Below are 115343 nucleotides of genomic sequence, written 5' to 3'. Positions count from 1 at the left end.
ATGTCTGGGCTAATCCAGTGCGACGTTCGCGAGTGATGATCCCTCGGCTGTGTGCCGCTTACCTAATCAGCCAAACCCATGAAGTGTCTTATACCGATGCCCAGCGCACCGTTGACTCTTAATGGTTTTCGAAGCTTCAAACAGGCGACGGAGGGAATCTGTTCAAGATAGGCAAAGTCCTGCAGAAAATCCCCCTGAATTGCTCGCCCCCCCCTGGAAACCTGACCTCAAGCGCCAATTAGTGGCTTCGAAAACAATTGGGAGTCAACGAGCGGTGGTGTGCGGTCGGCGGCATTGAAGCGGGTTGGCTGATCCCGGTCAGAGGCGAACGTGTGGCCGGACATTCCTCGCGAACGCCGCACTGGTTCGGCCCAGGCGTCCGCGTCTGGTTGGCTATCGAGGCGGGCGTTGGCCAAGTGGGTTTTGACTCTGCTTTCTTTGGTGACTTTCTTTTCCAAAAGAAAGTTACACACCCGCCGGGGTGTCTCCCGGCTTCACAACCACAACCATCAAGCCCAGCCAAACGAACCGCAAGCCAAAAGCCGCAAACCCGAAAAACCACTCATCCACGGATCCGGTCAATGACCAGCCCTGGAAAGGGCGCGAACACCCGCAGCAATTCATCACCTGAACGGCGTGGCCCGCCATCAGGCCACCTCCGGCTCCCCGACAAAATGCGCCGCCGACTCCATATCCACCGCCACGATCCGCGACACACCCTGCTCCTGCATGGTCACGCCGATCAACTGCTGCGCCATCTCCATCGCAATCTTGTTATGCGAAATGAACAGGAACTGGGTCTGCGTGGACATGCGCTTGACCATGTTGCAGAAGCGCTCGGTATTGGCGTCGTCCAGCGGCGCATCCACCTCGTCCAGCAGGCAGAATGGCGCCGGATTGAGCTGGAACATGGAGAACACCAGCGCCGTCGCGGTCAGGGCCTTTTCGCCACCGGACAGCAGGTGAATCGTGGCGTTTTTCTTGCCCGGCGGCTGGGCCATCACCTGCACGCCTGAATCCAGTATCTCTTCGCCAGTCATGGTCAGGCGCGCGTTGCCGCCGCCGAACAGGATCGGGAACAGTTCGCCGAAATGCTTGTTCACCTGGTCGAAGGTGTCCTGCAGCAGGTCGCGGGTTTCCTTGTCGATCTTGTGGATGGCATCTTCCAGCGTGGTCATTGCTTCGGTCAGGTCGGCATTCTGCGCGTCGAGGAAATTCTTGCGCTCAGACGCCGTCTGCAATTCGTCCAGGGCGGCCAGGTTGACCGGCCCCAGCGCGGCAATCGCATTGTTCAGGCGCGTCACTTCGCCCTGCAGCCACGGCGCCCGCATGTCGCCGGTCAGTTTTTCAGCCAGCGCTGCTTCGTCTGCCTGCGCTTCGGCCAGTTGCTGCGCGTACTGCTCCTGGTTCAGGCGCGCTGCCTGCTCCTTGAGTTGCAGCTCGGTGATGCGGTCGCGCATCGGCTGCAGGCTGCGCTCGGACTGCATGCGCGACTCTTCGTGGTGACGCAGCTTCTGTGCCAGCTGGTCCAGCTCATGACGCGCATCGGCCAGCGCGCGCTCCTGGTCGGTGCGCTTGTCCAGCAGGCTCTGCAGGCCGGCCTGCGCCGCCTGGTCATCCAGGTTCTCCAGTTCCAGATGGCCCTGCTCCATGCTGGCAAACAACTGCGCCGCCTGCTCCTGTGCGGTGGCAATGCTGCGCTTGAGTTCCTCGATCCGGCTACGGTGCGCCTTCTCGGCAAACCCGGCTTCCTGGGCGCGCCGTTCGAGTTCGCGCAAACGCTCGCGCGCGCCGTTCAATTGCTGCTCGCGTGACAGGTAATCGGTTTGTCCCTGCTCGTGCAGTTCCTGGATTTCGGCCAGGTCCATGTCAAGCTGTTCGAAGCGCGCTTCCGACTCGGCTCTGGCCTGCTGCTGCTCGGCTTCCTGCGCCGCGATCTCGGCAAGGTCGGAGGCAATCTGGGTGCTGCGCTGGTTGAAGCGCTCCTGCACTTCCGTCTGGCGCATCACCTCGATCTGCAGCGCATGCGCGGCCTGGGTCAGGGTGGCGGCCCGCTGGCGCATTTCCTGCAGGCGCTGGACGCCGTGCGACAACGCTGCTTCTGCACGCACCGAGCGCGTGCGGGCTTCGTCGGCCAGCATCTGCTGTGCCCGCAACTGCCGCGTGATGTTCTCGATTTCCTGCTGCCGCGCCAGCATGCCTTCCTGCTCCGAATCGGGCGCATGGAAACGCACGCTGGAACGGGCGACGACGTGGCCCTGGCGGGTCACGAAACTGGCGCCGGCCGGCAGCTTCACGCGGTCCAGGAAGGCAGATGCCGCGTCATCCGCCACGAACACGTTGTGCAGCCAGTCCTGCATCAGCACCCGCAGGCCGGGATCGTTCAGCTGCAACAAGTTGAGCAGCGGCTTGAGGCCGGCCGGCGCTTCTGCGGCTGCAACGGCGGCGGCGCCGGGGTTCGGGGAATACAAGGCCAGCTTGGCCGGCGGCGCGTCGTTGAAAAACGCCTTTGCCCAATCCAGGTTGGACATTTCCAGCGCCGAGGTGCGCTCGCGCAGCACGGCTTCCAGCGCGGTTTCCCATCCCTGTTCGATGTGCAGCTTCTGCCACAAGCGCGGCAGGCCGTCGAGCTCGTGCTTTTTCAGCCACGGCTGCACCTTGCCCTGCGACTGCACGCTCTCCTGCAGCTGCTTGAGCGCCGTCAGCCGCGCTTCCAGCTGCGCATTGGCGGCGGTTTCGGCATTGACCTGCTCCTGCGCCTGGCGGCGCTCTTGTTCCAGTGCCGGCTGCCGTTCCTGCGCCTCCTCCAGCTGCATCGTCGCTTCTTCCAGCGATACCTGCTTTTCCTCCATCTGCATGCGCAGGTTGGAGAGATGGGCGGTGTCAGGGGCCTGCAGTCCACCCTGCTCCTGCGACAGGCGCTCGCGCCGGACCGCGAGATTGGCCAGGATGTTCGATGCATTGCGCTGGTGCGTTGACTCCAGCTCGATCTGCTGCTGGACCTGCATGATGCGGCTGCGCGACTCGGTGGTCTTCAACTGCGCTTCGCGCCATGCCTGCTCCAGCGCCGGCAGCTGCTCCTGTTGCTGCTGCGCCGATTGCTGCGTTTCTTCGACCAGCATCGCATGCTCTTCCAGGTGCAACTCAGCTTCAGCCAGGTCATCCTGGTGCTGCCGGCCCTGGCGCTGCCACTGGTCGCGCTGCGCCGTCAGCGAGTTAAGCTGCGACTGCAGGCGGCTGCGAGACTCGATCACGAATTTGATCTGCGCTTCCAGGCTACCGATCTCGGCATTGGTCTGGTACAGGTGGCCCTGGGCCTGGTGCAAGCGGTCGCCGGCGGCGTAATGCGACTGCCGCATGTGCTCAAGTTCGGTTTCGACGTGGCGCAGCTTTGCGGTCTGCTCTTCCAGGTCGACCTGCGCCTTTTCGATTTCGCGGAAGTGTTTGTCCTGCTCGGCTTTGGCTTCGTTCTTGCGCAGCAGCCACAGCAGCTTCTGTTTCTCCTCCTGGTCGCCCTGCAGTTCATGGAAACGCTGGGCTACGGCGGCCTGGCCCTGCAGCTTCTCCAGGTTGGCATTCAGTTCCCGCAGGATGTCTTCCACCCGTTGCAGGTTCTCGCGCGTGTCATGCAGGCGGTTTTCGGTCTCCCGGCGGCGTTCCTTGTATTTGGAGACGCCGGCCGCCTCTTCGAGGAAGATGCGCAGCTCTTCAGGGCGCGCCTCGATGATGCGGGAAATCATGCCCTGCCCGATGATCGCGTAGGCGCGCGGCCCGAGGCCGGTGCCAAGGAAAATGTCCTGGATGTCCCGCCGACGCACGGACTGGTTGTTGATGTAATAAGTCGAGGTGCCGTCACGGGTCAGCGTGCGCTTGACCGCGATTTCGGCGTACTGGCTCCACTGACCGGCGGCCTTGCCATCGCTGTTGTCGAACACCAGTTCCACGGAAGCGCGCCCGGCCGGCTTGCGGTTGGTCGAGCCATTGAAAATAACGTCCTGCATCGACTCGCCGCGCAGCTCCGACGCCTTGGACTCGCCCAGCACCCAGCGCACCGCGTCGATGATGTTGGATTTGCCACAGCCGTTCGGTCCGACCACGCCGACGAGTTGGCCGGGCACCTGGAAATTGGTCGGATCGACAAACGATTTGAATCCGGAAAGCTTGATGGATGTAAGTCGCACGGGTGTTCTGTCCTGGTTGAACTTTGACGCGCAATCATACCATCGGGGTTGTGCCCTTCCGGCCGCTGGCGACCGGGAAAACCGCCCGGCATGGCAAGCCACAGTCGATGGCCATCGAGTGCGGCAGCCGAGCCTGCGTTTGCCTGATGCTGCAGCCAGGCTGGCGCGAGCGGGCCTTCTTCGGAGCCGGTGCGCCGCGCCCTTTGCATCGCGCACGGCACGAACCAGCATCGGCGCACGAGGGCACGGCTATAATACGGCCTTCATTTCCTGTTGGCCGCCGCCGTGAATGCCCTGCTCGACAAGCTGCAACCTTACCCGTTCGAAAAGCTGCGCCAGTTGTTTGCGCCGCTCCAGCCGGCAGCGGGGTTTTCCCCGATCAGCCTCGGCATAGGCGAACCCAAGCATCCGACCCCGGCTTTCATCCGCCAGGCGCTGGCTGACAACCTGCAGGGACTGGCATCCTATCCAAGCACCGTGGGTTCGGAAGCGCTGCGCGCCGCGATTGCCGGCTGGCTGGAACGCCGCTACGGCCTGCCGCCTCTGGATCCGGCAACCCAGGTGCTGCCGGTGAACGGTTCGCGCGAGGCGCTGTTTGCGTTCGCCCAGACCATCATCGACAACCGCCGCGAGGCGATCGTGGTCTGCCCGAACCCGTTCTACCAGATCTACGAGGGCGCGGCTTATCTGTCAGGCGCCACGCCGTACTTCGTCAATTCCGACCCCGCGCGTAATTTCGCGCCCGATTTCGGCAGCGTTCCGGCCGCCGTGTGGGAAAAAGTACAACTTCTGTACGTCTGCTCGCCAGGCAATCCGACCGGCGCCGTGCTGACCCTGGACGACTGGCGCGAACTGTTCGAGTTGTCGGATCGCTACGGGTTCGTGATCGCGGCCGACGAATGCTATTCCGAGATCTACTTCAAACCGGAAGCGCCGCTGGGCAGCCTGGAAGCCGCCAACCGGCTGGGACGCACCGGCTATCCGCGGCTGGTCACGTTCAGCAGCCTGTCGAAACGCTCCAACGTGCCCGGCATGCGTTCCGGCTTCGTCGCCGGCGACGCCGCCATCCTGAAGAAATTCCTGCTGTATCGCACCTACCACGGCGGCGCCATGAGCCCGCCGGTGCAAGCAGCCTCGGTGGCCGCCTGGAACGACGAGGAACACGTGCGCGAAAACCGCGCCAAGTATCTTGCCAAATTCAGCCAGGTGACGCCGCTGATGCAGGAAGTGCTCGATGTAGCCTTGCCGGATGCCGGCTTCTATTTGTGGGCTCGCGTAGACAGTGTCGGCGGCATGAGCGACACTGAATTCGCCGCCCGCCTGTACGCTGAATATAATGTGACGGTGCTCCCCGGCAGCTACCTGGCGCGCGATGCGCATGGCAGCAATCCCGGCACGGGCCGCGTGCGCATGGCGCTGGTTGCAGAGGTCGACGAATGCCTGGAAGCGGCGCGGCGCATCGTGGACTTCGCGCGCAAGCATGCGTAAGTCCTTGCAGTCCTGACATGCACTGATGCACTGATTTTTTCTCCTCCCGATTCACTTATCAAACAGACCAAGAATATGACCGCACAACTCCAGCAAATCATCGACCAGGCATGGGAAGACCGCACATCCATGTCGCCGAAATCGGCGCCTGCCGAAGTTCGTGAAGCCGTGGCGCATGTCCTGGCCGAACTGGACAGCGGTACGATCCGCGTGGCACAGAAAGGCGACGCCGGCTGGAGCGTCAACCAGTGGATCAAGAAAGCAGTGCTGCTGTCGTTCCGCCTTGAAGACAACATCGCCATGCCGTCCGGCGACCATATGCAGTTCTATGACAAGGTGCCGACCAAGTTCGCCAATTTCACCGCTGACGACTTCGCCCGCGGCGGCTACCGCGTGGTGCCGCCGGCAGTCGCCCGTCGCGGCTGCTTCATCGCCAGGAACGTGGTGCTGATGCCGTCCTACGTGAACATCGGCGCTTACGTCGACGAAGGCACCATGGTCGACACCTGGGCCACCGTCGGTTCCTGTGCCCAGATCGGCAAGAACGTCCACCTGTCCGGCGGCGTCGGCATCGGCGGCGTGCTGGAGCCAATGCAGGCCAACCCGACCATCATCGAGGACAACTGCTTCATCGGTGCCCGTTCGGAAATCGTCGAAGGCGTGATCGTCGAAGAAAATTCCGTGATCTCGATGGGCGTGTACATCGGCCAGTCGACCAAGATCTATGACCGCGCCACCGGTGAAGTCAGCTACGGCCGGGTTCCGTCCGGTTCGGTCGTGGTGTCGGGCAACTTGCCGTCAGCCGACGGCAAGTACAGCCTGTATTGCGCTGTCATCGTCAAGCGCGTCGACGCCAAGACACGTGCCAAGGTCGGCATCAACGAATTGCTGCGCGACTGACGCAACACGCCGGCATCAAATCAGCCCACGGGAGACGAGCATGGCAATGGAACGACTGTTTCAACTGATGAAGGACAAGGGGGCATCCGACCTCTTCATGTCCGTCAATTCGCCGGTGCAGGTCAAGATCAACGGCAACATGATCCCTGTGAACCAGCAGAAGCTGGACAAGCAGGCCATCCTTTCCCTGCTGGCTGAAGTGGTGTCCGAAGAACGGCTCAAGGAGCTCGAGCGCAACAACGAGCTCAACATGGGCATTCCGGTCGAAGGGCTGGGCAGCTTCCGCTTGTCCGCCTTCACCCAGCGCAACACGCCGTCTGCCGTGTTCCGATATATCCCGAGCGTGGTGCCGCGCCTGGAAGACTTGCATGTGCCCCCGGTGCTGGGCGAACTGGTCATGGAAAAGCGCGGCCTGCTGCTGGTGGTGGGCTCGACCGGCTCCGGCAAGTCGACCACCATTGCCGCCATGCTGGATCATCGCAATGCCCAGAAAGCGGGCCACATCCTGACGCTGGAAGACCCGATCGAATTCCTGTTCGTGAACAAGAAGTCGCTCATCAACCAGCGCGAGATCGGCACCGATGCCGCAAGTTTGCAGATCGCGCTGAAGAATGCGCTGCGCCAGGCGCCGGACTGCATCCTGATCGGCGAGATCCGCGACAAGGACACGATGAGCGCAGCCCTCGCCTATGCGCAGTCGGGCCATCTGGTGGTCGCCACGCTGCATGCCAACAACAGCTACCAGGCGCTGAACCGGATCATCAATTTTTTCCCGCTCGATACCCGCCAGTCGCTGCTGCCCGACCTGGCGGCCACGCTCAAGGCCATCGTTTCCCAACGTCTGGTGCGCGCGATCGATGGCGGCCGCCGTGCTGCCTTCGAGGTGCTGCTGAACACGCGCCATATCGCCGAACTGATCGAACAGGGCGAACTGGGCCAGGTCAAGGAAGCGATGGAAAAAAGCCTGTCGCCCGGCTCGCAGACTTTCGAGCAGGCGCTGCTGCAATTGATCCGCGACGGTGTGGTCACCCAGGACGAGGCGCTGGCCAATGCGGACTCCGCCACCAACCTCTACTGGATGCTGAACAACCAGGAGGCAGAGGCGAAAAAAGAGCAGGAAGCCCCGCCGCCAAAGGAAGAAGTGGCAACTTTCACCGAATTCACGCTGAACGTCTAGCACCCGAGCATCCGATCCATGTCCCTGACCCTGTACGGCATTCCGAACTGCGACACCGTGAAAAAGGCGCGCACCTGGCTGGACCAGAACGCCATCCCCTATCAGTTCCACGACTTCAAAAAGGCCGGGCTGAACGCGGATACGGTGCGGGAGTGGCTGCAGCGGGTCGATTGGGAAACCCTGGTCAACCGCAAAGGCACGACATGGCGCGGCCTGCCCGATGACCGCAAGGCCGCCATACAGGACCCGCAAAGCGCCACCGCACTGATGCTGGAGGCGCCGTCGATCATCAAGCGGCCGGTGCTGGTGAGCGAAAAACAAACCGTGGTCGGTTTTTCTGCCGACCTCTACCAGAAAATTTTTGAAGGCAAAGCATGAGCAGGACACTGGCACTGACTGAAGAACTGATCGCCCTGAACTCCGTCACACCGGAAGACAAGGGCTGCCAGCAGCGCATCGCAGAGCTTCTCGCTCCGCTGGGCTTTTCCTGCGAATCGATACTGTCGGGCGCGGTTACCAACCTGTGGGCGCGGCGCGGCACGGCCCAGCCCTGCGTGGTATTCGCCGGCCACACCGACGTGGTGCCAACCGGTCCGCTGGAGCAGTGGACCACGCCGCCATTCCAGCCCTCGCAACGCGATGGCCGTCTCTATGGCCGCGGTGCCGCCGACATGAAAACCTCGCTGGCGGCGATGGTGGTGGCCTGCGAAGAATTCATCGCCGCGCATCCGGACCACAAAGGTTCGATCGCCTTCCTCGTCACCAGCGACGAAGAAGGTCCGGCGATCGACGGCACTGTCATCGTCTGCGACAAGCTGCAGGCACGCGGCGAGAAGCTCGACTTCTGCATCGTCGGCGAGCCGACCTCGGTCAAGGTGCTGGGCGACACGATCAAGAACGGCCGGCGCGGCACCATGTCCGGCCGGCTGGTGGTAAAGGGCATACAAGGCCACATCGCCTATCCGCACCTGGCCAGGAACCCGATCCATCTCGCCGTGCCGGCGCTGACGCAACTGGCAGCCGAGAAATGGGACGAGGGCAATGGCTATTACCTGCCGACCTCCTGGCAGATGTCGAACATCCACGGCGGCACCGGCGCATCCAACGTGATTCCGGGCGAAGTCGTGATTGACTTCAATTTCCGCTTTTCAACCGCCAGCACGGTCGAAGGCCTGCAGCGCCGGGTGCACGCCATCCTTGACCAGCACGGCCTCGAATACAAACTGGACTGGACGGTGGGCGGATTACCGTTCCTGACGGCGCATGGCGAACTGAGCAATGCCCTGTCGGCGGCCATCCGCGCCGAGACCGGCGTGGAGACTGAATTGTCGACCAGCGGCGGCACCTCCGACGGCCGTTTCATCGCCCGCATCTGCCCTCAGGTGATCGAGTTCGGGCCGACCAATGCCAGCATCCACAAGGTTGACGAGAACATTCCGGTGGCCGAGATCGAGCCACTGAAGAATATCTATCGGCGCATGCTGGAAAACCTGCTGCTTCAAAAAAATTAGCAAGATCAACAAGCTCGCAGTGTCAACTCGCGCAGTCAGATCGTACTGGCCGTGCATCCCGGGCCCGGCCGCCGGCCCGGGATAATCGCAACACGCTTCGCGCAATGGCCCTCATTCGCGTATCCTTCGGCCTTGAAGAACGATTTCCGCCTGCCGCTCGATGGCGGGCCTGCCTACCATGACCACTCCCTTCCAGACCCTGCGCGACTGCCTGCGCTATGCCGTTACCCGCTTCAACCGCGCCGGACTTTCCTTCGGGCATGGCAGTGCCAATGCCCTGGATGAAGCCGCCTACCTGATGCTGCACACGCTGCGCTTGCCGCTCGACCAGCTCGATCCTTTCCTCGATGCACGGCTGTTGCCGGACGAAATCGAGTCGCTGATCAACGTCATCGAGCGCCGCACCACCCAGCGGATGCCGGCCGCCTACATCACCAACGAAGCCTTCCTCGGGCATTACAGCTTCTATGTCGACGAGCGCGTGATCGTCCCGCGCTCGTTCATTGCCGAACTGATTCCCGAACTGTTCCAGCCGTGGATAGACGATCCTGACGCAGTGTCCAATGTACTCGAACTGTGCACCGGATCGGGTTGCCTGGCGATCATGCTGGCCGAAGCTTTCCCGAACGCGCATCTCGACGCTGTCGACCTGTCGGCCGACGCGCTGGAAGTCGCCAGGCGCAACGTCAGCCAATACCACCTGCAGGAGCGCGTGCAGTTATGGCAATCCGACCTGTACACCGCCCTGCCGGCGCGCAAATACGACCTGATCGTCACCAATCCTCCCTATGTCAACGAGGCTTCGATGAAGAAGCTGCCGCCGGAATACCTGCATGAGCCGCGCATGGCGCTGGCCGGCGGCGACGACGGCATGGACCTGGTGCGCAAGATTGTCGCCGGCGCCCGCGAGCGCCTCACCGACAAGGGCGTGCTGGTCGTCGAGATCGGCAACGAGCGTGAACATGCAGAAGCGGCCTTCCCCGACCTGGAGCTGACCTGGCTGTCCACCAGCGCCGGCGACGACGCGGTATTCCTGCTCACCGCCGACCAATTGCGCTGAAGAATTAGCGATGATCCGACTGCAACAACTCAGCCTGATGCGGGGTTTGAAGCCCCTTTTCGACAACGTCGACCTGACGCTCAACCCGGGCGATCACATCGGCCTGATTGGTCCCAATGGCGCCGGCAAGTCCAGCCTGTTCGCGCTGCTGCGCGGCGAACTCCATCCCGACCAGGGCAGCATCGACTTCCCGCAACGCTGGCAGGTCGCGCACGTAGCCCAGGAGACGCCCGCGCTGGCGCGCCCGGCAATTGAGTACGCGATCGACGGCGACACCCGCCTGCGCGCGCTGGAACAGCAACTGGCCGATGCCGACCACATCACCGACGAGGCCGAACACGGCAACCGGGTCGGCGAACTGCATGGCCTGCTGGCCGATGCCGGGCTCTATACGGTGCGCTCGCGCGGCGAACAACTGCTGACCGGCCTGGGTTTCAGTTCAGCCCAAATGGAACAGCCGGTGTCCAGCTTCTCCGGCGGCTGGCGCATGCGCCTGAACCTGGCACAGGCACTGATGTGTCCGTCCGACCTGTTGCTGCTGGACGAGCCGACCAACCATCTGGACCTGGACGCCATCCTGTGGCTGGAAGACTGGTTGAAGCGCTATGAAGGCACGCTGCTGATCATTTCGCATGACCGCGATTTCCTCGATGGCGTGCTCAATGTCATCGTGCATATCGACGATCGCAAGCTCAAACGCTACAGCGGCAATTACTCCTCGTTCGAACGCCAGCGCGCCGCGCAGATGGTGCTGGCGCAGGCTGCAATCGAGAAGCAGGCCCGGCACCGCGAGCACCTGGAGTCCTACATCAACCGCTTCCGTGCCCAGGCCACCAAGGCACGCCAGGCACAGAGCCGGATGAAGGCGCTGGCTCGGATGGAAGAACTGGCGCCGCTGCGCGCCGCCGCCGAGTTCTCGTTCGAATTCCGCGTGCCGAGCAGCGCGCCCAATCCGCTGCTGGTCATGGAAGACGTCGATACCGGCTACCAACTCGACAATGGCGAGCAAAAGCGGGTGGTGACCGGCATCAACTTCGCATTGCAGAACGGCCAGCGCATCGGCCTGCTGGGCGTGAACGGCGCGGGTAAGTCAACGCTGATCAAGACCATCGCGGGCGAACTGGCGCCGCTGTCGGGCACCGCGCGTTTCGGCAAGGGCCTGGTGATCGGCTACTTCCACCAGCATCAGGTCGACATGCTGCGGCATGACGAATCGCCGCTGTGGCACCTGGCCCGGATTGCTCCCAATGTGCGCGAGCAGGAATTGCGCAACTTTCTCGGCAGCTTCAACTTCAACGGCAACATGGCCAGCAGCCCGATCGAGCCCTTCTCCGGCGGCGAAAAAGCCAGGCTGGCGCTGGCGCTGATCGTCTGGCAGAAGCCCAACCTGTTGCTGCTGGACGAGCCGACCAACCATCTGGACCTGGAAACCCGCGAAGCCCTGACCGAGGCGCTGGCGCAGTTCGAAGGCACGCTGGTGCTGGTCTCGCATGACCGCCACCTGCTGCGCGCGACCACGGATGAATTCCTGATCGTTGCCGATGGGCGCTTGCAGCCTTTCGACGGCGACCTTGACGACTACCGCGACTGGCTGTTCAAGACCCGGCTGTCGCCCGGCGGCGCGGCGCCCCTGCCGGCAGCCAGCATGCCGGCAGCAGTATCGGCTGCGACTGCGGCTGCTGCTGTGGTTGCGCCCGCGCCGGCAACAGTCGCCGGACCGGAGCGGCGCGAACAGAAGCGGCTGGAGGCCGAGCAGCGGCAACGCATGTCCGGCCTGCGCAAACCGATCGAATCGCGCATCAAGCGACTGGAAGAAAAAATGGCGCAGCAGCAAGCGCGCAAAGCAGGCATTGACGCCAAGCTGGCCGACCCGCAAATCTATGATGCCGAGCGCAAGGAAGAACTGAAGAACCTGCTGACCGAGCAGGCCTACTGCGTGCGCGAACTGGGGCAGCTGGAAAGCGACTGGCTGCAACAGCAGGAAGCGCTGGAACAATTGGCCTGACGCCATGTCTCCCGGCGAGCGCAAGACACTCTCCATCATCGGCGCCGGCCATCTGGGCAGCACGCTCGGACGGCTGTGGCATGAACAGGGCGTGTTCCGCATCGGCGATGTGGCGACCCGCAGCATGGCCAGCGCACAACAAGCGGCCGCCTTCATCGGCGCCGGACGGCCGGTGGCAGGACTGGATGGCCTGGCCGATGCCGATATTTTCCTGATCGCCACCGCCGACGGCCAGCTGGGTCCGGTTTGCGCCGGGCTGGCGCGCAACGGGGCGATCCATGCAGGGCAACTGGTGTTCCATTGCAGCGGTGCCCTGAGTTCGGCCGAGCTGGCGCCTGCTGCAACTGCCGGCGCCAAAGTCGCCAGCATTCATCCGATCCGCAGCTTTGCGCAACCGCTGCAAGTAATTCATTCCTTCGCCGGCACCTGGTGCGGTGTGGAAGGAGATGCGCAAGCGCTGAACGTGCTGGGTCCCGCCTTCGAAGCGATCGGCGCCAGGCTGGCACCAGTCGACCAGCAACACAAGACGCTGTATCACGCCGCCGCCGTGTTCGCTTCCAACTACCTGGTGACGCTGGTGGATGCGACGCTGCAGGCATATGAAGGGGCCGGCGTGCCTCGCGCACAAGCCTTGCAGATGATCCAGCCGCTGATGACGAATACCCTGGAAAACATTTTCCGGGCAGGGCCGGAGGCGGCGCTGTCGGGGCCGGTTGCACGCGGGGATTTCGGGACCGTGCAGAGGCAAAGCCAGGCACTCTCGGCTTTCCGGCCGGAACTGGGTGCGCTATACGACCTGCTGGCGCAGCATACTGCGAAGCTGGCGCAAGGGCGAAAAACCTGAACCAGCCAGGGCAGGCAGCCCTGCCCGCCGCGCGCTACAAATCTTCCTTCGGGCTACGAACCGGCCGGTTCACATAAACGGTCACATTCCCGCTGCGCCTGACCGCCGCCATCTCGCGCGCCGCACTCCACGACTCGAACGACGGACGATGTTCGTCGGCGACCACCACCACGACCTGCTTCAGCGCCGCAACTTGCAGGAACTGCTCCCGCGTCACCATGACATCATTGGCGCGCAGCCGGTTGCCCCAGTGCAGGTCGGCGCTGACTGTATCGATCACATGCACCGGCTGCCGCAGGTAGTACGCGAGCGAGGACTTCTTTTCGAAATCACGGAACAGATACACCTGCCGATCCGGCTGCTGATGCTGTAGCCAGGTCGCCAGGCCCCGGGTGGACACGAACGCCTCCATTGACGTCAGCGCAAATCCCAGGCCGCCGGCAAACCAGACCGACAACAGCAACATTGCCGGCATGCCCCATGCAGCCCGCCTCCACGCCAGCAGCGCCAGCAGCGCCGACAACAAGGCGGCTCCGGCAAACAGCAGGATCAGGAAACCGCGCTCGTCCAGTCCGAGGATGGCAACCCGCGGCGGCATTTCGCGCATCAGCGCCACCACTGCCAGCAAGCCGCACGCGAGGGCAATGGCTAGCGCCGGCGCCACCCGCCAGCGGCTGTTCTCCCAGTCACGCTGACAAAACATCAACGCAAGATGGAATGCCGCGAACGGCATCACCGCCACCAGGTAATAGTTGGCCTTGGCGGTGGAAACGGAAAAGAACAGGAGCGGCAGCAACCACGCCATCAGCATGAAGCGGCGCAGGCCGGGCTCTGCCGCCTGGCGCACCGAAGGCGCCAACCGGAGCAGCAGCAGGAAGGACCAAGGGAACAGGTAGATCGCCATGCGCGGCAGGTAATACCACCAGGGTCCGCCGTAGTAGTCGTGCGGCTGGCGCTGGCCGAGGAAGCGCAACACATGCTCGTTGTAAAAGTAGAACCAGGCAAATACCGGTTCGACGATATTGGCCGCGATATGCCAAGGCACCACCAGCGCAAGGAAGATCAGCAGTGCCAGCGGATCCAGCAACTTGCGCACGGATGTCCAGAACGGACGGCCACTGCCTGCCAGCAGCGTGCCCAAGATCACGAGCGAATACAGCACCAGCGCCACCAGTCCCTTGGTCAGCACCGCGCAGGCCAGCGCTGCATAAGCCCAGCGCAGGGCGCCGGCCCTGTCCTCGCGCAGGAACAGCCAGGTATTGAGCAGCGCGGCCGTCAGGAATGCGGTCAGCAGCATGTCGAACATCAGTACCCGCGACATCGCCAGCACCCCGATGCCGGTCACGAACATCAGCGCCGCCAGCCGGCCTTCGGCCTCATGCCCGATGCGGCGGCCGAAGCGGATCAGCATCGCCACGCATGCCAGCGACGACATTGCCGGAACCAAACGCGCCGACCACTCGGACTCGCCGAACACTGAAAACGACAATGCCGTCAGCCAATAAAGCAGCGGCGGCTTTTCCATGTAGGGCAAGCCGTTCAGGTGCGGAATGATCCAGGCCCGCCAATTGCCGGCAGCCAGCATTTCGCGCGGGATCTCGGCGTACAGGCCCTCGTTGTTATCGAGGATGGCGAAATTGCCCAGGCCGGCGACGACAAACACCAGGGCGATCGCCCATACCAGCCAGGGCGGCAAGGCGAACGAGGTGCGCCTCATGCTTGCCCGCTGCAGTCAAGCCGCCCAAACCGGGCGACGAAGCAGATGAACGTGCCGTTGCGGAATATCCGTAATTGCCAGCCTTGCATGTGCCCCTGTTTGATATCCGATGCCCGATGCCCAGCTCCGCCGGCACATCGTCCATGTGTTTTCGAGGGGAACATTCTCGCATGAAGCAGGATGATTCCAAACCGGTAGTGAAGGCCCGCCGCATGGCGTTTCGGCAAGTCCCCGGCAGCAGGCGCTGAAACTTTGGCAGCGGAAAAGCTTCCAATGAATCCGGATGACAACCAGTACACAGAGGGCAAATCATGAAAACGATACGAGGAATTGCGTCGCTCACGCTGGCGATCGCAGCACTCTCCGGCATGATGGGCTGTGCCGGCATGTCGGAGAAGGACAGGAACACCGCGATTGGCGCCGGCGTTGGCGCGGTAGGCGGTGCAGTGTTGACCGATGGCAGCACCTTGGGTACGGTCGGCGGCGCCGTGGTCGGCGGCGCGGTCGGACGGAACATCAAGAAGTAAGCGGCCGCGGCCCCCTTCTTCCCATCGGTCCTGCCAAATCGAATCCTTACGCACCTCCTGCGCACGCCGCGAATTACAATAACGCTCGTTATCAAAATTAGCGAAATTCGCGGAATTCCCGCACTTGCGTTGGAGCGTTATGGACAGAGTGGAATGCGTGGTAGTCGGCGCAGGGGTGGTTGGGCTGGCGATTGCACGGCGGCTGGCGCTGGCCGGCCGCGAGGTGCTGGTGCTGGAAACCAATCCGGGCATCGGCATGGAGACCAGTTCGCGCAACAGCGAAGTGATTCATGCCGGCCTCTACTACCCGACCGGCAGCCTGAAGGCGCGCTTGTGCGTGCCCGGCCGTGATGCGCTGTACGAGTATTGCGACGCGCGCGGCGTCGGCTACCGACGCTGCGGCAAGCTGATTGTCGCCACCAGCGAGGCCCAGTTGCCCAAGCTGCGCGCGATCCAGGCGCAGGCCCATGCCAACGATTGTCATGAAGTGGAAATGATCAGCGCCGATGCCGCTCGCGCAATGGAGCCGGCGCTGTCCTGCGTGGCCGCCTTGCATTCGCCCAACACCGGCATCATCGACAGTCACGGCTACATGCTGGCGCTGCAGGGAGACGCCGAGAACGCCGGCGCACTTTTTGCCTTTGACAGCAGGGTGACCGGCGGGCAATGCAGCGACGACGGCATCGTGCTGCAGGTGCGCTCGGGCGACGGCAGCGAGATCGAAATAGAGACCGGGCTGCTGGTCAATGCGGCCGGACTGTGGTCGGTGCACCTGGGGCAAAGCATTGCCGGGCTTTCGCAGCATGACATGCCGACGGCGTATTTCGCCAAGGGCAATTACTACTCGCTGTCGGGCCGGCCACCGTTCTCGCGCCTGATCTATCCGGTACCGGAGCCGGGCGGCCTCGGCGTGCACCTGACGATCGACCTTGGCGGCCAGGCCCGCTTCGGCCCCGACGTGGAGTGGCTCTCCGACGTCAGCCAAGGCATCGACTACCGCGTCGATCCGAAACGCGCCGACAAGTTCTACCACGCTATCCGCAGCTACTGGCCCGGGCTTGCCGACGCCTCATTGCAGCCGGCGTATTCGGGCGTGCGGCCGAAGATCAGCCCGCCGGACGCGGAGGCCGCCGATTTCCTGTTCACGTCGCATGGCAATGCGCATTACATGGGCTTGTACGGGATGGAGTCGCCGGGGCTCACGGCGTCGCTGGCGATTGCGGATCATATTTTCGGGATGGTTCCGGGCGGGTGATGCGGCTCGACCCACTACGGTCGTTTGCTCGCTTTCATGGGCTGTTAATTGCCCGGATCCTGCCCGGATTCGTGAGTGAGTGGATTGGTGATTTTGCGATTTTGTGATTTTGTGATTTTGCGGCTCTTTGGCTTGCGGTTCGTTTGGCTGGGTTTGATGGTTGTCGGTGTGAAGCCGGGAGACACCCCGGCGGGTGTGTAACTTTCTTTTGGAAAAGAAAGTCACCAAAGAAACCAAAGTCAAAACCCACTTGGCCAACGCTCGCCTCGAACGCCAACCAGACGCGGACGCCTGGGCCGAACCATTGCGGCGTTCGCGAGGAAGGTCCTGCCACTCGTTCGCCTCTGACCGGGATCAGCCAACCCGCTTCAATGCCGCCGACCGCACACCACCGCTCGTTGACTCCCAATTGTTTTCGAAGCCGCTAATTGGCGCTTGAGGTCCGATTGTCAGCGGGAGTGGGGATCGCAGGGGATTTTCTGCTGTTCTCTGCTGCTCTCTGCTGTTCCTGAACAGATCCCATCCGTCGCTTGTTTGAAGCTTCGAAAAACATTAAGAGTCAACGGTGCGCTGGGCATCGGTATAAGACACTTCATGGGGTTGGCTGATTAGGTAAGCGGCACACAGCCGAGGGATCATCTCTCGCGAACGTCGCACTGGATTAGCCCAGACATCCGCGTCTGGTTGGCGTTCGGAGCGGGCGTTGGCCAAGTGGGTTTTGACGGTGTTTTCTTTGGTTCCTTTCTTTTTAAAAAGAAAGGGACACACCCGCCGGGGTGTCTCCCGGCTTCACACCGACAACCATCAAACCCAGCCAAACGACCCGCAAGCCAAAAAGCCACAAAACACCTACGAATGTGAGTGAGAACCAATCCTGAAACGACGGGAGCGTTCGTGGCATCCGCCGGTGACCTGCCCGGTTAACGCCACAATCCACCACCGCATGACACCATGACAAGACCGACATACAATCGTCCGTCATGAACCCCGCCCAAGCCCTCTACTCCGTCACCGAACTGCGCGCCATCGAGCACGCCGCAATGTCCTCGCTGCCACCGCATGCCCTGATGCAGCGCGCGGGCATGGCAGCCGCCGCGCTGGCGATTGAACTTGCAAAAGTGCCCGAGGCCCGCATCCTCGCCGTGGCAGGGCCGGGCAACAACGGCGGCGATGCGATCGAGGCAGCAAGCCGACTGTGCGACGCCGGGCAAGACGTCCATGTGCTGCTGCTTGCCGAGCCGGCCGCGCTGCAGGGCGATGCCGCGGCGGCGTACCAGCGTGCCTGCAACCATGGCGTTCCGTTCCACCCCGCTACCGCGGCCGCCGGACTGTTCAGCCAGTCATGGAACCTGGCGCTCGACGGCATGTTCGGCATCGGCCTGGCCCGCCCCATCACAGGCGCCATGCGCGATGCGGTCGAATCCATCAACCGACTGGAATGTCCGGTGCTGGCGCTAGACATTCCCAGCGGACTCGATGCCGACACCGGCACCGTCGTTGGCACGGATGGCGTAGCGGTGCGTGCCAGCCATACCATCACATTCATCGGCGACAAGCCCGGCCTGCACACCGGCGCTGCGCGCGACCACGCCGGGCCGGTCACGCTCGCCAGTCTCGATATAGCACCTTCGCTGTTTCCTTCGCCGCGGGCACGATGCAATGCAGTCGCCTCGTTCGCGCAATTCCTGAACCCGCGCCGGCATGACAGCCACAAGGGCAGTTTCGGCGATGTCATTGTCCTCGGCGGCGCCCACGGCATGACTGGCGCGCCGGTGCTCGGCGCCCGGGCCGCCGTTCACTGCGGTGCGGGACGGGTGTTCATCGGCTTCATCGAGCCCGGCCTGCTGGCCGACAGCGGCCAGCCGGAACTGATGTGCCGCGACGCGCAGACGCTCGATTTCAGCCATGGCGTGGTGGTGGCAGGGCCGGGCATGGGCGAATCGCGCGAGGCGCTGGATCAACTGGCACGGGCGCTCGGCGCCAGCACGCCATTGCTGGCCGATGCGGATGCGCTGAATCTGATTGCAGTGGAAGACGGCCTGCGCGAACGCATCCGGACCCGCCGCGCGCCGACCTTGCTGACCCCCCACCCGCTGGAAGCCGCGCGGCTGCTGCGCTGCGCCACCGCCAGCGTGCAGGTCGACCGACCGGCAGCGGCACGGGAACTGGCCGCCACCTTCAACGCGGTGGTGGTGCTGAAGGGCTCGGGCACGGTCATTGCGCGCCCCGATGGCGAGATCGCGATCAACACCACCGGCAATCCGGCGCTCGCCACTGCCGGCAGCGGCGACGTGCTGGCCGGGATCGGCGGCGCGCTGCTGGCGCAGGGCTGGCCGGCATGGGAGGCAGCGCTGGGCGCAGTATGGCTGCACGGCGCTGCCGCGGACAGGCTGGTGCAACAAGGCACCGGTCCGATCGGCCTGACCGCCTCCGAACTGATTCCGGTGGTCCGGACCCTGATCAATGAAATGGTCGGGCGCAGGGCCGGCGTGCCTAGCTGAGCCGGCCCGCCGTGATCGTGATCGTGCGCTGGCACATGGCCGCGATCGCAGGATCATGGGTTACCAGCACCAGGGTCGAGCCGCGTTCCCGGTTCAGTTCGAACATCAGCTTGATGACTGCCTCGCCGGTGGCGGCGTCCAGGCTTCCGGTCGGCTCGTCGGCCAGCAGCAGGGGCGGCTCGCCGACGAAGGCGCGTGCCAGCGCCACGCGCTGCTGCTCCCCGCCCGACAGGTATTTTGGATAATGCGCCAGCCGCGAGCCCAGGCCGACGCGTTCGAGCATCCCCTGGGCAAGCTGGCGGGCACGCCCCTGGCCCTTGAGTTCGAGCGGCAACATGACATTTTCCAGCGCGGTCAGGTGCGGCAGCAACTGGAAAGACTGGAACACGAATCCCAACTGGCTCATGCGCAGGGCTGCGCGTCCGTCCTCGTCCAGCGCAAAAATATCGACCCCGTGTATTTTCACGGTACCCTCGGAGGGCGTATCAAGTCCGGCCAGCAGGCCGAGCAAGGTCGACTTGCCGGAGCCGGAAGCGCCGACGATGGCGAGCGTGGACCCTGGCTCCAAGGTAAAATCCACCCCGTCCAGTATGGTCAATTCGCCGGTTGCGTCGGCGACGCGTTTGGTGAGATTGACCGCTTCGATCGCAGGGGAATTCGGGAGAGGATTTGGCATGCGGTTCAGGGTAATTGCGATGGAATGGCGTTGCGCGCTGGTCAGCCTGCTGTTGATGGCGGGCCTGCTGATGCAGGGTTCCGTCGCGCATTCTGCATCAAAAACGGTGCTTGTGCTGGGCGACAGCGTGTCGGCGGAGTACGGACTGGCGCGCGGCGCCGGCTGGGTCGCGCTGCTGGAAAAGCGCCTGGCCGCGAACAAGATCAATGCCACCGTCGTCAATGCCAGCATCAGTGGCGAAACCACCAGCGGCGGCCGGTCGCGGCTGGGTGCCTTGCTGCAAAAACATCGTCCGCAGATCCTGATCCTGGAACTCGGCGGCAATGATGGATTGCGCGGGCTGACGATGGAATCGACCGAAGCCAACTTGCGCGCGATGATCGCGCTGGCGAAGAAAGCGAAGGCTGCCGTGCTGCTGGTCGGCATGCAGATTCCGCCCAACTACGGCGCCGATTACACGCGTCGCTTCGCCGGGCTCTATCCGAAGCTGGCGAAGGAAAACAAGCTTGCCCTGGTGCCATTCCTGTTCGAGGGCCTGAAGGACGATGCGCAGATGTTCCAGCCCGACCGCATCCATCCGACCGCGCAAGCGCAGGCCATCATGCTCGACAATGTATGGCCCCACCTGAAACCCCTGCTACGTTAAAGTTAAAGGCTGCATGAAGTATCCCGCCCTGATCCGCATGGACGAAGCGCTGCCCGTGCTCGACAACTTCGATGCCATCATCGATGTACGCAGCCCGTCGGAATTCGCCGAAGACCATATTCCCGGCGCCATCAATTGCCCGGTGCTGGACGACGCCGAACGCGCCGAAATCGGCACCATGTACAAGCAGCTCAGTCCTTTCGACGCAAAGAAACGCGGCGCGGCCCTGGTCTCGCGCAACATTGCGCGCCACATCGAGGGCAATTTCCTCGACAAGCCGCGCAACTGGAAGCCGCTGGTATATTGCTGGCGCGGCGGCAACCGCAGCGGCGCGCTGGCACACGTGCTGGCGCGAATAGGCTGGCCCGCAAGGCAGCTCGACGGCGGCTACAAGGAATACCGGCGCCAGGTCAATGCGGACCTGCAGCAACTGCCGCTGGGGCTGAGCTTCAAGGTCATCTGCGGCACCACCGGCAGCGGCAAGAGCCGCTTGCTGCGCACGCTGGCGGCACAGGGCGAGCAGGTGCTGGACCTGGAGCAACTGGCCGCGCATCGCGGCTCGGTGCTCGGCAACCTTCCGGCCGAGCCACAGCCCTCGCAAAAGATGTTCGACAGCCGGCTCTGGCACGCACTGCGCCACTTCGACCCGGCACGCCTCGTGTTCGTGGAATCGGAGAGCAAGAAAGTCGGCAACCTGCGGGTGCCGGACGCCCTGATGGAACGCATGCGGGCCTCGCCTTGCGTGTCCCTGCAATTGTCCCGCCCCAACCGGGTGGAATTGCTGATGGACGAATATGCTCACTTCGTCGCCGCACCGGAAGCCCTGAATCGCCAGCTCGATTGTCTGGTGCAGCTGCACGGCAAGGAAACCATCTCGCGCTGGCAGCAGATGGCGCGTGATGGCGAGATGCGTCCGCTGGTGGCGGAGTTGCTGGAGCGGCACTACGATCCGGCTTACCTGCGCTCGATCGATCGCAATTTCACGCTGTTTCCGTCAGCCGAGCAGGTAGAGGTGAATGCGGTGACGGATGCTGCCTTTGCAGAGGCTGCGCGGGCGGTGGCGGCCGGCAAGTGATTGCCTGGCTCGTCAACGATTCAACACATCAACGATTCAACGCTTCAGCCATTCACGTGCCCCCTGCCCCGCGCACAAGCCGGTGGCAAAGCAGGCTGTAAGCAGATACCCGCCGGTCGGCGCCTCCCAGTCCAGCATCTCGCCCGCGACAAAAACGCCTGGCAGGGCCGTCAGCATCAGGTTCTGATCCAGGCCGCCCCAGCGTACGCCGCCGGCAGTGCTGATCGCTTCAGCGACAGGGCGGGTTGCGCGCACCGTAATCGGCAGATTCTTGATGGTTGCCGCCAGCGTGGCGGCATCGGCAAATTGCTCCTTGCCCAGCACCTCGTGCAGCAAGGCCACCTTGACCGGGGAAATGCCGAGGCGGCTGCGCAAATGGCTGGACAGCGAGCGCGAGCCGCGCGGATGAGCGACATCGGCGAACACCCGCGCGGCGTCGCGTCCGGGCGCGAGGTCGAGCGTGAATGTGGCACTGCCATGCTGCTCAAGATACTCGCGCAGGCGCCGCGAAAACGCATAGACCAGGCTGCCTTCAACGCCATGTTCGCCGATCACCATCTCGCCTTGGCGCTGCTCGGTGCGGCCTTGCGCGTCGGTGAAGGTCAATGCCACCGACTTGAGCGGGGTGCCGGCAAAATTGTTGCGCAGATGCGCACTCCACGCCACGTCGAAACCGCAATTGGCGCTGCGCAGTGGCGCGATCTCGATGCCCCGGGCCTGCAACAATGGCACCCAGGCGCCGTCAGATCCCAGCTTCGGCCAGCTGGCGCCGCCCAGCGCCAGCACCGTCGCCTGTGGCCTTATCACAATCTCCCCTTCCGGATTGAGCAGCCGCAATGCCCCATCGGCATCCCAACCCAGCCACCGATGGCGCATGTGCAGGCGCACGCCAGCACTGCGCAGGCGATGCAGCCACGCCCTCAGCAGCGGCGCGGCTTTCATCCCGGCGGGAAAAACCCGGCCCGAGCTGCCTACAAAGGTATCGATTCCCAGCCCCTGCACCCAGGAGCGCAAGGCGGCCGGAGGAAAGCGCTCCAGCACTGCCTGCAACTGCGGCTGGCCATCGCCATAGCGGGTTCGGAAGGTCTCCCATGCTTCGTCATGGGTGATATTCAAGCCGCCGATACCAGCCAGCAAGAACTTGCGGCCGGACGATGGCATGGCGTCATAAACGTCGACCTGCACCCCCGCACCAGCCAGCACCTCGGCAGCCATCAAGCCGGCCGGACCGGCACCGATAATGGCAACTTGCGGGGAGATGTGTTCCGGCATATGGGGAGAATGGTTCAATTTGGTCAGGACCTCATTTTAAGTGCTGCGATCGACTGGTGCGTCGACTGATGCGTCCAGCGCCGGAAAACAAAAAAGCCGCTCGCGAGCGGCTTTTTTGTCACGGTCTGCTGCCCCGCTCTTGCTGCACCACCTATTTCGGTGCCTGCTCCGTACTGGCCGGCGGCGCGACCGGCGCATTGATCTTCACCTTGGCCTTCTTCTTCAGCACGTCGACGTAGGCCGTCATTTCTTCCTGCGCCAGCGCATTGACGATCTGCTGTACCTGCGACTTGCGACGGGCCTCGTCCGGCTTGGCCGGCTGTGCCACCTTGTTGATGCGGTACACGCCGAAACCCTCGCCCGCCAGCTCGGTGCCCACGAAAGCGGGCAGCTTGCTCACATCCGCTTTCATGACCGCAGCCGCAGCCTCGCCACGCAGGTCGGCAGCCTTGGCCCGCGACACGGTCCTGGCCTCGCCAAAACCCGCCGTATCCGGCTTGGCGCGCAATGCCGCCAGCTTCTCTTCGCCAGCCTTGCGGGCCAGCACCTGCGCTTCACGCCGCGTCACCTGCTCCGTGATCGCTGCCTTCACTTCGTCGAACGGCTTCTTGCTTGCCGGCTTGTGTTCGACAACCCGTCCGGCGATCAGCGTGCTCGGTGCCACTTCGACGGCTTCCGTATTGCGTTTGTTGCGCACGGCGTCATCGCTGAACAGCGAATTCAGGAATTTCGGATTGCTGGTCGGCGCCTGGGCAGCAGCCGGGTTTCCGGCACGGGTCAGGCCGGCTGCGGTTTCGATCTTCAGTCCGAGCTTGTCGGCGACCGGCTTCAGGCTGTCAGCCTGTTCGTACACGGTGTTGGAAAACACTTCCGCCATTTCCGTGAATTTTTTCGCTGCAAGCTGCTTCTTGATCTCGCCGGCGATCTCGACTTTTACCTCGTCCAGCGCCTTGGCGCCACCCGGCTTCACATCGGTAACCTGGATGATGTGGTAGCCGAACTCCGACTCCACCAGATTGCTGATCTCGCCTTTTTTCAGCTTGAACGCAGCCTCTTCGAACGGCTTGACCATCATGCCTGGTCCGAAGAAACCGAGGTCTCCGCCCTTTTCGGCCGATCCCGGATCCTGCGAATTTGCCTTGGCCAGCTTGGCGAATTCAGCCGGGCTCTTGCGCAATTGTTCGAGCAGCTTTTCTGCCTTGGCTTTCGCAGCTGCACGGTCGGCAGCCGAGGCCGACTGGCCGGCCGGAATCAGGATATGGCTGGCACGACGCTGCTCTTGCGTCGAATAGCGCTTCTGGTTCTGGTCGTAGTAAGCCTTGATGTCGGCGTCGCTGACATTGATCTGCGCCACGGCCGCAGCCAGGCTCAGCACCACGTATTCGGCCTTGACCTGTTCGGGAATTTCAAATGCAGCGGGATTCTTGTCATAGAACTCCTTCAGCATTTCATCGGTCACCTTGACCTTCGATGCGAAGTCGGCCGCCTTGAAGCGCAGTTCCTGCACTTCGCGCTCCTGCTCGTTGAGTTCGGCCAGCCAGATGGTGAGGGACTTCGGAGCGATCGCGGTATCCTGGATCGAGCCATTGAGCTGCTGCAGCGTCATGTCCTGGCGCAGCCGCCCTTCGTACATCGCCGGCGTCATGCCCTGGGCGGCAAGCAGTGCCTTGTATCGTTCGCCATCGAACTTGCCATCGGCGCCGACCAGGTCGGGTATCGCGAGGATGTTCTGTTGCAACACCTGGTCCGGCACGGCGAGCTTGCTGCGTGCCGCCTCTGCCGTCAGCGCGCGCTGCGCGACCAATCCTTCGAGGACCGACTGCCGCGCTGCAGGCGTGTCGAACATGCGAGGGTCGAGCTGGCCGCCGAACATCTGCCGCAGCCGTTCAATCTGCTGGCGATGCGCCTCGTCGACCTGTTCCTTGGTGATTGGCTGTCCGGCAACGGTAGCCACCGCATTGGAGCTATCGCTGAAGCGCGAATAGCCCTCGAGACCGAAGAATGCAAACGACGGGAAGATGATCAGCAGCAGCACGAACTGCATCAGCCGCTGGTGGGTACGGATGAAGTCAAACATGATCTAACGCTCGCATGCCAGGAGCGCCGGAGAAGACCCGGCGCAGGAACATAAAGTACATAAGAAAAAAGGCGAACACAATGTTCGCCTTTTCTCGATTATTGGCGGAGTGGACGGGACTCGAACCCGCGACCCCCGGCGTGACAGGCCGGTATTCTAACCAGCTGAACTACCACTCCTGATTTGCTGCTGTTGCCTGACTGTTGGTGGGTGCTGACGGGGTCGAACCGCCGACCTACGCCTTGTAAGGGCGCCGCTCTACCAACTGAGCTAAGCACCCTGCATTTGCAAGCGCCGGTGTCACCACCGAAGCATCGCCATATACACTTAGCCAGCCAAGCTTTCGGCTTGTGTCACCTTGCCGAAAGACCGCTAGTTTATAGCATCTTTCAATGCTTTGCCAGGCTTAAATTTCGGCACTTTCGCAGGCTCGATCGTGATCGATTCGCCCGTGCGCGGATTGCGGCCAGTCCGGGCTTCACGCTGGCTGGTCGAGAATGTTCCGAAACCGACCAGGGTCACCGATCCGTCCTTCTGCAGTGTCGTAGTCACTGCATCCATCAGGGCGTCCAGCGAGCGCGTCGCGGCGGCCTTGGAAATATCCGCATGCTGCGCGATGTGGTCGATCAGATCCGATTTGTTCACTGCGTCTCCTCCTGTTTTTTTTGGTTTATCGTGGGCGGGATCGATCCCGGGAAAAAAAGTGCACGACCGTGCACATGCATTAGACAAGCCTGCCTCCTTGCGTGTCAAGCAAGGAAGGATGTGATCAGGAAATTCATCGCCTGAAATCCGGGGCGCCGAGGATGTGACGAGGAAATACCCGCCCGGGGTTCATGCCCGGGCCGGGCACACCAGAAAAAAAGCGCCCCGAGGGGCGCTTTTGATTACTTCAGCAAAAGACCAAACGGTCAGTGCTTGACGAGACTGCTTGCGGCTGCTGGTTCGGCAGGCTTGGCGACCGCCTCCGCTGCAACCACCTCTTCCTCCGACAGTGGCACTGGCTGACGCTCCAGCGCGATCTCCAGCACCTTGTCGATCCAGCGCACCGGGACGATTTCGAGCTTGTTCTTCACGTTGTCGGGAATCTCTGCGAGATCCTTCACGTTCTGCTCGGGAATCAGCACGGTCTTGATGCCGCCGCGATGTGCCGCCAGCAGTTTCTCTTTCAACCCGCCGATCGGCAGCACTTCACCGCGCAGCGTGATCTCGCCAGTCATCGCCACCGAGGCCTTGACCGGGATGCCGGTGAACACCGATACCAGCGCCGTCGTCATGGCGATACCCGCGGACGGACCGTCCTTGGGCGTGGCTCCTTCCGGCACGTGGATGTGGATGTCGCTCTTCTCGAACAGATCGCTCTTGATGCCCAGCTTCCTGGCGCGGCTGCGAACAACCGTGCGGGCTGCTTCGATTGATTCCTTCATCACGTCGCCCAGCGTACCGGTACGGATCACGCCGCCCTTGCCGGGCATGGTGACCGCCTCGATCGTCAGCAGTTCGCCGCCGACCTCGGTCCAGGCCAGGCCAACCACTTGCCCGATCTGGTTGTCCTTCTCGGCCACGCCAAAGTCGAAACGGCGCACGCCCAGGAATTTGTCGAGGTTCTTCGGCGTGACCGCGACCTTGCGCTCCTGCTTTTTCAGCAGCAGCATCTTGACCACCTTGCGGCAGATCTTCGAGATTTCGCGTTCCAGCGAACGCACCCCTGCTTCCCGCGTGTAGTAGCGGACCATGTCGCGGATGGCGCTTTCGGAGACGCTGATCTCGTCTTCCTTCAGGCCATTGTTCTTGATCTGCTTCGGCAGCAGGTAGCGCTGCGCAATACTGGTCTTTTCGTCTTCGGTATAACCCGACAGGCGGATCACTTCCATCCGGTCAAGCAACGCGGCCGGAATATTGAGCGAGTTCGAAGTCGCCACGAACATCACATCCGACAGGTCGAAGTCGACCTCGACGTAGTGGTCCGAGAACGTGTGGTTCTGCTCCGGATCCAGCACTTCGAGCAGGGCCGACGACGGATCGCCACGGAAATCCATGCCGAGCTTGTCGATCTCGTCGAGCAGGAACAGCGGATTGCGCACACCGACCTTGGACAGGCTCTGCAGGATCTTGCCCGGCATCGAGCCGATGTAGGTGCGACGGTGGCCGCGGATCTCGGCTTCATCGCGCACGCCGCCCAGCGCCATGCGCACGAACTTGCGGTTGGTGGCACGTGCGATCGACTGGCCGAGCGAGGTCTTGCCGACGCCCGGGGGGCCGACGAAGCACAGGATCGGCGCTTTCAGCTTGTCTACCCGCTGTTGCACGGCAAGGTATTCGAGGATGCGTTCTTTTACCTTCTCAAGGCCGTAGTGATCGTCATCGAGCACTTTTTCGGCATTGGACAGGTCGTTATTGACCTTGGATTTCTTTTTCCACGGCAGCGCGACCAGAGTGTCGATGAAGTTGCGCACGACGGTGGCTTCGGCCGACATCGGCGACATCAGCTTGAGCTTTTTCAACTCGGACTGGGCCTTCTCGCGCGCCTCTTTCGGCATCTTGGCGGAAACGATGCGCTTTTCGAGTTCCTCGAGGTCTGCACCCTCTTCGCCCTCGCCCAGTTCCTTCTGGATCGCCTTGACCTGTTCGTTCAGGTAGTACTCGCGCTGCGACTTCTCCATCTGGCGCTTGACGCGGCCGCGGATGCGCTTTTCAACCTGCAGGATGTCGAGCTCGGCCTCGAGCTGGCCCAGCAGGTGCTCGTGGCGTTTGGCCACATTGAAAATTTCCAGGATGACCTGCTTTTGTTCCAGCTTGAGCGGCAGGTGCGCGGCAATGGTGTCGGCCAGGCGGCCGGCGTCATCGATCCCGGCCAGCGAAGTCAGTATCTCCGGCGGAATCTTCTTGTTGAGTTTCACGTACTGGTCGAATTGCTGCACGATCGCACGCCGCATGGCTTCGACTTCGGCTTCGTCGCCCGGCTCGGATTCGATCGGAGTCACTTCGGAGATGAAGTGGGTTTCGCCTTCAGTAATGGAATGGATGCGTGCTCGTTGCGCGCCTTCGACCAGCACCTTCACGGTGCCATCCGGCAGCTTGAGCATCTGCAAGATGTTGGCGACGCAGCCGATGTCGTAGATATCTTCGGCAGACGGCTCATCCTTGGCTGCGGCTTTCTGGGCTGCGAGCATGATGCTCTTTCCTTGACCCATCGCAGCTTCCAGCGCCTTGATTGACTTCGGACGGCCAACGAACAGCGGAATTACCATGTGCGGAAACACGACAACGTCGCGCAGCGGCAATAACGGCAGTTGGGTGTGAGCGGGAAGTGTTGTAGTAGTCGTCATGGCGAGCCTTATCAGGAGTACTGTCGTTGATGTTGGCGCGACGGGCTAAAACTCAAGCCCTGCATCAACATTCTCACATACGATCGAAAAGAAAAAAGCCACACACGAAGTATTTATTTACCCCGGGTGGCTTGACGATCGAAGCCGCTGTGTGAATGAAGATTGATTCTGATTGTACTGCGTTTGTTCAAAAAAAGAGGGTCAAAAGCCGCTTTGACCCTCCGTTCTGCAGGTGATTTTCCGCCTCTACAACAAGCCTGCCGGGCGAAGGTCTCGCCTCACGGCGATTACTTCGCGCCCGAAACCTTCTGCTGCTCGTGGTAGATCAGCAATGGCTTGGCGCCATTGGTAATCGTGTTTTCGTCGATGACGACCTTGGCAACGTTTTGCAGGCTGGGAATCTCGAACATCACATCCAGCAGCGCATTTTCAAGGATCGAACGCAGGCCACGCGCACCGGTCTTGCGTGCCAGCGCCTTGTGGGCGATCGCATGCATGGCCGCCGGCCGCACTTCAAGCTCGGCGCCTTCCATTTGCAGTAGCTTGGAATATTGCTTGATCAGCGCATTCTTCGGCTCGAGCAGGATCTGGATCAGTGCTTCCTCGTGCAGTTCGGACAAGGTCGCGATCACCGGCAGGCGGCCAACCAGTTCGGGGATCAGGCCGAACTTGATCAGGTCTTCCGGCTCGACTTCCATCAGCTTCTCGCTGGCAGTGCGCTCGCTCTGGGTCTTGACGCTGGCTGAGAAGCCGATGCCGCTCTTTTCCGAACGGTTGGAAATCACCTTGGCCAAGCCGTCGAATGCGCCGCCGCAGATGAACATGATGTTGGTCGTGTCGATCTGGACGAAATCCTGGTTCGGATGCTTGCGGCCACCCTGCGGTGGAACCGATGCCATGGTTCCTTCGATCAGCTTGAGCAGTGCCTGCTGCACGCCTTCGCCCGAGACGTCGCGGGTGATGGACGGGTTGTCCGACTTGCGGGAAATCTTGTCGATCTCGTCGATATAGACGATGCCCTTCTGGGCCTTCTCGACCTCGTAATTACAGTTCTGCAACAACTTCTGGATGATGTTCTCGACGTCCTCGCCGACATAGCCGGCTTCGGTCAACGTGGTCGCATCGGCGATCACGAATGGCACGTTCAGCATGCGGGCCAGCGTCTGGGCCAGCAGCGTCTTGCCGGAACCGGTCGGGCCGATCAGCAGGATGTTGCTCTTGGCCAGCTCGACTTCATCTTTCTTGCCGAGGTGCTTGAGGCGCTTGTAGTGGTTGTACACGGCGACCGACAGGATGCGCTTGGCGGTCTCCTGGCCGATCACGTACTGGCCCAGCAGTTCGAATATTTCCTGGGGCGTGGGCAGGTCCGACTTCGGGCCGGTCACTGCCTCCACGCTGGAAGCTTCGTCCCGGATAATGTCGTTGCACAGGTCGATGCACTCGTCGCAGATGAACACCGACGGTCCTGCGATCAGCTTCTTGACCTCATGCTGGCTCTTGCCGCAGAAGGAGCAATAAAGCAGTTTTTCGCCGCTGGAGGACTTTTTTTCAGACATTGGGGGATCGGGGAAAAATGGTAGTTTGATCTTACCTGCGAATTCCGCATTCGTCACGACACCGCTCAAAAAGTTGCGGATGCCGGCACGATGAGAAACTTGCAAGCAGAAAGACGAAGCGCCCGGGACGAATTCGGCCGGGCGCGCCTGTCACTTGAGACTGAATGATATTCTTCAGGCCCGGTTGGTCAGCACCTTGTCGATCATGCCGTATTCCTGCGCCTGCTCGGCCGACATGAAATTGTCGCGGTCGGTGTCGCGCGAAATCTGCTCGACCGTACGGCCGGTTTTTTCGGCCAGGATCATGTTGAGCCGTTCACGCAGGTACAGGATTTCCCGTGCCTGAATCTCGATATCGGCAGCCTGCCCCTGGGCGCCGCCCAGCGGCTGGTGAATCATGATGCGCGAATTCGGCAAGGAGAAGCGCTTGCCCTTGGCACCAGCCGCCAGCAGGAAGGCGCCCATCGAGGCCGCCAGTCCGGTGCACAGCGTCGACACGTCCGGCTTGATGAATTGCATGGTGTCGTAGATCGCCATGCCGGCCGACACCGAGCCACCCGGGGAGTTGATGTACAGCGAAATGTCCTTGTCAGGATTTTCGCTCTCCAGGAAAAGCAACTGGGCGACGATCAGGTTGGCCGCATGGTCATTGACCGGACCGACCAGGAAGATCACCCGCTCCTTCAACAGCCGCGAATAAATGTCGTACGCCCGCTCGCCGCGGCCGCTCTGTTCGATGACCATCGGCACCATGCCGAGCATCTGGGTATCGATTGCGCCGTTGCGGATCATGCTGGTTGTCATGTGCTTTTCCTAGAGAAGACCGCAGAGCGATCAGCCCTGCTGCTGGTTATTGCCCATCAATTCATCGAAGGCGACTTGCTTGTCAGTGACCTTTGCCTTGCCAAGAACGTAGTTGACGACGTTTTCTTCCAAAACAAGGGCTTCCACTTCCGCCAGCCGACGACGATCGCCAAAGTAGAATTTCAACACTTCTTTCGGATCTTCGTAACTTTGCGCAAAATCTTCGACCTGCGCTTTGACTTGCTCGGGTGTTGCCTGCAGATTATTTTCCTTGACCACTTCGGCCAGGATCAGTCCGAGACGCACGCGACGCTCGGCCTGGGAAGTGAACAGCTCGCGCGGGATCGGCATGTCCTTGACATTCATGCCACGCTGCGTCATGTCTTGGCGTGCCATTTCCATCAGGCGGTCGATGTCGTCCTCGACCAGCGCTTTCGGCACGTCGAGCTCGGAAACCTTGATCAGCGCGTCCATCACGCTGTCCTTGTTCTTGGCCTTCAGGCGATTGCGGACTTCGCGCTCGATGTTCGCGCGGATGTCCGCACGCATCTTGCCGATGTCGCCGTCTTCAATGCCAAGCGACTTGGCGAATTCTGCGTCCAGTTCAGGCATGTGCGCCCACTCGAGCTTCTTCAGCGTGATCGTGAATTCGGCGGTTTTGCCGGCCACGTCCTTGCCGTGATAGTCCTCGGGGAAACTCAGCGGGAAGGTCTTTGATTCGCCGACTTTCAGGCCGACGGTCGCCGCTTCGAACTCGGGCAGCATGCGTCCCTCGCCCAGCACGAAAGCATAGTCTTCCGCCTTGCCGCCCGCGAATTCAACGCCGTCGATCTTGCCGACGAAATCGACGGTCACGCGGTCGGTTTCCTTCGCCGTCAGGTCGGAGCCGCCGTCGCCGTGCGCGCCCTGTTCGCCCTTGACGTGATAGTGCACGCGCTGCTTGCGCAGGATGTCGATCGTCTTGTCGACTTCGGCCTCGGACACGTCGGAGGTCGATTTCTCGACTTCTGCGGTCGACAGGTCGCCGACCTTGACTTCAGGATAAACCTCGAAGGTGGCGTCGAATGCAACGAAGTCGGTCGCTTCGGCATTTTCTTTCGGCTCGATCTTCGGAACGCCGGCAACCTTCAGGTTGTGCTCGGTGGCGGCGTCGCTGAACGCGCGGCCAACCTTGTCGTTCAGGACCGAGGTCTCGACCTGGTAACCGAATTGTTGCTCAACCATTTTCATCGGCAGCTTGCCGGTGCGGAAACCAGGCGCACGAGCGGTTTTTGCACGAATCTTCAGTTGCTTTTCAACTTCGGCGCGCACTTCTGCCAGCGGCAGGCTGATCGTCATGCGGCGCTCGAGTTTTTCCAGGGTTTCGACAGCAGTTGCCATGTTGTTCGTCCAAAAATTATTAGTCATTCCGTGGTGCGAGGAGGGGGACTCGAACCCCCACACCATTGCTGGCGTCAGGACCTAAACCTGGTGCGTCTACCAATTTCGCCATCCTCGCGGCCGTATATTTCCACCGCGCTTTTGCGTCGGCTCCCTGCGTCCGTCCCTTGGGTCCGGGCAGGGCCCGCCGATGCAAAAGCAAAGGGCGACCATGAAGTGAATACCGGTCGCCCTGCTGTGCCTTTGTAAAGGCTGTTCGACTTCAACCCGGCATTTTACTGGATTTTTTCCGCCGAAGCCGTGGTTTTTGCCCCTTTGTCATCTCTACATCAGGCAAGGGGGGGTGGCCGCCGAACCCGGAACCAGGCCGCGTACAGCGCCGGCAAGAACAACAAGGTCAGGCCGGTGGCAACAATCAGCCCACCCATGATCGCCACCGCCATCGGCCCCCAGAATACGGAACGCGACAAGGGGATCATGGCCAGCACCGCGGCGGCGGCGGTCAGGATGATGGGGCGGAAGCGTCGCACCGCCGATTCGACGATGGCACTCCATGGATCGGCGCCGGCGGCGATGTCCTGCTCGATCTGGTCGACCAGGATCACCGAATTGCGAATGATCATGCCGAACAGCGCAATCACGCCCAACTGGGCGACAAACCCGAACGGACGTTGCAGCACCAGCAGGCCCAATGCCGCGCCGGCGATGCCAAGGGGCCCGGTCAAGAACACCAGCACGGCACGCGAAAAGCTGTGCAATTGCAGCATCAGCAACGTGAAGATGATGAATATCACCAGCGGCACATTGGCAGCGATCGATTCCTGCGCCTTGCCGCTGTCGGCTGCGGCGCCGGCCAGTTCGATGTGGTACCCGGCCGGCAGCGCACTGCGCAACTTCGCCAGTTGCGGATCGAGTTGCGAAGACACGGTCGGCCCCTGTATGCCGTCCACCACGTCGGCCTGGACCGTGATCGCCCATTCCCGTCCCTCGCGCCAGACCACGCCCGGCTCCCAGGTGAAATGCGCCCGCGCCAGCTGCGACATGGTGACCGGCTTGCCGCTGGCGGTGGGAATGTTTACGCCGTTGAGCATCTCTATCGTCTTGCGTTCCTCGACCGGCTGCCGCATCACGATGTCGATCAGCTTGTCCTTCTCACGGAACTGGCCGACTGTGGTGCCGGTGAGGATGGTGTTGGCAGCCCGCATCACGGTCTGCGAACTGATGCCCAGCGCCCGCAGGCGGTCCTGGTCGAGGTCCAGCCGCAGCACCTTCACGGACTCGTTCCAGTTATCGTTGACGCCGACGGCATTCGGGTTGGCCCGCATGATTTCCTTGACCTGGTCGGCGATGGCACGAACCTTCGGCACCTCGTTTCCGGTCACCCGGAACTGCACCGGATATGGAACCGGCGGCCCGTTCGGCAACAGCTTCACGCGGCCGCGGACTTCCGGAAAATCGGCCTTGAACAGCGCAGTGATCTTCAGCCGCAAGTCCTCGCGCGCCGCCAGGTCAACCGGCAGCACCACGATTTGCGAGACGTTGGTCTGCGGGAAAATCTGGTCCAGCGGCAGGTAGAAACGGGGGCTTCCGGTGCCGACATAGCTGGTCACGCTTTCGACGCCCTTCTGCTTGGCCAGCCAGCCCTCGAACTTCTTCGCCTGCCGCTCGGTAGCCTCGAACGAACTGCCTTCCGGCAGCCACAATTCCACCATCAGTTCCGGCCGTACCGAATCCGGAAAGAATTGCTGCTCGATAAAGCGGAATCCGAACACACCCAGTCCGAACACGGCCAGCGTCAGTACGATGGTGGTCTTGCGCCATTCAACGCACCAGTTCACGAGCCGCCGGAAACGAGAGTAGAACGGCGTATCGAACAGTTCATGATGGCCGTCGGCGCCGGCGCGCGGCTTCACCTTCAGCAGCAAGTAGCCAATGTAGGGCGTAAACAGAACCGCCGCGAACCAGGAAATCAGCAGGGCCAGCGCGTTCACTGAAAACATCGAGAATGTGTACTCGCCAGCGGCTGATTTCGCCAGTCCGATCGGCAGGAATCCGGCGGCGGTGATCAGCGTGCCGGTCAGCATGGGCATTGCCGTCGAGGTATAGGCGAAGGTCGCCGCTTCCAGCCGCGACAGTCCCTCTTCCATCTTGCGCACCATCATCTCGACCGCGATGATGGCGTCGTCCACCAGCAGTCCCAGCGCAATGATCAGCGCGCCCAGTGAAATCTTGTGCAGGTCGATGCTGAACACCCGCATGAACAGGAAGGTCACCGCCAGAACCAGCGGTATGGTCAGCCCCACCACCAGCCCGGGCCGCATGTCGATACGCAGCGGACGCGTGTGCAACCCGAGCGCAACGAAGCTGACCGCCAGTACGATCAATACCGCTTCCGCCAGCACCTTCAGGAATTCATTGACCGAGGACTTGACCGCGCGAGGCTGGTCGGTCACCTGCTGCAACTCGATGCCGACCGGAAGCTTGGCGCGCACATCGGATGCGGTCTTCTGCAGCGCGTCGCCCAGGCGGATGATGTCGCCCCCCTTCTCCATCGACACGCCCAGGCCGATCACCTCGCGGCCGTTGAAACGCATCTTGTCCTGCGGCGGGTCGCGGTATTCGCGCCGCACGGTGGCAAAGTCGCCCAGGCGGAACGGCACGCCATTGGCGCGCAACTCCAGGTTCTCCAGGTCCTTGGGCGTCAGCAGCGCGCCGGTGACGCGCACTTGCAGATTGTCAGTCGGCGTGACCAGCACGCCGGTGGACTCCACCGCGTTGCGCGCATTGAGCTGTGCCACGATGGACTCCAGCGGCACGCCGAGCTGGGAAAACTTCTTGTGCGAAAACTCGATGTACACCTTCTCGTCCTGCACGCCGTACAGTTCGACCTTGGAAACCAGCGGCACCTTGAGCAACTGCTGCCGCACGAAATCGGCGTAATCCTTGACCTCTGCATAGGAAAATCCGTCGCCCGAAATTGCGAAAATCGAGCCGTAGGTATCGCCGAATTCATCATTGAAAAACGGGCCGATCACGCCAGCCGGCAGCGTGCCGCGCATGTCGCCGATTTTCTTGCGGACCTGATACCAGGAGCCGGTGGTTTCTTTCGGCGGCGTCGACTCGCGCAACTGCAGGATGATGAGCGTCTCGCCCGGCTTGGAATAGCTGCGGATCTTGTCGATGTAAGGCGTTTCCTGCAGCTTCTTTTCCAGCTTGTCGGTGACCTGCTCCGCCATCTGCAGCGCGGTTGCGCCCGGCCAGTTGGCGCGCACCACCATCGCCCGGAAAGTGAATGGCGGATCTTCGTCCTGGCCGAGCTGCGCGTAACCCATGATGCCGCCCAGCAGCAGCACCACGATCAGGTAGCGCGTCAGCGGTATGTGCTCGAGCGCCCAGCGCGACAGGTTGAACCCGCCCTTCATTTCCCGGCCCCGGCGGCGGCGGGCTTCTGGCCGACGCTGGCTGGCGCCTTCTGGCTTGCGGCGGCACTCGCAGCCACACCAGGATCCGCACCGGGATCGGCACCCAGCAACCTGACCTTCTGGCCTGGCTTGAGCAGGTTGACGCCGGCAGTCACCACGGTCTGCCCGGCGGCAACGCCGCCAGCGAGCACAACCTCATTGCCCGAGACGGTCGCCAGCTGTACCGGCACCAACCTGACCGCGCCGTTTTCCACTACCCAGACGGAGGTCTTGCCCTTCTCGTTGAGGAGGGCGGTGAGCGGCAGCTTCAGCACCGGCTGCGGGTTGGCGGCAACGAAAGCGACGGTAGCGGTCATGCCGAGCCGCACCTCCTCCGGCGCGTCGGGAATGCTGACCCTGGCCGTGTACGTCCGCGTTCCGGGATCGGCAATCGGCGACAGCTCGCGCAGCTTGCCATGCACCTGGCGCTCGCGCTCTGCCCAGAAGGTGACCCGCAGGTCGGCGACGCTGCGCAGCGCACCCACCTTGTCTTCCGGTATGCCGATCACGACTTCCTTCTCGCCGTGCCTGGCCACCCTCAGCACCGGCGTGCCGGCCGCCACCACCTGCCCGACTTCTGCATCGACCGCCGTCACGACGCCATCCACATCGGCGACCAGGCTGGCATAGCCGGCCTGGTTGGACTGATTGCGGGCGGCAGCCACTGCCTGCTCATGGTTCGCCTGGGCCGCCTTGAACGAAGTCTCTTTCGCTTCCAGTACCGCGGCGCTGACGAAATTCTTCTGGCGCAGGTCCTGATAGCGCGTGAACTCCGACCTTGCCAGCGCCAGGTTGCTCTCGGCGGCGCGCAGCGAGGCGTTGGCCTGCTCCTGCGCCAGTTTCAGGTCTTGCGGATCAAGTTGCATCAGCAGCTGTCCGCGTTTCACCGTGGCGCCGACATCGACACTGCGGGCCGTGATCTTGCCGGGAACGCGAAAGCCCAGCCGGGATTCGACCCTGGCCCGTACTTCACCGGGAAACTCGGCAATCACGCTGACCTTCTCCGGTTCCAGAACGATGGCCCGGACCGGGCGCACGTCTTCCACCTTTTCGGCCGGCTTGCCGCAAGCACCAAGCAGCGCTGCCGTCATGGCTGCGAGCGCTACTGCGGCAAACGCGCGTCGGAATCTTGTCTGGTCCACGTTGTTTTTCCTTTACTATCCGGCTGCAACTTCGGCTGCGGTTTCGACTACAACTCGCGGCTACAACTCGCAGTTGCAATTCACGACACCACTGCCGTGCTGCACTGCGAGATAAATTGGTTTAATGACCGAGGGGTTATTAATTATAAGCGCAAAGTATTTGCCGCAATCCATGCACTTCCAGCAAATTTCATGTCAGTAGAACACTACGAGAATTTCCCGGTGGCGTCAGTCTTGCTGCCGTCGCGCTTGCGACCTGCGGTCGAAGCGATTTACAACTTTGCGCGCAGCGCTGACGACGTGGCGGACGAAGGGGATGCCAGCCCGGCCGAGCGGCTCGCGGGACTGGCGCGCTACCGGGAAGGACTGGATCGCATTCAACAGGGCATGCCGCCGGGGTCGCCGATGTTCGCTGCGCTGCAAAATGCGGTGATTGAGCATTCTCTTGCGCTGCAACCCCTGCGCGACCTGCTATCCGCCTTCGAGCAAGATGTCGTCACGACAAGATACCCCGATCATGACACCGTGCTCGATTATTGCCGCCGCTCGGCAAATCCGGTCGGACGCCTGATGCTGGCCTTGTACGGGCAACAGGACGACGAAAGCCTGCGGCAGTCGGACGCCATCTGCAGCGCCCTGCAACTGATCAATTTCCTGCAGGACGTCGCCATCGACCTGCGCAAGCAACGGATCTACCTGCCCCAGGAAGACCTGCAGCGCTTCGGCGTCACGCAGCAGCAGATGGCAGACGGCGAGGTCGACCAGCGCTGGCGTGCGCTGATGAGATTCGAGGTCGAGCGCAGCCGGGCGTTGATGCTGGCCGGCGCCCCGCTCGCAAAGCGGCTTCCCGGGCGCATCGGCTGGGAACTGCGGCTGGTGGTGCAAGGCGGCTTGCGCATCCTGGAGCAGATCGAAGCGGCCGGCTTCGACGTCTTCAGGCAGCGTCCGAAGCTCGGCAAGACCGACTGGGCGGTGCTGCTTTTCCGCGCATTTCGCATGTAAGCATGTAATCTTGCCGCTCATTGCAAAACTGCGGGTCGATCCCCTGCCCTTTGTCGGCTAGCATAGCGACTTCGCTGCTTCCGCTCCAACCATTCCAGCCCGAACAATGTCACCCGACGAATACTGCCAGGAGAAAGCCGCAAAAAGCGGTTCCAGCTTTTACTATAGTTTCCTGTTCCTGCCACAGGAGCGGCGGCGCGCCATCACCGCCTTGTATGCGTTCTGCCGCGAGGTGGACGATGCCGTGGACGAGACCAGCGATTCGGGGGTGGCAGCCACCAAGCTGGCGTGGTGGCGCAAGGAGATCAGCGCCATGCTGGCGGGCGCGCCGACCCATCCGGTGACGCTGGCGCTGCAGCCGCACATGGCACGCTATGCGCTTGAAGGCCGCCACCTGCAGGCCATCATCGACGGCATGGAAATGGACCTGACCCAGACCCGCTACCTTGATTATCCGGGGCTGCAAAAATACTGCTGGCATGCAGCCGGCGTGGTCGGCATCCTGTCGGCCAGTATTTTCGGCGCCAGCAATCCCGCCACCCTGCAATATGCAGAAAAGCTGGGGCTGGCTTTCCAGCTGACGAACATCATCCGCGACGTCGGCGAAGATGCGCGCAAGGGACGGATCTACCTTCCCGTCAACGAGTTGCAGCAATTCCAGGTGACGGCAGCCGATCTGCTCAATGCACGATACAACGACAACTTCGTCCGCCTGATGCAGTTCCAGGCCGACCGCGCGCGCGAAGCCTACCGGGAAGCGTTCGCCTTGCTGGCGCCGGAAGACCGCCGCAGCCAGCGCCCGGGGCTGATCATGGCTGCGATCTACCAGACCCTGCTCGACGAAATTGAGCACGACCGTTTCCAGGTGCTGCAGCAGCGGATATCGCTGACGCCGATACGCAAGCTGTGGCTGGCGTGGAAGACCTGGGTACGCGGCTGATGGCCGCAGCAGGCGCGCTGCGGGTCGCCGTCATTGGCGGCGGCTGGGCTGGGTGCGCAGCCGCGTGCGAACTCGCGCGGTTTGGCCACCGGGTGAGCTTGCTGGAGGCAGCGCGCTCGCTGGGCGGCCGGGCCAGGCGGGTTGAGACAACCGGGGAAAAGGGTGAAAAGGGGGCAAAGGGTCGCGTACTCGACAATGGCCAGCACATCTTGCTTGGCGCCTATTCCGAGACGCTGCGGCTGATGGCCATGGTGGGTATCGATCCAGCCGCTGCGCTGCTGCGCCTGCCGCTGCAGATGCCCTATCCGAGTATGAATCCTGGCGGCCGAGCCGAAAATTTCGGCGAAAGCCGCGCTGGCATCCCCGCTGGCATTCAATTCATCGCGCCCCGCCTTCCTGCGCCGCTGCACCTGCTGGTCGCACTGCTGCGCGCCAGCGGGCTGACGCGGCAGGACAAGCTGGCTATCGCGCGCTTCCAGTCGACGGCGCGCTGGTCAGGCTGGATGCTGTACGACGATTGCAGCGTCAGCGAATTGCTGGAGCGCTACGACCAGACGGCAACCGTGATCAATCTGCTGTGGCGACCGCTGTGCATCGCCGCACTGAATACGCCGCCGGAACGGGCCTCAGCCCAGGTTTTCCTGAACGTGCTGAAGGACAGCCTGGGATCGCGGCGCAACGCGTCTGACATGCTGCTGCCAAAAGTGGACCTCGGCGCGCTGTTTCCCGACCGTGCGGCCGACTACCTGCGGCGCCAGCAGGGCGACGTGCGCCTGGGCGCGCGCGTGCAGGCCCTGGCCCGTGCGCAGCAGGGCTGGACCCTCGATGTCGTGGGACAGGCGCCCGAATCGTTCGACGCGATCGTCGTCGCAACGCCGCCATGGCAGGCGAAAGACTTGCTGGAAGCGGCTGCGCCGGGGCTGGTTCCCGGGTTTTCATACGAACCGATCACCACCTGCTACCTGCAATATGCGGCTGGCACCAGACTGCCGCGTCCGTTCCTGGCCCTGGTGGACAATCCCGCAACGCGCGACTGGGGACAGTTCGTGTTCGACCGCGGCCAACTGGATCCGCAAGCCGCCGGCCTGTTGGCCGTGGTGATCAGCGTGTCGAACGAGGCGGCCCTGGAAGACAAGCAGGCACTGGCGTCAGCGGTCGCCGCGCAACTCGTCCGTGCGATCGGCGACCCGGCGCTGGCCAGTCCGCTCTGGACTCAGGTGATTGCCGAAAAACGCGCGACCTTCTCCTGCACGCCGGCGCTGCAGCGACCGGCCAACGACACCGGCGAACACGGCTTGTGGCTGGCCGGCGATTACACTGCCAGCCCCTATCCGGCCACCATCGAGTCGGCCGTGCGCAGCGGAGTCAGCGCCGCCGCCGGTCTGCATCAATCGAGTTCGCGCACCCGGGTCAGGGCCTGATCGATACGATCGACCGCCACCACCGTCAAGCCTTCAATTTTCTGCTTGGGCGCATTTGCCTTGGGTATCAACGCGATCGAAAAACCCAGCTTGGCGGCTTCCCGCAGCCGCTCCTGGCCGCGCGGCGCCGGCCTGATTTCACCGGCCAGTCCGACTTCACCGAACACAACCAACCCGCGCGGCAACGGCTTGTTGCGCATCGATGAGTGAATCGCGAGCAGCACGGCGAGGTCGGCCGCCGGCTCGGTGATCTTGACGCCGCCGACGGCGTTGATGAACACATCCTGGTCGAACGCGGCAATGCCGGCATGCCGGTGCAGCACGGCCAGCAGCATCGCCAGGCGGTTCTGCTCCAGTCCCACCGACAGCCTGCGCGCCGACGGCACATGGGAGGCATCGACCAGGGCCTGAATCTCCACCAGCAAGGGCCGCGTGCCTTCCTGCGTCACCATCACGCAGGAACCGGCCACCTGGTTGTCGTGCTGGGACAGGAACAGCGCGGATGGATTGGAGACGCCACGCAAGCCCTTTTCGGTCATCGCGAACACGCCCAGCTCATTGACCGCGCCGAAGCGATTCTTGAAAGCCCGCACCAGCCGGAAGCTGGAATGCGTGTCTCCCTCGAAATACAACACGGTGTCGACAATGTGCTCCAGCACGCGCGGGCCGGCCAGCGCGCCTTCCTTGGTCACGTGTCCCACCATGATGATGGTGATGCCGGTCTGCTTGGCCACCCGGGTCAGTTGCGCCGCGCATTCCCGCACCTGCGCCACGGAACCGGGCGCGGAAGTCAGCGCGTCGGAATAGACGGTCTGGATCGAATCGATGACGGCGACCTCGGGCTTGTGCTCGGCCAGAGTCGCCAGGATTTTTTCGAGCTGGATCTCTGCCTGCAACTTGAGCTCGCGGGCATCGATGGCGAGCCGGTGGGCACGCAATGCAATCTGGGCCCCGGATTCTTCGCCGCTGACATAAAGAACCCGCTTGTCGCGCGAGAGGTTGGCCAGCGCCTGCAGCAGCAGCGTCGATTTGCCTATTCCCGGGTCGCCGCCGATCAGGACCACACCGCCGGCCACCAGCCCGCCACCCAGTACGCGGTCGAACTCCTCGATGCCGGTCGGGAAACGCGGCACGTCCGTGGCGGCTATGTCGCCCAGCGACACCACCGGCGAGGCTTGGGCAAGTCCCGTGCGCGCACCGGAAAACCGGTTGACTCCGGTTTCGACCGCCGTTTCAAGCAAGCTGTTCCATTGTCCGCAGGCCGGACACTGCCCGGCCCATTTGCTGCTCACGCCGCCACATTCGGAACACGTGTACTGCGTTTTTGCTTTCGCCATGAATTACGTCCTGATACTGGTCCGCCCTGTCCGACCCGCCCTGTCCGACATTAGACAGGCTGGTGAAAAACTACTGCACCTGCTCCTGTACCTGCATGCGCACCCGTGGCGCCAGCGCGCACATCAATTCATAACCGATGGTGCCCGAGGCCTGGGCCACTTCGTCAATCGACAGCCCGCGCCCCCACAGCACCACTTCGCTGCCAACGCCAGCCGCAGGGGCCGCGCTCAGGTCGACCGTAATCATGTCCATCGAGACGCGCCCTGCGAGCGCGACCCTGGTGCCGTCCACCAATACCGGCGTGCCGTCCGGCGCGCTGCGCGGGTAGCCATCGGCGTAACCGCAGGCCACCACGCCGATGCGCATCGGCCGCCGGGCGGTGAAGCGGCTGCCATAACCAACCGATTCCCCGGCTGCGATCTCCTGCACGCCAATGATGCGCGAAGCCAGGGTCATGGCCGGCAGCAGTCCGAATCTCTCGCCGCTGCCCTCGCCCGGCGATCCGCCATACAAGATGATGCCGGGCCGGATCCAGTCTCCCGGCACCGGGTCGTGCAGCAATCCCGCTGCCGAATTGGCAATACTGGCTTCGCCGGGAAGATCGGCGACTGCCGCGCGAAAGCGTTCTGCCTGGGTCTGTGGCGGCATCGGGGTCGGATGCTCGTACAGCTCGGCATTTGCATAGTGCGTGATGAAGGAAATTGCGCCCGTATTGGGACTCGCCCGCAAGCGGTCGAAAGCCGCACGAACCGCAGCCGGCCGGAATCCCAGCCGGTTCATCCCGGTGTTCATTTTCAGCTGCAGGTCGATCGGGCGCGCCAGCCTTGCCGTTTCGATCATCCGGACCTGCTCATCGCAGTGCACGACCAGGGTCAGGTCATGTCGTGCCGCGAGTTCGACATCGTCAGCATCGAACGCGCCTTCGAGCAGCAACAGCGGACGCTGCCATCCCAGTTCGCGCAACTGCACCGCCCCATCGAATTCGATCAGCGCCAGGCCGTCCGAGCCGGCAAACGCCCGGACTGCGTTGACCAGCCCGTGGCCATAGGCGTTCGCCTTGACCACCGCCCAGGTCCGCAAGCCCGGCGCTCGCGCTCGCGCCAGGGCCAGGTTGGATCGCATGGCGTGCAGGTCGACAGTGGCAACGAGAGGTCTTGGCATGGCAACAATCGCGGGAAAAATACAGCGGTGAGATCAGACATGCATTCTACCGGAGCGACCCGCGGCCAAGAGGGAAAACCGCTGCCGCCCACATTATTCATGGTATAAAGCTCCGGGGACTTCGGGACACTAGAAATGCGAATGAATCGCGGCTTTTACACGATCATGGCGGCGCAGTTTTTTTCTTCGCTTGCCGACAATGCACTCCTGATTGCTGCGATTGCCTTGCTGACTACAATGCAAGCGCCGGCATGGATGACACCGCTGCTGAAGCTTTTCTTCGTACTATCGTACGTGCTGCTGGCTGCCTATGTTGGCGCCTTCGCCGATGCGCTGCCCAAGGGCCGCGTCATGTTCATCACGAACCTGATCAAGATCGGCGGCTGCATAATGATGTTCATGAGCGTGCATCCGCTATTGGCCTATGCCGTGGTCGGATTCGGCGCGGCCGCGTATTCGCCGGCAAAGTACGGGATCCTGACTGAATTGCTGCCACCCGAAAAACTGGTCGCAGCCAACGGCTGGATCGAAGGACTGACCGTCGCCTCCATCATTCTCGGCACGGTAATGGGCGGCGCGCTGGTCAACAAGCATATATCCGACGTACTGCTGTCGTTTGACATGCCGCTGGTCACCACCGGCGTCGACACCGCGGTCGAAGCTGCGCTGACGGTCATCATGATCGCCTATTTCGTCGCCGCCATATTCAACCTGAAGATTCCGGACACCGGCGCACGCTACGCGCACCAGGAGCGCAATCCGATCCGGCTGATTGCCGATTTCGCAACCTGCTTCTCGACGCTCTGGAAAGACCGCCTGGGCCAGATTTCGCTGGCCGTCACCACCCTGTTCTGGGGTGCCGGCGCGACACTGCAGTTCATCGTGCTGAAATGGGCCGAGAAATCGCTCAACATGCCGCTCGACCAGGCCGCCATCCTGCAGGGCGTGGTCGCCGTCGGCGTAGCAGTCGGCGCAGTGGCCGCGGCCCGCTTCGTTCCGCTGAAGAAATCGTTGTCGGTAATGCCGCTCGGGGTCGCAATGGGCCTGGTGGTTATCGCGATGACCATGGTCAGCAGCAAGTACGCCGCTTACCCGCTTCTGATCCTGATCGGTGCGCTGTCAGGCTATTTCGTGGTGCCGATGAACGCCCTGCTGCAGCATCGCGGGCATGTACTGATGAGCGCCGGACATTCGATCGCCGTCCAGAACTTCAATGAAAATCTTTCCGTCCTGACCATGCTGGTGTTGTACGCATTCATGGTCAAGGTCAACCTCGACATCAATATCGTGATCATCATGTTCGGCCTGTTCGTCTCCGGCACGATGTACCTGGTGATGCGCCGCCATGCGGCCAACCAGCGCGAACGCGACTCGATGCATCTGATCGGCGAGCACAAGCACCATCATTGATTGCTGATTGATCACTCGGTCAGCGCTCAGTCAGGGCTCAGTCAGCGCCCAGACGCGGCACTCAAGCCAGTGGCGACAACGTCGCCCCCATCCTCCTGCCGGCCCGGCTGGCCCAGTCATCCGGCACCGCGAATCCGCGTTCGACTTCGATCCAGTTGTCGCCTTGCGCTTCCATCCGCGCGATCATCACCGGCATCGAGTGGTGCACGAAACGCTCATGCAGCGCAGCCTGCAATTGCGGCAGGCCTGTCGTGTCTTCCCATGCTGCGGCCACGGGAGTCATCCACTGCAAGCGCTCGAGCGGCAGGTAGCGCTCCCCTGCCCCCGATTCCAGTTTGTCCAGTTCACCCAGCGGGCACCAGAAACCGCGGCAATGATCGGCCGACAAGCCCAGTGACTGTGGCGGCATGCTCGCTCCCGCTGGATAGAACAGCCAGCCCTTGATCAGCGCCGCCACCGATTGCACCGGCTCCGTCAGTACCGCACGCGCGGCAGGATGCGCCGACAGCCCGAGCTGGCGGTGGATTATTTTCGACATCTTGGCGCCCAGGGTATCGGCCAGGTTGGGGCCGACGAAATAGTCCGCCTGCAGGCCCGCCGAGTCGGTGCGCGATGCCTGCAGCAGATATACCTTGGTCGCCAGCTCCCAGTGCACCAGCCGGCCACCTTCACGCAGCAGGAAATCGAATTCGCCGATGGTGGTGCCGCCCGATCGCACCTGCAGGTTATGTGCGACCAGGCTGCCCTGCTCGCGGAAATACCAGGTCAGCAGCTGTTCGGCATAGCGTCCGAGGCGGGTGAATCGGTTCACGGAAAGCCAGCGGTGAAGCGGCTCCGGATCCTGGTCCAGCTGGCGCAGCCAGGGTGCTGCCTGCAGCGCCGCATCCAGGCCGAAGCTGGCTATCCTGCCCTGCCATTGCGGCGCTGCAGGATCGAGCATGTCCGGCGAATCCAGCAGCCACGCAAGTGTGCGCACATGCGGATCGCGCAGATGCGACCAGCGGCTGTGAAAATTGCGCTGGAAGCCGGCGTGCCGGTCGTCAGCCAGCCGCTGCATGCGCCGTCAGTGCCATGCACAGGTCACGCCATGCCTTCGCCTTGTCGGCGGGCTGGCGCAACAGGTAGGCCGGGTGGTAGGTCACGACCAGCGGGCGGTCGCGATAACTGTGTAGCGTGCCGCGCAGCGACCCTACCGGCGTATCGGCCGGCAGCCCGAGCAGGCTGACCGCAGCCACCTTGCCGAGCGCGACGATGACCGTCGGCTGCAGCAGTTCGACCTGCCGTTCGAGGAAAGGCAGGCAAGCGGCAATCTCTTCTTCGGAAGGAGGACGGTCGCGACCGTCGGCAGCAGCAGGCCGGCATTTCACGATATTGGCAATATAAGCATTGCCCCCGCGTTGCAGGCCCAGCGCCTTGAGCATGTTGTCGAGCAACTGGCCCGCCGGCCCGACGAATGGCTCGCCCTGCAGGTCCTCCTGCCGGCCGGGTCCCTCGCCGACGAACAACCAGCTGGCCTTGCGATCGCCAACGCCAAATACCGTGTTCTTGCGGGTACTGCAAAGCCCGCAGGCCGTGCAGCCTGCCACGGCCTGCTGCAACGCGGCCCAGTCCAGTCCGGCGGGGGACGCCTGACGGCTCACCGCGACCGTAGCGTAATCCGTTGCCACTTCGGCAGCAAACCCGGCAACAGACCCGGCAGCAACTTCGGCTGTGGCCACTGCCGCATGGGCAGGACCGGCAATGCTGTCCACCTCGCCCCCGGCAAGCTGGTCGACCCTGGCATCCACGCCGGGGGCTGATGCGTGGCGCGCGGTCCAGACCGGCCCAACGCCCATCTCCGCCAGCATTTTCCTGCGCCTGTCCTCGAATGTCACAGCGGCAACCTCATCACGATGGCATCCTCGCGCCGCTTGTCCGGCGCAGGATAATAATTGCGCCGGACGCCGACACGGGAAAAACCGTAGCGGAGATATATCTCCAGCGCGCGGGTATTGGACGGCCGCACTTCCAGCAGCATGCTCTTCATGCCGGCTGTGCGTGCCAGCGCGACCGCATGGTCCAGCATCACGCGGCCGAGTCCGCGGCCCTGGTGCCCGGGATGTACGGTGATATTGAGCAGGTGTGATTCATCAACCATGTGCATCAACATGAAATAGCCAAGCAGTTGCCGGGCCGGCGCTGGCGCCCGCAAGACCCAGGTCTCGTATCCGCTCTTGATTGAATCGAGGAAATTTCCGTGGCTCCATGGAAACGGGTACGCCGCATATTCGATGTCCAGCACTTCCTGCAGGTCGGTCGGCGTCATGCGCAGCATTTGCAGATCGCGCAGGGAATCCCCACGTCCGGAAAGAATGCTGCTCATGTGCCGGTTCTGGCCTGCCGCTCGGCCGTCGTCAAGGCAACCTTGTTGCGCAGATAGAGCGGCTGGGCGTCGATGGCTGCAAGAACCTGGCCGCGATCGCAAGCGATACGGCCCAGTTCCGCCACCGCCACAGCATGCGGCAGCGAGGCCTGGCCGGCAAACGGATGCAGCGCCAGCGGCAGCAAGTCGGCATATTGCGCCAGCCCGTTCCCGGTCGCAACCGGATTGCCGTGCACCACGATGTCTGCCGGGCGCGACAGCGTGGGCGGCGAAATTTCCTGCCATTCCCGCGATGCCGGCCCGAACTGGTACTGTGCCCAATAGACTTCGCCCATGCGCGCGTCCAGCACCGCAAGCACATCGGCAGCGCCGGTAGCATTCCGGCAAGCCTGCGCCATTGCCAGGAGTGTCACGACCGGCACCACGGGGAGCCCGGCGCCGTAGGCCAGTCCCTGGACAATGCCGCAGGCAGTGCGTACGCCCGTGAAGGAGCCCGGGCCGCAGCCGAAAGCAATTGCGTCGCAGTCGCGCAAGGCAATTCCGGCTTCGGCCAGCAGGGTCCGGACCATGGGCAGGACGGTTTGCGAGTGTGTCTGTATTCCGCTTACTTCCCGCGTGATGATCTGGTCATTGCGGAGCAAGGCGACGGAGGCGACTTCGCTGGAGGTTTCTATCGCGAGAACTGTCGTCATGCCCGTATTCTACCTGCTCGCCACGCCCTCAAGGTGACGATGGCGCGAGCACAATCGTATCGGTAGAATAGGCGCATGACTTGCATGACCCTCCAACTCGACAACCGGGACCAGATCCGCGCCGCGCTGTCCGGCGACGTCTGGATCGTTGCCTGCCTGTGCGCAGCCTGGTGCGACGTGTGCCGCGAGTTCCGCCCTGCATTCGAAGCACTTGCGGCAGAACATCCTGACAAGCGCTTCCTGTGGGTCGACATAGAGGACCAGGCCGACGTGGTCGGCGATTTCGATGTCGACAATTTCCCCACCCTGCTGCTGCAAAGGGGAGATACGGTCGCCTTCTTCGGCACCATTCTTCCGGATGCAAGGCAGGCGAACCGCCTGCTTGCGGCGCAAGCCGAAAAAACTCCCGCCGAATTGCAGCGCGAAGCCGGCAGCACCCGCGAGCGCCAGCAATGGCAACAGGAATACAACCTGCGCGAAAAGTTGCAGGAAGCCGCCGCGGACTGAAGCTGGTTCCTACGCCGGTTTCCAGGCCGGTTTCTACGCCAGTTCCTTCGCCGGCTCCCTCCCTCTACCGTCCGTGCCAATAGCGCGAACGTTCATCCCGCCATGCCGACACCGCCATGCGGTCGCCATCGCCACCCACCTCGACCCTGATCGCGCCGGCCTGGTCGGTGCGCAGCCGCCGGATCTTCATCGTTTCATAGCGCTCATAAACTTCCGCCTTCGGATGCCGGTACCGGTTGCGGTACCCGACCTGGAAAATCGCCAGTTCCGGCTGCACCGCTTCCAGGAAGCCTGCCGTCGACGACGTCCCGCTGCCATGATGCGGCGCCAGCAGCACAGTCGAACGCAGCTTGCGCGGTGCCTCGGCCATCAGCCGCGCTTCCTGGGCCGCTTCGATGTCGCCCGGCAGCATGACCGAATGGACGCCATGGCTTACCTTCAGCGTGCAACTGCGCGCGTTCGGCTTCTTGCTGCGGGTGTATTCGCCGTCATCCGGATGCAGCATCTCGAAACGCACACCGTCCCACCACCAGTGCTGACCTGCCCGGCAGCGCTCGTGGCGCGGCGCCGCTTTCAGGATCGGACTTCCCGGCTCCAGCGACGACAGCACGCGTCCGACCCGCATCTGCGCGAAGATGGACGCCGCGCCGCCCGAATGATCGTTATCGTTGTGCGAGACCACTACCGTGTCCAGATAGCCGATGCCGCGCGAGCGCAGGTAAGGCAGGATCACGCGGTTGCCGCCATCGGCCTCCGGCGTGTAAAAAGGTCCGGTGTCGTACAGCAAGCGGTGGTTCGGCGTTTCGATCAGCACTGCAGTGCCCTGCCCGACGTCGAACGCGGTCATCGTCATGCCATCGGCAGGCGCGGCCGGCCGGTTGAGCAGCAAGGGCAGCCATAGCAATAGTCCGGCGCTGCGCGCGGGCCAGCCGCGCGGGGCGAGCATCCACAGCATGCCCGCCAACGCCAGCGCGAACATCCACCACTCTGGCTCCGGCGCCGTCCAGACCGCCGCTGGCAATTCACTCAGCCATTGCAGGAAAAGCGCCAGCCAGGCCACGACCTGGTGCGCTGACAGCAGCACCAGGCCAGCCACCGGTTGCGGCAACACGCTGCCCGCCAGTGCCAGCGGCGTGACGATGAAACTGATGACCGGAATCGCGATCGCATTGGCAAGCGGACTGACCAGCGACACCTGGCTGAACAACAACAGGGTCAATGGCACCAGCCCGATGCTGACCGCATATTGCGTGCGCACCGCAGCGCACAAGGTATCGCGCCAGGTGTCGCGCCAGCCCTTGCCCGGGTGCAGGCTGCGCGCCTCGCCGGCGCCGGCATAGAGAATGACCGCGACCGCGCCGAACGACAGCCAGAAGCCCGGCCACAGCACCGCCCACGGATCCAGCAGCAGCACCACCGCCAGCGCCAGGCACAGCACATGCGAGACCCGGGTTGCGCGGCCGAACCAGAGCGCGAGCGCGACCACCACCAGCATGTACAAGGTGCGCTGAGCAGGCACGCCAAAGCCCGACAGCAGCACATACAGCAGCGCGCACAAGGCACCGGCCAGCGCGCCGGCCTTTTGCGCCGGCAGCACCAGCGGCAATTGCGCGCGCGTGAAGAAAGAACGCCGCCACAGGAACAGTACGGCGCCGGCGAACAGGCCGGCGATCATCGTGATGTGCAGGCCGGAGATCGAGATCAGGTGCCCGACACCGGTCGCGTTGAACATCTTCCAGTCGGCGGCGGTAATGTCGCGCTGATCCCCGATCACCAGTGCGATGATGATGCCGGCATAGGGCTTGCCCTCCAGCGCCGCCCGCATCCGCTCCCGCAGCAGCGCGCGGCAGCGCTCGACAACACTGGAAAAGCCCGGAACGAATGCGGCCAGCCGGCGGTTGGCAAAGTCCGGCCCGGGCGGCCGCACATAGCCGGTGGCCCTGACACCCTGTTCCAGCAGCCAGGCTTCGTAATCGAATCCGTAGGGATTGGCATTGCCGTGCGGCCGCCGCAGGCGCACCCGCAACTGCCAGCGCTCGCCCGGCGCGACCGCCTGCAACGCAGCCGCATCCTCATCCATCGCATACCAGGACAGCGCCAGCCGCGAGGGAATTTCGGCCCCGGCCGGACCCTGCTCGACCCGGAAGTTGAAGCGCACGCCGCGTTCGAACCGCTGTGGCAGGCTGTCAACGACGCCGACCACATCCAGGTCGCCGCCTTCGAGAGCGAGCGGCAGTTCGGAAGCCAGCCGCTGGTGTGCCTGCAGCGCAGCCGAGCCGACACCGAGCGAGGCGCCGGCCACTACCATGCAAAGCAACGCTGGCAGAATCAGCGGCGCCAGCGGGCCCGGCGGCCCGGTCCGCCGCGCAATCCACAACAGGCCGGCGCCGCCAAGCAGCAGCGCCAGTGCAGTGCTCATGTCAGGCAGCGTGGCCCGGGTCTGCAGCCAGCAGGTACCAGCGACCAGGCCGGCAACAGCGGCGCGCATTATTCACTCTCCAGTGGACAGGCGCACCAGCACCGCGTGGGCATTGGCTGTGGTTTGCAGCGCCACCTCTGGCACCGCCATGCCGCGCAGTTCAGCCAGTGCGGCGCCAATGCGCGGCAGTTCTTCCGGCGAATTGGGGGCGGGATGCAGCCACGACGGCGACATGTCCGGCGCGTCGGTCTCGAGAACGATGGCCGACAGCGGAAGCTGCGCAGCCAGCCGCCGGATCTGCAAGGCTCGGGTAAAAGTCATGGCGCCGCCAAAGCCCAGCTTCATCCCGAGATCGAGGTAGCTGCGGGCCTGCTGGAAGCTGCCATTGAAGGCATGCGCGATGCCGCCGCACACTTCGATGCGGCGCAGGAATTTAAGGACGATGTCCTGCGAACAGCGCACATGCAGCAACACCGGCAGCCCGACATCGCGCGCCAGCTTCAATTGTTCGCCGTAGAAATATTCCTGCTTCTCGCGCATGGCGGGCTCTACCAGCGCGGGCATGAAAAAATCCAGGCCGATCTCGCCGATGGCCACCAGCCGCGGGTCGGACAGGGAGGCCCGCACCGTCTGCCGCAGCAGGTCGAGGTCTTCCGGCACGGCATCCGGCACGAAGATCGGGTGGATGCCAAGCGCATAGCGGCAGGTGGACAGCTGGCTCGACATCTGCGCCACTGTCGCGAAGTTACCAGGATTGACCGCGGGGATCACGATGCGGGTGACCCCGCCCAGCTCTGCGCGACGCGCCACTGCAAGCGACTCGCCGCCAAACTCGGCGGCATCGAGATGACAGTGCGTGTCGACCCACATCAGCTCACTCGATCGGCAACAAGCCGAGCTCGGACAGGTGCAACACGCGATCGCACTGGCGCGCCAGTTCAGTGTCGTGGGTCACGATGATGAAGGCGGTGCCCAGGGTGCGGGACAGCTCCAGCATCAGGTCGAAGGTGGTCTGCGCGGTGTGGCGGTCAAGGTTTCCGGTCGGTTCATCAGCCAGCACGCAAGCAGGCTGGGTGACCAGCGCGCGAGCCAGCGCCACGCGCTGGCGCTCGCCTCCGGACAGCTCGCCGGGCACGTGCGTGACGCGATTGGCCAGGCCCACGCGGGCCAGGATCGCCGCCGCGCTTTCCCTTGCCTGGGCGCGCGACTGGCGCCGTATCAGCAAGGGCATCGCCACATTGTCCAGCGCACTGAATTCCGGCAGCAGGTGATGGAACTGATAGACGAATCCGAGCGCGACATTGCGCAGGCGGCCGCGGGTCGACTCGTCCAGCGTGCCGAAGTCCTGGCCCTTGAGCATCACGCTGCCCTCGGTCGGCGTATCGAGCCCGCCCAGCAGGTGCAGCAAGGTCGACTTGCCGGAACCTGAGGCGCCGACGATCGCTACCCGCTCGCCGGCGTGGATCGCGAAGTCGACGCCGCGGAACACCGGCACGGCATGCTTGCCCTCGCTGAAAGTCTTGCCCAGCCCGCGGCAGGAAAGTATGGCTTGATCGGTCGTCATCATTCGTAGCGCAATGCTTCCGCCGGTTTCACGCGTGCCGCGGACCAGCTGGGATACAGGGTGGCAAGGAAGGCCAGCACGACGGCCACGCCGCCGATGGTTGCCACGTCGTTCCAGCGCAGGTCGGACGGCAACGCGCTGATCAGGTAGATGTCGCGCGGCAGGAACTGGACGCCGAACAGGCCCTCGATGAAAGGGACGATCACATCCACATTGGACGCAATCAGCACGCCCAGCCCGACACCGATGCCGGTGCCGAACAGGCCGACCAGCGCGCCCTGCACCATGAAGATTTTCATGATCGACCCCGGCGAAGCGCCGAGCGTGCGCAGGATCGCGATATCAGCCTGCTTGTCGGTGACGGTCATCACCAGCGTCGACACCAGGTTGAACGCAGCCACTGCGATGATCAGCGTCAGGATGATGAACATCATCCGTTTTTCGGTCTGCACGGCGGCGAACCAGGTGCGATTCTGCTGCGACCAGTCGCTGATGTAGGTATTGCCGCTCAGGATGCGTGTCAGGTCGCGCGCCACCTGCGGCGCGCGCTGCATGTCCTCGATCTTCAGCCGCAATCCGGTGGGGGCGTCCAGCTTGAACATGCGCTCGGCATCCTGCAGATGGATGAAGGCCAGCGTCGAGTCGTACTCGAAATGCCCGGCCTCGAAAATGCCGACCACGTTGAACTGCTTCAGCCGCGGAATCACGCCGGCCGGCGTCACCTGGCCTTGCGGCGCGATGATCGTGATCTTGTCGCCCAGGGCAACCCGCAAACCCCTGGCGATCTCGCTGCCGAGCACGATATTGAATTCGCCCGCGCGCAAGTCATTGAAGCTGCCTCGCCGCACCTGCGAAGCGACATCCGAAACCTTTGGCTCCTGTTCCGGCAGCACGCCGCGGATGTAGACACCGCGCACGGTGTCATTGCGGGTGATCATGGCCTGCGCCGAGACATAGGGCGCTGCGCCGCGCACCTCCTTGTGCTGGAAAGCCTCGCGCGCGACCTCGTTCCAGTTCGGCATGCCGCCCGACGCATCGGACACTTCGATGTGCGACAGCACCGACAGCATGCGATCGCGCACCTCTTTCTGGAATCCGTTCATCACCGACAGCACGACGATCAACGCCGCCACGCCCAGCGCAATGCCGGCCATGGAAATCAGGGAAATGAAGGAAATGAAGCTGTTTCGGCCGCTGCGCCGGCCCGCGCGCGTGTAGCGCAGGCCGACCAGCCATTCGAAAGGCATGTTCTTGATCAACGACAAACCGGCTCCTGACCTGGGTGTCGCAACCGCGCTTCCCAAGAGGGCAGGCCGTTGCGGACATTTATAAAGAGGCGAGTTTGCCACACATGCTTGTGGTGCAGTAATGAAAGCAGTTCGCCAATTGGTTTTCAGGCAACAAGGAGCGGGCGACTATCGATTCATTCGGCGATCCGGCGGAATCCGAGATTTCCCCCCTTGAACCAGGTGTCGCCGTCGCCCAGCCGCAGATACTGTTCATCGCTGTAAAGGCCGACAGCGAAGGGGCTGGCCGGATCCGTCTTGCCAGCATGCGTCACCACGACGGAGAAGATGTCGGCCTCACCGGTCAGCGGCGCGTTCAAGTCGGTTCCGGCCACGGTCTTCGAATAGACTGCGGCAAGGTCATAGGTATTCAGGCCAATGGCTTCCTTGCATGCGGCATCGCGGTACTCGAAGTAACGGCTGGCGCCGATCAGGATGCCGCCAGGTTTGATCGAGCTCAGTTCAAACATGCGGATCGTGCCCGCCCCGTTCAACGTCAAGCTGTAAGGCAGGCAACCGGTGGTCCATTTGCCCAGGTATTTTTGAAACTGGTCGACCGCTCCCGACGATCCGTGCAACAAGCCCCTCTCCGGCACCGATGCGGCGGCCCTGGCGAGGGCGGGCAAGAGGGCATCGGCCTTCTTCAACTCACCCGCCAGCCAGCCCGGCAGGCCGCCGGCCTGTGCGGCTGGCGTCTCCTCCTTCACCGGGGAGTCGCTGCCGCCACCGCAGCCAGCGAGAGCAGCGGCGAATGAAATTATTATTATTAATGCAAGTTTCCTGCAAAGCATGAGTCTGTCCTGATTGGCTATGAATTGAGATTCGAAAGAAGGGGGATGCCACGCAAACTCCGAATGACCGGGCCAAGCGAAGCGCGGGCTTAGTAACGAAAAGGCAGCAACGTCCCGCCGTTCCCACTAACATTTCGCTAATCAAGTTTCAGTCCACGTCAGTGGGGCGAATACCGGTCGATTGGCGCTTTTACCGACCGTTTCAGTACTCGTGCACTCGACAATGTCTACAATGCCGGCATGACCACGATCGACCTCGTCCTGCCCTTCGCCCTGCCCCCGCCCGAACTTGCCCGCGACCTGCTGCACCAGCTCAAGATGCCCGCGCTGGCGACCCTGCTGGCGCGCGGATCGCTCAACTGGCGCCGGGCGGATCCTTATTCCCGCCTGTTGCCCCACCAGGAATGGCTGATGCAACATGCCGATCCCGAGCTGGCGCGAAGCGGCCTGGCCGCAACGGCAATGGCCGCACTTGGGCTGGCGCCGGCCGCAGGCAAATGGTTCGTCCTGCATCCGGCCAGCCTGCACATTGCCCGCGACCATCTTGTGTTGACCGACCTGCGCCAGGTGCGGCTTGATGAGATGGAAGCGCGCGCATTGTTCGAAGCCGCGCAGCCGCTGTTCGAGGAGGCAGGAAGGGAGTTGTTGTATGGCAGTGCAGGACTGTGGTTCATGCGGGCCGATGACTGGGATGCACTCGAGACCTCATCCCCGGATTCGGCCGCCGGCCACAACATCGACATCTGGATGCCGCGCGGCACTGGCGAGCGGGCGTGGCGGAAGCTGCACAATGAAGTGCAGATGACATGGCACTCGCTGGCGCTCAACCACCTCCGCGAAATGAGCGGACGGCGCCCGGTGAATGCCTTGTGGTGCTGGGATGCCGGGCCGGCAAGCGCACCGGCAGCGCCGACCTACGATCATGCGATCTCGTTGCTGGATGCATTCCTTCCGGTCTCGCCGCCTTCAGCCATGGCAAGCCTGCCTGAGCTGATTGCCAAAGGAGGCCGCTCCCTGGCGGTGGTCGACACGATGACTTCGTCCGCGCTTGCCGGCGACTGGGGCGACTGGATCGGCGCGATGCAGCAGGCGGAGCAGCAATGGTTTGCGCCCTTGCTGCAAGCGCTGGCTGCGGGCAAGGTCGACAAGGCCGGATTGGTGCTGACGGATAGTGACCGGCTGGCGCACGGCGAATGCGGGCGGATGGCCTTGAAGAAGTTCTGGGTGAAGCCTTCGTTGGCGGGCCTGGCGGAATCCCCCCCGGGCTGAGCGGAATCACTACGGTCGCATGACTGACCGTTTCGATGGAAACCATCACCCGGTCGATCGTCACGGCGGGAGGTGGGCGCCCTGCCTCACTGCATCACTGTCCTGTCCAAAACCTTACCCAAACGCAAACCCCAGCCAGATTCCCGCAACACCCCCCGCCGCTCCGCTCGCGCCAGATGACCGAGGTCAAACCGGCCCACGCCCCAGATTACAGAATAGGAACGACCCGAACGCCCGGCGAAAGCCCTTGCCCGGTGCGCCAGGAACTTGAACCGTTCACTACAGCAAGGACAACATGAACAGAGAACCGCACGCTCCCGATGCCCTGGTCTGGCCGCCGTCGAACGGCAAAGTCGCACTGATAACAGGGGTGACTGGACAGGACGGCGCCTATCTGTCTGAGCTGCTGCTGTCCAAGGGCTATACGGTTCATGGAATCAAACGGCGCAGCTCCCTGATCAATACCGGCAGGATCGATCACCTGTACCAGGATCCACATGAAGAACAGCGCCGCTTTGTGCTGCATCATGGGGACATGACGGACAGCTCATCGCTGATACGCATCATCCAGCACGTGCAGCCGGACGAGATCTACAACCTGGCCGCGCAAAGCCACGTCGCCGTGTCCTTCGAAGAACCGGAATACACCGCGAACTCGGACGCGATCGGTCCCTTGCGCTTGCTGGAAGCGATCCGTATCCTCGGGCTGGAAAAGAAGACGCGTTTCTACCAGGCTTCCACCTCCGAACTGTACGGACTGGTGCAGGAAATACCGCAACGGGAGACCACGCCCTTTTATCCGCGCAGCCCGTACGCGGTCGCCAAGCTCTATGCCTACTGGATCACGGTCAACTACCGCGAGGCCTACGGCATGTATGCCTGCAACGGCATCCTGTTCAATCATGAATCGCCGCGCCGCGGTGAAACCTTCGTCACCCGCAAGATCACCCGCGCCCTGGCACGCATCGCGCTCGGCCGCCAGGATTGCCTCTACCTCGGCAACATGGATTCGCGCCGCGACTGGGGCCATGCGCGCGACTATGTGGAAATGCAGTGGCTGATGTTGCAGCAGGAACAGCCCGAGGATTTCGTGATCGCCACCGGCATGCAGTTCAGCGTGCGCGATTTCGTCAACGCCGCCGCCAGCGAACTGGGCATGAGAATCGGCTGGCGTGGCACCGGCGTGGCAGAGGAAGGCTTTGTGATCGAAGCGGGCACGCACGGCGGCGTCCAGGCCGGACAGACTGTGGTGCGGGTCGACCCGCGCTATTTCCGGCCGACCGAAGTGGAGACGCTGCTCGGCGACGCTGGCAAGGCGCATTCGAAACTCGGCTGGAAGCCTGCCACCCGCTTTGAAGACCTGGTGGCCGAGATGGTCCGCAGCGACCTCGACGCTGCGCGCAGATATGTCCTGGTGAAAGAAAACGGTTTCGCGGCCTATGCACACCAGGAATGACGCTGGCGGCCGGCAGCCGCGGATATTCGTCGCCGGACATCGCGGAATGGTCGGGGCGGCAATCCTGCGCGCGCTCGCCGCCCGCGGCGATTGCAGCATCGTCACCCGCACCCATGCCGAACTCGACCTCGCCTGCCAGCGCCAGGTCGCGGAATTCTTTGCCACCGAAGCGATCGACCAGGTCTACCTGGCGGCAGCGAAGGTCGGCGGCATCCATGCCAACGACAGTTTCCCTGCTGAATTCATCTACCAGAACCTGATGATCGAGGCCAACGTCGTGCATGCCGCCTGGCAGTCAGGCGTTGCCCGCTTGCTGTTGCTCGGGTCCTCCTGCATCTATCCGCGCGATGCGGCGCAGCCGATGCGCGAAGACGCGCTGCTGACCGGCCCGCTGGAAGCGACCAACGAGCCCTATGCAATCGCAAAGATCGCCGGGATCAAGCTGTGCGAAAGCTACAACCGCCAGTACGGCACCGACTTCCGCAGTGTCATGCCGACCAACCTGTACGGACCGGGAGACAACTACCACCCGATCAACAGTCACGTGCTGCCGGCGCTGATCCGCCGCTTCCATGAGGCAAAGGAAAACAATGCGCCGCAGGTGACGATCTGGGGCAGCGGCACGCCGCGGCGCGAATTCCTGCATGTGGACGACATGGCGGCGGCCAGCATTTTCGTGATGGAGTTGCCGCGCGATACCTGGCGCGCGCGTACCAGTCCGATGCTGTCACACATCAACGTCGGCAGCGGCGAGGAAGTGACGATCCGTCAAGCAGCGGAACTGGTGGCGCAGTCGGTCGGCTATTGCGGCGAGATCGTCTGCGACAGCAGCAAGCCGGATGGCACACCGCGCAAACTGCTCGACTCCGGCCTGCTGCATTCGCTTGGATGGAAGGCCAGCATCAGCCTGCCCGCAGGGCTGCATTCGACCTACCTCGACTTCCTGCAGTGCAAGGTCCAACAGGAGCAACAGGACCAACGCAGCCACCCGCCCACCGAGCGGCAACCGGCGGCGGCATGAACGGATCACGGACCACGGACAGACGATGAACGCAACAATGCTAAGCCCGATGGAAACCCTGGGCGTATTTCTTGCTGCCCTGCTGGTGGTGCCGATCGCCTTCGGCTTCTGCCTCAGGACGCCGCGGCTGGTGGTGACCGCCTTCATCGTGGTGCTGTTCATTTTCTCGTCCTCGACCTGGGGCCAGATCGAAGTCGAAAACACCATCTACGACCGCGGCACCGGCCTGTTTACTTTTCCGCTGCTGGCGTTGTTGCTGATCGTCGCCGGCGTGGCGGCGGCCGTGCGCAAGCTGGCCAATCCGCACAACCCCACGCTGGCAGTTCCGCTCGGTCGATATTTCGCCGCCTTCGGCTTCATGATGCTGGCACATGTCGGACTGGGCTTGATGTCGGGCATCGACATCCTCGACATCCTTCACAACAACGGCATCATCAACCTGATCTACATGCTGGTGTTCGTGGCCATGGTGACCATGGCGTTCAACACCGAGGCCGACAAGCGCAAGCTGCTGTTGCTGTTCCTGGGGCTGGCCGCGATCCGCGCCGTGTTCGGACTGGGGCGCTATGTGCTGTTCGGCGGAGACACCGCCAACCCCTATAAAAACTTCGAGAGCCTGGACATCAAGATCTTCTACTTCGACATTGCCGACAATTTCGTGGCTGCGTTGGCCGCTTTCTGCATCGCCTGGCTGCTGACATCTCCCGGCGTGCGGCTGTCGCTGTTCAAGCGCATGGCGTTGTACGGGCTGCTGGCGCTCGAAATCGCCGCCGTCGCCCTTTCCTTCCGCCGCTCATCGCTGATCGGCCTGGCGCTGATGTTCGGTCTGCTGTTCCTGCGCCTGCCATGGCGCCGCCGCCTGCTGGTGTCGGCACTGGGGCTGGCGGCATTGTCAGTGGCGATGGCGATTTTCTTCGAGCACCGGCTCCAATTCAATACCGGGGACAAGGGCGGCATGCTGGCTTCCCTGTTGTATGACGTCGCGCCCGACAAGGGAATCAACCAGAGCCGATGGTACGAGTTGTATGCGGCAGCGCAAAGCATGGGCAACAACTGGCTGTTCGGGCTCGGCTCCTGGGGCACATATGAAGGTGACCGGGCAATACTGGACTATCACTTCGGCAAGCTCGACTTCGTGCATAGCGGCTTCGGCCACATCGTGCTGAAGACCGGCGTCGCCGGACTGGCCTTGTTCCTCGCCATGCTGGGCGCGTTTGCGTCCTGCTACCTGCGCAGCCGAAATCGCCTGAGCGGAAATTCCAGGCTGTTGGCGGATGCCGGCTTTGCCGGCTTCCTGTTCTGGATTCCAACCCTGCTGGTCGGCACTCCACTGATCGAATTCCGTACCATGCTGCTGATCGGACTGACGCTGGCCATGCCATTTGTCGCGGCCGGCGTCGAACCATACCGGGTGCGTTCCTATGCTATGGCGTAACTCCCTCTGGAACCTGTCCGGTTCGGCGCTTCCTGCGATCGCCGCACTGGCGACGGTCCCCTTGCTGATCAGGACGCTGGGGGTGGAAGGCTTCGGCATCGTCACCCTGATCGGCTCCGTGATCGGCTATTTCGGCGTGCTGGATGTCAACCTGTCCGCCGGCGCCATCAAATTCCTTGCCGAGTCGCATGCGGCCAACCAGCGCCGACGCTTTGCCGAAACATTCTGGTTCGGCGCCCTGTTTTATGGCGCCCTCGGCCTGCTGGGTGGGCTGGCGATATTCCTGTCATCGGCCTGGCTGCTGGACCGATTCTTCACCGTCTCGCCGCAACTGCATGCAGATACGGTGCTGGCGCTGCAGATCGGCGCGCTGGGCTTCGCCGTCACGCAAATACAGAACTACCTGCTGACCGTTCCGCAGGCGCTGCAGCGCTACGACCGCTCGGCGCAGAGCGAAGCCTTCTTCGGCGTCACCGTCAACGTCGCCTCGGTAGCGGCAGCGCTGGCCGGCGGCGGCATTGCGGGCGTGATTGCAATCCGGATTGTCGTTTCATTGCTGAACGTCAGCTACCTGATCTGGCTGCTGCGCGCATTCAAGCTTGACCTCGCTCCCTGTTGGCCGGGACCGGAAGTGCGCCGCGGCCTGACTTCCTTCAGTGCCTACGCTTACCTGAGCAAGCTGGCATCGACGCTGCACCAGCATGGCGACAAGCTGATCATCGGCTCGCTGCTGGGCCCGGTCGCGCTGGCGTTCTATACGGTCCCGGCTACGCTGGCCAGCCGCATCCTTGGCCTGACCTACCGTCTGTCGAGCGTGATCTATCCACGCGCCTCGGCGCTGGCCGCCACCGACAAGATGGATGAGCTGCGATTCATCTACTTCGGCGCCATGCGCCACGTCACCTATATCAACCTGGTCGCGCTTGGGATGATCGTGCTGGCCGGCGAAGAATTCCTGCGGCGCTGGGTCGGCGAGGAGTTCGTCAGCGCCGGCTATCCGGTGCTGGTCCTGATGACGATCGCGCTGCTGATCGATTCGCTGACCAACATCCCGTCGCTGGTCAACGACGCGCTTGGCCATCCGCGCATTACCGGCCGCTTTGCGCTGGCGCGCGCGCTGATCGGGGTGTCGCTGGTCTATATTGGCTGCCTGCTTTCGGGCATCGTCGGCGCCACCATCGGACACCTGATCGCCACCCTGGCACTCGGCATCGCCTTCCTGTTGTTCGTGCATGGCCGCACCGTGCCATTCTCGTTCTCGGATTCGATGCACGAGGGCTGGGGCCGCAGCGTGATGATCGGCTTGCTGGTATTCGGCGCTGTCTATCCCGTGACCCTGTTGCTGCCGCCGGGCATTGCCGGCACCGTGGCCGCACTCGTGATCGGCGTCAGCTCGCTGGGCGCCGCCTATATCGTTTTCATCGCCAACATCGACGAGCGCGCGGCCCTGATGACAGTGGCACGCCGACTGGTCTCGTGAGCATCCCCATGCGCATACTGATTGTCAGCGAGGATGTCCCCTACCCCAACATGGGCGGCCTGGCCAAGCATGCGCTGACACTGGCACGGGCCCTGGTGCGGGCCGGACACCAGGTCGACTTCATGGGAGCGCGCGAACACCCGGTCGAAGTGGCCGGCGACGAAGCCAGGTTCGGCGGACGCTTCTTCGGCGAACTGGACGGCCACATCGCCGGCTGGAAGGAGGTCCGCCTGGGCGTATTCATGCCCCCGCGCCGCAGCTACATTGCCCGCCGTTTCGCCCGCATCATCATGCGCCGCGCCGGCGACTACGACGTGATCCACTACCACGGCCATGTGCCAAATGTCGCCCTCCATATTCCGGCAGATGTGAATTTCGTCCAGACCCGCCACGACCAGGGCAGCGAATGCCTGGTCAACACACGCTTTGCAAGCAAGGCCGTGTGTACCCGGACCGATCCCGGCGCCTGCGCCTCCTGCAAGGCAGCACGGCCGAACGGGGCACAGCGGCTCCTGTCCTCGCTTGCCGTCAGCATTTTCCGGCGCGAAGTGGCCGCTGCGTTTCGCCGTCACAAGACAATATTCGTGTCCGACATGCTGCGGCACAACTTCGCCCGCGTAATGGGGGACGAAGCCTGGGGCGTCACGCTCCACAATTTCATCGACGAGGAACGCGTGCTGCGCGCCCGCAGCAGCAGCGGCAGCGGAAACACGAAGGAAAGCACGAAGGTAAGCAAGAGCGCAGCCAGCACGGTGACGCTTTTCGTGGCCGCCAAGCTCTACCCGGCCAAGGGTGTCGAGGAAATGCTGCTGGAACTGGCGCCGCGCATGCCAGGTCACTTCCGGCTGACCATTGCCGGCGACGGCCACGACGAAGCACGACTGCGCGAGAAATTTGCGAGCCCGGGGATAGTCTTTGCCGGCTGGTGCGACCAGCAGCAGACACTTGCCATGGCCGCCGCCGCCGACGCCGTGATCGTGCCCTCGGTGTGGGAGGAACCATGCGCGACCACGGTGCTGGAAGCGCTGACGCTGGGCAAGACCACCTTCGCCCTCGCCCGCGGCGGTACCCCGGAACTGGCACGTTATGCCTGTGCACCCGGCCAACTACGGCTTTTCCAGCACATGCGCGGCCTGGTGGACGGGTTGCTCGGCTTCGTCCCGCATCCCGACTATCCGCGTCCGGTCAACGCAGCCGGCGGCGTTGACAAGATGCTGGGGGAATTGCTGAGGCTGTATCAGCGGCCGCCCGGTCCGCTGGCAACGCCACTCGCCACAGCGCCGGCAAGTCCGATGGCAGGTCCGGTAGCAGTTCCGGTGGCAAGACGCCAGCGAGGGAGCTGACGCATGGCACTTTCGTTCTCCATCGTCACCTGTACCTGGAACAGTGCCGCATGGCTGCCCGCCTCAATTGACTCGGTACTGATGCAGGATTACCCGCATGTCGAAATCATCTATGTCGATGGCGGGTCGACCGATGGAACGCTGGAGCAGATCCGCGCCCTGCCCCGTCCCTTCCGCCTGCTGACCGGCGTAACAGGCGGCATCAGCCGCGCGATGAATGCTGGTATCGAAGCCGCGAGCGGCGACGTGATCGCACATCTGCACTCCGACGACTACTACCTGTCACCCGATGTGCTGAGCACGGTTGCAGCGCAACTGGAGGAAAGCGGGCGCAAGTGGCTGTTCGGACGAACCATGCGCGACATCGATGGCAGGCTGGTTCCCGAGGACTGGGTCGCGCCTCGCTTCAGCCCGCGCCGCCTGCTGCGCGGGAATTTCATTTCGCATCCCGCCACCTTCGTGCGGCGGGACCTGTTGCAGCAGGCCGGCGGATTCGACGAAGCACTGAAGTACGCAATGGATTACGACCTGTGGCTCCGCTTGTCGCAGTTGGCGGAGCCGGTCCAGATGGATCTCCCGCTTGCCGCTTTTCGTGAACATGCAGGCAGCCTGTCCACCAGCAACAGGCTGGCGGCGATGGAAGAAGATTTCCGGGTGCGCCTGTCTCATGCCGGCAGTGGGCCACTGGGGCCGCTGGAGCGGCTGATGCACCGGTTGCGCCACCTGGTGCGCCGCCATCGCATGCAGGCAGCGCTCGGAAAATGACTCATGGGAATGACAGGCAGGAATGACATGCAGGCAAACACAATGCGAGAGGACAGGATGCCCGGGATTTCCCTGATACTGGCCACCGTCGGCCGCAGCGCCGAACTGATTCGATTCTTCGACTCCCTCGCAACGCAGGACTTCTCCGGGATCGAAGTAATCGTGATCGACCAGAACCAGGACCAGCGGCTGGAACTGCCGGTCGCCCATGCGCGGGCGTGCGGCATCGACGTGCGCCATATCCGCCATTACCCGCCCAACCTGGCCGCTGCGCGCAATGTCGGTGTCGAACACGCGCGCGGGGAATGGCTAGGATTCCCGGACGATGACTGCTGGTATGGAAGCGACCTGCTGCGGGTGCTGCATGCGCGTGCAAATGGTGCCGACCGGCCCGATGGCGTGATCATCCGCTGGGTTGAACAAGGCGAGCCGCCAGTGGCGGCACCGGCGCTGTCATGGTCGCGCTCGGCGGCATTTCGCGACGTGCCGGTCGCCTCGATCACGCTGTTCATCCGGCGCCGCATGTTCGAGCAGATCGGCGGCTTCGATGCGCGGCTGGGAGTCGGGCAGTGGTTCGGCGCCGGCGAGGAAACCGACCTGGTGATGCGTGCGCTGCGCGAGAACGCGCGGGTGGTGTATGAAGCGGCCGGCGAGGTTCACCATGCATTCGTGCCCGGCCAGGTGGCGGCGACACGGCAAGCCCGGCTGGACGCGCGCAGCCGCGCGCGCGGCACCGGCGCGCTGTATGCGAAGCATGGTCTCTCGGCCTGGGTGATTGCGCGCGGCCTGCTGTCACCGGTGCTGCGGCCGGTCATGAAAGGCTCACTGGGCGCCGATTTCACCCATGGCGTGGCGGTCATGCTGGGACGCCTGGACGGCTGGCGCGGATGGCGCCGCCGGCATCAATGACGCGGCGCAAGGCCCGTCAAGAAATTCCGGCGGCCATGTCGCCACGCAAAGCCGGATGCCGGGGCTTTGAATAAACTGAAAAAAATCCCACGAGGCAATCAGGCCGAACGCAACAAGGACTCGCTGGCTACAGGCAGCGGCAGTCGGCCCGCCCGGACCATCCGATTTCAAAAAATCAGAGAACGCCCATGCTAAACCTCGCAGTTGTCGCCAACACGCCGCCGCCCTATCGCGTGCCGATGTACAACCGGATTGCCCGCACGCCCGGCGTGAACCTGCACGTCATCTTTTGCTCCCGCCGCGAGCCGAACCGGCACTGGGACCTTCCGCCGCTGGAGTTTTCGCACACCTTCCTGCCCGAGCATTTCATCGCCGCCGGGGACCGCTACATCCACCACAACATCGAAGTGTTCCCGGCCCTGAAAGCCTTCGATGCGGACGTGATCGTGACCGATGGTTTCAATCCGACCCACCTGTACGGCTTCCTGTATGCGAATTTCAAGAACATCCCGCATGTGCCGATGACCGATGGCACCGACATCTCCGAGCGCGCCCTGTCCGGCGTGCACCGGATGGTGCGCCGTTTCATATTCAGGCGCTCGGCCGCATTCCTGTCTGCCAGTCTTGGCGGTACGCGGCTCTACACCAGCTACGGCGTAGCGCCGGAACGGTGCTTCCTGTCGCCGCTTTGCGCAAACAATGACGCCTTCCTGCCGCCGCCGGATTTGCCGCCCAAGACATTCGACTTCATCTTCTGCAGCCGCATCGAACCCGGCAAGAGCCCATTGTTCGCACTCGACGTCGCTGCCGAGACCGCGCGCCGCATCGGCCGCGTCGTGCGCATCCTGTTCGCAGGATCGGGCAGCCTGGAGGACCAGGTCAGGGAGGCCGCCGCCGGACTCAGCGGCCTGGTCGACACCGAGTTCCATGGTTTCGCGGCACAGGGCGAGCTGCCGCAGCTGTATCAGTCGGCGTCCATTTTCCTGTTCCCGACCCTGGCCGACGTATGGGGCGTGGTCGTCAATGAAGCTTGCGCCGCCGGCTTGCCGGTCATCGTGTCCCCGCACGCTGGCGTGATCGAGGAACTGGTACGCGACGGCGAGAATGGCTTCGTCTGCGACCTCGACGCCGGGCAGTGGGCCGAACGCGCGGTGCACTTGCTGAGCGATGAATCGATGTGGCATTCATTTTCCCGCCGCAGCCTCGACCTGGTGAGCCACTACACCTTCGACCATGCCGCGGCTGGCGTCGTGGATGCATGCTTCATGGCCAAGTCGCGCGGACGGAAACACCCGGACGACCGCCCGGGGGAGAAACGCCGGGACCTTGAAGCCGAGCGGCAGATATTCTGCCGCGGCGACGCACAGGCTGAACACCGTGCGTGGAGCAGCACCTCCCGATGACCGCGTGCATCGCGCATTGAAGCCCGGCCTGATGAACACCCTCTTCACCTGTTCAATCGATGATGGCGATCCCGGCGACATGCGGATCGCCGATCTGCTGCAGCGGCACGGCATTGCGGCCACCTTCTACATTCCGGTCCGCAACCGCGAAGGCTTTGCGGTGCTTTCCGCCGGCCAGATCCGCGAACTGGGGCAAGCGTTCGAGATCGGCTCGCACACCCTGGACCATTGCTTCCTGAAGTCAATCAACATCGAGGACTCCAGCTACCAGATCATCGAAGGCAAGCACCGGCTGGAAGAGATGCTAGGCCGAGCTGTCGCCGGATTTTGCTATCCCGGCGGCAAATACGGATGGCGCGACACCGAACTGGTGCGCTCGGCCGGTTTCCGCTATGCCCGCACCACCATGAACCTGTGCCTGGATACAGGGAACAATCCGTACGAAATGCCGACCACCTGCCAGTTCTACCCGCATTCGCGCAGCGTCTACCTGCGCAACTTCGCCCGTGCCGGCCACTGGAACCAGCGTACCGAAATCCTGCGGCTGGCACTCCGGCATGACAACTGGATTGACCGGATCAATGCGATGTTCGACTACGCCTGCGAATCGGGCGGCGTGTTCCACTTGTGGGGACACTCACGGGACATCGACCAGCTCGACGCATGGGACCAGATGGATGCTTTCCTGGCGCGTGTCGCGGGACGGCTGCCGAAAGAACAGCGGGTGGATAACGGACAGCTGGCGGCATTGCGCTATTGAGGCGCGGGATGGACCACGGATTGGAGCGCACACCCTAGCCCTGTTTGCGTATCATCAAGAAGAAATGCGCCTTGGGCCCACCCAGCCGCACATGCCCGACATCGCTGCTGCGCTTGCCCGGCAACAGGCTCGCCATCCTGAGCAAGGCGGCCGATGTCAGGAGGTGCCGTCCATGCCCCCGCTGCTGTCCGCTCAATCGATGCCACAGCGGCGCCGGCAGCCAGTGCAGCAAGGGCAAGCCGGTCTCCAGGTCGAGCGGGTAGCCACGGTTCGCAGCGGTGACGAACAATCCCTTGCGTGCCACCCGGTTCATGTCCTTGAGCAGCTTGAACTGCTGCATGAAGCTGCCAGCGTGCTCCAGCACGCCATCGCAGCAGACCCAGTCGAACTCGCCGTCGCCATACAGCAAATGGCGACCGTCGTCGCGGGCATATCGGTTGCGGCCGGATGCGTCCGGATGAATCTCGAGCGCGCTGGAGACCACGACCTCGCCGGGGTCCAGGTTTATCACCATCGATTCGCTTCGGCCCAGCCCACGCGCGCCGACATTCAGCACGCTGCCGCCGCCGCCCGCTTTGTGAAATTCATGGAAAGCCGTAAACAGCCGGCTCCGCTGCCGTTGCGCCATGCGCTCGCGCAGGCCATGCGCCCCGCGATCCTGCTCCAGTTGCGCGTCCATCATCTTCACTGCGATCTCCCGTTCAGGCATGCCTGCTCCCCGATCGGAGCAGGCACGGACAATGTTCACCCCGCGCTCGCCGCACCGTGTTGTGGCCGCACAAGCCGAGCGGCATGCACAACCCGGCCGGTGCGCAGAAATGGCGTTCTGTTGTGCAGCCCCAAGCGCAGCCCAATCGCCGCCCATTCGCAAGCCGGGCCAACTACCTCCGCTTGACGGTCGTCATGACGGGCAACTGTTTCCCGATGTCCAATCGACTCACCCCACATCCCGGAGCGAGTCGAGCCTGCAAGCCGGCCATGCGACATGAAGATCCTGATTGCACACAATGCCTATCAGCAACGCGGCGGCGAGGACGTCGTCGTCGATGCCGAGATCCAGTTGCTACGCGGGCGCGGCCATCAGGTCGATACCTATCGCCGCCACAATGCCGAGTTGGTGGACCATCCAGGCGCCGCAGCCTCGGCCATCTGGTCGCGCCGCACCGCGTCCGAGATGGAGCAACTATGCGTGCGGGAGCGGCCGGACGTGATTCATGTGCACAACACCTTCCCGCTGATCTCGCCCTCGCTGTACTGGATCGCGGCACGCCACAAGATCGCCGTGGTACAGACGCTCCATAACTTCCGCATGCTATGTCCGCAAGCCATGTTCCTGCGCGAGGGCAAAGTGTGCGAGGACTGCATCGGAAAAATTCCGTGGCGTGCCGTGACGCGCAAGTGCTACCGATCTTCCACCACCCAGTCGGCCTTGCTGTCGGGGATGCTGATTGCACACGACACGCTCGGCACCTTCCGCGACAAGGTCACACGCTACATCGCGCTGAACGACTTCTGCCGCGCCAAGTTCATCAAGGGCGGCCTGCCCGCGGATCGCATGCGGGTAAAGCCGAACTTCGTCGTATCGCCCGGGAAGCCACAATGGCAGGCGCGCCATGGCGGCCTGTATGTCGGCCGGCTGTCGCCCGAAAAGGGAATCGATGTCCTGATCCGGGCCGTGGCCCGGCTACCGCGCAGCATGCGCATCCTGGTGGCCGGCAAAGGACCGCTCGAGGACAAGGTGCTGGAGGTGTTTGGCGACGACTATCTCGGCTACCGCGACATGCAGGAGATCGCCGGCCTGATGAGCCGGTCGCTGTATGTGGTGGTACCCAGTACCTGTTACGAGACCTTCGGCATGGTGGCGATCGAGGCTTTCGCCAACGGCACGCCGGTCATCGCCAGCCGCCATGGCAGCCTGGGTGAGCTGATCCGCGACGGCGAGACCGGCTTGCTGGTCGATCCCGGCGACCCGTTCGCCCTTGCCGAGCGCCTGCGCTGGGCCGAGAGCCATCCGGCGCAGATGCATCGGATGGGACAGGCGGCACGCGCTGAATATGAACACCTCTACACACCCGGCCAGAACTACAAGATCATGATGGATATCTACCAGGAAGCGATCGAGGTAGCACTGGAGACGCGCGATGCAGCGTGAGCGCAGGCTGGTGCTGGCAGCGCCGATCGATGCGCTGAGCTGGGACGATGCGCTCAACCGCATCGCCGGATGGAGCGATGGCAGGCAATCGCGCTATGTGTGCATCTGCAACGTGCATTCGGTCGTCACCACAACGCGCGACAGCCGCTACCGGCGCATCATCGAAGAGGCCGACATGTGCACGCCCGACGGCGCCCCTGTGGCATGGGCATTGCGCAGGCTGGGATGCGCCGGCCAGGAAAGGGTCAACGGCCCCGACCTGATGTGGCGCTACCTGGCGCTCGCCGAGCAACGGCAGCAGGCCGTATTCTTTCTCGGCGCCACCGACCAGACGCTGGAGCGCCTGGCGAAAGCGGCGCTCAAGGCGTTTCCGCAATTGCGGCTGGTCGGCATGCATGCGCCACCGTTCAGGCCATTGAGCGAGCAGGAACAGGAACAGGAGATCGCGCTGATCAGGCACTCCGGTGCGCAAGTAGTGTTTGTCGGGCTGGGTTGCCCGAAGCAGGAAGAATGGATGGCTCGGCACCGTGGCCGGATCGATGCGGTGATGATCGGGGTCGGGGCGGCATTCGACTACCACGCCGGGACGGTGCGGCGAGCGCCTTTGTGGGCGCAGCGGAACGGGCTGGAATGGCTGTTCCGCCTGATGTCGGATCCGCGGCGCTTGTTCAGGCGGTATATGGTGACGAATACCTTGTTCTTGTTGGGGATCGGGTGGCAGTTGCTGGTGAGGAGAGATGGGGCGGTGGTCAGGGCGGGGAATTGATTGACCGTGCAGACCGCGCACGCCACGAATGCTCCCTCCCTTTCAAGGGGAGGGTGGGGATGGGGTCAGCGCAACGTCGCCGCCACGTTGGAAGCCGCCTGTTTTCAGACCTGTGGCTTGCGATTGTTGCTGCTGGGTTTGTTGTCTGTCGCGGTGAAGCCGGGAGACACCCCGGCGGGTGTGTTCCTTTCTTTTGCCAAAAGAAAGGAACCAAAGAAAACCAGGTCAAAACCCATTTGGCTAACGCCCGGTCCGATCGCCAACCAGACGCGCACGCCTGGGCCGAACCAGTGCGGCGTTCGCGAGGCAGGTACTGCCACACGTTCGCCTCTGACCGGGATCAGCCAACCCGCTTCAATGCCGCCGACCGTACACCACCGCTCGTTGACTCCTAATTTTTTTCGAAGCTACAAATTTGTGATTGGGGCTTCAAATTTGTGATTGGGGCTTCAAATTTTTGATTGGGGCTTCAAATTTTTGATTGGGGTGGAAATTCCGATGAAGAATATTCTTGCCATGCTGGCCCTGTCACTGGCGGTGTCCTCTGTCATTGCCCAGCCTGAACCGGCTGCGCGCAAGACCGCCGCGATCCAGATGCATCCCCTGCCGCAGTCCGTTGCCAACAACAGCACGGTCACCCTGCATTGCGGGCGCCACTATTTCGGCACGCTGAACCTGAACCAGCGTTCCAATGTGACCGTCCGCACCGAGGGCAACTGCGGCAAGGCCAGCATCACGCCGGCGCAGCAGGTGCGCGGCTGGACGCGCCAGCGCGGCAGCATCTGGGTGGCGCCGATCGCTTTCCTGCCGGCGCAGGTCACGTGGAATGACAAGCCGCTTGCGCTCGCGCATTACCCGAACAAGCCGTGGGCCAAGGGGACCAGCAGCGGGCCAATGCGGGTGCAGGCCAGCATGCCGAACGATGACCTGGCGGGTGCGACCCTGGTCTATCGTCCGGAGGAGTGGATGATAGAGACCCGGGCAATACGCGAGTACGATAACGGCGCCATCGTGCTCGGCCCCAAAGTGGGCGATGCCTTCGACCCCAAGCCTGAAACCGAATTCTATGTGGAAGGGAAGCTGTGGATGCTGGACTCGCCGGGCGAGTGGGCATACCACGATGGCTGGTTGTTCGTGTGGCCACCGGACGGGCAGTCGCCCGAAGGCCGGATCTGGGCCGGCCCGAAAGCGAATGGCATCGATGCCGATCAATCCCGCAATATCACGATCGAAAACGTGCGGGTGCATACGGCCATGACCGGCATCAGCGCCGGTGATTCGGGCAACCTCCATGTGCGCAATGTCGAGATTGCCAACAGTGCGCAGGACGGCATTTTTGCCGGCGGCCGAGGGCTGCTGGTGGATGGAGCACGCATCGTGAATTCGGTGCGCAATGGCATCCTTGGGTATTACGGCATCACCGACGTCGCCGTGATCAATTCCACCATCGAAAACACCGGCATGGTCGGCATGCCCAAGCGCTCGAAAGGAGGCATCGCGTTCGAACAGGCGTCTGGCACCAGGGTGTTCAACAACAAGGTGCTGAACTCGTCCTATATCGGCATCCGGGTGCACCGCAATGCGACGGTCAGCAACAACCTGGTGGATGGCGCCTGCCTGGTGCTGTCGGATTGCGGCGGCATCTACACTTTCGCCCCGGACCGGCAGCCGCTGGAAGTGCGCATCGAAGGCAATACAGTGCGCAACCTGGCTGGCCGTTACGCCTATGCGGTGTATCTCGATGACAGCGCCAACGGCGTGACCGTTTCGCGCAACATGCTGGTCAACAATCCCGGCGGCATCGAGATTCACAACGGCTTCAATAATGTGATCTCCGATAACGTGATCGCCGATTCCGGCTTCGAACACATTCTTTTCAATGAAACCGGCAATGACCACGTGCTACGTAACCGAGTCGTGCGCAACCTGTTCATCACTGGCAAGAAGGAGGCCACCTTCCGCCTGTGGAGCGGACGCGGCGGACGAACCAATGCGCAGTTCGCCGAATTCGAGGACAACGTCTACGTCGGTCCGAGCGCGAATTTCGCCGAACTGCAGGGGACCGGCATGGTGAGCTGGTCGGCATGGCGCTCACGGATGGGACAGGATGCGCGTTCGAAGCAAGAGGGGAATATGGAGATCGGACGAGAGCGACAAAGGAAGTGGGCAGGAGGCGCGACGATCGGGAGAATGAATCCGTGACCATGAATAAAAGAAGGCCGGCAATACAGCACCGGCCTTCCCCTCCCCTACCTGTCCTACCTGTTACGCCCCAGCTTTATTTGAACTGCCAGGCACGCACGTAATTGACCTCATACGAATTGCCCTTGCCGGTCGGCGTGGTGCCATCCGGCTGGCCGCTCGCGCTGCCGTACCACAGGTCCAGCATCAGGTACATCGGATCGCCCATCGTCACGTTCTGCGAGAACACTTCCTGACCGTCGAAGTAGAAGGTCTGCTTGTTGGCTTCCCACTTCAGGCCGTACTTGTGGAAGCCGGCGGACAGGTCCGGCGTCTGGATCATCTTGAAGCCGCCGTTCACGCTCTGGTCCAGCCAGATGGTCGCGCCATAGGCGGTCGGATGCAGATTGGCGTCGGACCAGCCGCTGTTCGGGCCACCACCTGCATACGCTTCCATGATGTCGATTTCAGGACGGCGATTGTCGATATGGTTGAACAGCCAGAATGCGGGCCAGGTGCCTTTGCCGACTGGCAGCTTGGCTTCGATCTCGAAGTAGCCATAGGTCTGGTAATACTTGCCATCGGTGTCGATGGTGCGATTGAAGAAGTTGCCGCTGGCATCGCGCTCCGGCCAGATCTTCAGGCGGCCATCTTCAACCGTATAGTTCTTGGTGCCCGGTGCGCTCTCGTACCAGATCTTGTCGTTCCACACGCCGGCGTTCAGGCCGCTGTCGAATTCTTCGGAAAACGTCAGCGAGTAGCTTGCCGCATTCTGACCCGCGGGACCAGCGGCGCTGGTGCTGCTGCTTGGCATCGCGCTGCCGGCGCCGGCCACGTAGCCAGAGCTGTCGGCCAGGGTCGACGAGGTGTCGCCCGCCCCGCCGCCGCCACAGGCAGCGAGGAAAGCGGAGGCTACGGCAGCTGCAGTGGCAACACGGAGGGTACGCAGGGTGATGGATGCATTCGTCATGGATTCTCTCTTTCTTCGTTGGCGAATTGAGCAGGCTCAAATCATGTAAAGGTCCTGCTCTGAGGCTTGCCTCGAAGTATTAGTTCCGGCCGGGAAGAAGGATCCGGGGAAAGGGATTGGCCAGAAAATCAACAGTGTTTGCAGGACGAAAATGGCGAAAGCGATGTGCACCAGGCAATGCACATCCACCTTTTCCCTTACCGATCAGTGACTTACGGAAATGCTTGCCGGAATCAGTATTGCGCCGCCGGCATTGGCAAAATCGCATGGAAAAAAATTCTGATTTTTTTCCTCGCCACGCCAGAATCAGAGGAAATCGGCAAGCAATTTCTGCAAAGATGTCGCGGGTTTGCAACGCCTGATGGCAGCATGGGGCAGCACCAGGGATGGCGGTCCGCCAACAATGTTGTCGCTTGGGGCAAGCCATCGCTGCGCGTGTGCCGGAGCCGTGCCGTGCACGAAAAAAAAGCGGCGCTCACGCGCCGCTCCGGAGGGTCGGGTGGCGGCCTCGCCACCCGGGGTGTTGATTATTTGAACTTCCAGGCTCGCACGTAATTCACTTCATACGAATTCGTCTTGCCGGTCGGCGTGGTGTTGTCCGGTTGCCCGCTGGCGCTGCCGTACCAGAGGTCAAGCATGATGTACATCGGATCGCCCATCGACACGTTGGCCGAATACACTTCCTTGCCATCGAAATAGAAGGTCATCTTGTTCGGCTCCCACTTCAGCGCGTACTTGTGGAAGGCGGCTGACAGGTCCGGTGTCTGTATGGTCTTGGTGCCGCCAAGGCGCGATGCATCCAGCCAGATCGTCGGTGCGTAAGCCGTCGGGTGCAAGTTGGCATCGGACCAGCCGCTGTTCGGGCCGCCGCCTGCATACGCTTCCATGATGTCGATTTCAGGACGTCGATCGCCAATGTGGTTGAACAGCCAGAAGGCCGGCCAGGTGCCCTTGCCGATCGGGAGCTTGGCTTCGATCTCGAAATAGCCATAGGTCTGGTAATACTTGCCGTCCGTATCGATGGTACGGTTGAAAAACTGGCCACTGGCATCGCGTTGCGGCCAGATTTTCAATGCGCCATTTTCCACGGTGTAGTTCTTGGTGGCATTTGAACCTTCATACCAGATGTGGTCGTTCCACACGCCGCCATTGAATCCATTCTCGAATTCATCGGAGAATGTCAGCGTGTAGGCGGTTGCCGTTTGGCCGTACGGAGCCAGGGCAGTGGTAGCCGGCGCCGTTGTTGATGTTGTCGGCGAGGTCGTGGTGGTCGTCGTTGGCGAGGTCGTGGTGGTCGTCGTTGGCGCGGTCGTCGTTGTCGTCGTGTCCGTCGTCGTTGGCGCGGTCGTCGTTGTTGGCGTGGTCGTCGTCGTTGGCGTGGTCGTCGTCGTTGTCGTCGTGTCCGTCGTCGTTGGCGTGGTCGTCGTCGTTGTCGTCGTGTCCGTCGTCGGTGATGCGACTACGACTTGTTTCGATGCCTTTTTCGACTCGCTGATGGCATTGCTGGCCAGCGTCGTGGCCGCAGCGTCAGTCGTTGCATCGGTGCCGCTGCTGCCGCCACCGCACGAAGCCAGAAACATCATTGCCAAGGTGGCCGATGATACGGCTCTCAAAGTCGGCCGCTTGTAGTGTTGATTGAACATCTGGTTCCTCTTCCGATTTCGCTGTGTTGATATTGGTCAACCTTTGCAAAGGTCATGCTTATGAGCATTGCCTCAGCGAAATAGTTCCATGAGGAAAAATGATTTTTCGTTTTTCGTAGCCTGGATGGCTGGCATGCATGTCAACAAATGACAGGAATGCAAACACGCCTTTTGGGCAGATGGATGGCGTAAAAAAAGCGGGCCGGGCTGTTTGCCCGTCCCGCTTCTTTTTGCTGCCCCGGCGATGGCCGGCAAGCAGAGAACTTCAGTTACTGATCACACATCATGCGTTCAGCGGAGCGCGCCGCGACGGAGCGCCGGCGCACCGAACACTGTCCTGGCTGCGGCCAGCATTCCGTTTCCTTCCGCGTCCAATCCAGCCCGTTCCTGCGATGATCCACTGCGTTGCTTCAGTTGCATGGCCAGGTGCTCGCTCAAGCGCAGCGTCAGCGCGGCGATCGTAATGGTAGGAAAGTTTGCGCCTGCGGTCGGGAACACCGAGCTGCCGGCGATGTAGAGATTGCTGACCCCGTGCACCTTGCAGTTGGCATCGACCACACCGGACTTCGGTGACTCGTGCATGCGGGTCGTTCCCATGTGATGCCAGGTGCCCTCCTTCTCGAAGCTGGAAGGCCAGGTACCACCCTCGATCGGTGGATCCAGTTCGACCGATGCCACACCGCTGCGCCGAAGTTCATCGCTTACCAGCGCCAGCGTGCGGTCGAAAGTCCGGCGCACCTGGTCTGCCAGCCGCCAGTCAACGCAAACGCGGCGCATCCCCAGGCTGTCGGTGCGGGTGGGCGAAAGCGTCACGCGGCTGTCACGGCAGGGTGCCGGCTCGACAATGATCTGGAAGCGCACGCCGCGAATCAGGTAACGCGGCTGGAACAGACGAGTGAAGCCGTAGCCGAAGGTATCGACCGGGTGCGCGGCCATCGTCATCAGGTCATCCCGCAGCCGCCAGCCGGCTTGTTCCTTGGCCAGCAGTGCCTGCTTGCAGCGGAACAAGGCCTGGGCGCCGGCACTGCCCTCGCCGGGGAAGATCGATGCGAACCACACCCGGGCATTGAGCAGCCCCTCCTGGCGCAGCACGTCTTCCTTGAGCGCGAGCTGCGAAGCAATATGGGTGCCGCCTGCCGACACTGCACTGTTCATGTAGTGATACTTGATGTCATACAGCTTGTTGCGCGACCACTCGCGGCTGAAATACACATATCCGGATTGCAGGCGGGGGTGGTCCATGAAATAGCGGCCGACCAAGTCGTTGTCGTTTCCGAGGCCGTCTTTCTGCACCTGGCTGGAGGCCAGCAGCAGGCGCGCATTTTCAATGCCCCCAGTCGCCAGCACATACAGCTGGGCCGACACCGCGATCTTTCGTCCGGTCAGGGTTGCCACGTCGATTTGCGTGACCTGCTTCCCGCCCGCATCGGTGGCGATATTGACTGCGTTGGCGTAGAGGTAGACGGTGACATTGCGCGCGCGCCGCAGATCCTCGCGGTACAGCTTGCCAAAGCGCGCCGGCGGACTGAATTGCGAGATCGTATCCCGCACCTTGCCGGTCACAAACGGGAAACGGCGCACATCCTGCCGGTTGATCGCCTTTTCCCACCATGCTGGCTCGAAGTTGGAGGGGCCGAGCTTGAGCAGCTCATGCGTGCGTTTATAGTAGGGCATCAGGGTGTCGAGTCCGAATGGCCACCCGCTGTCAGGTATCCAGGCTCGCTTCTCGAAATCCCAGGGATCGAGCGGCCGGCACCAGCCGCCCCAGCAATTGCTGCTGCCACCGAAGAACCTGCCGCGGCAACCGTCGGCAAAGGTGTAGGGAATGCCGACGTCATCGCCGCGATACAGGTCGCGGGTCTGGTCGTCGGGCTCGAACCCGCCGCTTTCGAGCAGGATCGTGTCCACGCCTTCCCGCTCCAGTTCCCGTGCCAGCGTGATGCCGGCGATGCCACCGCCGATGATGCAGACGGCAGCCTTCACATGTGTGCCACTCTCAACGCGCCGCGTGTCGATGAACATTGCTGCTTTTCTCCCCTGATTCACCGTGGGTCATTCACCGCCGGACATGCCGGCATCGGAATTCCAATATAGGCCGCCCATGCTGTGCATTCACTGTTCCCACGCAACAGAACGCACCAATTCGAACCGGCACGCTCAATGCCAGGTCGCACGCCTGGCGGCACGCATTGCGGCAAGGATGCGCAAGCCCAGTCTTGCCCGCTGCGTATCCTGCTTGCCCAGCGCATGCAGCCACTCGATCCCGCGCCTGCGCCCCGCTTCGACCTCGGCGCCGAGAAACAGATCGACGTGCATCAGCATCTGTATCCACGAGCGATAGATCGACAGTTTCACCAACGGACGCTCCACTGCCAGCAGCAGGAATTTGTAGTCGTAGCGGCCCCACAGGAAGTGAAACTCGCGGGCGCCGCGCGCGATGCACTCGCCAATGGCTTTGTAGGCACACAGGATTCCCGGCGAATAATCGTTGTAGGCAGGATCGTGGGCAAGCACGGATAGCGCGTAGTTGCTACCGGTGCGGAAACTCAGTGTGCCGGCACAGACGCGGCCGTCTATTCGTGCAATGCCAACCAGTCCGCACTGGCGCACCAGCGCGACCATCCGCTCGGTCTCGGTGGCGTCGTAAGCCGAGATCTTGTTCTTGCTCGCCATGCGAACGATATTCAGGCGGATGATTGCGCGCACATCCTCGTCGTCGACCTCACTGCCTTCGACCACTTCCCAGGTGAAGGACGGGAAGTCACGCACCAGCCGTTCGCCATAACGCTTGAGGTTGCGGCGGGTATTCTTGCTCAGGCTGTCGTGATACGCCTGCACGCTTTCAGGCAGAGCAAGCACGAGGTTTTCCAGGCTCTGGAACGACTGATGAGGAAATGGAAGACTGCCGCCGGGCCGCAGGTCGACGCTGCTGAACCGGATCACGCTGACCGTGGGATAGCGGCTGAATACGTAGTTGCCGAACAGCCCGGCCTGCTCATGGTTGAGTTGCATTCCTTCGTTGAGTACGCTCAGTACGCTCGAATGGATCCGGAACAGGAAAATTGCATCGACCTCCTCATTCCGGTACAACACGAAGGTGCTCACCGGATCGTGCAAGGAATCGTAGGCGCGCAGCAGAGGGAGCGATGAATACAGGCTGCCATAGAGCGTGGCAATCTCGTCTTCGACAAATTCGGGAACCAGGTTTTCGTGGCAGATTCCCGTCATCTGGTCATTTCCCGCACGCCAGCCGATTCGGTCCGATCCTGCCTCCGCCGTGACGAATTGCTGCTCCCAACCCCTGGTGTTCATTCCTTCCTCTCTGCTCTCCTGTGCTTTCATTATTGGTTTCCTATCCGCGCTCCCGCTTGAGGACGCACAATGAAAACCTTGAGCCGGGCGATAAAGGAGAACAATACGATGAGCTCACCACGATGAGCTCACTACGAGGAGACCACTACAAGGTTCACACTACGAGGAACACACTCCGCAGGCAGCCAGCACCCAAGAAAAAGCCCCGGCATTGCCGGGGCCGCGGGCCGAATCAGCGGATCGGGTTCATCGCACGTCCGGCGATGCTTCGATCAGTGGCTGCTGCGATCCGAACGAGTACTGTACCTGGCGATATTTGCCGTACTTGTAGCCGTAGCCGTAGCGGCCCGGACGCACGTTCAGGTCGTTGAACAGCACACCCTTGGCTGACAGCCCGGCCTGCGACAGGCGCTTCAGCGATTCCGCAATCTCGCCTGCCGTCGTGATGCCGGCGCGAGTCAGGATATAGATGGCGCCGGCATGCTGGCCGACGATCAGGGTATCCGACACGGCCAGGATCGGCGTGCAGTCGATCAGCACCACGTCATACATTGCGGAGAGCGACTCCAGCAGCGTGCCGGTGCTGGGCCGCATCAGCAGTTCGGATGGATTGGACGGCAACGCGCCAGTGGCGATGAAGTCAACATTGTCGATCACTTCACGATGGATCACCTGCTCGATGCGGCGGCCGCCACTGATGGCATCGGCCAGCCCGTCCTGCCGGCCCAAGTCGAAATAGCGATGCAGGTGGCCGTTGCGGAAGTCAGCATCGATCAACAGCACCCGTTTTCCGGTTGATGCCATCACTGCTGCCATGTTGGCCGAGACAAATGACTTGCCAATACCCGCCGTCGGACCGGTCATCAGCACGATATTGTTCTTCGAATGCGACATGGAGAACTGCAAGGCAGTGCGAAAGTTGCGCAAGGCCTCGACCGCGACATCCATGGACGAGATCTTCGCCAGCAGCGGCAATTTGGGTGATTTGCGGCTGACCTGGTCGAACAATTCCTGCTGCATCTTGCTGTGCGGGATGCTGGCATACACCGGCACGCCCAGCATCTTTTCGATTTCGATCGGGTCGTCAATGCCGGCATGCAAAGCCTTCTTGATGAATGCGACGACCACGCCCAGGAACAAGCCCAGGAACAAGGCAATGGCGATCACTTTCGGACGGTTGGGCGAGACCGGTTTTTCCGGCATCATCGGCGGGTCCACCAGACGCACGTTGCTCATCTTGCCGACCGTGATCAGCTTGAGTTGCTGGGCGGTGTTGAGCAGGGCGGTGTACAACTCGGTGTTGACCTTGACATCGCGCTGCAGCCGGACTGCCTCCTGCTCCATTGCCGGCAGCTTCTTGATGAAGTCATTGATTCCGCGAATTTCACCGTTGATCTCGCGTATCTGGGACTCGACGCCCTGCACCACCGGATGCTCGCGGGTGTACTTTGCCAGCAGCTCGGTGCGCTTCTGGTCGAGGTCGATCCGCTTGCCCTTTGCCGCCGCCGCCTGTTGCAGCGACAGCCTGGCCTCTTCGCCCAGGTCGACGGTGCCGTGCTGGTTGCGGAACGCGTTGTAACGCGACTCGGCCTGTTCCAGCTGCGCCTTCAGCTCGGGCATCTGCTTGTTGATATAGGCCAGCGACTTGTCTGCCTCCTCGGTCTTGCGGGTGCTGTTCTGGCGCACATATTCATTGGTGATCGCAGCCAGCACGCCATGCACCCATTGCGGATCGTCCCCCTTGAGCTTGACGTCAATCACGCCGGACTGCTTGCCCTGCTCGGCAACCGTCATGCTGTTCTGCACCGACTCGATCGATGCCAGCCGCGAACTGCGGCGCAGCATGAATTCGGCGCCAGGATTGGCTTCGAGCGATGCGACATGGATTTCGATCGGGCCGCTGGTAGTGTTGACCGTAGCGGGCTGTCCAGCCACGCTGGTGAAGCTGATGCCGCTGTCCTTCTCGCTGACGCTGAACTTGCCGCCACCGGCGGCGGTCAGCACGAACTGGCGATTCAGCAAGGCGTCCGGCACATTGAACGCGGCGACATCGATTTTCTCCCCGCCCCAGGCGTAACCGCCAAGACGCGCCAGCGCGGGCGGAGTGAGCGCCTGGTTGTTGCGCGAGGCGATCCATTTGCCGATTCCGGGGAAATATCTCGGACCGGCCTCCAGGTACAGCTTGAGATTGTCGATGGCGCGCGACACCACCAGTCTCGATTTCACCAGCTCCATCTCGGCAGTCGCGGCCTGCTTGACGTCGAACAGCGAGCCCATCTCGCCGAGAATGTTCTTGGCCTCGCGCTGGCTCTGCTCCTCGACGTGAATCAGCATGTTCGCTTCGTAAACCGGACGCGCGATGAAGGCATAGGCCGTGCCCAGCAGTCCGACCACCAGCGTGATGGTGGCAATCAGCCAGCGATTGTCGTACAGCACGTTCAGATAGCTGGACAGCTCGGCCTCGCTGTCATCGGCCAGGATGGGCTGCTGGACCGGCGCCTGCAGGTAGACAGGTGCTGCGTGTGGAACGATTGGATGATTCATCATGATTTTTTCATGCCTTGCGAAATGGTGAAGATGCGCGGCTCTTCGGATCCTGTTCTTGCTGCGGGAACAACCGGTGCTGGTTACGGCGGCAGCTGCAAGCTCGGCTGCAGGCTGGCCTGCAAGCCACGCGTCGGGCCGGCCGGCACGGGGATCGTGCCCGCGTCGCTTGCCGCCATCCAAGCGAGCAGTTCATCCATGCCATCCTCGATCAGGATGCGCACCTGTTGAAAGGCGTCCCGCCCCTGCCGGTACGGATCGGGGACATCCACGCCTGACGCTTCGCACAGGCGCCTGACCTTGCCGCGTGCTGCGGGCCAGGTGCGCTCGATATATCGCTTCTGCTCGCTGTCCATCGTCACGATCAAATCCGCTTCGCGCGCCATCCAGCTGGCCAGTTGCCGGGCCCGGTGCCCGGTGATGTCGATGCCCCGCTCCTGCATCAATTCGATCGCCAGCGGATCGGCAGCTTCGCCAACCAGCGCATGCAGGCCGGCCGAGCACACCATGCGGCCGGGCAGCGCCTTGGCAAAGTAGCCCTCGGCAATCGGGCTGCGGCAAATATTGCCGATGCAGACGAACAGGACGTTGCGAATCACGTCAATACCCGTTGACCGGTTTGGCCGCGCCGACGGCCGCTGACAAGGCGCCAGGCAGGATCTGGCTGATGGTGCGATGCCAGTTGGTGAGGGCGGTGGCCGCGACGTAGACCACGTCCTTGGGTTCAAGCTCGAAACTCTCGGCCAGCGCCAGCGCGCCGTTCTCCTCGGCGTTCAACTGGTAGACCACGGGCTCGGTAGCCGACTTGCGCACCACATAGATCTGCTTCGCGTCGCCCGACAGCGGATTAATCCCGCCCGACTCGCCCAAGGCTTCGTTCAGCGTCAGCCGGCCGTTGATCATCGGTAGCGCCCGTGGCATCACTACCTCGCCGGAAATGAAGACCTTGCTGGAATCGCGCGACACGACCCGCACCACATCGCCATTCGCCAGCATGATGCTGTTCGGATTGATCCCTCTTTGCACCAGTTGCGGCAGGTTGATGCGGAAGGTCTCGCCGCCGCGTGTCAGGTGCACCTGGCTCTGGTCGGCGGCCGGCAGGAAACCGCCGGAACGGTTGATGGCCTCCATCAGGGTCATCGGAATGTCGTTGATGGCTTGCAGGCCCGGCGCCTTGACTTCTCCATCGACATAGACGCGCTTGCTCCGATAGGACTGCACGCGCAGCGTCACGTTCGGGTTCCGGATGTACTTCGAGAGCTTCTGTGCGAGCAGGGTGCGGGCCTGGTCCTGCGTCATGCCGCTGACCTTGATCTGCCCCGCATAGGGAAACTGGATCGAGCCCTCGTGATCGACGATGAAGCCGGCAACCGGCGTCGCGCCCGGTGCCTGGTCGGCGCCAGCGCCCGCGGGTACCGGCGCCACCCCGACGTTCAGCTCGGGGTGATCCCATACGACGATGGAAAGTATGTCACCCGGCTCGATCGAGTAGGCGCCGGGCTTGCCAAGCAGCGAGCTCAGGTCCTGCACCCGCTGCTGGTCACGCCGGACTTTCTCGGTTTTCACCAGCGACGGCGTGATCTGCTTGATCAGCGTTGGAACGCCTGCCTCACCGGCCGCGCCAGTCCCGGCGTCGGCGCTGGCCGAACTGCTCTGGCTCGATCCGCTGAACTTCGGCATACCCGGCGAGCTGACGCAAGCTGCCACCAGCGGCGTCAGCAGTGCCACACTCCATGCCAGGAGTCGTTTCTTTCCGTCTTGGTTCATGATGTCACCCGGTTGTCGTTCGACTGCTCTCTGCTTCGAGAATGTCCTGCACGCCATTGCCACATGGCCAGCGCCTGTTTGTCTTTCTTGCCACTGCCTGAAACTCTACTTGTGGCCGCATGGCATGTGTTGAGATTGGTCATGCCACTCCGTGAGCTTGAAGGGGGCGCATCAACTGCGGGTCAAGCGAGAAAAATCCGGGGAGCGGCGGCTAGCGGATCCAGGCGGGATTCAGGGCCGCTGGTGCCATGCGAAGCAGTTTGATATTGTCAAAAAATGAATATAGACAAACGTCCCTGCCCGGCTCTGAGAAAACGCAAGCGCGCGGCCGTGTGGAAACAGGGGTGGGGGAAATGCGACGCCGGCGGGGGCGCGGGGGAGATGGGGAGGGAGCGTTCGTGGCGTGCGTCGGTCTACGCTATGAACACAGGATATCGGGAACGACTGCAGAACGCTCCGCCGTCCCGACCTGCCTAATTGAAAATAACCGTCTTGTACCCGTTCAGCAGGATCCGGTGCTCGACGAACCACTTCACCGCGCGCGCCAGCACCACGCACTCCACATCGCGGCCGATTGCGGTCAGCGTCTCCGGTCCCATCGAATGATCGACGCGTTCCACGCCCTGCTCGATGATCGGCCCCTCGTCGAGGTCGCCGGTTACGAAATGGGCGGTGGCGCCGATCAGCTTCACACCACGCTCATGCGCCTGGTAATAGGGCTTGGCCCCCTTGAAACTGGGAAGGAAGGAATGATGGATGTTGATCGCCCGTCCCTTCAGCGCGTCGCACATCCCGGGCGAGAGGATCTGCATGTAGCGCGCCAACACGACCAGGTCGACCTGACTGTCGTGGGCGATCTCGAGGATGCGCTGTTCCTGGTTGCGCTTGGCATCGGCGGAGGCGCCGGCCGCCAGCGGCAGGTGATGGAAAGGAATGTTGTAGCTGGCCGCCAGCTGGTAAAAATCCGGATGATTGGAAACAATGGCGGGTATCTCGACCGGAAGCAGGCCGCTCTTGTGACGGAACAACAAATCGTTCAGACAGTGTCCGATCCTGGAAACCAGGATCATCATCCGCGGCTTCTTGAAGGCGTCATGCAATTCCCAACTCATCTGCAATCCGGTACCCAGCTCGGTGAAGCGTTCGCGCAATACGGCTTCGGACGTTGCCCCTTCCTCGGCGGAAAAATGCACGCGCATGAAAAACAGCCGCGACTGGGCGTCGCCAAACTGCGCAGAGTCGATGATGTTGCAGCCGCTGTCGGCCAGCAGGCCGGATACGCGGTGGACGATGCCGCGCTGGTCGAGACAGGACAGGGTCAGGATGTATTGGGGATGCGTCATGGCGGGTCAAAAGTGTGGCTACTGATGAACCCGCATTGTCGCATGTCATGCATCAACTCGTGCCCGCGCTGGGCGCCGGACACGAGCTGACATGACCCGGAAGTCTTACGCTGCTTACGCTGCGTTCAGCGCGCGCGGGGCGGTAACTGCGGCGCCGTTCACCTGCACGTCGCCCATAATCTGGCCACCCTCTTCTATCACCAGCTTGCCATAGCGGATCTTGCCCGACACCTTGCCGGTGGCGTAGATCACAAGCTTCTCACGCACAACCAGGTCGCCATCGAATGCCCCGCGAATTTCCGCGATGTCGATTTCGGCCGAACCCTTGAAGGCGCCAATTTCGGCGATCTGCATCACGCGCGAGTCCATCGTTGCTTCGACGCAGCCTTCGACCACCAGCGTGTCGCAATCGGTGATTTCAACACCCTTGAGCTTGATGTTCGGACCGACGATCAGCTTGCTACCCATTGCATTGGTGCTTGCTGTATTTGCCGCCGCGTCCTTTGCAGCGGACGGGGAGGAAAGCGACGATCCGGCGGCCGAGCTGAGCGTGGATTTCACGCCCGCGCCACCCGACGGCGGCGTGGTGGCGGAAAGCGGTGGATTGCTGGTATTGGCGCTGGGATTGGGTTCGCGCTTTCCAAACAGCGTTTCGGAACGAAGCATGACATCTCCTTGGCTGAAAAATCGGTGTCTAGCCGGCAATATGCGCGGGCTTGAAGGGTGAGACGGGTCAACCTTAGGGAAGTTCCACAGGGAAATCTTTATTTCTGAAAATGTTTTACATCTGTATCCGCTTTGTCGCGCGCCACCGGCGCGCACGAACTGCTCTGCTATATTGATTTGCTGCGCCCCAAGAAGGCCCGCAACAATGCCCCACAAGGAGAAATGAATGAACACGCTAGCCGCAATCAACCATCAGGTACGCCTTGCTGCCCGCCCGATCGGACTGCCCAAGCCTGGCGACTGGTCGCGGACCGAAGAGCCAGTCCGCGAGCCTGCCGATGGCGAAATCCTGGTCAAGGTGCTCTACCTTTCGCTCGACCCGGCCATGCGCGGCTGGATGAACGAAGGCAAGTCCTACATCCCACCGGTGGGCTTGGGCGAGGTGATGCGCGCCGGCGGCGTGGGCCGCGTGATCGCATCCCGTTCGCCGCACTTTGCAGAAGGCGATTACGTCTCGGCGCTGACCGGCGTACAGGAATACTGGACCGGCCGTGCCGATGACAAGCTTGCCGGCGTCGCGCGTATCGACCCGCAACTGGCGCCGCTGCCGGTATGGCTGAACGCGCTCGGCATGCCGGGCATGACCGGCTATTTCGGCCTGACCGAGATCGGGCGGCCGAAAGCCGGTGAAACCGTCCTGGTTTCGGGTGCGGCCGGTGCCGTGGGGCAGACGGTTGGCCAGGTCGCGCGCCATCTGGGATGCCGCGCCATCGGCATTGCCGGCGGGCGCGACAAATGCGATTTCGTCGTCAATGAACTCGGTTTCGACGGCTGCATCGACTACAAGAACACCTCGCTGCGCGATGGATTGAAACAACATTGCCCGAACGGCGTCGACGTTTATTTCGATAACGTCGGCGGCGAGATACTGGACACGGTGCTCACCCGCATCAATTTCAAGGCGCGGATCGTGATTTGCGGCGCGATTTCCCAGTACAACAATACGACGCCGGTGAAGGGTCCGTCCAACTACCTGTCGCTGCTGGTAAACCGTGCCCGCATGGAAGGCATGGTGGTATTCGATTTTGCCGAGCGTTACCAGGAGGCGGTGCAGATCATCGGAAAGTGGATACAGGAAGGCAGCTTCAAGACGCGCGAAGACATCGTCGAAGGACTGGACCAGTTTCCGGCGGCGCTGCTGATGCTGTTTGAAGGCAAGAATTTCGGCAAGCTGGTGCTGCGCGTGGCTGCCGGCTAGCCGCCGCGAAGACGCCCGGCAACTTTACCGGGCCTGAATCCGACCCCGATCAAAAACAGGTCGGGTTGCCGGCGCCGGGCCAGCATCTGCACGGCACTTTGCCCGTATCCTTGAAAGCGACTCCATCGCAGCAGGGAATACGGCATGTCCGATCGTCCTGGGCAGCGAATCGACGCCAGCGCCTTCCGGGCGCCGCGATTCGCTGCCTGTCCCCGCCAGTTGGTACGCATCAGGAATGGACCGGTATTGCCCTCCGATGCGCTGCCCGCGCGGCCGATACCAACCGATACGGCCGCAGCGCCCCGTCCGCTGCGCGGCCTGCCGCGCGTGCAGCCAGCCCCGGCTCCCCGCGCTGCCCGCCAAGTACGGCCGGAGGTGCTGCCGACGGTCAAAACGTCACGCCGCCAGCGCCCTGTCGCCACTCCTCGTTCGCGGCACCCAAGGGAGCCCGCGCCGTGGCTGCGTGCCGGGCCGATCGCCCTCTCGCTGATGGCCGGGCTGGCGATTGGCCTGGCATCCGCATGGTGGCTTTCGGCACTGGACACCATTGAACGTGCTTCGCTGGTTCAGAGGCCGGGCACTGCCGGCGAAATTCCACCTGTGGCTGCGGCCACAGCTAGCGTGGCGATGACAGTGGTGCCGGCCGCAGTCGCCATCAGCGCGCCGCATGCCGGTCGGGTTTCGTCGGGTGAGGCCGGCGCAGACGATCGGATAGCTGGCGAACAGCCCCCGCTCCCGGCACAAGCAGCCGTGGATGCCAATGCCGGACGCAATGCCGAGCCTGGCAGTAGAGCCGGTGGAACCAGTGCGCTGGATCAGAAAATCCGGAAAGACAAGAAAAAACGGGAATCACGCCATGACGGCCGCGGCAGCCAGCTGGCGCAGGCGGAGCGTGCCGCAAGGCGAATCCGGCCGCCCGCCACCGCAGTATTGCGTGGTGAAGAGATTGATCGGCTGAAGAGCCAGGCCTTTTCGGAAAGTTCGCGCGACCGCACCCGTCGCGGCCCGCCGCCACCGTCCGCCCCGGGCGCAAGCATCAAGCCCGTCAGCACCGCAAACGCTGAAGGCAAGTCACATGCAATGGTGCGCAGGGAGTTGGCGCGCTGCGAAAAGCTTGCCAGCCTGTTCGGTCGCGAATGGTGTAAATGGCAGACGTGCTCGAACCAGTGGGGCACGAATGGCTGCCCATCGTTCACCGAGGGAGAAGCGAAGTATTGAACGGCTGGCTGGGATGCTGCCGGGAGGGTACTGCTGGGAGGGTACTTCCGGGAGAATCTGGAGCAATACCGGACTGCCGCCTGGTCAACATGGGACGGCTTGCAAGCTGGTCCGGTCCGGACGGGGCGAGGCATGCCTCGCGAAATCCCGTCCTTGACCCGACCTGTGCTTCCGATGCGCCTGGTTGCTGCGCTCAGCTGCCTGCTCAGTATTCCTGCTCAGTATTTCTGCTCAGTATTCCTGCTCAGTATTTCTGCTCAGTTTCCTGCTCAGTTTCCTGCTTACTTGCTGCGCGACTTGTACTCGCCGGTGCGGGTGTCGATCTCGATCTTGTCACCCTGCTCCACGAACAGCGGAACGGAAACCTTGAAACCGGTGGCGATGGTCGCAGGCTTGAGTACCTTGCCCGACGTGTCGCCCTTGACGGCCGGCTCGGTGTAGGTCACTTCGCGCACGACGGTGGTCGGCAGTTCGACCGAGATGGCTTTTTCGTTATAAAACACGACTTCGCACTGCATGCCGTCTTGCAGGTAGTTAATGGCGTCGCCCATGTTTTCGCCTTCAACCTCGTACTGGTTGTAGTCGGCGTCCATGAACACGTACAGCGGATCGGCAAAGTAGGAGAAGCTCGCTTCCTTGCGATCGAGCTGGACGACTTCGAACTTGTCGTCGCTGCGATATGCGTTCTCCTGACCTTGGGCGGTCAGCAGGCTCTTCATTTTCATCTTGACGACGGAGGCGTTACGGCCGGACTTGACGAATTCGGTCCTGGTAATGACCATCGGTGCGCCCGAAACCATGATGACGTTGCCCACGCGGATTTCTTGTGCGGTTTTCATAACTGGTATGGATAAAGTGGAAATCCGTCGATACGTTGCCGACGGTATAGGGAAAGCACCGAAGGGGTGCCCGTTCAGTAAAGCCCTGTATTTTAACAGCTTTCTTTCGCGAATCGAAGCAGGTTAGACGCCAGGTCGCCGTGCACGCGCAACTGCCCGGCCCAGCTCCGCGCGTGTTGCCGCAGGCTGGCGGCTGCCGCCGGCGACCAGATCTGCCGCCAGTCGTCGGCCGCGATGCCGGCGCCGTTCCATCCCCGCATCACGTTTGCCAGGGCGGTGCCAAGGTTTTCCGGCAAGCCGCTGCAATAGCGCTCCAGGAATGCATCCAGCTTGACCAGATGTGCGCCTTCCTCTTGCGGGTAGATGTGCCACAGCAAAGGACGCTCGGCCCACTGCCCGCGCACGAAAGAATCCTCGCCGCGCACGAAATTCAGGTCTGCGCACCACAGCAGCAGGTCGTAATCGGGCTGTTCGAGGAAAGGCACGACCTGCACCGTCAAGCCCCCCTTGGTCACCCGCATGCCGGCCACGGCCGACGTGCCGAGGAAAGCGCGCACGGCATCGCTGGCCACGCCCTCTGCAACCAGGCATAGCGTGGAAGATCGCTCGCCCTGCAGAAGTGAAAACAGATCCGCCACTGGCGCTTGCGGATAGCAGAACAGCGTCAGGATTCGCTCATGCCCTGCCCGCGACACCCCGATCTGCGACAGGAAGGCGTCTGCCTCTGTCGGGTCGGCGTCGAACGCGGCTCGCCGCTGCTCAAGGCCATGCTCCCGCAGCAAGCCGCCGGCCTGCGCGGTAAAACCCGGGAAATAGAAATGCTTCGTGAGCGGCAAGCCCGGATGGGGCGACGGCAGGCCATGACAGCTGTCGACCCAGGCCTCGGCACTCAGGTATTCCAGGTTGATCCATGCCGGCTTGACCGGCCGTGCAGCCATCGCGTGCAGATATTCCTCTGGCAGGCGGCAGCCGAAGCCTTCGATGACGATGTCAGGAATTTGCTGTGGCGGAATGTCGGGGAATGGATCGGACCAGCGCCGCACACAGACCGCTTCGATCTGCTGCAGGTCAAGCGCCGGATCGACCGCGCGGCATAGCCGCTTGAAGCTGGGCAGGTCATCGACCCACAGCGTGACCTCGAATTGATGTTCGTTTGCGACTTGCCGCGCCAGCCGCCAGCACACGCCGATATCGCCGAAGTTGTCGATCACGCGGCAGAACAGGTGGAGGGAGGGCATGGCGCGAAAAGAATGGAGGAGCGCGGTAATAGTGGATCGTGATAATGGTGGAGCGCGATACATGCGAAGCGCCACATCATAATTCAAAAAGCCGGCAGCACTGCCAATCGCAGATAAGTTGTGAATTTTACATCTTTTCTTTTTGAATGGCGATGATGCCGTTGCATGCCAGAGACAAGAATGGCGCTGATGTAGGCCTCCCCGCCGCATTGACGCCCTCCCCCTTTCCCATCATCATCGCTGCCACCCTGTTGCAAATCAGAAAGACGAAACGCGCATGCTGAACGGCCTCTGGCTAGGATTTTTTGCAGTCGCCGCGATCAGCGCCCTGACGCGCTGGCTGGCGGGTGGCGATGCCGCGGTATTCGCTGCCATCGTCGACAGCCTGTTCGGCATGGCACGGCTGTCGGTCGAGGTGATGATCCTGCTGTTCGGCACACTGACGATGTGGCTGGGTTTCCTGCGGATCGCCGAAAAAGCCGGACTGGTCGACCTGCTGGCACGGCTGCTGTCGCCATTGTTCGCGCGACTGATGCCGGAGGTCCCGCGCGGCCACCCTGCCCTCGGCTTCATCACGCTGAACTTCACCGCCAACGCGCTCGGGCTCGACAACGCTGCCACGCCGATCGGCCTGAAAGCAATGCGCTCGCTGCAGGAACTGAACACCGACCCGAAGGTGGCGACCAACGCGCAAATCCTGTTCCTGGTGTTGAATGCGTCATCGCTGACGCTGTTGCCGGTGTCGATTTTCATGTATCGCATGCAGCAGGGCGCGCCAAATCCGACGCTGGTGTTCCTGCCCATCCTGCTGGCGACCTTTGCTTCCACCCTGGCCGGCTTCCTGGCGGTTGCGTTCGCGCAGCGGCTGAAGCTGCGCGACCCGGTGGTGCTGGCCTGGCTCTGCGGATCTGCGCTGCTGCTCGGCGCCATCATTGCCGTGCTGGCCGGGCTGTCGGCAGCGGTGCTGGCGGCGCTGTCGTCGCTGCTGGGGAACCTGGTGCTGTTCGCCCTGATCCTGTTGTTCCTGCTATGCGGCGCACTGCGCCGGGTGCCGGTCTATGAAAGTTTCGTCGAAGGCGCGCGCGAAGGCTTCGATGTCGCCAAGAATCTGCTGCCTTACCTGGTTGCGATGCTGTGCGCGGTTGGCGTACTGCGCGCCTCCGGTGCGCTGGATTACGCGCTGAATGCGGTGCGGCTGCTGGTCGAAGCCGGCGGTTGGGACAGCCGCTTCGTCGACGCGCTGCCCACCGCCATGGTCAAGCCGTTCTCCGGCAGTGCGGCACGGGCAATGCTGATCGAGACCATGAAAACGCATGGCGTCGACAGCTTTCCGGCGCTGGTGGCAGCGACCGTGCAAGGCAGCACCGAGACCACGTTCTATGTGCTGGCGGTGTATTTCGGGGCGGTGGGAATCCAGCGGGCCAGGCATGCTGTGGCATGTGCGCTGATTGCAGATCTGGCCGGCGTGGTGGCGTCGATCGGTGCTTGCTACTGGTTTTTTGGCTGAGCCGTCACGAGCCGATGCGAGGGCGGTTCCGACCGACTGGAATTGCGCCTGCAAAATCAAGGAGAAGAGATGTTGAATTGGCCTGCCCCCCCGCATTACGAGTTGGCTGGCGGGCCCGTCGAAGAAACGGGCCGGGCCGTAGTGGTGCTAAAGGATAACGAACGACTGAGCGGCCGTGTGACGCATTTCGATGCAAAGGCCTGCTTGCTGGGGTTCCAGCCCGACAATGACCGGCCAGCACTGTCCCTGGGAGCCTCCCAATTCAAGACGCTGCGGCTGACTGACCCGGTGATCCTGCAACGCGAACACCTGGAGATGGCCGGGACAGATTCCGGACATGCGCTGCCGGAGAACGACACCCAGCGCTGCGTCGTCAAATTCAAGGACGGCGAGGTACTGGAATCAAACACAACCGGTTACGTCGTCGAAACCTCCGGCATCTTCCTTTACCTCCCCAGTTATGGAAAAAAGCGGATACGCTGGTTCATCCCCGGCAGCGCCATCGCGAGTTACCAGATCGGCGACCGGCTGGGCAAGTCGCTGGTCGACGACAATCTGGTTTCACCGTCCGTTCTGGAAGAAGGCCTGGCCCGGCAGCAGGCGCTACGCAGCCGCAAGCTGGGCGAATACCTGGCCGACCACAAGGCGATTACCGGCGAAGATATCGAGGCTGCGCTGATTCGCAACAAGAACAGCCCGCCGCGGATGCTGGGCGAAGTGCTGACGAAGGAAGGATTGATCAGCCAGCAGCAACTGGATGAAGCGCTGACCAGGCAGGCACGGGACCGCCGGCTGCAACTCGGCGAAATCCTGATCCAGATGGGTGCGGTGGACCGCCAGACGGTACGCCGGATGCTGACCCAAAAGCTGGGGATTCCCAACGTGGACTTGTCGCGCTTCCGCTTCGACCCGGAATTGGCGCGGGTCGTACCCGAGTCTCTCGCCCGCCGGCTGAATGCGTTGCCGCTCTATCGGAAAGGTAATCGTCTGCTGGTGGCAATGGACGATCCGCTGGCCAGCGATACCCTGAACCAGCTGGCATTTGCCACCCATCTGCGCATCGAGCCGGTGATGGCGGCCTACGGCGAAATCGAGGAACGGATCAACCAGTTTTATCGCCTGCATGGCAAGCGCGAGAGCGTGGCGGATCTGGTGCAGGAAATGCACTTGCCCGGCGAACCGGAACTGGAAGACGCCGCCGAACCTGGCATGTCCGAGTCGGACAACGCGGTGGTACGGCTGGCCAGCAAGATCATCCTCGACGCCTACGAGCAAGGCGCCTCCGACATTCATATCGAAGCGATGTCCGGCTCGCGCCCGACCCGCGTCCGGTTTCGCAAGGACGGGACGATGGTGCCCTACGCCGAGATTCCTTCGCGCTTCCGGCGCGCACTGGTGTCGCGCATCAAGATCATGAGCAAGCTGGATATCTCCGAGCGCCGCCATTCGCAGGACGGCAAGATCGGCTTCAGCCAGTTCGGGCCGGTCAATGTCGAACTGCGGGTGGTCACGATACCGACCACCGATGGGCTGGAGGATGTGGTGATGCGTATCCTGACCCACCCGCAGCCACGCAACCTGGACCAGCTCGGCGTGCCGTCAAGCTCACTGGCCACCCTGAAATCGCTGTCGGAACGGGACCACGGTCTGTGCCTGTCGTGCGGCCCCACCGGATCGGGCAAGACCACGACCCTGCATGCAATCCTCGGCCACTTGAACAACAGCCATACCAAGATCTGGACGGTGGAAGACCCGGTCGAAATCGTGCAGGAAGGCTTGCGCCAGGTACAGGTTCAAACACGTGCCGACTGGGACTTTGCTTCGGTGCTACGCAGCCTGTTGCGCGCCGATCCGGACGTCATCATGGTAGGCGAGACCCGGGATTCGGAAACCGCCGACACGGTGCTGGAAGCATCGCTCACGGGCCACATGGTCTTTTCGACCATGCACACCGGCAGCGCCGTCGAAAGCATCGCACGCCTGCTCGACCTCGGCGTGGACTCGTACAACCTGGCCGACGCGCTGGTGTACATCCTCGGCCAGCGCCTGGTGCGCCGGCTATGTGGAACTTGTCGCATTCCGGTCACCGCAAGCGATGAAGACATGGAACGGCTGGCGTCCGAATACGCACGCGACGGTGGCATCGACAAGGAAGCCGCGGCGGACCTGTTCCGCGCGCGCTACACCGGGCAGGACGGATCGATCCGGCTCTATCGCGCCGCGGGTTGCACCGAATGTGCAGGCAGCGGCTACAAGGGCCGCGTCGGACTGTATGAACTGATGACGGTCGACCCCGACATCAAGAAGCTGATTGGCGCCCGCAGGGATCTGGAAACCATACGCACGGCGGTGATGCAAGCCGGCATGCATTCGATGCGGCAGCACGGAATCGAAAAGATATTCGAAGGCGAGACCGACTGGGACCAGGTGCGCCGGATCTGAAGTGGCAATCAGGACCGCTGCGGCGAGCCGGCGCCGCAGCCCTCGCGTCCCTGATCGCCCGCCCTATCCGCTCCCTATCCGCTCCCTATCCGCGTGACGCCGGCCTTGCCTGCGGAGCCTGCTGTCCTGCGCGCCACTGCGGCACATGCAAGGCCGGCGCAGCCGCGGTGCCGGTGCGGCCCAACAGGCGGGGAATCACGCCATTGCACACATGCAGCGCCCGCTCATATTCATGGGGCGTGTCGATCGTTGCATGCCAGACGTCAAAGCGCTTGAACAGGCTCTGGGCGTGGTTACCCACGACTTCGGACAGGCGCGCCTGGATCTGCGGCAGCGAAGTTTCGTCGTCAACGACGAAGTTGGTGCTGTTGAGAATCAGGTCCTTTTCCAGTGCCTGGCTGGCCTGCTGCAACGCCTGCCGGTAAAACAGGACATGCATCATTTCGTGATTCAGCACATGCTCCTGAGCACACTTGTCCCGCGACAACTCGCTGGCAAGGTAGACCGACATCTGCTCGAAGTCCAGCTTGGCCTCGTAGCTTGGCGAAACGCATAATTTCCCATTAGGGAGCTCCGAAAACACGGTATTGACCCGCACCGTTGCCTTGAAGCGCGCATCGGTCAGGCCAAGTATTTCGCCCATCGCAATCGCGGAATGTCCTTGGGTCATGCCGCGCAGCGTCGCTGCGGCAACACTGTACTGCGCCGGCTTGGTCGAGACATCAAAGCTGACTCGAACCCCGGGCTTTGACAGCTCGCAGCCGATCCGGTCCGGCCGCGGGTCGGGCGACAAGATTGCTTCGGCATTCTCCACCGCAAGCGCAACCATGACGGCAGCGAGGAAATGAATCCACGCCTGCTTGCCCGCCCTCAACATTCTAAGTTCCATCAAATCCATCCTGGAATTCATATGGTCAGCCTCGACCGGATCATGTTCAAAAAACTGTCGCCAGCGACGCTGGAGATCTCGTATTTCCTTGTGGAATTCTTTCCTCATGGAAATATTATAGGAGACGAAAATTATTTCCGACAGGAAACAATTCCGGAAAAGGCACTGGATCCGGACTGTTTTGACCTACATCAAAATTTCAATATCCGGGCAATCGAGGACTGGATAAATGGTGCTGCTGGATGGCTTGAACTGGAAAATGCCGGCTTATCCGGCTTCTGTATTGGACGGGGAAACCATTGACGCTTAAAAGCGCACGACCAGACCCGCGCGCACCGCCCGCGACTCGCCGGGATGCGTGTGGATATCGGCCACCGCCAGCGGTTCGGTGCGCAATTGCGACTCATAGTAATAGTCGATATCGCTGACCTGCCGGTTCAGCAGGTTGAGCACTTCCAGGGTCAGCTTGACGTTCTTTCCTGCAGCATAACCTATCTTGCCATTAAGCAACGTTGACGATGGCGACCGCACGCTGTTGTCCTCGACCAGCGCGCGGCCGCCCACATGACGCAAGCGCAGGCCGCCGCTCCAGCGGCCAAGCTCTGCCGTGATGCCGAATGAGGCAGTGCGCGCCACCGCGCCCGGAATGAACGGGCCGGCGGGGTCGCTGTCGGTGAATCGGGCACGCGACCACGCAAGATCGAGGTCGGCCGTCCATCCCTGTGCAATCTTGTAGACGTTCCCGAGTTCGACACCGCGCCGCTTGCTGGGCCGGCCGGCCTGGGTGGTGCCAGCGTCGCCGACAAAGACCAGTTCGGAAGCCAGGTCCAGCTCCCACAAGGACATCGTGGTCTGCAATCCGCGCAGCAGTCCGTCCAGCCGCAAGCCGACTTCCCTGCCAGCAGCCTGCACCAGCGGCGTGGAGGGATTGACCGCGCTGGTCACGCCGCGCGCATCGTTGCTGTGGAAGCCGCGCCCCCAGTTCAGGTACAACTCGACCCGCTCGGCGGGCGTGAAGATGGCGGAGAACTTCGGGCTGGTGATCGAGGCATCGACCGTGCCGCTGTCGGCCGGCTTGTTGCTGTCCACCCGGAACCGGTAACGATCATTGCGCAACCCGGCCACGGTCCGGAACCATGGCGTCCAGCGCGTCGTGTTCGAGGCAAACAGGCCGGCGGAGGATTCGACGACATTATCCTCGCGCGTGGTCGCCAGGCGCTGCCCCCGGACACTGGTGTACAAGCCGACCGGCGACAGGCGATCCTGCCGCAGTTGCAGGCCCAGTGTCGTCTCGGACTGGAAACGCCCCAACTTGTGCTGCCACGCGCGGTCGATATTGATGCCACCCAGCACGCGCTTTTCGGCCTGGTTGAACTGGTCGCCGTTGACCGCGTCGTCCTTGAAGAAGGTGAAGTTGGAAAACAGGTTCAGCCGCGAGCGCACCAGGTAAGCGTTGGCGCGCATTGCACCATCCGCATACCTGCGGGTCCAGTCGGCCGACAGGCTGCTGCGCGCGGTGTCGCCGCCATCGCTCGGATCCAGGCTGCCGTAGCGGCCGACGATGCCGGCAGCGAGCGCGCGGCGCGGTACCTGGTCGGTTGCGCGCCAGCTCGACTGCAGCGCCATCGCCGCCACCCGCAGTTCGTCAACGCCGGCGCGCACATTCCAGCTCAGCACGCCGTTGAACCGGTGGTATTTCTCCGGCACCTCCCACGGTCCGTCATGACCGACTGCTTCCACTGCATACAACAGCGTTCCCGCTCCGGCGCCAGTCGAGTTGGCCAGCACCGCACGCCGGTAGCGGTTGCTGCCGAGTTCAATGCTGGCCAATCCGCGCTCGAGCTTGCGGACATAGTCGAAGGCGGCCGCGCCGGCAGCGGAAAAATCGCCCTCCTCCGCGTAATAGGTTCCCTTCTTGTACTGGATCGTGTCGATCAGTTCGGGAATCAGGAAGTTCAGGTCGGAATAGCCCTGCCCATGCGCATGCGTGGGCATGTTCACCGGCATGCCGAGCACGCTGGTGCGGAAGTCCGTGCCGTGGTCGAGGTTGAAGCCGCGCGCGAAATACTGGTTGGCCTTGCCGTCACTGGAATGCTGGGTGACGATCACGCCCGGCACAGCCTCCAGCAGCTCGCCGGTGCGCGGACGCGGGCGGTTTTCCAGCTGGCGCGCGCTTACCGTGCCCTGGTTGGCGGACTCTGCAATGCCGATCGGACGATCGATGCTGGATTCCACCTGTACCGCTTCCAGTGCCGCCTCCGGGGCTGCCTCGGCCGCGCAGGCCACACTGGCCGGCAGCACGCCGCAAAACGCGGCAGCAAGGGCAAGGACGACGGCGCGTCTTTTACCGGGCATTGGCGGTGTCGGTTGTCTGCAATCCATCAAGGTCCGGGAACATGCGGGAGTTGAAGCGGCAATGTAGCGCAATTTCAAATGCGCGTTGCCGAAGTTTCCAGGGCACGGCGAATCCGAAGTAGCTGACCCTGGAATCGGCACGGTTCAGACCGCCGGCGGCTGTTCCCGCATGCAGCGCTCCAGCGCCGCGTCCCACTGCGGCAACGGGCAGAAAGTGCGCATGAATTTTTCGCAGGACAGGCGCGAATTCGCCGGCCGCTTCGCCGGCGTCGGATAGTCGCTGCCGGGAATGCCGACCACGCCAGGCTTCCTGGGCAACTGTGACAGTTCGACGATACGCCGGGCGAAGCCGCACCAGCTGGTCTCTCCCTGCGCCGTCACATGGTAGAGACCGGCGCGCTCCATCCACCACGACAGGTCCTGGCCGCGGCCCTGCGCGACCACTTCAGCAGTCACCTCTGCCAGGGTGCGGGCCCAGGTCGGCGCACCGATCTGGTCGTTGACGACCCGCAGTTCGTCGCGCTGCGCCGCCAGCCGCAACATGGTGAGCAGGAAGTTCTTGCCGTACAGGCCGTACACCCACTGGGTGCGGAAGATCAGCGCCGGTATGCCGGCGGCCTGGATCGCCAGCTCCCCTTCCCGCTTCGACTCGCCATAGACGTTGACCGGGCTGGTCGGATCCTGCTCGTCATAGCGGCCGTCCTTGCTGCCGTCGAAGACGTAGTCGGTGGAAAAATGGATCAGGATGGCGCCAAGGCGTTTTGCCTCCTCCGCCATCGTTGCCGGCGCGTGGGCGTTGAGTTGCATCGCCAGCTCGCGTTCGCTTTCGGCCTGGTCGACGGCGGTGTAAGCAGCCGCATTCACGATCAGGCCGGGACGGACTTCGCGGATGACGTCGCGCACCTGCTGCAGGTTCGACAGGTCCATGCGGCGGCGGTCGACGGCAACGACCTCGCCCAGGCCTTGCAGCGTGTGTTGAAGTTCATGGCCGACCTGGCCAGTAGAACCAGTGACGAGGATTTTCATGGTGCGCGAAACGGAAAGCCCGGCAATTTGCTGTAGCTCATGCGCTCGCCCCTGCCCCTGCACGTTGCCCGTAATTGGTCTCCACCCACTTCAGGTAAGCGCCCGACTGCACGTTAGCCACCCACTCCTGGTGCGACAAGTACCACTGCACCGTCTTGCGCAGCCCGGTCTCGAATGTCTCGGCCGGCTTCCACCCGAGCTCGCGCTCGATCTTGCGGGCATCGATCGCATAGCGACGGTCATGACCAGGACGGTCGGTCACATAGGTGATCTGCTCCCGATAGCTCTTTCCATCGGCACGCGGCGACAGCGTGTCCAGCAGTTCGCACAGCGTATGCACCACATCCAGGTTGGCCTTTTCATTCCAGCCACCGATGTTGTAGACCTCGCCGGTGCGCCCTGCTTCCAGCACGCGCCTGATCGCGGCGCAGTGGTCGCCGACATAGAGCCAGTCGCGCACCTGCTGGCCGTCGCCATAGATCGGCAAATCCTTGCCTGATAGCGCGTTGGTAATGATCAGCGGAATCAGCTTTTCCGGAAAATGATACGGACCGTAGTTGTTCGAGCAATTGGTGGTCAGCGTCGGCATGCCATAGGTATGGTGGTAGGCACGCACCAGGTGATCGGAGCCCGCCTTGGAGGCCGAATACGGGCTGTTCGGGGCATAGGCAGTGGTTTCGGTAAAGGGCGGATCGGTCGGACCCAGTGAACCATACACTTCGTCGGTCGACACATGCAGGAAGCGGAATGCAGTCTTTTCCTGCGCGCCCAGGGCCGACCAGTAATGCCGCGCCGCTTCCAGCAAGCTGAAGGTGCCGTTCACATTGGTACGAATGAATTCCGCCGGGCCATGGATCGAGCGGTCGACGTGGCTTTCGGCCGCGAAGTGGACGATGGCACGCGGCTGGTGGCGTGCCAGCAGCGCCGCCATTTCAGCGTTGTCGCAGATGTCGGCATGCACGAACAGATGGCGCGCATCGCCTTCCAGCGAGGCCAGGTTGCCAAGGTTGCCGGCGTAAGTGAGTTTGTCGACGTTGACCACCGGCTCGTCGCCGCCAGCCAGCCAGTCGAGCACGAAATTGGAGCCGATGAATCCGGCTCCACCTGTGACGATAATCATCGATGCTCCTGTGTTTTTGCGATGATACCGTACGGCGCGAACCCAATCTCCGGCCGGCTGGCCCGTAGATTGCATGTGCTGGGGCAACACCAACCCAGGGAGCCGCCCCATGTCAATCTATCACAGCTATGATCCCGACCGTGCCAGCAGTGGATGTTCCTGCGGCCGCCATGCCAATGAATCCGAGCATGCGGCACAGGAAGCGAGGCAGCTTGCGGCGCGTGCCAGCAATGTCGAACTGCTGACGAACGACGTGGTGGAAGAGTCCGTACTGCGCGCGATGTTCCCCTCGGATGACACCAGGCGCCGCTTCCTGCGCGCAGTAGGCACCAATACGGCGCGCGCCGCGATTGCCAGCGTGCTTCCTTTCGGTGCAATGCAAGCAATGGCCCAGGAAAAAACCGGCCCGCTGGAAAAGAAGGACCTGAAGATCGGCTTCATTGCCATCACCTGCGCAGCGCCGCTGATCATGGCCGACCCGCTCGGCTTCTACAAAAAACAAGGGCTGAACGTCAGCCTGAACAAGACCGCCGGCTGGGCCCTGATCCGCGACAAGATGATCAACAAGGAGCACGACGCCTCCCACCTGCTGTCGCCGATGCCGCTGGCGATGTCGATGGGACTGGGTTCGAACATGACGCCGATGCGCGTGGCGACCATCCAGAACATCAACGGCCAGGCCATCACGCTGCACGTAAAGCACAAGGACAAGCGCGACCCCAAACAGTGGAAAGGCTTCAAGTTCGCGATTCCGTTCGAGTACTCGATGCACAACTTCCTGTTGCGTTACTACCTGGCCGAGCATGGCCTCGACCCGGACCGGGATGTTCAATTGCGCGTGACGCCGCCACCGGAGATGGTGGCCAACCTGCGCGCCGGGAACATCGATGGATTCCTCGGACCCGATCCATTCAACCAGCGCGCCGTGTATGACGAAGTCGGATTCATCCACATCCTGTCGAACGAGATCTGGAACGGCCATCCGTGCTGCGCCTTCGGCACTTCCGATGAATTCATCAGGCAGAATCCGAACACCTTTGCCGCGCTGTTCCGCGCCGTGCTGACCGCTGCCGCGATGGCGCGCGAACCCGGCAACCGTGCGCTGGTAGCGAAGGTAATCTCGCCGGCAGCCTACCTGAACCAGCCGGAAACCGTGATCGAACAAGTATTGACCGGCAAGTTCGCCGACGGCTTGGGGAATGTGCGCAACGTTCCATCGCGAGCCGACTTCGATCCGGTTCCCTGGCATTCGATGGGCGTGTGGATACTGACCCAGATGAAGCGCTGGGGCTATATCAAGGGCGATGTCGACTACAAGGCCCTGACCGAGAAAGTGTTCCTTCTCACGGACGCAAAGAAGCACATGAAGGAACTGGACCAGAAGCCGCCGGAAGGCGCATACCGCAAATACAAGGTGATGGGCCGTGAATTCGACCCGTCCAGGCCCGAAGCTTACGTCAACAGCTTCGCTCTACGGCGGGGAGGCGCATGAAAAGCGCCAGCCTGAGCATGAAGGCGGGCCTGTTGTCACTGCTGATCCTGGCGGTGGTGCTGTTGGCCTGGCACCTGGCAACGGCGCCCAAGGCCGGCAAGGCCGCCGATGCCCAGGACGAGTACGCCAGGTTGATGGGCAAGAGCAGCGGCAACGCGGCAAAGAACAATGGATTCCCGTCACTGATGCAGATGAAGGAAACCATCGTCCGCGAAATGGCTCACCCATTCCATGACAACGGGCCCAACGACAAGGGCATCGGCATCCAGCTCGGCCATTCGCTGGCACGGGTCGGCCTGGGATTCCTGCTGGCGGCCCTGGTGGCGATCCCGGCCGGATTCCTGCTCGGCATGTCGCCGCTGATGCAAAAGGCGCTCGACCCCTTCATCCAGATCCTCAAGCCGATCTCCCCGCTGGCGTGGATGCCGCTCGCCTTGTACACCATAAAGGACTCATCGGTCTCGGGCATTTTCGTGATTTTCATCTGTTCGGTGTGGCCGATGCTGATCAACACCGCATTCGGCGTCGCGTCCGTGCGGCGCGACTGGCTGAACGTCGCCATGACCCTGGAGGTCAAGCCGATCCGCCGTGCGTTCCAGGTCATCCTGCCTGCAGCGGCGCCCACCATCCTGACCGGCATGCGCATTTCGATGGGCATCGCGTGGCTGGTGATCGTCGCCGCCGAAATGCTGGTTGGCGGCACCGGCATCGGCTACTTCGTCTGGAACGAATGGAACAACCTGTCTCTGTCCAGCGTGTTGTTCGCGATCGTGGTGATCGGACTGACAGGCATGCTGCTCGACCTGTTCTTCGCCCGGCTGCAGAAGCTGGTCACCTACGTCGATTGAGGAGCGGATATGGATCATGATTTCCTGCGCGTGGAAGGGCTGGGCAAGCGCTACCTGGCGGGCGCTCCGCCTGTATTCGAGAATGTGTCCTTCGGCATCCGCCGCGGTGAGTTCGTCTGCATCATCGGTCATTCCGGCTGCGGCAAGACGACCATCCTGAACGTGCTGGCCGGCCTGGAATCGCCGAGCCAAGGGCTGGTTTTCATGGACAAGCGCGAAGTCAGCGGGCCCAGCCTCGACCGCGGCGTGGTGTTCCAGAGCCATGCGCTGATGCCCTGGATGTCAGTACTGGCTAACGTCACGTTCGCCGTCCGCTCACGTTATCCGCACTGGATCCGGGCGAAGATCGAAGCACATGCGCTGCGCTTCATCAGGATGGTCGGCCTGGGCGACGCCGCCGACAAGAAGCCTTCCGAACTATCCGGCGGCATGAAGCAACGCGTAGGCATCGCCCGCGCGTTTTCGATCGAACCCAAAATGCTGCTGATGGACGAGCCCTTCGGCGCGCTCGACGCCCTGACCCGAGGCGTGATCCAGGACGAACTGCTGAGGATCTGCGCGGATACCGAGCAGACGGTCTTCATGATCACCCACGACGTCGACGAAGCAATCCTGCTGGCTGACAAGATCCTGCTGATGTCGAACGGCCCGCAGGCGCGCATCGCCGAGATCGTGGTGAACACCATGTCGCGCAAGCGCACCCGCGCGACCATGCATCACGACCCGCAGTTCTACCTGATCCGCAACCACCTGATCGATTTCCTGGTGAACCGCTCGCACCAGATACAGGCTGCAGGCAGCACCGGCCAGGCACCCGTGACCGTCACTCCGGGTCTGGCCGCCACCGGCCTGGAAGATGGCGAAGCCAGCCGCGAAACCAGCGGCGAAGCCACCGGCACGCCGATTCCGGTCACCCGCAACTTTCGCATTATCAAAACCCCGCCCCCCTGACTCGAATTCAATTGAAAGGAAAACCCATGGACCGCAAGACTGTCACCCAGAAAATCCTCGCCGCCAAGGTCGCGAAGAAAATGCGCTGGTCCGACATCGCCGCCAGGATCGGACAGAGCAAGGAATGGACGACCGCCGCCCTGCTCGGCCAGATGACACTCGACGAAGACCAGGCCATCCTGGCGCAGGAGCTGTTCGGACTGAGCGAGGAGGAAACTGCCTGGCTGCAGGTGGTCCCGTACAAGGGATCGCTGGAAACCGCAGTGCCGACCGATCCGCTGATTTATCGCTGGTATGAAATCGTCAGCGTGTACGGCACCACGATCAAGGAATTGATCCATGAAGAATTCGGCGACGGCATCATGAGCGCGATCGACTTCTCGATGGACATCCAGCGCGAAACAGACCCCAAGGGAGACCGCGTGCAGGTGGTCCTGAGCGGGAAGTTCCTGCCGTACAAGACGTATTGATCCGGGGCGCCGGCGCGGGCGCCGCGCGTGAACAACAAGGACCGCGCCAGCGATTGACATGACGCCGTGGGTGCAAGCCGGCACCGCACCAATTCGTGACTAAAAGCAATGCTGCGCCCCGCAGCCGTCATACACTTTGGGTTGACCTTCTGGGGAAGGGATATGCCCATGACAGCCCGGCGCAAGCTGCTTGTCGCCATCCGGCCGCAGGACCGCGACCTCGTGCTCGCGGCCCTCGGCAGCGAATTCGAGCTGCTTATCTGCTATACCAGCAGCGAAGCCCTGCAGGCGCTGCGCTCACAGGACATCGGCCTGATCATTTGCGGCGTGCATTTCGACGAAGGCCGCATGTTCGAGCTTTTGGGCGAAGCGAAGGCCGATCCGGCAACCCGGGACATCCCCTTCATCCCGGTGATGGGTGAAACGGGCAACCAGACCGACGGCATCAGGCAGGGGATACGCAGCGCCGCGCTGTCGCTGGGCGCCGCCAATTTCATCGACATGCCAGACCTGGTTGCCCGCCACGGCACGACTGAAACCTTCAACAGGCTGAGGAAAATGGCGCGGGATGCGCTCCGGTAGATTTCCCCCACTAGCCTTAGCCTGCATCCTGGTCCTTGCGCGTCACTCCATCTTGATATTTGCCTTCTTCACCACGTCCGCCCAGCGTACCGTCTCGCTGTGGACGAAGGCACCGAATTCCGCGCCAGTCAGCTTGCGGGTGGTTGCCCCCATCCCGGCCCACTTTGCCTGCGTGTCGGGATGCGCGAGTACCTTGCTGACTTCCGCGATCATGCGGTCAATGATCGGCTTCGGCGTGCCCTTGATGGCCCACATGGCGTACCAGCTCGACACCACGTAATCCGGCACGCCCGCTTCGGCAGCGGTCGGCACCGCGTCAAATCCGGCGACGCGCTGGGTGGTCGTCACGGCCAGCGGACGGAGCTGGCCGGACTTGATGAATGCGGACGAGCCGGCCAGCGTGTCGAACATCATGTCGACGTGACCGGCCACCAGGTCCTGCAGCGCCGGACCGGTGCCGCGATAGGGAACATGGGTAATTTTCACCCCCGTCCGCAGCTTGAACAATTCGCCGGCCAGATGCTGCGAAGTGCCGGTGCCGGTGGACGCATAATCCACCTTCCCCGGCGATTTTTTCAGCCGCTCCAGCAGCGACTTGAGATCCGTCTCCGGCACCTTCCTCGGGTTGACCACGATCACATGCGCGACGTCGCTGAGCAGCGCCACCGGCTCGAAATCCTTTTCGAGGTCATAGGTCAATTTCGGATAAATGCTGGGCGCGATCGCATGGTGCACCGCACCCAACAGCCAGGTATAGCCGTCCGGTGCCATCCGGGCCGCAAGAGCCGCGCCGACCGTGCCGCCAGCGCCGCCGCGGTTGTCGACCACCACCGGCGTGCCGAGTTGCGTCGACAGCATCTGCGCAACCGGCCGGCCGAAGCCGTCGACTGCGCCGCCCGGCGGAAACGGGTTGATGAACGTGATCGGCTTGGCAGTAGGCCAAGCTTGGGCAAGTACCGGGCCGGCGCTGATCAGGGCCAATGCGGCAAGCGCCGCGCTCACTGTCTTGCTGAACTGCATAAAGTCTCCTTTTGATGTTTTATGAAGGTCGACCCGGCATGCAGCCGGGATTACCTTTTTTTGTGTCAGCAGGAGTATGCAAAGCAAAACGGCGTATGTAAAGAAGAAGTGGGGGAAGCAACAAGGCGAAACCGCCGGGCCGGGCGACCCTGCACGGCCCGGATCCGACTGCCCCGGCGCCTGTGCTCAGCTCGGCCGGCTTTCCTGCGCGCCCTGCGCCATGCCAGCGCTCATGGCCGCAGTCGAGCGGAATGCCTGGTCTGCCTGCACGCCGTCATCGAGACGCTGGAAGCGGCAGACCTTGCCATCGCGCAGTGTGAACACATGCACCCAATCTGTTTCAAGCTCTTGGCCGCCGGTATTGAGCTTCCAGACTGCATGCCCCAGCGCCACCACCTTGTCACCTTCCGCAATCAGTTCGCGCGGCTCGAAGCGGACCGGCGTCATCGAACGGCCGAGATCGCGGAAAAATTGCTGCACCTCGTCCTTGCCGTAATAACTGCCTGCAAACGGCACATTCGGGTTATCGAAACCGATCCATTCGATGGTGTCGTCATAAAGGGCCATCAGGCCCTCGATGTCCTGCTGCTGGAATAGCCGGTAGCCCTGCAGCACCAGTTGCTTGTTTTCCTCGCTGCTCATGCCGTCCTCCTTTTCTTGCAGCACAATGGCAAACGCGGCGCGTTGGCCGTCGGGTCAATGCGGTTTTGCGTAATGATCGGCGCCGGTGAAATCGAGCAGGATGCACGGCTCGTCGCCGACCACCCAAGCATCATGCCCCGGTGTCATGTAGAAGAAATCACCCTCGGAGTACTGGCATTCCTCGCCGCTGTCCATGTGCACCACCATGCTGCCGGAAATGACGTAGCCGGTATGCGGCACCTCGCAGGAATGCGTCTGCACCAGCGGCTTGACGTGCGTGCTCCAGCGCCAGCCCGGCTTGAATTCGCCACGGCCGATCATGGCCTTGCCCAGGTTGAATACCTTCAGGCTGCCCATGCCGCCTGCGAAAGCCCGCACTTCATCGGGGGCGCTCAAGGGCTTCCTCACCAGCAATCCCTTACTCTCGATTACTTCAGCCATCACTACCTCCTTTAAGGAAATGGACAATCCACATCCGGCTGCCGGACCGGCAGCTTGCATGCAGTATCTGCCGCAGAGGGCTAACAAGTAAGAGCCGCCTGGTCAGCGGGTTTGCGCTAACGCAGAGGTCGATCAGCGGCCACGAGACGCGAATGCCGGCTCACGGCCGCACCAACTCGGTATGGCCGAAGCCCTTCTCATAATCCAGCACGGAGATGACTTCCGGCCTGATGCGGATGAACTCCATCTCCTCGCTCATGGTGCCGGCCCAGTCGCTCACTTGCGGGAAGCGCTTCATCATGCAGTCGGCCGCATGGGCGGCTTCCTTCGGATCGCTGACGAAGCTGGCCTTGCCACCCAGCGAGACACCCTTGATGTGGTTCCAGTCGGTATAGCCGGGGCTGATGGTGACCGACACCTTGTCGCAAGCGTGCAGGTTGTCGGCTTTCTGGCTGTGCTTGCCGATGCCGACATAAATGTCGAGCCCGTCATGCGCATAGCTCACCGTGGTCGCTTGCGGATAACCGTCGGGCCGCACCGTGGCCAGCGTCAGGTCCGGCGCGGCGTCCATGATGTCGAGAATGAATTGCTCGGTTGAACGGTCCATGTCGTCCTCCATGAAAGAAGGACTGATCTTCGCGCCGGCAGCGACGAGGCGTTTGAGATGGAACAAATTTGCGGGGATGGCACACCGCGGAAGGCGGACAGTACATTGTCTCCAGCAGTCTGTGCTGTCCGCAGCAAGATCATCGAATACAATCGTCCACGCCTGCGGCGGGTTCGCAGGGAACATCAGTCATGGAGCTGACCAGCAAATGGACACCAGCGGCAGCACGGACAAGACCATCGCGTCAGCGCCCGGCAGCAAGCCAGCAAAATTGCATCCGGACATCCTGAAGCTCGGCTTGGTCAGCTTCCTGACCGACCTCAGTTCGGAAATGATCTTCTCCGTATTCGCGGTGTTCTTCACCACCGTCGCCGGCGCATCCAGCGCATTGCTGGGACTGATCGAGGGTATGGCGGATTTCTCGTCGTCCGCACTGAATTACCTGGCCGGCTGGCTGTCCGACCGCAGCGGCAAGCGCAAGATATTCACCATCGCCGGCTACGCTTTCTCCACGCTGGCCAAAACCATCCTGCTGGTGTCGAGTTCGATCGCCGGGATGGCGGTGTTCCGCGTGATCGAACGGCTGGGCAAGGGATTCCGCGGCCCGCCGCGCGATGCCTGGCTGTCGTCCATTGCGTCCCGGGAAAACCGCGGCTTTTCTTTCGGCGTCCACAAGGCGCTCGACAAGGCAGGCGCGGTGCTGGGACCGCTGGCGGCATACGGACTGCTGTCCTGGCTGGGCGAGTCGCCGTCGACTTACCGGATATTGTTCGTGGTGGCTTTCGTTCCGGCCGTACTCAGCGTGATCGTGCTGGGACTGGTGAAGGACCAGCCGGCCGCTCCCCGCCAGCGCCAGAGCATCACAGCGAGCTGGGCGCTTTTGAGTCCCCGTTTCAAGCGCTTCCTGATTCCGGCCGCCATTTTTTCGCTGGCCTATTTCAGCCTCGGATTCCTGTTGCTGCGGGCGCACAACGTCGGCTTCAGTGTCACCGAGATTGTGCTGCTGTACGCCCTGTTCAACATCACTTGCGTGCTGGTGGCGCCCGGGGTCGGCAAGCTCGGCGACCGGATCGGACGCAAGCACATCGTATTGCTCGGTTATGCCCTGTACGGGCTGATCAACCTGTGGATGGTGTTCGCCAGCAGCACGTGGGAAATCATTGCCGTATTTGCGATCTATGGCTTCTTCTATGCGATCGAGGAATCGCAAAGCAAGGCATTCATCGCCGATATCGAAGTGGCGCAGCGCGCGACCGCGATGGGGGCCTACAGCTTCGTCACCGGGGTGCTTTACCTGCCGGCCTCGCTGGCTGCGGGCGCGTTGTGGGCAGTCATGCCAAGCTATGCGTTCGGCGTAGCAGCCTTGCTTTCGCTGGTGGCGATCGTCTCGTTCATTGTGCTGCGGCCGGAACGATGAAACATCGTCCGCGGCGCGCAGGATGCCAGGACCTGCCTCAGTCCTTGCGCTTCTCCACGAAGGCGCGCACGACATCGTGATGTTCCTTCGTCGTATGTGCAATCGCTTGATAAGATGCCGACAGTTCGAGCAGCGAATCAAGACTGCTCGATTCGCCTTCGCGCAGCAGGCGCTTGGCCATGCGCAGCGCCGGTCCTGAATTGCGGACGATGCGGGCGGCCATGCTGCGCGCCTCTTCCATCAGTTTGTCATGCGGCACGACGCGCGACACCAGTCCGCAGGCCAATGCTTCCTGCGCGCTCAGCAAGTCGCCGGTGAAGGTCATTTCCGACGCTTTCGAAATGCCGACCACGCGCGGCAACAGCCAGGCGCCGCCATCGCCCGGGACGATCCCGACCTTGACGAAGCTTTCCGCGAACGTTGCGTTTTCCGAAGCGATCCGGATGTCGCACATGCAGGTCAGGTCCAGTCCGGCGCCGATTGCCGGACCATTGACGGCACAGATGATCGGCACATCCAGCTTGTGCAGCGCCTTCGGCAGCAGTTGAATTCCGTGCCGGTATTCATCGACGACCGACTCCATCGTCAGGTCCTCGGTGTAGTAGCGCGCCATGTGCTTGACGTTGCCGCCGGAGCAGAACACGGAACCGGTGGCGGTCAGGATGATCGCCTTGATGGTCCTGTCGCGTTCCACCATCTTCACCATCTCCAGGAACTCCTCGACAGCGGTGTTGCCGGTCAGCGCGTTGCGGGTTTCCGGCTGGTCCATCGTGACCACCAGGACAGCGCCCTCGCGCTCGGTCTTCAGAAATGTCTGCATCATGTTTCCTTGTCGCTTCCTTGTCTTGTATCTGTTGAATTTCGTGGCGTCCGAACCGGATCAGGGCACTCAGGCGATCTCGCTCAAGTCCCGCAGCAGGTCAAGCGCCATGCCTTGCCGGCGGTCGACCAGTTCCGCGCCAAGCACGTCGTGCCACCAGGACTCAGACCCCGCGGCCTGCCGCCACAGATGGAGTCGTCGCGTGTACAGCTGCAGATCGAACTCCGCAGTGAATCCGATCGCGCCATGGATCGAGTGCGACAGCGCTGCCACTTCGACCGCTGCCTCGCTGGTACGCGCCTTGGCCACTGCAACCCGCAGCGGGTCAGGCATGATGCCCGCGCCCTCACAGCCATTGCGCGCCGCCATGCCAGCGGCAAAGCTGGCCTCCGACATCACGCCGATCTGGTGCTGGATCGCCTGGAACTTGCCGATCGGCCGGCCGAACTGCTGGCGGTCGTTGGCATATTGCAGGGTGCGCCTGAACACGGTGTCAAGCGCGCCGGCAATCAGGGCCGCGGCAACGCAGGCGTGCAGCACCCGGATGTCGCCCAGGCCCGGCACCAGCTGCGCCTGCCGCCAGGTGTCGTCATGCCAGGACAGTACTGCGTCAAGAGGAAATGGCAACGGCGACTTGCGGGCATCGGCGGCATTCAGCAGCCGGCACTCGCCCTGCACCGAGACCAGCACCTGGTCGGCCAGCTGGCCGTGGCTGACCTGATCGCAGACGATGCTTCCATCCGCCTGCCGCCGTCCGCTGGCAAAAGTGATGCTGCCGTGCCCGGTGGCCATGCCCGCCTGCGACAGCTGGCCACGGGCCAGCATGGTCTCGGCCAGCGGCACCGGCACCGCCATTGCGCCGCACATCTCGAACAAGGGATAGGCCTGCGCCAGCGACAGCCCGGCTCCGCCCTTCTCCTCGCTGACCAGCACATCAGCGAATCCCGATTCCTCGATCTGCTTCCACAATTGAGCCGCGTCCTGCCGGGCTTCAAGGTCGCGCACGACCTCCGGGCCGCAGATGCCGTCCAGAAGCGCCCGCAGGCCATCGGTAAAAAGTGTGTCCATCGATTCGTCCTGTACTTGTGATGGGTTTGTTTCCGGGCTCACCGCAGCCCCAGTCCGCGCGCAATCATGCCGCGCAAGATGTCGCGCGTGCCGCCGCGCAGCGAGAACGATGGCGCAGCCTGCGTGATGTAGTTGAGCGTGTTCAGCAGCTCCAGCGGAACGTCCTGTCCCTCGCGCGAAAACACGTCATCCGCAATTGCGGCCGGAATCAGTTGCTCGACGCCGGTGCCCAGGTCCTTGACCAGCGCCGCCTCGACGATCGGGCTTTCGCCACGCACCAGCTTTTCGGTGACGGCGATCGACATTGCCCGCAAGGGAGCGAGATGGCTGATCAATTTTCCCGCCAGCCGCAGCGATTCCGGACGGCGGCCGGCCGGCGTGCGCAGCCATGCCAGCCATTCGTCGAACAGGACCATGCTGGAGTAGATGCGCTCCGGGCCGCTGCGCTCGAAAGCAAGCTCCGCCGTCACCTGCTCCCAGCCCTGCCCTTCTGCACCGATCAAGGCGTCGGCATCCAGCTTCACATCCTCGAAAAACACTTCGCAGAAATGGCTGTCACCCGACAGGTCGCGGATCGGACGTACCGTCACGCCGGGCAGCGACAGGTCGACGATCACCTGCGACAGTCCCTTGTGCCGGTCCTGCGCCTCGCCCGAGGTTCGCACCAAGGCAATCATGTAATGGCAGTGAGCGGCGTTGGTGGTCCAGATCTTCTGGCCGTTCAGAATCCAGCCGTCGCCGGATGGCACTGCGCGCGTGCGCACACTGGCCAGGTCCGATCCGGAACCGGGCTCGCTCATGCCAATGCAAAAGAAGGCCTCGCCCCGGCACACGCGCGGAATATATTTTTGCCGCTGCGCTTCGGTGCCGTACTTGAGGATCAGCGGCGCGCTCTGCCGGTCCGCGATCCAGTGCGAGCCGACCGGCGCACCGAAATTGAGGAATTCCTCGACCATCACATAGCGCGCATACGGACTGCGTCCGCCGCCGCCGTATTCCTTGGGCAGCGTGATGCCCAGCCAGCCGCGCCGTCCCAGTTCGCGGCTGAATTCCGGATCGTAACCGGACCAGGTGCGCGCCCGTATGTGCGCCGGTATCCTGGCCGTTGCCTCGGCCAGGAAGCGGCGCACCGGCTCGCGCAGCGCTTCGTCTTCCGCCGGTATCGCCGACGGTGTCAGTGTGTTCAATGCAGTCATCCAGCGCTTCCTTGTCGGTCCGGTTGCTCTATCTTCATTCTTACTGTTGCTCTACCTTTGCCTTGACGGCGATGCGCTTCCACAGCGCGATCTCGGCGTTCTGGAAATTCCGCATTTCCTCGGGGCCGCCATTCATCACCTCGGCACCGATGCGCTCATAGAACTGTTTGGTCTCCGGCATGCGCTCGATGCGGGTCAGCAGTGCTGCCAGCTTTTCGGTTTCGGCCTTCGGGGTCTTGGCGGACACCATGGCACCCACCCAGGTGTAGGCGGTGAAGCCTGGCAGGCCGGCTTCGGCCGCGGTCGGCACCCCGGACAATGCCGGCACCCGGCGCTCGGAAGCCACCGCCAGCGCGCGCAGCTTGCCGCCCTTGACCAGTTCCTGCGCACTCGTCATTTCGGCGAAAGCCATATCGACCGTACCGGATGCAACCGCGGTCACCGCCTCGCTTGCGCCCTTGAACGGCACGCCCTGGATCTGCACTTTCGCAGCGTCGTTGAACAATTCCGCCATCAGCTGATAGCCGGCCGAACCAGCGCCGTAATTCAGCTTGCCGGGTTGCGTGCGGGCTGAATCGATCAGTTCACCCAAGTTGCCATGCTTGGCCGTGCCGGGCACGATCAGCAGCGCCGGCGAGCGCATCATCATCGTCAACGGCGCAAAGTCGGCGACCGGATCGTAAGGCAGCGACTTGAACAAGGCGACGTTCACCGCCAGCGTCGAATTGCTGCCGACAAAAACCGTATAACCGTCCGCCGGGCTTCCCAGGACCGCCCTGACGGCGATGAAGCCGTTGGCGCCGGCCTTGTTCTCCACCACCACTGGCTGCCCCACCAGTTCGCTGAGCTTCTTCGCAAAATAGCGGGCCGAGGTGTCGGTGCCGCTGCCTGGCGGAAATGGCACAACGAACTTGATCGGCTTGTTCGGGAACTCGCCCGCCGGCTGCGCCTGGGCGGGCAGGCCGAGTGCGGCCAGAACCGGCAGCATCAGGCCGGACAGCAAAATTTTTCGCTTGTTCATTTTCGCTTTCATGTTTGTGCTCATGTTTGACTCCGTTGTCCTGTTCGAATCGCTCATTGCACCGTGACGCCAGCTTCCTGCACCACCTTCTGCCAGCGGTCGATTTCCGATTTCAGGTACTTCCCGTAAGCCTCCGGCGTGGAGCCGAGCGGAACCGCACCCTGCGCTGCCAGCTTGGCCTTGACGTCGGCCGAGCCGAGCGCCTTCATGATCTCTGCATTCAGCCGCTTCACGATTTCCGGCGAGGTGCGCGCGGGCACCACCACTCCCTGCCAGGCGCCGACTTCAAAGCCCTTGACTGCGGCCTCGTTCACGGTCGGCACATCAGGCAGGACCGACGCCCGCTGCAAGCTGGTGACTGCCAGTGCCTTCAGGCGCTTGTCCTTGATGAAAGGCAGTGCGGAATTGACGGTATCGGTCACGAACTGGGTCTGGCCCGCGACCACATCCAGCAGCGCCGGCGCGCTGCCCTTGTACGGCACGTGCTGGATATTCAGGCCTTGGCTCTTGAGCAGCATGAAGGCCCCCAGATGAGTCACGTTACCGTTGCCGGCGGAGCCATAGCTGACCTTGTCGCCGTTGGTCTTCAGGTACTGGAAAAATTCACCCAGGGTATTGGCTGGAACCGAAGGATGGACCGCCAGCACCAGTGGAATGACCGCGGTCAGTGCGACCGGCGCGAAGTCGGTCTTCGCGTCATATCCCAGGTTCTTGTACAAGGCCGGGCTGAGTGCGATCGCCGACGTGTTATAGAACACCGTATAGCCGTCTGCCGGTGCCTTGGCGACCAGCGCGGCAGCGATATTGCCGTTGGCGCCGGGCTTGTTCTCCACCACGACCGCCTGCCCCATCTGCTCCCCGACTTTTTGCGCCAGCACGCGCGCAACCAGATCGGTCGGACCGCCGGGTGGGAACGCCAGCACCAGCTTGATCGGCTTGTCCGGATAACCGGCCTGCGCAAATGCCGAATGTGCGGGGACCAGCGCGCTGGCGGCAACAAACAGCACTGCGGACAAGGCCTTGAGCATGCTGCGTGCCTGGAATTGTTGCGGGTAAACCTGCTTCATTTGATGTCTCCTGTCGTTATTGTGGGTGCTTCGTCGTATCGGCCTGAAGCCCGGATCATGCATTGCGTCCGGCCAGCAGACGCTTTGCGGTGTACAGCATCACTTCCTCGCCGCGCTGGTTGAACACGCGGATTTCCGAATCCACGATCGCGCGGTTGTTCTTCGATGTCGGCCGCAGGCCCGTGACCGTAATCCGTGCGTGGATGGTATCGCCAACCACGACCGGCTTCAGGATTTTCTGGAACAGTTCCAGCATCGCCAGCCCGGTGCCCTGGATCATGGTTTGCAGGATGAAACCTTCGATCAGCGTGTAAGTCAGCGCGCCGGGAACCGGACGCCCTGGCATGGCAGCGCCCTCGTAGCCATCTTCAATGAAAATTGCTTCCAGCATGCCGGTGCAGGAGATGAAATTGACGAGGTCGGTTTCAGTGATGGTGCGGCTGAACGTTTCGAACTGCTGCCCGACTTCGATGTCCTGCCAGTAGAAACCCTGCCCCAGCCGAACTGGTGCTGCTGTGGTTGTTGCTGTTGTTGCGCTCATTGCGTGCTCCCCTTCTTTGCATTTGGTGAAACGACGATTCCCCTGGCAAGCAAGGAAGCGATCTGCGCCTCGTCCAGGCCTGCTTCGCGCAGCACGCTCACGGTGTCCGCGCCATGGCGCGGCGCCGGGCCGACCGGCGGGCGCTCGCCGTCGAAGCGGACCGGAACCCCCGGGAACACCAGCGTGCCCATGCTCTGGTCCTCGAGCCGCTCGAAGAAGCCGGTCGCCTTCAGGTGCGGATCATTCGGCAGGTCCTGCAGCAGGTTGACGCGGGAAGCCGGCACCTCGATCCGTTCGCAAAGTTCCAGCCAGTATGCGCTGTCCTGTTGCGCGACGATTTCACCCGTGATGCGATACAGCTCGCCGATATTCACGGTGCGGGCAGACATGCTGGAGAAGCGCGGGTCGGCGGCATGGCCGGGCTGGCCGGCTGCTTCAAAGAAGCGCCGCCAATGGGCGTCGGTGTACGGCATGATGCAGACATGGCCGTCTGCGGTGCGGTACGGGCGTCGCCACTCGGCCAGCACGCGCGGATAGCCCGGCTCCGACAGCGGCGGATCGAAATGCCCGCCGTAAAAATGTTCTACCAGGTTGAATGCCGCCATGGTCTCGAACATCGGAATCTCGACCTGGCAGCCCTGCCCGCTCGCATGCCGCTTCATCAGCGCAGCAAGGATCGCCATCGCCGCAACCAGTCCGCTGGTCTTGTCGGCGATCGTCATGGGGAAATAGCGCATCGTGCCCGACTGCCGGGCCATCAGGTCGGCACAGCCGGACAGGCCCTGGATGATGTCGTCATAGGCGGGCTTGCCGCCATACGGACCATCCTCCGAGAAACCATGCAGGCCGGCATAAACCAGCCGCGGGAATCTTGCGCGCAGGGTGGCGGGGCCGAGACCGACCTTGCCCAGCTTCTGCGGGCGCATGTTGTGCATGAACACATCTGCAGTGCCGATCAGTTGCTGCAGCGCCTGCTGGCCATCGGGCGACTTCAGGTCGATCACCACGCTTTTCTTGCTGCGGTTGAGACCGAAGAAGACGGCCGACATGCCCGTCTCGCGCGCAGGTCCGGTAGTGCGGGTCGAGTCTCCCTCCGGGGATTCGACCTTGATCACCTCGGCCCCGAAATCAGCCAGCCACTGACTGGCGTAAGGCCCCATCAATACCGAGCTCAAATCAACTACGCGTATGCCCGCCAGCGGCAGTGTTGTCATACCTCTCTCCAATTCTATTTCGCAGACGAGTGTAGTGCCGGGCGCCAAACCAGTCTAATATTAAAAAATCGCTTTCCGATACTCTTTCGGTATCGGGCAAAAACCTTCCAAGCACATGAATCTTCGCCAACTACAGCAATTCATCACCCTTGCCGAAACCGGAAACTATCACCGTGCGGCCGAGCAACTGCACATGGCGCAGCCGCCGCTGTCGGTATCGATCCGCAAGCTGGAAGAGGAAATGGGGGGAGCGCTGTTTTCGCGCACATCGAAGGGGGTGGCGCTGACGGCGGCCGGCGAAGCCATGCTGCAGAATGCCCGGCAGGCACTGTTCCATGCCGACCAGTGCCGCCAAATGGTATCGGCCTCGCTGCACGGCGAAGGCGGCGTGCTGCGGGTCGGCTTCATTGCCACCGCGACCTACGAATTGCTGCCCACCCTGATTCCGTCGTTTCGCCAGCGCTACCCGAAGATCGACCTCGAACTGATCGAAGCCACCACCCGCGACGCCCTTGATGGCGTGCTGTCCCGCCAACTGGACGTCGGGCTGGTGCGCTACCCGCTGCTGGAAAACCACCGCTTCCGGCTTGCCCCACTCGACGATGACGAGTTCGTGCTGGCGGTGCCCGCGGACAGCAAGCTGGCGGAGAAGAGCAGCATCGCGCTGTCGGCAGCGGCAGAGGAAGGATTCATCATGTACGAACCCGCCCGGGTCGCCAACCTGCATGCAGTGGCAATGATGCGCTGCCACCAGTCGGGGTTTTCACCGCGGGTGGTGCAAGAAGCGATACAGGTGCCGACGATCCTGAGCCTGGTCGAAAGCGGAGTCGGCGTGGCGCTGGTGGCCGGCGTGGCGCGGCGCTACCAGACCCGTGGGGTGAAGTTCCTGAGCCTGACGGATACGCCGCGGGGATTCCGGATCGGCATTGCGGCGGTTACGGCGTCGGAGGATAACGGCCTGCTGGTGCAGGCGTTTGTGGAGCATGCGGTGATGGTGTCGAAGCGGCAGCGCGGGGATGGGGTCAGGTCTTGATTCTTACAGCACAAACGTTCGGTATAGTGCACGTCAAAACCGGACCCCATATTTCCATGAAAAAGGATGTGATTCAGCCATGAATGGCGAACAAGCAAATAATCCCTTGCACGGCCTTAGCCTGGAGCAGATTGTCGTGAAGCTGGTGGAGCATCATGGCTGGGATGGGCTCGCTCAAAAGATCAATATCAACTGCTTCAAGAATGATCCTTCAGTGAAATCCAGCTTGAAGTTCCTGCGAAAAACGCCCTGGGCCAGGGAGCAAGTGGAAAAGTTGTATATCTCCATATTTTCTTGATCCGGGGCCCGGCTCGACATCGGATGCGGCTCAAGACAGACTGGTTCGGGATTGGTCGGGACTGACCACATATCTAAAAAATCTGAAAATCTGCAACGATCCTACAAATCTGCAACGATCCAGTCCACGTCAGGATGATCATGCAGCGTGACCCCGCGCCAGTGTGTAAACTGGCACCTTGCTGTCTTACTTTCCCTGATCCATGACCATCATCATCAACGAGGACCTGCGCGCCTATATCGATCCATTGACCAACGACGAGTACGCTGCTCTTGAACGCAGCCTGCTCGCTGAAGGCTGCCGCGATGCGCTGGTGCTATGGGGCGATCTTCTGGTGGATGGACACAACCGCTACGGCATCTGCCAGAAGCACGGGATTCCATTCAATACCGTGCAAAACGAAACGTTCGAGTCCGTCGCCGATGTGCACTTGTGGATGATCGACAATCACCTTGGCCGACGCAGCGTGTCGGATTTTCAGCGTGGGGTGCTCGCACTGCGCAAGAAAGAAATCCTGGCCGCACGCGCCGGGCAGGCACAGGCCCGACAATCCTCTGCAGTACCCGGCGCAGCGGAGGCCGCCGGGCAGCCGGCGCAAGAACCATCATTCGCCAGCCGCGAGGTCATTGCTCGCGCAGCCCGCGTGAGCAGTGCGACGCTGGGCCAAATCGAAAAAATCCGGAAGTCAGCTGCGCCCGAGCTGGTCGATGCAGTAAAGGCTGGCGTCGTTTCCATCAATGCCGCTGCTGCCATCTCTTCCCTGCCCGGCGAAAAGCAGAAGGAGGCTGTTGCCGGGGGAAGAAAGGAGCTGCGCCAAGTGGCACGGCAGGTGCGCGAGGCCAAGCTGCCGCCCAAGCCTGAGCCGGTTCCACCGCCAGACGATGCCACGCCCGAGCAGCTCGCAGTCCACCGGTTGACGCTGCTTGTTACCGAGCTCACGGAAGAACGGGACCAACTGAAAAAGAAGGTCCAGCACCTGACCATTGCGCTTGCGGAGGCCCGGGGCGGTCAGTAGATCGACAGCGCCGGCACTTGTTCATGCGCCATGATCGTGCATGGCTTGAGGTCACCACGGCCTTGGTTCGATACAGGACGCCGCTCGGCACTGCCTGGTCCAGGTTGCGGCGGCCTGACCTGACAGATGGCTCACACAAAGCGCTCTCACCTCATTCCTGGCCGGTACTTTTTGCAACTTCCTGAGCGGCTTCCCGCTCCTTGGCCACGACCTGCTGCCACTGTGCTTCTGTCAGCCCGTGGCTACCATCGCAGTAATCGCGACGACCACAGCCGCAGCGACCGATATCTTCTGAATTCTCTTTAACTCGCATTTCAAGTCTCAATAACAAAATCAATAATTGCGCCTCAAATGCGCGACTTTTCTGTCCACGAACATGTCCGGATTTGCACTGTTCGATCGCTGTTCGAACGGCGATCGAACAGATCCGTCACGCAGAATATTCGACCACGCCCATCCTGATTCACGTCAAGCGCTTGGGCGGGAGCGGTGCGTAGACTCCATCGCGATGCACTTGGCAGAACCTCAAGCGTCACCCATCTGAGTATCCCTTGCCGATGGCTACACAAGACGAGCAAATCCATCTTACGCGGGCAATGCCTGCACCATGAGGAGTTCAACATGAACAGAAGTCGAATGACGGGAACATTGGCGAATTTTCTGGCCGCCCTGCTTTGTGTCCTTTCCTTTGTCGGATCCGCAGCCTGGGCAGCGCCGTTTGCCTACGTTGCAAACAATGACGGAAATAGTGTTTCAGTGATCGACACCAGCACCAATACCGTCACCACCACGATTGGCGTCAGTGCACCCTTCGGCGTAGCTGTCAGGCCCGATGGCAAATATGTGTATGCGACGAATTATCTCAGCTCCAGCATGTCCGTCATCGACGCAAGTACCAACAGCATCGTGGCGACGGTGACTGGCCTGGGTGGGAATCCGCTTGGGATTGCCATTACACCGAACGGCACACGCGCCTACGTCACCAACTACCGTGGCAACAGTGTGTCGGTGGTCGATACCGGCACGAACATGGTTGTGGCCACGGT

Annotated in this window: 99 protein-coding genes and 3 tRNA genes (1 of these 102 running past the window's edge); 48 read left to right on the top strand and 54 right to left on the bottom strand. The window is 62.5% G+C overall.

What is annotated here, in order from left to right:
- Positions 1-647 precede the first annotated feature (647 nt).
- A complete protein-coding gene (gene smc, locus FVE66_RS11545; protein WP_151447568.1) occupies positions 648-4181 on the bottom strand; it encodes a chromosome segregation protein SMC in 3534 nt (1177 codons plus the stop codon).
- A gap of 285 nt (positions 4182-4466) precedes the next feature.
- Between smc and dapC the strand changes: the two genes are divergently transcribed.
- From dapC to FVE66_RS11505, 8 genes are all read left to right on the top strand, one after another.
- On the top strand, positions 4467-5669 hold the full coding sequence (gene dapC, locus FVE66_RS11540; protein ID WP_151447567.1) for a succinyldiaminopimelate transaminase: 1203 nt from the start codon (positions 4467-4469) through the stop codon (positions 5667-5669).
- A gap of 75 nt (positions 5670-5744) precedes the next feature.
- Positions 5745-6569 (top strand): 2,3,4,5-tetrahydropyridine-2,6-dicarboxylate N-succinyltransferase, encoded by an 825-nt coding sequence (gene dapD, locus FVE66_RS11535; RefSeq protein ID WP_151447566.1) that lies wholly within the window; start codon positions 5745-5747, stop codon positions 6567-6569.
- A gap of 40 nt (positions 6570-6609) precedes the next feature.
- Complete coding sequence (locus FVE66_RS11530; RefSeq protein ID WP_151447565.1) at positions 6610-7746, top strand: PilT/PilU family type 4a pilus ATPase; 1137 nt, start codon at positions 6610-6612, stop codon at positions 7744-7746.
- An 18-nt stretch (positions 7747-7764) separates the two neighbouring features.
- Positions 7765-8124, top strand: a complete 360-nt coding sequence (locus FVE66_RS11525) for an ArsC family reductase (protein ID WP_151447564.1) — start codon at positions 7765-7767, stop codon at positions 8122-8124.
- Positions 8121-9257 (top strand): succinyl-diaminopimelate desuccinylase, encoded by a 1137-nt coding sequence (gene dapE / locus FVE66_RS11520; protein ID WP_151447563.1) that lies wholly within the window; start codon positions 8121-8123, stop codon positions 9255-9257. Before FVE66_RS11525 ends, dapE begins: the two co-directional genes overlap by 4 nt.
- Before the next feature lie 178 nt (positions 9258-9435).
- The gene (gene prmB / locus FVE66_RS11515; protein ID WP_151447562.1) at positions 9436-10317 is read left to right on the top strand and encodes a 50S ribosomal protein L3 N(5)-glutamine methyltransferase; all 882 of its coding nucleotides are present in this window, start codon (positions 9436-9438) and stop codon (positions 10315-10317) included.
- A 10-nt stretch (positions 10318-10327) separates the two neighbouring features.
- Positions 10328-12322 (top strand): ATP-binding cassette domain-containing protein, encoded by a 1995-nt coding sequence (locus FVE66_RS11510; protein ID WP_151447561.1) that lies wholly within the window; start codon positions 10328-10330, stop codon positions 12320-12322.
- A 4-nt stretch (positions 12323-12326) separates the two neighbouring features.
- Entirely contained in the window at positions 12327-13166 is an 840-nt protein-coding gene (locus FVE66_RS11505; protein ID WP_151447560.1) for a Rossmann-like and DUF2520 domain-containing protein, read from the top strand.
- Positions 13167-13200: 34 nt separating this feature from the next.
- Here FVE66_RS11505 and FVE66_RS11500 read toward each other — a convergent pair whose 3' ends face one another.
- The gene (locus FVE66_RS11500; protein WP_151447559.1) at positions 13201-14883 is read right to left on the bottom strand and encodes an ArnT family glycosyltransferase; all 1683 of its coding nucleotides are present in this window, start codon (positions 14881-14883) and stop codon (positions 13201-13203) included.
- 311 nt (positions 14884-15194) lie between these two features.
- On the opposite strand from FVE66_RS11500, the gene FVE66_RS11495 reads away from it, so the two are divergent.
- From FVE66_RS11495 to FVE66_RS11485, 3 genes are all read left to right on the top strand, one after another.
- Positions 15195-15410 (top strand): glycine zipper 2TM domain-containing protein, encoded by a 216-nt coding sequence (locus FVE66_RS11495; RefSeq protein WP_151447558.1) that lies wholly within the window; start codon positions 15195-15197, stop codon positions 15408-15410.
- Between the two features lie 139 nt (positions 15411-15549).
- Positions 15550-16665 (top strand): NAD(P)/FAD-dependent oxidoreductase, encoded by a 1116-nt coding sequence (locus FVE66_RS11490; protein WP_151447557.1) that lies wholly within the window; start codon positions 15550-15552, stop codon positions 16663-16665.
- Between the two features lie 980 nt (positions 16666-17645).
- Positions 17646-19166, top strand: coding sequence for an NAD(P)H-hydrate dehydratase (locus tag FVE66_RS11485; protein WP_151447556.1), 1521 nt, complete (start codon positions 17646-17648; stop codon positions 19164-19166).
- Here FVE66_RS11485 and FVE66_RS11480 read toward each other — a convergent pair.
- Entirely contained in the window at positions 19159-19842 is a 684-nt protein-coding gene (locus tag FVE66_RS11480) for an ABC transporter ATP-binding protein (protein ID WP_151447555.1), read from the bottom strand. The genes FVE66_RS11485 and FVE66_RS11480 overlap by 8 nt on opposite strands.
- On the opposite strand from FVE66_RS11480, the gene FVE66_RS11475 reads away from it, so the two are divergent.
- Positions 19841-20488: an arylesterase gene (locus FVE66_RS11475; protein ID WP_421829609.1), complete on the top strand. Its 648-nt coding sequence runs from the start codon at positions 19841-19843 to the stop codon at positions 20486-20488. The genes FVE66_RS11480 and FVE66_RS11475 overlap by 2 nt on opposite strands.
- A gap of 13 nt (positions 20489-20501) precedes the next feature.
- A complete protein-coding gene (mnmH, locus tag FVE66_RS11470) occupies positions 20502-21563 on the top strand; it encodes a tRNA 2-selenouridine(34) synthase MnmH (RefSeq protein WP_151447554.1) in 1062 nt (353 codons plus the stop codon).
- A gap of 36 nt (positions 21564-21599) precedes the next feature.
- On the opposite strand, the gene FVE66_RS11465 is transcribed toward mnmH, so the two are convergent.
- The 12 genes from FVE66_RS11465 to FVE66_RS11410 form a co-directional block, all read right to left on the bottom strand.
- Positions 21600-22835 (bottom strand): TIGR03862 family flavoprotein, encoded by a 1236-nt coding sequence (locus FVE66_RS11465; RefSeq protein WP_151447740.1) that lies wholly within the window; start codon positions 22833-22835, stop codon positions 21600-21602.
- Positions 22836-22986: 151 nt separating this feature from the next.
- Positions 22987-24912, bottom strand: coding sequence for a SurA N-terminal domain-containing protein (locus FVE66_RS11460; protein ID WP_151447553.1), 1926 nt, complete (start codon positions 24910-24912; stop codon positions 22987-22989).
- A gap of 102 nt (positions 24913-25014) precedes the next feature.
- Positions 25015-25091 (bottom strand) — tRNA-Asp (locus FVE66_RS11455).
- Between the two features lie 25 nt (positions 25092-25116).
- Positions 25117-25192: transfer RNA gene (locus FVE66_RS11450), tRNA-Val, on the bottom strand.
- Positions 25193-25284: 92 nt separating this feature from the next.
- Positions 25285-25557, bottom strand: coding sequence for an HU family DNA-binding protein (locus FVE66_RS11445; RefSeq protein ID WP_151447552.1), 273 nt, complete (start codon positions 25555-25557; stop codon positions 25285-25287).
- Between the two features lie 266 nt (positions 25558-25823).
- Positions 25824-28241, bottom strand: coding sequence for an endopeptidase La (gene lon, locus FVE66_RS11440; RefSeq protein ID WP_151447551.1), 2418 nt, complete (start codon positions 28239-28241; stop codon positions 25824-25826).
- 287 nt (positions 28242-28528) lie between these two features.
- Positions 28529-29797: an ATP-dependent Clp protease ATP-binding subunit ClpX gene (gene clpX, locus FVE66_RS11435; protein ID WP_151447550.1), complete on the bottom strand. Its 1269-nt coding sequence runs from the start codon at positions 29795-29797 to the stop codon at positions 28529-28531.
- Between the two features lie 174 nt (positions 29798-29971).
- On the bottom strand, positions 29972-30601 hold the full coding sequence (gene clpP, locus FVE66_RS11430; RefSeq protein ID WP_151447549.1) for an ATP-dependent Clp endopeptidase proteolytic subunit ClpP: 630 nt from the start codon (positions 30599-30601) through the stop codon (positions 29972-29974).
- Between the two features lie 30 nt (positions 30602-30631).
- Entirely contained in the window at positions 30632-31981 is a 1350-nt protein-coding gene (gene tig, locus FVE66_RS11425) for a trigger factor (RefSeq protein ID WP_151447548.1), read from the bottom strand.
- Between the two features lie 31 nt (positions 31982-32012).
- A tRNA-Leu gene (locus FVE66_RS11420) sits at positions 32013-32099 on the bottom strand.
- Between the two features lie 211 nt (positions 32100-32310).
- Positions 32311-35403 carry an efflux RND transporter permease subunit gene (locus FVE66_RS11415; protein WP_151447547.1) on the bottom strand — a complete coding sequence of 1031 codons (3093 nt, stop codon included), beginning with the start codon at positions 35401-35403 and terminating at the stop codon, positions 32311-32313.
- Positions 35400-36584 (bottom strand): efflux RND transporter periplasmic adaptor subunit, encoded by a 1185-nt coding sequence (locus FVE66_RS11410; protein WP_241673180.1) that lies wholly within the window; start codon positions 36582-36584, stop codon positions 35400-35402. The genes FVE66_RS11415 and FVE66_RS11410 overlap by 4 nt, the downstream gene beginning before the upstream one ends.
- A 192-nt stretch (positions 36585-36776) precedes the next feature.
- On the opposite strand from FVE66_RS11410, the gene hpnC reads away from it, so the two are divergent.
- The 3 genes from hpnC to hpnE all read left to right on the top strand — a co-directional run bounded on the left by hpnC (position 36777) and on the right by hpnE (position 39947).
- Positions 36777-37586, top strand: coding sequence for a squalene synthase HpnC (hpnC, locus tag FVE66_RS11405; protein ID WP_151447546.1), 810 nt, complete (start codon positions 36777-36779; stop codon positions 37584-37586).
- Positions 37587-37692: 106 nt separating this feature from the next.
- Positions 37693-38526, top strand: coding sequence for a presqualene diphosphate synthase HpnD (gene hpnD, locus FVE66_RS11400; RefSeq protein ID WP_151447545.1), 834 nt, complete (start codon positions 37693-37695; stop codon positions 38524-38526).
- Positions 38526-39947 carry a hydroxysqualene dehydroxylase HpnE gene (gene hpnE / locus FVE66_RS11395; RefSeq protein ID WP_151447738.1) on the top strand — a complete coding sequence of 474 codons (1422 nt, stop codon included), beginning with the start codon at positions 38526-38528 and terminating at the stop codon, positions 39945-39947. Before hpnD ends, hpnE begins: the two co-directional genes overlap by 1 nt.
- Here the strand turns inward: hpnE and radA are convergent.
- Positions 39914-41284, bottom strand: a complete 1371-nt coding sequence (gene radA, locus FVE66_RS11390; RefSeq protein ID WP_151447544.1) for a DNA repair protein RadA — start codon at positions 41282-41284, stop codon at positions 39914-39916. The genes hpnE and radA overlap by 34 nt on opposite strands.
- Positions 41285-41354: 70 nt before the next feature.
- Positions 41355-42446, bottom strand: coding sequence for an alanine racemase (alr, locus tag FVE66_RS11385; protein ID WP_151447543.1), 1092 nt, complete (start codon positions 42444-42446; stop codon positions 41355-41357).
- Positions 42447-42587: 141 nt separating this feature from the next.
- Between alr and lplT the strand changes: the two genes are divergently transcribed.
- On the top strand, positions 42588-43856 hold the full coding sequence (gene lplT / locus FVE66_RS11380) for a lysophospholipid transporter LplT (protein ID WP_151447737.1): 1269 nt from the start codon (positions 42588-42590) through the stop codon (positions 43854-43856).
- A 61-nt stretch (positions 43857-43917) separates the two neighbouring features.
- Here lplT and FVE66_RS11375 read toward each other — a convergent pair whose 3' ends face one another.
- The 4 genes from FVE66_RS11375 to tsaB are packed head-to-tail and all read right to left on the bottom strand — an operon-like array spanning position 43918 to position 46910.
- Positions 43918-44913, bottom strand: a complete 996-nt coding sequence (locus FVE66_RS11375; RefSeq protein WP_151447542.1) for a DUF1853 family protein — start codon at positions 44911-44913, stop codon at positions 43918-43920.
- On the bottom strand, positions 44897-45730 hold the full coding sequence (locus tag FVE66_RS11370) for a uracil-DNA glycosylase (RefSeq protein WP_241673179.1): 834 nt from the start codon (positions 45728-45730) through the stop codon (positions 44897-44899). The genes FVE66_RS11375 and FVE66_RS11370 overlap by 17 nt, the downstream gene beginning before the upstream one ends.
- Positions 45727-46218, bottom strand: a complete 492-nt coding sequence (rimI, locus tag FVE66_RS11365; RefSeq protein ID WP_241673178.1) for a ribosomal protein S18-alanine N-acetyltransferase — start codon at positions 46216-46218, stop codon at positions 45727-45729. The genes FVE66_RS11370 and rimI overlap by 4 nt, the downstream gene beginning before the upstream one ends.
- Positions 46215-46910 carry a tRNA (adenosine(37)-N6)-threonylcarbamoyltransferase complex dimerization subunit type 1 TsaB gene (gene tsaB / locus FVE66_RS11360; RefSeq protein WP_151447541.1) on the bottom strand — a complete coding sequence of 232 codons (696 nt, stop codon included), beginning with the start codon at positions 46908-46910 and terminating at the stop codon, positions 46215-46217. The genes rimI and tsaB overlap by 4 nt, the downstream gene beginning before the upstream one ends.
- 84 nt (positions 46911-46994) lie before the next feature.
- On the opposite strand from tsaB, the gene FVE66_RS11355 reads away from it, so the two are divergent.
- A complete protein-coding gene (locus tag FVE66_RS11355; protein ID WP_338325383.1) occupies positions 46995-47417 on the top strand; it encodes a thioredoxin family protein in 423 nt (140 codons plus the stop codon).
- Positions 47418-47481: 64 nt separating this feature from the next.
- Here the strand turns inward: FVE66_RS11355 and FVE66_RS11350 are convergent, their stop codons facing one another.
- The 5 genes from FVE66_RS11350 to FVE66_RS11330 all read right to left on the bottom strand — a co-directional run bounded on the left by FVE66_RS11350 (position 47482) and on the right by FVE66_RS11330 (position 53477).
- Positions 47482-49905, bottom strand: coding sequence for a DNA internalization-related competence protein ComEC/Rec2 (locus FVE66_RS11350; protein ID WP_151447539.1), 2424 nt, complete (start codon positions 49903-49905; stop codon positions 47482-47484).
- Positions 49906-49908: 3 nt separating this feature from the next.
- Positions 49909-50706, bottom strand: a complete 798-nt coding sequence (locus FVE66_RS11345; RefSeq protein WP_151447538.1) for a TatD family hydrolase — start codon at positions 50704-50706, stop codon at positions 49909-49911.
- Between the two features lie 4 nt (positions 50707-50710).
- A complete protein-coding gene (gene lolD, locus FVE66_RS11340; RefSeq protein ID WP_151447537.1) occupies positions 50711-51403 on the bottom strand; it encodes a lipoprotein-releasing ABC transporter ATP-binding protein LolD in 693 nt (230 codons plus the stop codon).
- Complete coding sequence (locus FVE66_RS11335; RefSeq protein ID WP_151447536.1) at positions 51400-52665, bottom strand: lipoprotein-releasing ABC transporter permease subunit; 1266 nt, start codon at positions 52663-52665, stop codon at positions 51400-51402. The genes lolD and FVE66_RS11335 overlap by 4 nt, the downstream gene beginning before the upstream one ends.
- A gap of 158 nt (positions 52666-52823) precedes the next feature.
- Positions 52824-53477 carry a hypothetical protein gene (locus tag FVE66_RS11330; protein ID WP_151447535.1) on the bottom strand — a complete coding sequence of 218 codons (654 nt, stop codon included), beginning with the start codon at positions 53475-53477 and terminating at the stop codon, positions 52824-52826.
- 240 nt (positions 53478-53717) lie between these two features.
- Here FVE66_RS11330 and FVE66_RS11325 point away from each other — a divergent pair, with 240 nt between their 5' ends.
- From FVE66_RS11325 to FVE66_RS11280, 10 genes are all read left to right on the top strand, one after another.
- Positions 53718-54746: a hypothetical protein gene (locus FVE66_RS11325; RefSeq protein WP_151447534.1), complete on the top strand. Its 1029-nt coding sequence runs from the start codon at positions 53718-53720 to the stop codon at positions 54744-54746.
- A 295-nt stretch (positions 54747-55041) separates the two neighbouring features.
- Positions 55042-56202 (top strand): GDP-mannose 4,6-dehydratase, encoded by a 1161-nt coding sequence (gmd, locus tag FVE66_RS11320; RefSeq protein WP_151447533.1) that lies wholly within the window; start codon positions 55042-55044, stop codon positions 56200-56202.
- Complete coding sequence (gene fcl, locus FVE66_RS11315) at positions 56186-57223, top strand: GDP-L-fucose synthase (protein ID WP_151447532.1); 1038 nt, start codon at positions 56186-56188, stop codon at positions 57221-57223. The genes gmd and fcl overlap by 17 nt, the downstream gene beginning before the upstream one ends.
- Positions 57224-57248: 25 nt before the next feature.
- The gene (locus FVE66_RS11310) at positions 57249-58658 is read left to right on the top strand and encodes an O-antigen ligase family protein (RefSeq protein WP_151447531.1); all 1410 of its coding nucleotides are present in this window, start codon (positions 57249-57251) and stop codon (positions 58656-58658) included.
- Entirely contained in the window at positions 58645-60138 is a 1494-nt protein-coding gene (locus FVE66_RS11305) for an oligosaccharide flippase family protein (RefSeq protein ID WP_151447530.1), read from the top strand. Before FVE66_RS11310 ends, FVE66_RS11305 begins: the two co-directional genes overlap by 14 nt.
- An 8-nt stretch (positions 60139-60146) precedes the next feature.
- A complete protein-coding gene (locus tag FVE66_RS11300; protein WP_151447529.1) occupies positions 60147-61481 on the top strand; it encodes a glycosyltransferase family 4 protein in 1335 nt (444 codons plus the stop codon).
- Between the two features lie 3 nt (positions 61482-61484).
- On the top strand, positions 61485-62246 hold the full coding sequence (locus tag FVE66_RS11295) for a glycosyltransferase family 2 protein (protein ID WP_151447528.1): 762 nt from the start codon (positions 61485-61487) through the stop codon (positions 62244-62246).
- A 27-nt stretch (positions 62247-62273) separates the two neighbouring features.
- On the top strand, positions 62274-63155 hold the full coding sequence (locus FVE66_RS11290; RefSeq protein ID WP_161993259.1) for a glycosyltransferase family 2 protein: 882 nt from the start codon (positions 62274-62276) through the stop codon (positions 63153-63155).
- A 188-nt stretch (positions 63156-63343) separates the two neighbouring features.
- Positions 63344-64558, top strand: a complete 1215-nt coding sequence (locus FVE66_RS11285; RefSeq protein WP_241673173.1) for a glycosyltransferase family 4 protein — start codon at positions 63344-63346, stop codon at positions 64556-64558.
- 31 nt (positions 64559-64589) lie between these two features.
- Positions 64590-65318, top strand: coding sequence for a polysaccharide deacetylase family protein (locus tag FVE66_RS11280; RefSeq protein WP_161993258.1), 729 nt, complete (start codon positions 64590-64592; stop codon positions 65316-65318).
- A gap of 34 nt (positions 65319-65352) precedes the next feature.
- Here FVE66_RS11280 and FVE66_RS11275 read toward each other — a convergent pair whose 3' ends face one another.
- Positions 65353-66027 (bottom strand): methyltransferase domain-containing protein, encoded by a 675-nt coding sequence (locus FVE66_RS11275; RefSeq protein ID WP_161993257.1) that lies wholly within the window; start codon positions 66025-66027, stop codon positions 65353-65355.
- 276 nt (positions 66028-66303) lie between these two features.
- Between FVE66_RS11275 and FVE66_RS11270 the strand changes: the two genes are divergently transcribed.
- The 3 genes from FVE66_RS11270 (at position 66304) to FVE66_RS11260 (ending at position 70438) form a co-directional block, all read left to right on the top strand.
- A complete protein-coding gene (locus FVE66_RS11270; RefSeq protein ID WP_151447524.1) occupies positions 66304-67470 on the top strand; it encodes a glycosyltransferase family 4 protein in 1167 nt (388 codons plus the stop codon).
- Positions 67460-68236: a WecB/TagA/CpsF family glycosyltransferase gene (locus tag FVE66_RS11265; RefSeq protein WP_151447523.1), complete on the top strand. Its 777-nt coding sequence runs from the start codon at positions 67460-67462 to the stop codon at positions 68234-68236. Before FVE66_RS11270 ends, FVE66_RS11265 begins: the two co-directional genes overlap by 11 nt.
- 498 nt (positions 68237-68734) lie before the next feature.
- Positions 68735-70438, top strand: coding sequence for a right-handed parallel beta-helix repeat-containing protein (locus tag FVE66_RS11260; RefSeq protein WP_151447522.1), 1704 nt, complete (start codon positions 68735-68737; stop codon positions 70436-70438).
- A gap of 76 nt (positions 70439-70514) precedes the next feature.
- On the opposite strand, the gene FVE66_RS11255 is transcribed toward FVE66_RS11260, so the two are convergent.
- Complete coding sequence (locus FVE66_RS11255; RefSeq protein ID WP_241673172.1) at positions 70515-71387, bottom strand: glycoside hydrolase family 16 protein; 873 nt, start codon at positions 71385-71387, stop codon at positions 70515-70517.
- A gap of 138 nt (positions 71388-71525) precedes the next feature.
- Between FVE66_RS11255 and FVE66_RS11250 the strand changes: the two genes are divergently transcribed.
- A complete protein-coding gene (locus tag FVE66_RS11250) occupies positions 71526-71942 on the top strand; it encodes a hypothetical protein (RefSeq protein WP_151447521.1) in 417 nt (138 codons plus the stop codon).
- Here the strand turns inward: FVE66_RS11250 and FVE66_RS20480 are convergent.
- Positions 71915-72529, bottom strand: coding sequence for a glycoside hydrolase family 16 protein (locus tag FVE66_RS20480; RefSeq protein WP_241673170.1), 615 nt, complete (start codon positions 72527-72529; stop codon positions 71915-71917). The two genes, FVE66_RS11250 and FVE66_RS20480, sit on opposite strands and share 28 nt — an antisense overlap.
- Positions 72530-72611: 82 nt before the next feature.
- On the opposite strand from FVE66_RS20480, the gene FVE66_RS20475 reads away from it, so the two are divergent.
- Positions 72612-73016, top strand: coding sequence for a hypothetical protein (locus FVE66_RS20475; protein ID WP_241673169.1), 405 nt, complete (start codon positions 72612-72614; stop codon positions 73014-73016).
- 305 nt (positions 73017-73321) lie between these two features.
- Here the strand turns inward: FVE66_RS20475 and FVE66_RS11240 are convergent, their stop codons facing one another.
- The 7 genes from FVE66_RS11240 to FVE66_RS11210 form a co-directional block, all read right to left on the bottom strand.
- Positions 73322-75052, bottom strand: coding sequence for an FAD-dependent oxidoreductase (locus tag FVE66_RS11240; protein WP_151447520.1), 1731 nt, complete (start codon positions 75050-75052; stop codon positions 73322-73324).
- Positions 75053-75187: 135 nt separating this feature from the next.
- Complete coding sequence (locus FVE66_RS11235; RefSeq protein WP_206668754.1) at positions 75188-76342, bottom strand: GNAT family N-acetyltransferase; 1155 nt, start codon at positions 76340-76342, stop codon at positions 75188-75190.
- A gap of 246 nt (positions 76343-76588) precedes the next feature.
- Entirely contained in the window at positions 76589-78889 is a 2301-nt protein-coding gene (locus FVE66_RS11230; RefSeq protein WP_241673167.1) for a polysaccharide biosynthesis tyrosine autokinase, read from the bottom strand.
- Positions 78890-78969: 80 nt separating this feature from the next.
- A complete protein-coding gene (locus FVE66_RS11225) occupies positions 78970-79485 on the bottom strand; it encodes a low molecular weight protein-tyrosine-phosphatase (protein WP_151447518.1) in 516 nt (171 codons plus the stop codon).
- 1 nt (position 79486) lies between these two features.
- Complete coding sequence (locus tag FVE66_RS11220; protein WP_241673161.1) at positions 79487-80653, bottom strand: polysaccharide biosynthesis/export family protein; 1167 nt, start codon at positions 80651-80653, stop codon at positions 79487-79489.
- Between the two features lie 473 nt (positions 80654-81126).
- Complete coding sequence (gene purU, locus FVE66_RS11215; RefSeq protein WP_151447517.1) at positions 81127-81996, bottom strand: formyltetrahydrofolate deformylase; 870 nt, start codon at positions 81994-81996, stop codon at positions 81127-81129.
- Positions 81997-82110: 114 nt separating this feature from the next.
- Positions 82111-82662 carry a bactofilin family protein gene (locus tag FVE66_RS11210; RefSeq protein WP_151447729.1) on the bottom strand — a complete coding sequence of 184 codons (552 nt, stop codon included), beginning with the start codon at positions 82660-82662 and terminating at the stop codon, positions 82111-82113.
- Between the two features lie 226 nt (positions 82663-82888).
- On the opposite strand from FVE66_RS11210, the gene FVE66_RS11205 reads away from it, so the two are divergent.
- Entirely contained in the window at positions 82889-83920 is a 1032-nt protein-coding gene (locus tag FVE66_RS11205) for an NADP-dependent oxidoreductase (protein ID WP_151447516.1), read from the top strand.
- 144 nt (positions 83921-84064) lie between these two features.
- A complete protein-coding gene (locus FVE66_RS11200) occupies positions 84065-85138 on the top strand; it encodes a hypothetical protein (RefSeq protein ID WP_151447515.1) in 1074 nt (357 codons plus the stop codon).
- Positions 85139-85419: 281 nt separating this feature from the next.
- Here FVE66_RS11200 and efp read toward each other — a convergent pair whose 3' ends face one another.
- Positions 85420-85977, bottom strand: coding sequence for an elongation factor P (efp, locus tag FVE66_RS11195; protein WP_151447514.1), 558 nt, complete (start codon positions 85975-85977; stop codon positions 85420-85422).
- 92 nt (positions 85978-86069) lie between these two features.
- Positions 86070-87215 (bottom strand): elongation factor P maturation arginine rhamnosyltransferase EarP, encoded by a 1146-nt coding sequence (earP, locus tag FVE66_RS11190; RefSeq protein ID WP_151447513.1) that lies wholly within the window; start codon positions 87213-87215, stop codon positions 86070-86072.
- Positions 87216-87492: 277 nt separating this feature from the next.
- Here earP and FVE66_RS11185 point away from each other — a divergent pair, with 277 nt between their 5' ends.
- Positions 87493-88722: a nucleoside recognition domain-containing protein gene (locus tag FVE66_RS11185; protein WP_151447512.1), complete on the top strand. Its 1230-nt coding sequence runs from the start codon at positions 87493-87495 to the stop codon at positions 88720-88722.
- A gap of 69 nt (positions 88723-88791) precedes the next feature.
- Entirely contained in the window at positions 88792-91164 is a 2373-nt protein-coding gene (locus tag FVE66_RS11180; protein WP_151447511.1) for a GspE/PulE family protein, read from the top strand.
- Between the two features lie 85 nt (positions 91165-91249).
- Here FVE66_RS11180 and FVE66_RS11175 read toward each other — a convergent pair whose 3' ends face one another.
- Positions 91250-92053 (bottom strand): hypothetical protein, encoded by an 804-nt coding sequence (locus tag FVE66_RS11175; protein WP_151447510.1) that lies wholly within the window; start codon positions 92051-92053, stop codon positions 91250-91252.
- 21 nt (positions 92054-92074) lie between these two features.
- On the opposite strand from FVE66_RS11175, the gene FVE66_RS11170 reads away from it, so the two are divergent.
- A complete protein-coding gene (locus FVE66_RS11170) occupies positions 92075-92356 on the top strand; it encodes a hypothetical protein (RefSeq protein ID WP_151447509.1) in 282 nt (93 codons plus the stop codon).
- A 3-nt stretch (positions 92357-92359) separates the two neighbouring features.
- Here the strand turns inward: FVE66_RS11170 and FVE66_RS11165 are convergent, their stop codons facing one another.
- From FVE66_RS11165 to rfbB, 3 genes are all read right to left on the bottom strand, one after another.
- Positions 92360-94408 carry a TonB-dependent receptor gene (locus tag FVE66_RS11165; RefSeq protein WP_151447508.1) on the bottom strand — a complete coding sequence of 683 codons (2049 nt, stop codon included), beginning with the start codon at positions 94406-94408 and terminating at the stop codon, positions 92360-92362.
- Between the two features lie 144 nt (positions 94409-94552).
- Complete coding sequence (rfbD, locus tag FVE66_RS11160) at positions 94553-95434, bottom strand: dTDP-4-dehydrorhamnose reductase (protein WP_151447507.1); 882 nt, start codon at positions 95432-95434, stop codon at positions 94553-94555.
- A 37-nt stretch (positions 95435-95471) separates the two neighbouring features.
- Positions 95472-96554 (bottom strand): dTDP-glucose 4,6-dehydratase, encoded by a 1083-nt coding sequence (gene rfbB, locus FVE66_RS11155; RefSeq protein WP_151447506.1) that lies wholly within the window; start codon positions 96552-96554, stop codon positions 95472-95474.
- Between the two features lie 109 nt (positions 96555-96663).
- Between rfbB and FVE66_RS11150 the strand changes: the two genes are divergently transcribed.
- The 5 genes from FVE66_RS11150 to FVE66_RS11130 all read left to right on the top strand — a co-directional run bounded on the left by FVE66_RS11150 (position 96664) and on the right by FVE66_RS11130 (position 100897).
- Complete coding sequence (locus FVE66_RS11150; RefSeq protein ID WP_151447505.1) at positions 96664-98046, top strand: CmpA/NrtA family ABC transporter substrate-binding protein; 1383 nt, start codon at positions 96664-96666, stop codon at positions 98044-98046.
- Positions 98043-98894, top strand: coding sequence for a nitrate ABC transporter permease (ntrB, locus tag FVE66_RS11145; protein WP_151447504.1), 852 nt, complete (start codon positions 98043-98045; stop codon positions 98892-98894). The genes FVE66_RS11150 and ntrB overlap by 4 nt, the downstream gene beginning before the upstream one ends.
- Positions 98895-98903: 9 nt before the next feature.
- Positions 98904-99845: an ABC transporter ATP-binding protein gene (locus FVE66_RS11140; RefSeq protein ID WP_151447503.1), complete on the top strand. Its 942-nt coding sequence runs from the start codon at positions 98904-98906 to the stop codon at positions 99843-99845.
- 26 nt (positions 99846-99871) lie between these two features.
- Positions 99872-100315 (top strand): cyanase, encoded by a 444-nt coding sequence (cynS, locus tag FVE66_RS11135; RefSeq protein WP_151447502.1) that lies wholly within the window; start codon positions 99872-99874, stop codon positions 100313-100315.
- 108 nt (positions 100316-100423) lie between these two features.
- Positions 100424-100897: a response regulator gene (locus FVE66_RS11130; protein ID WP_151447501.1), complete on the top strand. Its 474-nt coding sequence runs from the start codon at positions 100424-100426 to the stop codon at positions 100895-100897.
- A 42-nt stretch (positions 100898-100939) separates the two neighbouring features.
- Here FVE66_RS11130 and FVE66_RS11125 read toward each other — a convergent pair whose 3' ends face one another.
- From FVE66_RS11125 to FVE66_RS11110, 4 genes are all read right to left on the bottom strand, one after another.
- Positions 100940-101917 carry a Bug family tripartite tricarboxylate transporter substrate binding protein gene (locus tag FVE66_RS11125; protein WP_151447500.1) on the bottom strand — a complete coding sequence of 326 codons (978 nt, stop codon included), beginning with the start codon at positions 101915-101917 and terminating at the stop codon, positions 100940-100942.
- 186 nt (positions 101918-102103) lie between these two features.
- Positions 102104-102559 (bottom strand): nuclear transport factor 2 family protein, encoded by a 456-nt coding sequence (locus tag FVE66_RS11120; protein ID WP_151447499.1) that lies wholly within the window; start codon positions 102557-102559, stop codon positions 102104-102106.
- A 54-nt stretch (positions 102560-102613) separates the two neighbouring features.
- The gene (locus tag FVE66_RS11115) at positions 102614-103000 is read right to left on the bottom strand and encodes a cupin domain-containing protein (RefSeq protein ID WP_151447498.1); all 387 of its coding nucleotides are present in this window, start codon (positions 102998-103000) and stop codon (positions 102614-102616) included.
- 160 nt (positions 103001-103160) lie between these two features.
- Positions 103161-103607: a pyridoxamine 5'-phosphate oxidase family protein gene (locus FVE66_RS11110; protein ID WP_151447497.1), complete on the bottom strand. Its 447-nt coding sequence runs from the start codon at positions 103605-103607 to the stop codon at positions 103161-103163.
- 208 nt (positions 103608-103815) lie between these two features.
- On the opposite strand from FVE66_RS11110, the gene FVE66_RS11105 reads away from it, so the two are divergent.
- A complete protein-coding gene (locus FVE66_RS11105; RefSeq protein ID WP_151447496.1) occupies positions 103816-105024 on the top strand; it encodes an MFS transporter in 1209 nt (402 codons plus the stop codon).
- Positions 105025-105061: 37 nt separating this feature from the next.
- On the opposite strand, the gene FVE66_RS11100 is transcribed toward FVE66_RS11105, so the two are convergent.
- The 7 genes from FVE66_RS11100 to FVE66_RS11070 all read right to left on the bottom strand — a co-directional run bounded on the left by FVE66_RS11100 (position 105062) and on the right by FVE66_RS11070 (position 111951).
- Complete coding sequence (locus FVE66_RS11100) at positions 105062-105844, bottom strand: crotonase/enoyl-CoA hydratase family protein (RefSeq protein WP_151447728.1); 783 nt, start codon at positions 105842-105844, stop codon at positions 105062-105064.
- Positions 105845-105913: 69 nt separating this feature from the next.
- Complete coding sequence (locus FVE66_RS11095; protein ID WP_151447495.1) at positions 105914-106912, bottom strand: acyl-CoA dehydrogenase family protein; 999 nt, start codon at positions 106910-106912, stop codon at positions 105914-105916.
- A gap of 38 nt (positions 106913-106950) precedes the next feature.
- The gene (locus tag FVE66_RS11090) at positions 106951-108108 is read right to left on the bottom strand and encodes an acyl-CoA dehydrogenase family protein (RefSeq protein ID WP_151447494.1); all 1158 of its coding nucleotides are present in this window, start codon (positions 108106-108108) and stop codon (positions 106951-106953) included.
- A gap of 40 nt (positions 108109-108148) precedes the next feature.
- The gene (locus FVE66_RS11085; protein WP_421829581.1) at positions 108149-109153 is read right to left on the bottom strand and encodes a Bug family tripartite tricarboxylate transporter substrate binding protein; all 1005 of its coding nucleotides are present in this window, start codon (positions 109151-109153) and stop codon (positions 108149-108151) included.
- Between the two features lie 29 nt (positions 109154-109182).
- On the bottom strand, positions 109183-110196 hold the full coding sequence (locus FVE66_RS11080; RefSeq protein ID WP_161993256.1) for a Bug family tripartite tricarboxylate transporter substrate binding protein: 1014 nt from the start codon (positions 110194-110196) through the stop codon (positions 109183-109185).
- 55 nt (positions 110197-110251) lie between these two features.
- Positions 110252-110737 (bottom strand): MaoC family dehydratase, encoded by a 486-nt coding sequence (locus FVE66_RS11075; RefSeq protein ID WP_151447493.1) that lies wholly within the window; start codon positions 110735-110737, stop codon positions 110252-110254.
- Complete coding sequence (locus tag FVE66_RS11070; RefSeq protein ID WP_151447492.1) at positions 110734-111951, bottom strand: CaiB/BaiF CoA transferase family protein; 1218 nt, start codon at positions 111949-111951, stop codon at positions 110734-110736. The genes FVE66_RS11075 and FVE66_RS11070 overlap by 4 nt, the downstream gene beginning before the upstream one ends.
- Before the next feature lie 115 nt (positions 111952-112066).
- On the opposite strand from FVE66_RS11070, the gene FVE66_RS11065 reads away from it, so the two are divergent.
- From FVE66_RS11065 to FVE66_RS11055, 3 genes are all read left to right on the top strand, one after another.
- Positions 112067-112984: a LysR family transcriptional regulator gene (locus FVE66_RS11065; protein WP_151447491.1), complete on the top strand. Its 918-nt coding sequence runs from the start codon at positions 112067-112069 to the stop codon at positions 112982-112984.
- Between the two features lie 79 nt (positions 112985-113063).
- Entirely contained in the window at positions 113064-113282 is a 219-nt protein-coding gene (locus tag FVE66_RS11060) for a VF530 family protein (RefSeq protein WP_151447490.1), read from the top strand.
- A 202-nt stretch (positions 113283-113484) separates the two neighbouring features.
- Entirely contained in the window at positions 113485-114297 is an 813-nt protein-coding gene (locus FVE66_RS11055) for a ParB N-terminal domain-containing protein (protein ID WP_151447489.1), read from the top strand.
- Positions 114298-114448: 151 nt separating this feature from the next.
- Here FVE66_RS11055 and FVE66_RS11050 read toward each other — a convergent pair whose 3' ends face one another.
- Positions 114449-114634, bottom strand: a complete 186-nt coding sequence (locus FVE66_RS11050) for a hypothetical protein (protein ID WP_151447488.1) — start codon at positions 114632-114634, stop codon at positions 114449-114451.
- 284 nt (positions 114635-114918) lie between these two features.
- Between FVE66_RS11050 and FVE66_RS11045 the strand changes: the two genes are divergently transcribed.
- On the top strand, positions 114919-115343 hold the 5' end (the start) of the coding sequence (locus FVE66_RS11045) for a beta-propeller fold lactonase family protein (protein WP_151447487.1). Its footprint extends 718 nt past the window's final position; 425 of the gene's 1143 nt are visible here — the first part of the coding sequence; its start codon is at positions 114919-114921; its stop codon lies off the right edge, out of view.

Origin of the sequence: Lacisediminimonas profundi, assembly GCF_008831265.1 — a bacterium.
GTDB lineage: Bacteria > Pseudomonadota > Gammaproteobacteria > Burkholderiales > Burkholderiaceae_D > Lacisediminimonas > Lacisediminimonas profundi.
This window is presented reverse-complemented; position numbering and strand designations above follow the sequence as displayed.

Excerpts from the sequence above, each read along its gene's own strand:
- dapD (WP_151447566.1), top strand. The coding sequence starts at position 5,745 with ATGACCGCACAACTCCAGCAAATCATCGACCAGGCATGGGAAGACCGC.
- FVE66_RS11530 (WP_151447565.1), top strand. The coding sequence starts at position 6,610 with ATGGCAATGGAACGACTGTTTCAACTGATGAAGGACAAGGGGGCATCC.
- FVE66_RS11525 (WP_151447564.1), top strand. The coding sequence starts at position 7,765 with ATGTCCCTGACCCTGTACGGCATTCCGAACTGCGACACCGTGAAAAAG.
- dapE (WP_151447563.1), top strand. The coding sequence starts at position 8,121 with ATGAGCAGGACACTGGCACTGACTGAAGAACTGATCGCCCTGAACTCC.
- prmB (WP_151447562.1), top strand. The coding sequence starts at position 9,436 with ATGACCACTCCCTTCCAGACCCTGCGCGACTGCCTGCGCTATGCCGTT.
- FVE66_RS11510 (WP_151447561.1), top strand. The coding sequence starts at position 10,328 with ATGATCCGACTGCAACAACTCAGCCTGATGCGGGGTTTGAAGCCCCTT.
- FVE66_RS11505 (WP_151447560.1), top strand. The coding sequence starts at position 12,327 with ATGTCTCCCGGCGAGCGCAAGACACTCTCCATCATCGGCGCCGGCCAT.
- FVE66_RS11500 (WP_151447559.1), bottom strand. The coding sequence starts at position 14,883 with ATGAGGCGCACCTCGTTCGCCTTGCCGCCCTGGCTGGTATGGGCGATC.
- FVE66_RS11495 (WP_151447558.1), top strand. The coding sequence starts at position 15,195 with ATGAAAACGATACGAGGAATTGCGTCGCTCACGCTGGCGATCGCAGCA.
- FVE66_RS11490 (WP_151447557.1), top strand. The coding sequence starts at position 15,550 with ATGGACAGAGTGGAATGCGTGGTAGTCGGCGCAGGGGTGGTTGGGCTG.
- FVE66_RS11485 (WP_151447556.1), top strand. The coding sequence starts at position 17,646 with ATGAACCCCGCCCAAGCCCTCTACTCCGTCACCGAACTGCGCGCCATC.
- FVE66_RS11475 (WP_421829609.1), top strand. The coding sequence starts at position 19,841 with ATGCGGTTCAGGGTAATTGCGATGGAATGGCGTTGCGCGCTGGTCAGC.
- FVE66_RS11480 (WP_151447555.1), bottom strand. The coding sequence starts at position 19,842 with ATGCCAAATCCTCTCCCGAATTCCCCTGCGATCGAAGCGGTCAATCTC.
- mnmH (WP_151447554.1), top strand. The coding sequence starts at position 20,502 with ATGAAGTATCCCGCCCTGATCCGCATGGACGAAGCGCTGCCCGTGCTC.
- FVE66_RS11465 (WP_151447740.1), bottom strand. The coding sequence starts at position 22,835 with ATGCCGGAACACATCTCCCCGCAAGTTGCCATTATCGGTGCCGGTCCG.
- FVE66_RS11460 (WP_151447553.1), bottom strand. The coding sequence starts at position 24,912 with ATGTTTGACTTCATCCGTACCCACCAGCGGCTGATGCAGTTCGTGCTG.
- lon (WP_151447551.1), bottom strand. The coding sequence starts at position 28,241 with ATGACGACTACTACAACACTTCCCGCTCACACCCAACTGCCGTTATTG.
- clpX (WP_151447550.1), bottom strand. The coding sequence starts at position 29,797 with ATGTCTGAAAAAAAGTCCTCCAGCGGCGAAAAACTGCTTTATTGCTCC.
- clpP (WP_151447549.1), bottom strand. The coding sequence starts at position 30,601 with ATGACAACCAGCATGATCCGCAACGGCGCAATCGATACCCAGATGCTC.
- tig (WP_151447548.1), bottom strand. The coding sequence starts at position 31,981 with ATGGCAACTGCTGTCGAAACCCTGGAAAAACTCGAGCGCCGCATGACG.
- FVE66_RS11415 (WP_151447547.1), bottom strand. The coding sequence starts at position 35,403 with ATGAAGGGCGGGTTCAACCTGTCGCGCTGGGCGCTCGAGCACATACCG.
- hpnC (WP_151447546.1), top strand. The coding sequence starts at position 36,777 with ATGTCAGTAGAACACTACGAGAATTTCCCGGTGGCGTCAGTCTTGCTG.
- hpnD (WP_151447545.1), top strand. The coding sequence starts at position 37,693 with ATGTCACCCGACGAATACTGCCAGGAGAAAGCCGCAAAAAGCGGTTCC.
- hpnE (WP_151447738.1), top strand. The coding sequence starts at position 38,526 with ATGGCCGCAGCAGGCGCGCTGCGGGTCGCCGTCATTGGCGGCGGCTGG.
- radA (WP_151447544.1), bottom strand. The coding sequence starts at position 41,284 with ATGGCGAAAGCAAAAACGCAGTACACGTGTTCCGAATGTGGCGGCGTG.
- alr (WP_151447543.1), bottom strand. The coding sequence starts at position 42,446 with ATGCCAAGACCTCTCGTTGCCACTGTCGACCTGCACGCCATGCGATCC.
- lplT (WP_151447737.1), top strand. The coding sequence starts at position 42,588 with ATGAATCGCGGCTTTTACACGATCATGGCGGCGCAGTTTTTTTCTTCG.
- FVE66_RS11375 (WP_151447542.1), bottom strand. The coding sequence starts at position 44,913 with ATGCAGCGGCTGGCTGACGACCGGCACGCCGGCTTCCAGCGCAATTTT.
- rimI (WP_241673178.1), bottom strand. The coding sequence starts at position 46,218 with ATGAGCAGCATTCTTTCCGGACGTGGGGATTCCCTGCGCGATCTGCAA.
- tsaB (WP_151447541.1), bottom strand. The coding sequence starts at position 46,910 with ATGACGACAGTTCTCGCGATAGAAACCTCCAGCGAAGTCGCCTCCGTC.
- FVE66_RS11355 (WP_338325383.1), top strand. The coding sequence starts at position 46,995 with ATGACCCTCCAACTCGACAACCGGGACCAGATCCGCGCCGCGCTGTCC.
- FVE66_RS11350 (WP_151447539.1), bottom strand. The coding sequence starts at position 49,905 with ATGCGCGCCGCTGTTGCCGGCCTGGTCGCTGGTACCTGCTGGCTGCAG.
- FVE66_RS11345 (WP_151447538.1), bottom strand. The coding sequence starts at position 50,706 with ATGTGGGTCGACACGCACTGTCATCTCGATGCCGCCGAGTTTGGCGGC.
- lolD (WP_151447537.1), bottom strand. The coding sequence starts at position 51,403 with ATGATGACGACCGATCAAGCCATACTTTCCTGCCGCGGGCTGGGCAAG.
- FVE66_RS11330 (WP_151447535.1), bottom strand. The coding sequence starts at position 53,477 with ATGCTTTGCAGGAAACTTGCATTAATAATAATAATTTCATTCGCCGCT.
- FVE66_RS11325 (WP_151447534.1), top strand. The coding sequence starts at position 53,718 with ATGACCACGATCGACCTCGTCCTGCCCTTCGCCCTGCCCCCGCCCGAA.
- gmd (WP_151447533.1), top strand. The coding sequence starts at position 55,042 with ATGAACAGAGAACCGCACGCTCCCGATGCCCTGGTCTGGCCGCCGTCG.
- fcl (WP_151447532.1), top strand. The coding sequence starts at position 56,186 with ATGCACACCAGGAATGACGCTGGCGGCCGGCAGCCGCGGATATTCGTC.
- FVE66_RS11310 (WP_151447531.1), top strand. The coding sequence starts at position 57,249 with ATGAACGCAACAATGCTAAGCCCGATGGAAACCCTGGGCGTATTTCTT.
- FVE66_RS11305 (WP_151447530.1), top strand. The coding sequence starts at position 58,645 with ATGCTATGGCGTAACTCCCTCTGGAACCTGTCCGGTTCGGCGCTTCCT.
- FVE66_RS11300 (WP_151447529.1), top strand. The coding sequence starts at position 60,147 with ATGCGCATACTGATTGTCAGCGAGGATGTCCCCTACCCCAACATGGGC.
- FVE66_RS11295 (WP_151447528.1), top strand. The coding sequence starts at position 61,485 with ATGGCACTTTCGTTCTCCATCGTCACCTGTACCTGGAACAGTGCCGCA.
- FVE66_RS11290 (WP_161993259.1), top strand. The coding sequence starts at position 62,274 with ATGCAGGCAAACACAATGCGAGAGGACAGGATGCCCGGGATTTCCCTG.
- FVE66_RS11285 (WP_241673173.1), top strand. The coding sequence starts at position 63,344 with ATGCTAAACCTCGCAGTTGTCGCCAACACGCCGCCGCCCTATCGCGTG.
- FVE66_RS11280 (WP_161993258.1), top strand. The coding sequence starts at position 64,590 with ATGAACACCCTCTTCACCTGTTCAATCGATGATGGCGATCCCGGCGAC.
- FVE66_RS11275 (WP_161993257.1), bottom strand. The coding sequence starts at position 66,027 with ATGCCTGAACGGGAGATCGCAGTGAAGATGATGGACGCGCAACTGGAG.
- FVE66_RS11270 (WP_151447524.1), top strand. The coding sequence starts at position 66,304 with ATGAAGATCCTGATTGCACACAATGCCTATCAGCAACGCGGCGGCGAG.
- FVE66_RS11265 (WP_151447523.1), top strand. The coding sequence starts at position 67,460 with ATGCAGCGTGAGCGCAGGCTGGTGCTGGCAGCGCCGATCGATGCGCTG.
- FVE66_RS11260 (WP_151447522.1), top strand. The coding sequence starts at position 68,735 with ATGAAGAATATTCTTGCCATGCTGGCCCTGTCACTGGCGGTGTCCTCT.
- FVE66_RS11255 (WP_241673172.1), bottom strand. The coding sequence starts at position 71,387 with ATGACGAATGCATCCATCACCCTGCGTACCCTCCGTGTTGCCACTGCA.
- FVE66_RS11240 (WP_151447520.1), bottom strand. The coding sequence starts at position 75,052 with ATGTTCATCGACACGCGGCGCGTTGAGAGTGGCACACATGTGAAGGCT.
- FVE66_RS11235 (WP_206668754.1), bottom strand. The coding sequence starts at position 76,342 with ATGAACACCAGGGGTTGGGAGCAGCAATTCGTCACGGCGGAGGCAGGA.
- FVE66_RS11230 (WP_241673167.1), bottom strand. The coding sequence starts at position 78,889 with ATGATGAATCATCCAATCGTTCCACACGCAGCACCTGTCTACCTGCAG.
- FVE66_RS11220 (WP_241673161.1), bottom strand. The coding sequence starts at position 80,653 with ATGAACCAAGACGGAAAGAAACGACTCCTGGCATGGAGTGTGGCACTG.
- purU (WP_151447517.1), bottom strand. The coding sequence starts at position 81,996 with ATGACGCATCCCCAATACATCCTGACCCTGTCCTGTCTCGACCAGCGC.
- FVE66_RS11210 (WP_151447729.1), bottom strand. The coding sequence starts at position 82,662 with ATGCTTCGTTCCGAAACGCTGTTTGGAAAGCGCGAACCCAATCCCAGC.
- FVE66_RS11205 (WP_151447516.1), top strand. The coding sequence starts at position 82,889 with ATGAACACGCTAGCCGCAATCAACCATCAGGTACGCCTTGCTGCCCGC.
- FVE66_RS11200 (WP_151447515.1), top strand. The coding sequence starts at position 84,065 with ATGTCCGATCGTCCTGGGCAGCGAATCGACGCCAGCGCCTTCCGGGCG.
- efp (WP_151447514.1), bottom strand. The coding sequence starts at position 85,977 with ATGAAAACCGCACAAGAAATCCGCGTGGGCAACGTCATCATGGTTTCG.
- earP (WP_151447513.1), bottom strand. The coding sequence starts at position 87,215 with ATGCCCTCCCTCCACCTGTTCTGCCGCGTGATCGACAACTTCGGCGAT.
- FVE66_RS11185 (WP_151447512.1), top strand. The coding sequence starts at position 87,493 with ATGCTGAACGGCCTCTGGCTAGGATTTTTTGCAGTCGCCGCGATCAGC.
- FVE66_RS11180 (WP_151447511.1), top strand. The coding sequence starts at position 88,792 with ATGTTGAATTGGCCTGCCCCCCCGCATTACGAGTTGGCTGGCGGGCCC.
- FVE66_RS11175 (WP_151447510.1), bottom strand. The coding sequence starts at position 92,053 with ATGGAACTTAGAATGTTGAGGGCGGGCAAGCAGGCGTGGATTCATTTC.
- FVE66_RS11170 (WP_151447509.1), top strand. The coding sequence starts at position 92,075 with ATGGTCAGCCTCGACCGGATCATGTTCAAAAAACTGTCGCCAGCGACG.
- FVE66_RS11165 (WP_151447508.1), bottom strand. The coding sequence starts at position 94,408 with ATGCCCGGTAAAAGACGCGCCGTCGTCCTTGCCCTTGCTGCCGCGTTT.
- rfbD (WP_151447507.1), bottom strand. The coding sequence starts at position 95,434 with ATGAAAATCCTCGTCACTGGTTCTACTGGCCAGGTCGGCCATGAACTT.
- rfbB (WP_151447506.1), bottom strand. The coding sequence starts at position 96,554 with ATGATTATCGTCACAGGTGGAGCCGGATTCATCGGCTCCAATTTCGTG.
- FVE66_RS11150 (WP_151447505.1), top strand. The coding sequence starts at position 96,664 with ATGTCAATCTATCACAGCTATGATCCCGACCGTGCCAGCAGTGGATGT.
- ntrB (WP_151447504.1), top strand. The coding sequence starts at position 98,043 with ATGAAAAGCGCCAGCCTGAGCATGAAGGCGGGCCTGTTGTCACTGCTG.
- FVE66_RS11140 (WP_151447503.1), top strand. The coding sequence starts at position 98,904 with ATGGATCATGATTTCCTGCGCGTGGAAGGGCTGGGCAAGCGCTACCTG.
- cynS (WP_151447502.1), top strand. The coding sequence starts at position 99,872 with ATGGACCGCAAGACTGTCACCCAGAAAATCCTCGCCGCCAAGGTCGCG.
- FVE66_RS11130 (WP_151447501.1), top strand. The coding sequence starts at position 100,424 with ATGCTGCGCCCCGCAGCCGTCATACACTTTGGGTTGACCTTCTGGGGA.
- FVE66_RS11125 (WP_151447500.1), bottom strand. The coding sequence starts at position 101,917 with ATGCAGTTCAGCAAGACAGTGAGCGCGGCGCTTGCCGCATTGGCCCTG.
- FVE66_RS11120 (WP_151447499.1), bottom strand. The coding sequence starts at position 102,559 with ATGAGCAGCGAGGAAAACAAGCAACTGGTGCTGCAGGGCTACCGGCTA.
- FVE66_RS11115 (WP_151447498.1), bottom strand. The coding sequence starts at position 103,000 with ATGGCTGAAGTAATCGAGAGTAAGGGATTGCTGGTGAGGAAGCCCTTG.
- FVE66_RS11110 (WP_151447497.1), bottom strand. The coding sequence starts at position 103,607 with ATGGACCGTTCAACCGAGCAATTCATTCTCGACATCATGGACGCCGCG.
- FVE66_RS11105 (WP_151447496.1), top strand. The coding sequence starts at position 103,816 with ATGGACACCAGCGGCAGCACGGACAAGACCATCGCGTCAGCGCCCGGC.
- FVE66_RS11100 (WP_151447728.1), bottom strand. The coding sequence starts at position 105,844 with ATGCAGACATTTCTGAAGACCGAGCGCGAGGGCGCTGTCCTGGTGGTC.
- FVE66_RS11095 (WP_151447495.1), bottom strand. The coding sequence starts at position 106,912 with ATGGACACACTTTTTACCGATGGCCTGCGGGCGCTTCTGGACGGCATC.
- FVE66_RS11090 (WP_151447494.1), bottom strand. The coding sequence starts at position 108,108 with ATGACTGCATTGAACACACTGACACCGTCGGCGATACCGGCGGAAGAC.
- FVE66_RS11085 (WP_421829581.1), bottom strand. The coding sequence starts at position 109,153 with ATGAGCACAAACATGAAAGCGAAAATGAACAAGCGAAAAATTTTGCTG.
- FVE66_RS11080 (WP_161993256.1), bottom strand. The coding sequence starts at position 110,196 with ATGAAGCAGGTTTACCCGCAACAATTCCAGGCACGCAGCATGCTCAAG.
- FVE66_RS11075 (WP_151447493.1), bottom strand. The coding sequence starts at position 110,737 with ATGAGCGCAACAACAGCAACAACCACAGCAGCACCAGTTCGGCTGGGG.
- FVE66_RS11070 (WP_151447492.1), bottom strand. The coding sequence starts at position 111,951 with ATGACAACACTGCCGCTGGCGGGCATACGCGTAGTTGATTTGAGCTCG.
- FVE66_RS11065 (WP_151447491.1), top strand. The coding sequence starts at position 112,067 with ATGAATCTTCGCCAACTACAGCAATTCATCACCCTTGCCGAAACCGGA.
- FVE66_RS11060 (WP_151447490.1), top strand. The coding sequence starts at position 113,064 with ATGAATGGCGAACAAGCAAATAATCCCTTGCACGGCCTTAGCCTGGAG.
- FVE66_RS11055 (WP_151447489.1), top strand. The coding sequence starts at position 113,485 with ATGACCATCATCATCAACGAGGACCTGCGCGCCTATATCGATCCATTG.